Here is a 115,343-nt window from a genome sequence, read left to right on the forward strand (position 1 = left end):
TCAGACCAACGGCAAAGTCGAACGCTTCAACCGCACCCTGCTCGAAGAATGGGCCTACGCCCGCCCCTACCGAACCGAAACCGAACGACGCCAGGCCTTCCCCGACTGGCTACATGCCTACAATCACGACCGCGGACACACCGCGCTGAAAGGCCAGCCACCCGCCAGCCGCGTCCCCAACCTCACGAGACAGAACACCTAGGGATCGGGACGAAGCTGATCCGCGCCGCCGAGGCCCGAGTCCGGGAACGTGGTCACTGCGTGATCGGTCTCGGGGTCAACGACGACAACCTTGCCGCGGCCGCGTTGTACCTGCGGCTGGGCTATCAGGAGACCGGGTGCCACTACCTCGACCGATATGACTACGTCGACACGGACGGCACCATCCGGCAGGCCGCCGACCCCACCCGCTTCCTGGTGAAGACACTGAACGTGGCCGCACCCTGAGACGGAGATCCACCGCAGGCGCTGCCACACGCCGCGGCCAGGGTGCCGCTGATGACCTTGAGCCGGTGTGCGGCGCCCTTCACAAGCGGGGCGGCCAACGGACGGATGCCACTACCCTTGGTGGCGTCGTGAATCTGATCAATGTTGAAGGTCTGAGCAAGGCGTACGGGCCGGCTCCTCTGCTCGACGATGTCTCCCTCGGTGTGTCCGCCGGTGACCGGATCGGCGTCGTTGGGCGCAACGGTGACGGGAAGAGCACGCTCGTCTCCCTGCTCGCCGGCCGGGTCGAGCCTGACGGCGGGCGGGTGACGCACACGCGAGGGCTGCGCCTGGGGTTCCTCACGCAGCGGGACGAGTTTCCCGACGATGCGACCGTGCGCTCGGTGGTGTTCGGTGATCGAGCCGAGCACGAGTGGGCGAGTGACGCCCGTGCCCGCGACATCCTGGCCGGGCTGCTGCCGGAGGTCTCGCTGGACGACCCGATCGCGGGGATGTCCGGTGGGGAGCGCCGGCGGATGTCACTGGCCCGGCTGCTTGTCCCGGAGACCGACCTGCTGATCCTGGACGAGCCCACCAACCACCTCGACATCGAGGCGATCGCCTGGCTCGCCGGGCACCTGAAGGATCGCACGCTGATCGTCGTCACCCACGACCGGTGGTTCCTGGACGCGGTGACCGAGCGTACGTGGGAGGTGGCCGACGGGCAGGTGCACCGGTATGAGGGCGGCTACTCCGCGTACGTTCTGGCGAAGGCCGAGCGGGCGCGGATCGCCGCGTCGACCGAGGAGAAGCGGCAGAACCTCCTCCGCAAGGAGCTGGCCTGGCTGCGCCGGGGGCCGCAGGCCCGTACGTCGAAGCCGAAGTTCCGCGTCGATGCGGCGAACGCGCTGATCGCGAACGAGCCGCCGGCCCGCGACACCGTGGAGCTCGTCCGGTTCGCGACGGCGCGGCTCGGCAAGACCGTGTACGACGTCGAGGACGTCACCGTGCGCGTCGGCGATCGTGCGCTCTTCGAGCACCTGACGTGGCAGCTCGGTCCGGGGGATCGGGTCGGGATCGTCGGCGTCAACGGTAGCGGGAAGACGACGCTGCTGCGGCTGCTGGAGGGCACGGTGGCGCCGTCCGCCGGGCGCGTCGTCCGGGGGAAGACCGTGCAGCTCGCGCACCTGTCGCAGGAGCTGATCGAGCTCGACCCGGGCCTTCGCGTCCTGGAGTCGGTCGAGGAGATCAAGCGCCGGATCACGCTGGGGAAGAAGGAGTTCTCCGCCGGTCAGATGCTGGAGCGCTTCGGGTTCCGGAGCGACGCGCAGTGGACTCCGGTGGGCGATCTGTCCGGTGGGGAGCGGCGGCGCCTGCAGCTGCTGCGGCTGCTCATGGCCGAGCCGAACGTCCTCCTCCTGGACGAGCCCACCAACGACCTGGACATCGAGACGCTGACCGAGCTGGAGGACCTGCTCGACGGATGGCCGGGGTCGTTGATGCTGGTCAGCCACGACCGGTACTTCCTGGAGCGGGTCAGCGACCACGTCCTCGCGTTGCTGGGCGACGGCGGGCTGTCGCTGCTGCCCGGCGGGGTCGACGAGTACCTCGACCGGCGCCACCGTTCGACGCCGGAGCCCCCGCCCGTACGGGCCGCCGAGCCGAAGCCGGCCAAGAACTCCTGGCAGGCGAAGAAGGAGCTCGACCGGCTCGAACGCCGGATCGAGAAGCTCGGTGCGCGCGAGGCGGAGCTGCACGAGCTGATGGCCACGCACGCCACCGACCACGAGAAACTGCTCGAACTCGACGCGGAGCTGAAGAGCGTACGCGCCGAGCGCGAGGAGACCGAGGAGCAGTGGCTCGTACTCGCCGACGAGGTGTAGGCGGCACCCGCCGGCGACCAATGACCGTTGTGCGGCGCTGTCCGCGGTCCTCCGGGCCTGGACCGGCTCACCGCGACGAACGGGCGTCCTGAGGAGGCCGGCGCTCTGTCGGATCGGCGGTGGGGCGGGCATGATGATCCCGTGACCCTGGCCAGAGTGATCCGGAGAGGTCGACCGTGACGACGTGGCTGCTCCGGACAGAGGCGCCCGGGGACGGCCCGCGGCTCGCGGTCAAGGATGCCATCGACGTCGCGGGCCTGCCGACCACGGCGGGCTGTCCCGTCATCGGGGACCGGGCGAAGCCGGCCGAGGTGGACGCCCCGTGCGTCGCCGCCGCCCGCGCGCAGGGCGCCCGGATCGTCGGCAAGACGAACCTCACCGAGCTGTGCCGGGCCGCCGACGGCATCAACCCCTGGACGGGCGTCCCGGTGAACCCGCTGGATCCCCGGCGCGTGCCGGGTGGCTCGTCCAGCGGGTCGGCGGTGGCCGTCGCGACGGACGAGGCCGATGTCGCGCTCGGCACCGACACGGCCGGATCGATCCGCATTCCCGCGGCGTGCTGCGGCGTCGTCGGCCTGAAGACCACGCACGGGCGGGTGTCGCTCAAGGGCGTCTTCCCGCTCGCGTCGTCGCTGGACACGGTCGGCCCGCTCGGCCGCGACGTCGCGGCGGTCGCACTGGGCATGCGGCTGATCGAGCCCGGGTTCGTGCCGGAGTCGTACTCCATCGAGGACGGAGCCGCGGTCGGGCGCCTGCGTCCCGGCGGTGTGGCCGTCGCGCCTGCCCTCGACGTCGCCGTCGACGCGGCACTGCGCGCCGCGGGCCTGGCGTTCGTCGACGAGCCCGTCGACGGCTGGGCGGCGGCGTGCTCCGCCGGCGACACGCTGATCCTCGGGGAGGGGTACCGCGTCCATCGCGGGCTGCTCGCCTACTCGGACCGGATGAGCGCCCGGATCCGCCGGCGCATCGAACGCGGCGAGCCGATCACCGACGGCATGCTCGACGAGGCGTACGCCACGCGCGGCACGACCCGCGATCTCTTCGACAAGCTCCTCGGGCGGTACCCGGTGCTCGCGCTGCCCACGATCCCGCAGCCGCCGCCCCGGATCGGCGCTGAGCGCGGCGTCGACCTGACGCGGCTGACGCTTCCCTTCAGCCTGTCCGGTCACCCCGCCCTCGCCCTGCCCGTCCCGGTGGGCGGCGGCGAGCCGACCGCCTCGCTGCAGCTCGTCGGGCCGATGGGCGGAGAGGAGCGGCTGCTTGCCGCCGGCGCGGCCATCGAGGCGGCCCTGCGCCGGTGAGCGTGCTCACGTTCGGGCACGGTACCGCGTCGCAGGACCGGATCGCCGAACTCCTGGCGGGCGCGGGCGTCGCGCTGCTCGTCGACGTGCGTACGGCGCCCGGGAGCCGGCGCAATCCGCACGTGGCGCGGCACGAGCTGGAGCGATGGCTGCCGGAGCACGGGATCGACTACCGGTGGGACAAGCGTCTCGGCGGCTTCCGGCGGCCGCCCGCCGACTCTCCCGACGTCTTCTGGCGGGAGGAGATGTTCCGCGGATACGCCGCTCACATGCGGGGTGCGGAGTTCGGCGCGGCGATCGGCGAGTTGCTGCGGGAGGACCGGCGGCAGGCCGTGATGTGCAGCGAGAGCGTCTGGTGGCGCTGCCACCGGCGGTTGATCGCCGACTACCTGGTGCTGGTCAGGGGCGTTTCGGTCGATCACCTCATGCACGACGGACGGCTCGTGCCGCACACTCCCGCGCCGGGTGCCCGTGTCCGCGACGACGGGCTCCTCGTCTACGACGGCGGCCAGGAGCCGCTCATCTGAGCCGAACGCCGAGGACGCCGAGGGCCGGTCGCCCGATGGCGACCGGCCCCGGTGACCGATCATCCCCGGTCAGGATCAGGAATCGGCCGCGCGCAGCGACCGGCTCCGGCTATCCCTTGAAGTCGGGGTAGATCTTCTTGCTGTCCGCCGTCACGTAGTGCGCCGACTTGGCGTGGTGGACCCGGTAGTACCAGTCCCGGTCCGGCGGGTACTTGAGCTTCAGGGTCACGTTGCCGTTCTTGTCAGTCTTCTTGCACTTGACTCCCTTGACGGCCGTCCAGGGCTGTTTGGCGCTGCCCTTCTTGAGCTTGTGCTGCAGGCACAGGACCACACCCTGGACGGGCTTCAGCCTGTCCTTGACGGTGGTGTAGGCGCCGGCCTTGACGACCAGGTACACCCCCGACGCGTTCCCCTCACCCTGGAAGTACCACTTGGGGTACGCGCTGGAGGCGTTCGGGCCGACGACCGTCATGTGGTGCCGGGTGGCGGCCTCCGCGCTGCCGCCGACGGCGGCGACGGGAACCGCCACGGCTGCGGCGGTGACGGCCGCAGCGATGAAGCGTCGCATCATCTTCTCCTTGTTGATCTTGATGGACGTCCGGATGTGATGTCTCAAGATCAACTTGAGTTCGCCGATTCTGAGGCCGTGGCCGGATCGGGCCAATCCGCGGTGCGGTCGAACAAAAGGAGCTCGGGCGGCGACTGCGTGCCCTCCATCCGGGGATACGGGCGGCCTGCCCGGGTCGGGTGGCGTGCCTGGGGTGGGGCGGCGTGCCGGGGCGACCGGGCACGGCCGCGGCGGTCAGGGGAGAGGTCTCCCGGTCAGGCGGCCGGATCGGTGTCGAAGGGGACCAGGAGCGAGCGCAGAAGGCTCGCGAGCGTGCGGCGGTCCCCGGGGCTGAGGGAGCCCAGGAGTTCGCGTTCGCGGTCCACGAGGTCGGCGAACGCGGCGTCGACCCGCGTGCGGCCGGCGTCGGTCAGCCGGACGAGCACGCCGCGCTTGTCCTGCGGGTCGGGGCTCCGGCGAACGAGGCCAGCGGACTCGAGCCGGTCGATCCGGTTGGTCATCGTGCCGGAGGTGACCAGGGTCGCCCGGAGCAGCCGGCCGGGACTCAGTTCGTACGGCGAGCCGGCGCGGCGTAGCGCGGTCAGCACGTCGAACTCCCACGACTCCATGCCGTGCGCGGCGAAGACCGCCCGGCGGGCGCGGTCGAGGTGCCGGGCGAGCCGGGAGACACGGCTGAGGACGTGCAGCGGCTCGACATCGAGGTCCGGGCGCTCCGCGTGCCAGGCCTCGATCAGCCGGTCTACCTCGTCCTCCACAACCGATCACCTTACCTGTCTTGACGTCGAGATATCCACGCCGGATTATCCGTCTTGACATCAAGAGACCAGCATCGCCGGTGTCCTCCTCGGGGCCACGGGTGGGAGGGAGACGACGTTGAGCCTCCTCATCGGAGTTCACCACGTGCAGCTCGCCGCGCCCCCGGGCACGGAAGGACGGATGCGGGAGTTCTACGCCGACACGCTCGGGCTGACCGAGGTCTCCAAACCGGTGGAGCTGGCCGCGCGGGGCGGAGCGTGGTTCCGCGCGCCGGGCATCGAGATCCACATCGGGGTCGAGGTCGGCTTCCGGCCCGCGAGAAAGGCCCATCCGGGGATCCTCGTCCGCGATCTGGAGGCCCTGGCCGCCCGGCTCCGGGCCGCCGGCCACCGCGTCGTCCGCGACTGCCTGCTGCCCGGATACCGGCGCTTCTACGTGGAGGATCCCGTCGGCAACCGCTTGGAATTCCTCCAGCCGGTCGAGGCGGTCTGAGCTCCTCCGCGCCCGGGCGAGCGGACCCCCGGCCCTCGGCTGAGCGGATCGCCAGCCCTCGCCTGAGCGGTCCGCCTGTCCTCGGGTCGGCGGGTCCGTCCCGGGTGTCGCGTGTGGGGTCGCCGCGCCGATGTCACGGGCGGTCCAGCCGGGCCTCGGCTGAGTGGTCCGCTCGCCCTCGGGTCAGCGGGTCCGTCCCGGGTGTCGCGTGCGGGGTCGCCGCGTCGGCGTCACGGGCAGTCCGCCGGGCTCTGGGCTGAACGGTCCGCCGGGCCTCGGCTGAGCGGTCCGCTCGCCCTCGGGTCAGCGGGTCCGTCCCAGGTGTCGCATGCGGGGTCGGTGTCACGGGCCGCGGGCCTCGCGGTCGGCGAGCATCTCCCAGTCGGCGAGGACGTCGAGCAGGATGCCGAGGATCCGCCGCAGCTCCTCCACATGGTCCGCCTTGCGCACCGCGTCGTCGAAGCCGGCCGGCTGGGTGTCGAGCGCCAGCACGGCGTCCTGCAGGCTCTCGGTCAGCCGCATCGCGCAGATGTCGCCCTGTGTGTCGGCCGCGGCGTGCGCTCGCCGGAACGCCGCCGCGCGCCCGGTCTCCCCGCCGACGCGCCTTCGCCCGGCGCGGCCTCGATCGGAACCACCGGATCGGTATCGCACTGCCCACCTCCTGGATCCGCCGACGGCGGATCGCCCCCATGAGGGCGTGGATCCGCGGACGGGCGCGAGCCCGTCATCGTCGTTTGGTCGGGTACGACCATAGGAGACGGGTGTGACAGAACGGCTACATAAAGTGAGGGGAGACGCCTGATCAGAGGGATCCGGGGTCCACGCCGTTCCGGCGGGCGGCGCGGGCGTGCTCCTTCGCCTCCTTGGCGGCTTCCTTGGCCCGGGCCTTCAGGTCCTTCTGGCGGGCCTTGTGGTCCGTCGTCAGGTACGGCTTCGGTTCGAGGCCGGACAGCCCGTTCCACGCGAGGTTCACCAGGTGGGCGGCGACCTCCTCGCGCTTGGGCTTGCGCACGTCCAGCCAGTAGGTGCCGGTCATGGCGACCATCCCGATGAGCGCCTGGGCGTACAGCGGGGCCGCCTTGGGATCGAAGCCCTTCTCCTTGAACTCGTCCCCGAGGATGTGCTCGACCTGATTGGCGATGTCGCTGAGCAGGCTGGCGAACGTGCCCGTGGCCGAGGCGGCGTGCGAGTCGCGGACGAGGATGCGGAAACCCTTGCTGCTGTCCTCGATGTACTCGAGGAGGGCGAGCGCGGCGCGTTCGATCTTCTGCCGGGGGTGCCCGCCGACCAGGGCCTTGGTGATCAGGTCGAGCAGTCGCGCCATCTCGCGGTCGACGACGACCGCGTACAGCCCCTCCTTGCCGCCGAAGTGCTCGTACACCACCGGCTTGGACACTCCCGCCACGCTGGCGATCTCCTCGATGGAGGTGCCGTCGAATCCGCGTTCGGCGAAGAGTGTCCGGCCGATGTCGAGCAGTTGCTCGCGTCGTTCTTTTCCGGTCATGCGCTTCCGGCGTGACCGTGGAGGTTCGCTCACGTCCTCAATTGTTGCGGTAGCGGCCGAATCGTTGGCTACGCTCACTGCCTGCTCTTCCCTGGCGGCCCTGGACTCCCGACCGCAGGCGGCGCCGTGTGAGACTGATTAGTTTCGCTTACGATATCCGCTTTGCGGCGAGCCGTTGGGCGTTCGGCCAACGGACGTCGGATACCCAGCCGAGCTTTTCGAAGACCCAGATGGTCCGGGCGCTGATGTCGATCTGGCCTTTCAGCACGCCGTGGCGGGCGCAGGTCGGGTCCGCGTGGTGCAGGTTGTGCCAGGACTCGCCGAAGGACGGGATCGCCAGCCACCAGACGTTACGGGCCTTGTCCCGTGAGTCGAACGCCTCGTCGCCCATCACGTGGCAGATCGAGTTGATGGACCAGGTGACGTGGTGCAGCAGGGCGACGCGGACCAGCGAGCCCCAGAAGAAGGCGGTCAGCGCGCCCCACCAGGACATCGTGAGCAGCCCGCCGAGAAGCGCCGGGACCAGCATCGAGACGGCGACGAGGCCGGGGAACACCCTGCTGATGCGGTTGATGTCCTTGTCGGCGACCAGGTCGGGGCAGAACTTCGCGGGCGAAGTGCGGCCGGCGTCGAACAGCCAGCCCATGTGCGCCCAGATCAGGCCCTTGCTGAGTGCCTTCCAGTCGCCGCCGAAGCGCCACGGCGAGTGCGGGTCGCCCTCCTTGTCGGAGTACTTGTGGTGGCGGCGGTGCGTGGCCACCCAGTCGATCACGCTCATCTCGATCGAGAGGCTGCCGGCGAGGGCCAGCACGATGCGCAAGGGGCGCTTGGCCTTGAACGACTTGTGGGTGAAGAGGCGGTGGTAACCGACCGTCACTCCCATGCCGGTGATCGTGTACATGAGGACGGTGATCGCCACATCGGTCCAGCCGAGACCCCAGCCCCAGGCGAACGGCACGGCCGCGACGACGGCGAGGAGCGGAACGACGATGAAGACGGCCAGCAGGACGCGTTCGAAAATGCCCTTGGGCTTCGCTTCGAGGTCGGGTCGGACCTGCGATCGGGGTGGCGCGGACGGGGCTACGGTCATGCGGCTTCCTCCTGCCCAACGGGAAACTTACGGCTACGCAACCGTAACCTACGGCGGCGTAAGTTAGGTAGATACCCGGCAGCATTCCCGCAAACATGTCGCGCGAGTCACACGAGGGTCGCCAGCCGGCAGGTCGCCATTCGGCCCCCACGGCGACATCTACGACGTGGGCGATTCGCCGGGATAGCCCGGGTTCCGGTGTGGCGACTCTTCGTGATCGAAACCGGCGCGCCGTCCGGCGGGGCAGCCGCTATCGTTAGGGATGCCCGGCGGCAGGAATGTCGCCACGGCGATCCGGCGTGGTGAAATCGGCATCACGGAGGGTTTTGGTCCCTTTATTTCTGGTTCGAGTCCAGACGCCGGAGCCCACTCCTCGGGCCCCTCGACGGGGCCGTACCATCGCGCTGACCTGGGCTTCACCCACGCGCCGACCGGACCGGGGCGCACGGGGCGCCGACGCGGGCGGTATCCTTCGGGTGTCGGGCGGGTAACGGCCCTGCGACCCCGCCTCATCGCAGGCCGCGACCCTCACCGGAGGCCTCCCCAGGCGTCCGTGACCCGACTCGAACCTGTCAGCGACGCCGAGGAGCCTCCTCCAGTGAGCGGAGCGAGCCACCGGGCGATGCCATGTCACACCCAGATCACCGAACCGTCCGGTGAGGTGGTCGCGTGACCATGAGCCGCCCCGCAGCCGTCATCGTCCTCGCCGCAGGCGAGGGCACCCGGATGAAGTCCCGCACCACCCCGAAGGTCCTGCACGAACTGGGCGGACGCAGCCTGGTCGGGCACGTCCTCGCCGCAGCCCGCGACCTACGGCCCGAACGCCTCGTGGTCGTCGTCGGGCACGGCCGGGACAAGGTCGTCGAGCACCTCGCGGAGGTCGCCCCCGACGCGGTCGCCGTGACCCAGGAACAGCAGAACGGCACCGGTCACGCAGTGCGGGTCGTCCTCGAGACGGTCGGCGCGCTGACCGGCACGGTCGTCGTCACCAACGGCGACCACCCGCTGCTGCGCGGCGAGACCCTGGCCGAGCTCGTACGGGTCCACGAGACCGAGGGCAACGCCGCCACGGTGCTGAGCACCGACATCCCCGACCCGACCGGGTACGGCCGGATCGTCCGGGGGCCCGGCGGCGAGGTCGCCGCGATCGTGGAGCACAAGGACGCGGGCCCCGACCAGCGGGCCATCAACGAGATCAACGTCGGCATGTACGCCTTCGACGGAAAGCTCCTGGCGGACGCGCTGGGCCGGGTCACCACCGACAACGCCAGCGGCGAGGAGTACCTCACCGACGTCGTCGCGATCCTCCGCGGGGACGGCCACCGGGCCGGCGCGTACAAGGCGGCCGACTGGGTCGAGACCCAGGGCGTCAACGACCGGGTCCAGCTCGCCCAGGCACGGCGCCAGCTGAACGACCGGATCCTCGAGGCGCACATGCGCGCCGGCGTGACGATCGTCGACCCGATGTCCACCTGGATCGACGTCCAGGCGACGCTCGAGCCCGACGTGATCATCGAGCCCAACACCCAGCTGCGCGGCGCCACCCACGTGTCGGCGGGCGCGCGGATCGGCCCGAACTCCACGCTGACCGACACCTCGGTCGGCGAGGACGCCGTGGTGGTCAACGCCGTGTGCGTCTCCGCCGAGATCGGCCCGGAGGTCAGCGTCGGCCCCTTCGCCTACCTGCGGCCGGGCACCAGGCTCGCCCGCAAGGCCAAGATCGGCACGTACGTCGAGACCAAGAACGCCGTGGTCGGTGAGGGCAGCAAGGTCCCGCACCTGACCTACGTCGGCGACGCGGAGATCGGTGAGGGCTCCAACATCGGCGCCGCCTGCGTCTTCGTGAACTACGACGGCGTCACCAAGAGCCGCAGCGTCGTCGGCGACCACGTCAAGGTCGGCAGCGACAACATGATCGTCGCTCCCGTCACGATCGGCGACGGCGCGTACACCGCGGCCGGTTCGGTGATCACGAACGACGTGCCGCCGGGCGCGATGGCGGTCGCCCGCGGGCGGCAGCGCAACGTCGAGGGGTGGGTCGAGCGCAAGCGCGCCGGCACCCCTTCGGCCGAAGCGGCGCGTCGAGCCCGCGAGCAGGACGGCCAGGACAGCGAGTAAGGGGACGGTACGGGTGACAGGGATGAAGGCGACGGGCGAGAAGAAACTGATGCTCTTCTCCGGCCGGGCATACCCCGAACTGGCCGAAGAGGTGGCAGAGGCCCTCGGCGTGGAGCCGACGCCCACGTCGGCGTACGACTTCGCCAACGGTGAGACGTTCGTGCGGTTCAACGAGTCGGTGCGCGGCTCCGACGCGTTCGTGCTGCAGAGCCACACCGCCCCGATCAATCAGTGGATCATGGAGCACCTGATCATGGTCGACGCGCTCAAACGGGCGTCGGCCAAACGGATCACGGTCGTCGCGCCGTTCTTCGGCTACGCGCGGCAGGACAAGAAGCACCGCGGCCGGGAGCCGATCTCCGCGCGCCTGATGGCGGACCTGTTCAAGACCGCAGGCGCGGACCGGCTCATGGCCGTCGATCTGCACACCGCGCAGATCCAGGGCTTCTTCGACGGCCCGGTGGATCACCTGTTCGCCCTGCCGATCCTCACGAGCTACATCAAGTCCAAGCTCGACGCCAAGCAGGTGACGGTGGTCGCCCCGGACGCCGGGCGGGTGCGCGTCGCGGAGCGCTGGAGCGACGAGCTCGGCGGCTGCCCGATGGCGATCATCCACAAGCGGCGCGACCCGGAGGTCGCGAACGAGGTGAAGGTGTTCGACGTCGTCGGTGAGGTCGCCGGCCGCACCTGTGTCGTCGTCGACGACATGATCGACACCGGTGGCACGATCGTGAAGGCGGCCGACGCGCTGTTCGAGGAGGGCGCGGAGCGCGTCGTGGTGGCCGCCACGCACGGCGTGCTGTCCGGGCCCGCCGTCGACCGGCTGAAGAACTCCCGGATCTCCGAGGTCGTTCTCACCAACACCCTGCCGATCCCGGACAACAAGCGGTTCGACAAGCTGACCGTGCTGTCGATCGCGCCGCTGCTGGCGCGGGCGATCAGTGAGGTGTTCAGCGACGGCTCGGTGACCAGCCTCTTCGGCGGCCACAGCTGAGAATCCGGCCCTCGGCACGAACCGGAACTTCGATCGGCTAAACTTGGGAGACCGTGTGCGTCCGACGCTGCGTCCAAGGGCTCGCCCAATCTGAGCCCGGCCCGCGAGGAGCACCGATGATCTTCGACGCCACGCGCGCCGACTTTGTACTGACAAGCTTCATTTCAGCGAGGAGTTTTCGCCGTGTCCGAGGTACGCATTGCCGCCGAGCCCCGCACCGAATTCGGTAAGGGCCCCGCACGGCGCGCTCGCAGGGCCGGCAAGGTGCCCGCCGTTCTGTACGGTCACGGCACCGACCCGAAGCACATCACGCTGCCCGGCCACGAGCTGATGCTCGCCCTCAAGACCCCCAACGTGCTGCTGCGCGTGGAGGGCCTCGGGGACGGTGCCGAGCTCGCGCTCCCGAAGGACGTCCAGCGCGACCCGCTCAAGGGCTTCCTCGAGCACGTCGACCTGCTCGTCGTGAAGCGCGGCGAGAAGGTCACCGTTGAGGTCCCCGTGCAGGTGACCGGCGAGATCGCGCCGGGCGGCATGCTCGACCAGCAGCTCGTGCAGATCGCCCTCGAGGCCGAGGCGACCCACCTCCCCGAGGCGGTCGTGGTCGACGTCCAGGGCCTGGAGGTCGGCACTCAGGTCCTCGCCAAGGACCTCAAGCTGCCGGCGGGCTCGACGCTCGGCGCCGACGAGGAGGCGCTGGTCCTGCACGTCGTGGCGGCGCCGACGGCCGAGCAGATCGAGGCGGCGACCACCGGCGAGGGCGAGGCGCCCGCCGCCGAGGCCGCCCCGGCCGAGGCCGAGCAGGGCGGCGAGGAGTAACAGCGCCGTCCAGGCGCCGGACGCCCGTCCGGGTACCCGGATGGACGAACGTCCAGGTGCCCGGCGCGTTCGGGTGTCGGACGCCCGTCCAGCCGCCGGGCGTGCCCGGGCGGCAGGCGTCCGCCCACGGTGTGGCGTGCTCGCGCCACCACCGATGGGGCGGCTTCACGGCCGCTCCCGTACGGAACGGCGCCCAGCGGTCCGCCGGGCGCCGTCGTTCAGTGTGTATGAGCGCCCCTGCCCCGGGGCGCCCAGAGCCCGTGTGTAATGGGCGTCGGACAGGCCCGACGGCCCATTCCGCGGGCTTTGACGTATGTCGGAGGGTGGTCGGTGATGGCGGACGGGAGTGCGGCCATGAGTGGCGCGAACGAGCCGTGGCTCCTCGTCGGGCTCGGCAACCCCGGTCCGCAGTACGCCGGTAACCGGCACAATGCCGGCTTCATGGTCCTCGACGTGCTGGCGGCGCGGATGGGCGGGCGGTTCAAGGCGCACAAGGCGCGCGCCGAGGTCGTTGAGGGCCGTCTCGCGGGCGTCCGGGTGGTGCTCGCGAAGCCCCGGTCGTACATGAACGAGTCCGGGGGCCCGGTGAAGGCGCTGCGCGACTTCTACAAGGTGCCGCTCGAGCGCGTCGTCGTCGTCCACGACGAACTCGACATCCCGTACGGCACGCTGCGCCTGAAACGCGGTGGCGGCGACAACGGCCACAACGGACTGCGCTCGATCACCAAGGCGCTCGGTGGCCCTGACTATCTCCGGGTGAGGTTCGGCATCGGCCGCCCGCCGGGGCGCATGGACGCCGCGGCCTTCGTGCTGCGCGACTTCTCGGCGACCGAGCGCAAGGAGCTCGACCTGAACGCCGAACGCGCCGCCGACGCCACGGAGGCGCTGTTCACCGACGGCCTGGAACGCGCGCAGAACGTCTTTCACACCGCATAGAAGGTCTTTCGCACCGCTGCGTAGTCGACTGCCGCGCAAAGCGTGGTTTCCATCACTCTGTGCACTCTGGGTCTCTATCGTGCCGGGTGTAGGCATCCGGAATGCAGCGCCTTTCAGCCCCCCGATGGCGGAAATGCCGCAATTCGGTACGGACTGTCACCGACAGGACGCGGAGGGCGGTAAGCGGCGGAACGTGTGAACCTCTGGTGTCCACGAGGCGTCCTGATGCAGCAGAGTCCCGTGTGTTTACCTCGGCGAGGGGTGAGATGGCGGTCGTCGGAAAGGCGTGGCCGGAGGCCCAGGCCGCCCACAACAGCCGTTCGCAGGCCGACTCCTGGGCGTCCGGGTACGCGCGGCAGGCGTTCTGTGTCGACTTCTTCGCCGCCCTGTTCGCAGGCCTGATCGCGTTCGTCGCCCGATTCCGCTACCCCACCTTCGGCGACCCCTGGAGCACGCCGTACATCGGGCTGAGCCTCGGCCTGCCCTTCCTGTGGACGGGCGTGCTCGGCGTGGGACGCGCGTACGAGCAGCGGCTGTTCGGCGTCGGTTCCGAGGAGTTCCGCCGGATCATCCAGGCCGGATTCTCGCTGACCGCGACGGTCGCGATCGCCGCGTACGCCACCAAGATCGACGTCGCCCGCGGGTACGTCATCGTGGCGCTGCCGCTCTCGACGGCGTTCGGGCTGGCCGGGCGCTACCAGCTGCGCAAGCGGCTGCACCACCGGCGGAAGGCCGGCGAGTGCATGCGCCGCGTCGTGGCCGCCGGTCACCGGGCGGCAGTGGCCGACCTGGTCAAGCAGCTGCGCCGCGAGACCCACCACGGCATGGAGATCGTCGCCGCCTGCCTTCCCCCGATGCTCGCCTCCGGAGACGACGCGGTTCACGAGATCGAGGGCGTCCGGGTCGCCGGCGACTTCGCCGGGATCGCCGGCATCGTCGAGACCGCGCAGGCGGACACCGTCGCCGTCCTGGCCTGTCCCGAACTGGACGGCGTGGTCCTGCGCCGCCTCGCCTGGCAACTGGAGAAGGACGACGTCGACCTCGTCGTCGCGCCCGCGCTCATGGAGGTCGCCGGCCCGCGTACCTCCATCCGCCCGGTCGCCGGGCTACCGCTCCTGCACGTCGAACACCCCGAACTGACGGGCGTCCGCCGGCTCGCCAAGAGCGCGTTCGACCGCACCGTCGCCTGCGCGGCGCTGATCGTCCTGTGGCCGCTTCTGGCCGCGATCGCGATCGCCATCCGGCTGGAGAGCCACGGCCCGGCGTTCTTCCGCCAGACGAGGGTCGGCCGGGACGGCCGCGAGTTCACCGTGCTGAAGTTCCGCACGATGGTCGTCGACGCCGAGCGGCGCAAGGCCGAGCTGCTGAAGCACAACGACCACGACGGGGTCCTGTTCAAGATCAAGAATGATCCGCGGATCACCCGGATCGGGGCCTGGCTGCGGCGCTACTCCCTCGACGAGCTGCCGCAGCTGTTCAACGTGATCTGGGGCGACATGTCGCTGGTCGGCCCCCGTCCGCCGCTGCCCGAGGAGGTCGCCCAGTACGGCGACGACGTGCGCCGCCGCCTCGTCGTACGGCCGGGTATGACCGGTCTGTGGCAGGTGAGCGGCCGGGCGGATCTGACATGGGAGGAATCCGTACGCCTCGATCTGCGTTACGTCGAGAACTGGTTCTTGACACTCGACCTGCAGATCCTGTGGAAGACCTGGGCCGCCGTGTTGCACGGCTCCGGGGCCTACTGACGTGTAGAGAGAAGTACGTGACCCACGACGACCACGCCCTCGCCCGGGACCTGGCCACCGAGGCGGGAGCGCTCCTGCTGCGCCTCCGCGCCGCGTCCGGCTTCGCCGACATCAAGACCCTCCGCGACACCGGTGACCGGGAGTCGCACGTCTACCTGACGGAGGCGCTCGCCCGGCAGCGCCCCGGTGACGCGATCCTCAGCGAGGAGGGCAAGGACGACCTCGGCCGCCTCGACGCCGACCGCCTGTGGATCATCGATCCGCTCGACGGAACCCGCGAGTACGGCGAGGAGGGACGGGCCGACTGGGCCGTCCACGTCGCCCTCTGGGAGCGGGATACGGACGGGACCGGGCGGCTCACCGCCGGCGCCGTCGCACTGCCCGCCCAGGGGCGGACCCTCTCCACCGCGGAGCCGCCGTCGCCGCGCCCGCTGAATGATCCGTCACGCATCCGCCTCACCGTCAGCCGCAGCCGCCCGCCGGCGTTCCTCGACCGGCTGCTCGAGGCACTCGACGCGGACGTGGAATTGGTCACCATCGGATCGGCCGGCGCGAAGGTCGCCGCGATGATCCTCGGCGACGTCGACGCCTACGTGCACGCGGGCGGTCAGTACGAATGGGACTCCGCCGCGCCGGTCGCGGTCGCCCACGCCGCGGGTGCCCATACCTCCCGCATCGACGGGTCACCACTGACCTACAACAATGAGGACACTCTCCTCCCGGATATCCTGGTCTGCCACCCGGATCTGGCGCCGACGCTGCTCGCCGGCATCCGGGCGGTCTCGTAAGCGAACCCGGGAGCGGCTCCACATGCAGCGCACTACCGCTGACACCCGTGACTACCGGACGTCCCAGCTGGGCGTCCTGGAATCCGAATCGATCCACATCATCCGGGAGGTCGCGGCCGAGTTCGAACGGCCCGTCCTGCTCTTCTCCGGCGGCAAGGACAGCATCGTCATGCTGCGTCTCGCCGAGAAGGCCTTCTGGCCGGCGCCGATCCCCTTCCCCGTCATGCACGTCGACACGGGGCACAACTTCCCGGAGGTCATCGAGTACCGGGACCGCCGCGTCGCCGAGCTCGGCGTCCGCCTGGTGATCGCCTCCGTCCAGGAGTCCATCGACAAGGGGCGTGTCGTCGAGGAGACCGGCCGGCGGGCCAGCCGGAACCGCCTGCAGACCACCACACTGCTCGACGCCATCGAAGAGCACCGCTTCGACGCGGCGTTCGGTGGCGCCCGCCGCGACGAGGAGAAGGCCCGCGCCAAGGAGCGCGTCGTCTCCTTCCGCGACGACTTCGGCCAGTGGGACCCCAAGAACCAGCGGCCCGAGCTGTGGAACCTGTACAACACGCGGATCCGCCAGGGCGAGCACGTCCGGGTGTTCCCGCTGTCGAACTGGACCGAGCTGGACATCTGGGACTACCTCCAGACGGAGGGCCTGGAGATCCCCTCCATCTACTTCGCGCACACCCGCACCGTCTTCGAGCGCGACGGCATGCTGCTCGCCGACAGTCCGTACTCCAACCGGGGCGACGACGAGCCGGCCTTCGAGGCGATGGTCCGCTACCGCACGGTCGGCGACATGAGCTGCACGGGCGCCGTCGAGTCGACGGCGGTCACGCTGGGCGACGTCATCGCCGAGATCGCGGCCACGCGGATCACCGAGCGCGGCCAGACCCGCGCCGACGACCGCACCAGCGAGGCCGCCATGGAGGATCGCAAGCGGGAGGGCTACTTCTGATGAGCATGGACATTCTGCGGCTCGCCACCGCCGGCTCGGTCGACGACGGCAAGTCCACCCTCATCGGGCGCCTGCTCTTCGACTCCAAGTCGATCTTCGAGGACCAGCTCGAGGCCGTCGAGCGCACCAGCCGGGACCGGGGCGAGGACTACACCAACCTCGCCCTGCTGACCGACGGCCTGCGCGCCGAGCGCGAGCAGGGCATCACGATCGACGTCGCCTACCGCTACTTCGCCACGCCGCGGCGGAAGTTCATCATCGCCGACACCCCCGGGCACATCCAGTACACCCGGAACATGGTGACCGGCGCCTCGACCGCCGACCTGGCGATCGTCCTGATCGACGCGCGCAAGGGCATCCTGGAGCAGTCGCGCCGGCACGCGTTCCTGACGACGCTGCTGCGGGTGCCGCACCTCGTGCTGGCGGTCAACAAGATGGACCTCGTCGACTACGACGAGGCGACGTTCGAGCGGATCAAGGACGAGTTCACGTCGTTCGCGGCCAAGCTGTCCGTCAGCGACCTGACGTTCATCCCGATCTCGGCCCTGCACGGCGACAACGTCGTCGAGCGGTCGGCCAACATGACGTGGTACGACGGCCCGTCGCTGCTGCACCACCTGGAGAACGTCCACATCGCCTCCGACCGCAACCTCATCGACGTGCGGTTCCCGGTGCAGTACGTCATCCGCCCGAACAAGTCCACCGACGCGGAGCTGCACGACTACCGCGGCTACGCGGGCCAGGTCTCGGGCGGCGTGCTCAAGCCGGGCGACGAGGTAATGCACCTGCCGTCCGGGCTGACCACGCGGATCAAGCGCATCGACACCGCCGACGGGCCGGTGGACGAGGCGTTCCCGCCGATGTCGGTGACGCTCCTGCTGGAGGACGACATCGACATCTCCCGGGGCGACATGATCTGCCGGCCGCACAACCGGCCGCAGGTCACCCAGGACGTCGACGCGATGGTCTGCTGGATGTCCGACGAGCGGCCGCTCGTGCCGCGCGGCAAACTGATCATCAAGCACACCACCCGTACGGCCAAGGCGATGATCAAGGACCTGCACTACCGGCTCGACGTCAACACGCTGCACCGCCACGAGGACGCCGACCGGCTGCAGCTGAACGAGATCGGCCGGGTCAGCCTGCGCGTCACCCAGCCGTTGTTCGCCGACGACTACGCCCGCAACCGCGCCACCGGCGGGTTCATCCTCATCGACGAGGCCACCAACGCCACGGTCGCCGCCGGCATGATCATGGAGAACCGCTAGGACGTACGGGCCCGGTCCCCCTGGGGAGCCGGGCCCGTACGCTCAGGCCTGGTGGCCGGGCGGCGATCAGCTCACCTCAGGCGCTGTGGCCGGGCGGAAAGCCGCCGGTCGCGATCGGACCCCACGCCTCGATGTGGATGCGGATGAGCGACTTGTCCTGCCGCCGCATCGCCTCCCGGTACTCGTCCCAGTCGGGATGCTCACCGGCGATGCAGCGGTAGTACTCGACGAGCCCCTCCACCGCCTCGGGCATGTCGAGCACCTCGGCACGCCCGTCGACCTGGACGTACGGCCCGTCCCAGTCGTCGGACAGCACACAGATCGACACCCGCTCGTCCCGGCGCAGGTTCCGCGCCTTGGCCCGCTCGGGATAGGTGGAGATCACGATTCGTCCCTCGCCGTCGACGCCGCAGGTGACGGGGGACAGTTGGGGCCGGCCGCTCAACCGTACGGCCGCCAGCAGCCCGTGATGCCGCGGGCGCAGGAACTCCAGCAGGGCGTCCCGGTCGACACGCTCGGCGGTCGCAATTCTCGGAGCCATGGAAATCGCCTTTCCGGATGGAACGGTTACTGCGCGACAGACTAGATCTGTACCCTTTCCGGGTGCTGCCCTCCGTCGGAGTGGTGATCCCCACTCACAACCGTCCCGAGTTGCTGCGCCGCGCGGTGGAGTCGGTGCTCGCCCAGGAGTACGACGGGCCGGTCCGCGTCGTCGTCGTGTACGACCGGGCGACGCCCGATCGGAGCCTGGCGGGGGACCACGTCGAGGTGCTCGCCAACACCCGTACGCCGGGGCTCCCCGGCAGCCGCAACACCGGCATCCTCGCGCTCGACACCGACCTCGTGGCCTCCTGCGACGACGACGACGTGTGGCTGCCCGGCAAGCTCGCCGCCCAGGTCGCCGCCCTTCAGGCCGAGCCCGAGGCGGTCCTCTGCAGCTGCGGCATCCTGGTCGACTTCGACGGCCGGGCGATGCCCCGGCTCGCCGGCACCGACCGGGTCCGCTTCGACGACCTCGTCGGCGACCGGGTGATGAGCGTGCACTCCTCGACGTACGTGGCGCGGCGCGAGGCGCTGATCGACATCGGCATGGTCGACGAGACGATCCCCGGCGGCCAGGGCGAGGACTGGGACCTCGCGCTGCGCGCCGCCCGGCGGCATCCGATCGTCAACGTCGACCATCCGTACGTCCGCGTGCTCTTCGGCCAGACCTCGTACTACGCGCAGGCCTGGGAGACGAAGGTCGAGGCCCTGCGGTGGTTCCTCGACCGGTATCCCGAGATCGGCCGCTCCCCGGCCGCCGCCGGGCGCGTGTACGGGCAGATCGCGTTCGGCTGCGCCACGATCGGCCGGCGCCGGGAGGCGGTCCGCTGGGCCGGACGGGCGGTGCGGGCCAACTGGAAGGAGCGCCGGGTGCCGTTCGCGCTCGCCGTCGCCTCCGGCGTGGTCTCGGGCAAGCGAGTTCTACTGACCCTGCACGCCCGCGGCCGCGGCATCTGACACGCCGGCGCACGAGACCGCCACCCGCGTACGCGCACGGCCCCGTGACGGGGCCCGTCCGCGCCGGTCGGCGCGCTGCCGGGCCTGGCTGTGGCGCGGCCTTTGGGTGAGTCGCCCGGCGCGTGGCGAACCGTACGGTCGAGCGCGCACGGCCCCGTGGCTCGTGGCCGGGGGCCTGTCCGCGTTGGGCTGACGCGCTGCTGCGGTCCCGGCGTGTCGCGGCCGGCGGCGCATCGTACGGCGTCCGCCCCCGCGTCACCCGGCCGGGGGAGGGGTGATCAGGTCCAGGTGACCTTGGGGTGCGCCGCGGTCTCCTCTGAGCTGTTGTCCGCCGGGGCCTGCCGCGCCGAGTCGGCGGGGCGGGCGGCGTCGGCGCGGTGGGTGCCTTCGGTACGCGGGGCCGCCTCCGCGGACCGCGCGTGCCCGGCGGACCGCGACCGGCCGGGGGACCGGCCCTGAACCACGGATCGATCCGGCGCGACCTGTCGGTCCTGACCGGGCGGGAGGGGGGTCTCGTTGGTCCGGACGGAGTCCTCGGTGGACGCGGGCGGCAGCGGCTCGGGGCGATGACGCCGGCCCTTCCGCGGCGGCCCGTCCTCGTCGGACACGGCCACCATGTCGAGGACCGTCGGAGCCTCCTCGATGGCCTGGTACTTGCTCGGCGGCGCGGGAGGAGTCGCCGGGCGCTCGCGCAACGGTGGCGGGGTCCGCGCCGGCAGCGAGGGCCGGGGCGGCGCGGAGAACACCTTGTCGTCCTGGGCCGGGAGCACGACCGCGCCCATCACCGCGGCGCCCATCCGGTCGATGCGGCGCACGCCGTCGCGGATCTGGGCGTAGCGCGCGAGGGGGATCTCGACCACCATGAGCGCGGCGTCGGACAGGTCCGCGAGCGCCTGGGCGTCCGCGCCGAGCTCGGTGGACGGGGCCTCGATGACCGTGAACCGGTAGTTCTCGCGCAGCGACCCGATCAGCTTGGTCATCTGCTCGCGTTGCAGCAATTCGGCGGCCAGTTCGCCGTTCGCGCCGACCGTGATGGCGCTCAGGGTCGGCGCGCCGTGGTTCTTGCGGATCACCTCGCGGGCCTCCGCCCAGCCGAGGAGCACCTCCGACAGACCCGGCCCTTCCGGGAGGCCGAGGAGCTCGCCGGCCACCGAGGAGTTCAGGTCGGCGCAGACCAGCAGCACGTCGGAGCCGGTACGGGCGAGCGCGGCGGCGAGGTTGGCGGCGACGAGGCTGCCACCGCGGCCCGGGGCCGCCCCGGTGACCAGGAGCACGTGGTTGCCGTGGCCGAGCGTGGCGGTGAGGACGTGGGACAGCTCGTGGAAGCTCTGGCCGGTCCGGCTGCGCGCCGGCAGCAGCCCCAGCCCCTCCCGGCCGCGCTTGGCCGGGACGTCCACGAGGACCGGCAGGTCGAGGACCCGCTCGATGTCCTGCGCCGTACGTACCCGCTTGTCCGTGCGGTCCAGGAGGATGGCCAGGACCACGCCCAGCAGCAGGCCGCCGACCAGGCCGCTGGGCAGGTACTTCATCAGCGTGGGGTCCGAGGGGGACGACGGCAGCCGGGCGTCGGTGATGATCTGGCCCGGACTGACGTTGGCGGCCAGCACCCGCAGGTCGGACGCCTTGTTGTTCAGGGCCTGCATCTGGGCGACGACCAGATTCTTCTGGACTTTGTCGGCCATCGTCCGAAGCTGCTTGGAGAGGGAGTTGATCTGCCGCTCCAGCGCGGACATCTGGCCCATCAGGACGTTGGTGGCGCTGTCGCGCCGGTCGTCCAGGTAGGCCTGCGCGAACGCGTGCGCGCGGCTGCGGGCGCCGTCCGCGGTCGACGCCTCGACCGTGATGTACAGGACCGTGGAGTTGTTCGGGACGTTCACCGACACCGACGCGCTCAGCTCGCCCGGGGTGGCCTTCGTGCCGAGGCTCCTGGCCACCCGCTCGGCCACGGAGTACGACCGTACGCGCTGCGCTTCGGTCTGCAGGTTGATGTCCTGCTGGCGACCGGACTGGCTGCCGCTGTCCAGGCTGGTGGGGGTGGCGTTGACGACCGTGAAGGCGGAGTAGGTCTTGGGCATGACGACGACGAGCATCGCCGCCAGCGCGACGCCGAGCGCGGCAGCCGCGGCAACGACCCACCAGCGGCGTTTGAGCATTGCGAGATACTCAGCGAGCTCGCGTGAGCCCCCCGTGGCCGTGGCGTCCATCTGACTGCGTGACCCCTTCGCCGAAGGTCTATGGGACCGCCATAACATACCTTGCCGAACATCAAGGAAACCTGTGCTCGTAAGGGCCCGTTCGGTGTCCAGAATCGTGGTTCGGGTAATCGACCTCGGCGATCATCGATCTGGGGCAATTCGTGGTGCGGTGTCGCCGACCGAAATCTGTTTTGTGTGGGTACTTGGTGTAATCGTCTCGTATCGCGACGTGTCAGTTGTCGCGGCGTTAAGAACGCCGGCGCACATGGAAGGCGATGAGCCCCACTCCGATGAGCGCCGCCACCCCGCCGATGACCAACGCGATCATTGTGGGGTTCTGCCCGCCGCCGGTCCCGGCGCCCTGCCCGGCCGGGAGGGACGGGCGCGCGGAGTCGAGCGAACTGGGCAGCGGCACGCGCCAGATCGGCTGCCCCTCGCCCTCGGAGTTGACCAGCAACGCATGGCCGTCGGGCGTGAAGGTCACGCCCTCGCCCTGCTTCTGCCGCGGCAACAGGACCTCCACCGGATCCTGGGTCAGGGACTTGGCGACGTCGTCGCCGTTGATCCACCAGACGTACGCGGTGTCGTCGTTGCGGATGACCACGCGGTCGCCGGTGGGGGAGAAGGCGCCGCCGGACGCCCCGATGACCGGAAGGCTCGGGACCGCGGAACGCAGGAGGTTGACGCCCTGCGGGTTCAGGCTCGCCGGCGCGGCCCACAGCGCGGCGCGCTGCTGGGCGTTCTCGGTCTTGTTCACCACGAACACGTGGCCGGTGCCCGGCTGGACCAGCAGCGTCTCGGCGTTGCGCCCGGTGACGCCGTCGGCGTACCTCAGGCGGTAGGTCTGCAGGCCGGTCGGCGTGACCTGGCCGGTCGTGTCCGGGGACGGCTCGGCGAATCTGAGCACCTCGTAGTCGCGCCGGCCGGACTTGTGGTCTTTCTGCCGGCTGAGCAGCGCGTCCCCGATGTCGCCCAGGAAGATGACCCGCTTGCCGTTCCGGAGCCGGACCGCGTTCATGTCCTCCCAGTCCTGGTTGGAACCGGTGGGCAGGTGGACCGTGAACTGCACCTTGCCCTTGGCGCCGAGCCCGAACACGTCCGTGGTGCGGCCCGAGTCCTCGTGGGAGTACAGGACGCGGCCGTTCTCGCTCGTCGCCAGCCCGCTCGCCTGGGTGATGCGCGAGTCGGCGACGACCTCGAGGACCTGGGCGTCGATGGGCCCTGGCGCCGCCGCGACCCGGGCGGTGGCCGCGGTCGGCCAGAAGGCGCAGAGCGCGGCCAGGACCGCCGCCGGCGCGCGATACAGGCGGATGGGCATGCTGATTCCCGGATCTCCCCACTGAGTCTCTGAGAAGGTAAGGCTCGGGGCTGCCCCCGGTAAACTCCTGCCGCCTGCGAGTCTAGGGAGCTGTCGGTGTCGAACGGGTACGAAGGGGCGGTCCCGGCGATCGCGCACGTTGCCGTCGGCGCGCCTTCCGACCGGCGGGTCTGATCGCCCCGTGGTCGCCTTCAGCACCGTGAGCGCGCGGCCGGCGTCCCGCCGAGGCTCCGACACGCCCTCCTCGCCCGAGGAGCCGTCCTGGGGGCAGGCGCTGCCCACCTGGCCGCTCGTCCTCTTCTTCGCGGGCTACCCGGTGCTGTGGGTGCTGGGCCTCGGCGGCTTCGCCGCCAGCCTGGCGGCCCTGCCGATGCTCGGCATCCTCCTGCTGCGGCGCGGCATCCGCGTGCCCCCGAGCTTCGGGCTGTGGCTGCTCTTCCTCCTCTGGATGACGTTCTCGGCCACCCAGCTCGACACCGCCGGACGCATGATCGGGTTCGTCTTCCGGTACATGAATTACGCGGCGGCCACAATCTTCTTCCTCTACGTCTACAACTCCACGCGCCGCGCGCTGCCGCTCTCCCGGGCCATCGGCCTGATGGTCCTGTTCTGGATCTGGGTCGTGGCCGGCGGCTACCTGGGCGTCGTGCTGCCGAACGGCTCGATCAGCACGCCCATGCAGAGCCTGCTGCCCGGGTCGATCGTGGGTAACGACTATGTGAGCCAGCTGGTCCACCCGAAGTTCGCCGAGGTCCAGCGGCCGTGGGGAGCGCCGAAGGCGTACAACCGGCCGAGCGCCCCCTTCGCGTACACCAACACCTGGGGCAGCCACTTCGCGCTGCTGGTGCCGTTCGCGATCCTCTACATGCGCACGGCGGCGGTCCAGTGGCGCCGCAACGCCGTCGTGGTCCTGCTGATCGCCTCGCTGGTGCCCGCCTTCAGCACCCTCAACCGCGGCATGTTCCTCGCGGTCGGCGTCGGCGTGGTGTACGCGGCCGTCCGGTTCGGCTTCCGCGGCCAGGTCAAGTGGCTCGCGGCGGTGCTGGTCCTGCTGGGGATCGGCCTGGCGATCGCCTCGGCCCTCGGGGTGGGGCAGAGCGTCGGCAGCCGCACCCAGTACAGCTCCACGAACGCCGGACGGGCGACGATCTACCGGGAGGCGTTCGAGCGCACCCTCGAGTCGCCGTTCATCGGGTACGGCGCGCCGCGCCCCTCCAAAACCCTCGACATCTCGGTCGGCACGCAGGGCCAGATCTGGAACATCATGTTCTCGTTCGGCTTCGTGGCGCTGGTCCTGTTCTGCGCCTGGCTGTGGTCGCTGCCACTGCGCACGCGGGCCGCGCCGGGCGCGCTGATCTGGCTGCACGTCGTCACCGTGATGGCCTCGTTCATGATCTTCTACTACGGGCTGGACGGCTCTCAGCTCGTGGTCATCTTCATGGCCGCGGCGCTCGTGCTCCGGGAGACGGCGGCCGGGCCGGCCCCCGCACCCGACCGGCCTGGCGCGATCGGTCCCACACGGCCCGGGGCGAGCCGGCCGGAGTCCCGCGATCTGTCCGGCTGGGTCCGGTACACCCCGGGGCCGACCTGGAGCCAGGGCGAGGAGGACGACGAGTGACCACGCAGGCCGATGCGGCCGAGCGGGCCGACCGTGCCCGGCGCTCGCACTTCCGCGAGTTCGCGCGTGGCGGGATCATCGGGCTGGTCGGCTCGGGCGTGGCGGCCCTCGGGGGCTTCCTCCTGACCGTCGTCGTCGCCCGGGCGCTCGGCCCGGCGCAGACCGGCGTGTTCTTCACGGTGGTCGCCCTCTTCATGATCCTCACGGAGGTCACCGAACTGGGCGCCGACACCGGCCTGGTGCGCAGCACCGCGCGGCTGCGCGCCCTCGGCCGGACCGGCGACCTGCGCCGGTTGGTCGTCGCCGCGCTCGTGCCCGTCCTGGCCGTCGGGGCCGTCACCGGCCTGGCGGTGTTCGCGCTCGCGCCCTGGCTGGCCGGCCTGCTCGTCGACGCCGCGCACCACGACGACGCCGTCTTCCTGCTGCGGGTCTGCGGACCCGTCCTGTCCGTCTCGGCCGCCCGCAACGTCGCGCTGTCGGGCACCCGCGGCCTGGGCAGCCTCACCGCGTTCACCGTCCAGGCGAACGTGATCACGCCGCTCAGCCGGCCGGTGCTGGTCATCGCCGTCGCCGCCCTCGGCTACGGCGCGAGCGCGGTCATGGTCGCCTGGTCCCTGCCGATCGCGCTGACCTTCGTGGCGGCGGTGGTGATCCTCTGGCGGCTGGTCCGGCGGGCCGAGGCGGAGCCGCCGGCGGCCGCTCCAGAGCAGGCTCCACCCGGCCCCGATGACCCGTCGGCCGTACGGGAGTTCTGGGCCTTCTCGGGCCTGCGCGGCGTCGCGGCCATGCTCGAGATCGTCGTGGTCTGGCTCGGCGTGCCGCTGGTCAGCGCGATGGTGTCCAGCCACGACGCCGGCATCTACGCCACCGCCGGCCGGTTCATCACCACGGGCACCCTCGTGCTGGCGGCCACGCGGCTCGCCGTGGCGCCGCAGATCGCCGGCCTGCTCGCCCGGGGCGAGACCCGGCAGGCCGAGGACCTCAACGCGGTCGCCACCGGCTGGGTCGTCGCCGCCTCCTGGCCGCTCTACCTCGCCCTGGCGGTCTTCGGGCCGTTCGTGCTCACGCTCTTCGGCCAGGACTTCCGCGGCGGCGCCACGGCGCTGGCGATTCTCGCCTCGGCGATGGCGCTGGTGCTGGCGACGGGCAACGTGCAGACCGTCCTGCTCATGGGCGGCAAGAGCTCGTGGAACCTCCTCGACAAGGTCGTCGTCGTGGTCGTGATGGTGGTGCTCCACCTGCTGCTGGTGCCGCCGTTCGGCATCGTCGGCGCCGCCGTCGCGTGGGGCCTGTCGATGCTCGTGGACAACGGGCTGGCCGTGGTGCAGGTGCGCTACCTCATGGGCCTGCGGCTCCGTACGAGGACGCTCGCCCCCGTCGGGGCCTGGGCGCTGGTCTGGTTCGGCGGCCTCGGCGTCGCGCTGCGGGCGCTCTTCGGGACCGGCCTGCCCGTGTTCGGGGCGTACGCCGTCCTGGCCACGTGCGGGTACGGGGCCGTGCTGTGGCGGCTGCGGCACGTGCTGCACGCCGATGTGATGGTCGGGGCCCTGCGGTCGCGTGGACGCGGCGGGCGGGCCGACGAGAACGAGGAGGGCTGACGTGCCGACGGGGTTCGTCGCGCGGGCGAAGGACCACTCGCCGCGCTGGATGAAGGACACGGCCAACGCGATGACGCGGGCGTACGCCGTGCGGACCGCCGACCAGCGTCACCTGCCGGACTTCCTCATCATCGGCACCAAGCGCGGCGGCACCACGTCACTGTGGAACTACCTCATTCAGCACCCGCTGGTCATGCCGATGTATCCGGCCTCGCGCGGGGTGAAGAGCCCCGGCTACTACTACGTCAACTACGCCAAGGGCGACGCCTGGTACCGCTCGCACTTCGCCACCGAGCGGGAGCTCGACCGGATCGAGGAACGGCTGGGCACCCGTCCCGTCACCGGGGAGGCCTGCCCGTACTACATGTACTGCCCGCCGGTCCCCGAGCGCGTGCGCGCCCGCACACCGGACGTGAAGATCATCGTGACGCTGCGCGACCCGGTGAAGCGCGCCTACTCGCACTACTGGGAGCGGGTCGGCGACGGTGTCGAGGACCTGAGCTTCGAGGAGGCCCTGGCCGCCGAGCCGGAGCGGCTGGCCGGCGAGCGCGAGAAGATGGCCGCCGACCCGATGTACTACAGCCAGGCGCACGACTTCTACACCTACCGCGACCGTGGGATCTACCGGCCGCAGCTGGAGAACTGGTTCTCGGTCTTTCCCCGCGAGCAGTTCCTCATCATGCCGGCGGAGGACCTGTACGGAAACGAGCAGGCGGCTGTGGACCGGGTCGCCGAATTCCTCGGACTTCCTCCACATCCGCTGAAGATCGCCGAGCGGCACAACCACCTGCCGGCGCCTCCCATGAACCCGGAAACCAAGGAACGGCTCACGGAGTTCTACCGCCCGCACAACCGGGCCCTCTATGATCTGCTCGGCGAGGAGTATTCCTGGCCGGCGTGACGCGACGACGACGCGTAGCCGCCGCCCCTGGTTTACCGGTCCGACAAATTTCTGCAGCTAATTACCGGTAATAGCGGATTGATTACGCTCGTTGACAGCGGGTGCTTCTTGCACTAATTTTGCCACGTTCCTGCGCCAGCTCCCTCTGTGCTGCAGAATTACTAATCCCCCCGAGCCCCTCTGCTCGCCGCACATACACCGCGGGAGAGTTCATGGCATTTCGTCTGCCACCGCGCAAGGCGTCCCTGATCGCTGGTGCGGCCGCGCTGGTAGCGGCCGCCGGCGTCGTCTTCGTCCCCGAGTTCGCCAGCGCGGGCGCGCCGGACGGCAAGTCCTCCAGCGCCGCCGCGCTGTCCTGCTGGGCGATCAAGCAGGACTACCCGAAGAGTGTCACCGGCCTGTTCTGGCTGAAGACGCCCCGGATGACCAGCGCCCAGCAGTTCTACTGTGACATGACCACCGACGGCGGAGGCTGGGTCCTCGTCGGCCGTGGTCGCGAGAGCTGGAACTTCCACTACGCCGGCCAGAGCAGCGCGTCGAACGTGCGCAACACGCCCAGCGGCACCGCCGCCTTCGCGCCCGCCACCGTCCCCGGCGACACCATCAACGGCCTGTTCAACGGCGGCGAGATCGACGGAGTCCGGCTGCGCCGCGCCGAGAACACGGGCGGCACCTCCTGGCAGGACGTCCAGCTGAAGTACAAGAACCTGGCGGACTGGTCCTGGACCTTCGACGGCGGGCTGCCGCTGGAGTCCGCCTCCTTCGACGGCACGCCCTACAGCGGCGGGTACACCGACAAGGTCGGCAGTACCAGCTCGCTGCGCCCGTACAACTACGTGTCCACCGTCAAGGACGCGAACAACTCGTACAAGAAGGGCTTCGCGTACGGCTCCGGCGTCTCCTCCGGGTCGACCAGCGCGAGCAGCTACCTGTACCGGGCCTCCTCGAAGGGCCAGTCCATCCCCTTCACGCAGGTCTACATCCGGCCGAAGATCACGGCCTCGACCGGTGGGCCGGCCCCGGCCACGCCGAAGCTGCTCAGCGGCAAGACCTCGTCCAGCCCCTGGGGCGTCACGGGCGTCGTCGGCGGTGGCACCGGCGAGGAGAACATCGAGGTGCACGCCCTCGGCGTCGTCGGCACCACCCTCTACGTCGGCGGCAAGTTCCAGTACGTCCAGAAGGGCGCCAGCCCGGCCGCCGGCCAGAAGGTCGAGCAGTCCTACCTCGCGGCCTTCGACACGACCACCGGCGAGTGGAAGACCGGCTTCCGGCCCAAGCTCGACGGAATGGTCTGGGCGATCAAGGGGACCAGCGACAAGCTGTTCGTCTCCGGCGACTTCACCAACGTGAACGGCGTCGCCAACACCGGCGGCGTCGCCGCCCTCGACCTCAAGACCGGCGCACCCGTGTCCACGTGGAAGGCCAGCCTGATCCGCGGCAGCGGCACCGCGCGCGGCCGCGCCATGGACATCCAGGACGGCTGGCTCTACGTCGGCGGCACGTTCGACCACATCAAGGGCGGCACGACCATCGCCAAGTCGCCGTTCTGGGTCGGCGGTGCGGCGCGCGTCAAGGTGACGGACGGCACCCCGGACACCACGTGGAACCCGTTCTTCGACGCGGGTGTGTACTCCCTCGACGCCAGCTCGAAGGGCGACCGCGTCTACTTCGGCGGCCGCATGAAGCACATGGGCAAGCAGAAGGACGTCGCGGTCAACGACTTCGCGATCGTCAGCGCGGCGGCGCCCGGTGGCCACATCTCCGGGCTCGGCGACACGAAGTGGATCCCCAGCATCTCCGACCCGGACAAGCCCTACCGCAACACGATCCTCGAGGTCGGGGACCGCGTCTGGATGGGCGGGTCAGAGCACGACATCCAGGTCTACGACCGGGACTTCAACAACAAGATCGGCGGGAACCTCGCCCGCTCGGGCGGTGACTTCCAGTCGTCCGTCGAGATCAACGGGGTCCTGTACGCCGGGTCGCACGGCTTCGACTTCGACTACACCGACGGCTGGACGTACCCGGACCCGAAGACCGGCGGTTACTCCAACGTGCACCGCCTCAACATGGTCGGTGCCTGGAACGCTCAGACCGGCAAGTACCTGCCCAACTGGAACCCCATCTTCGCGTCGCGGGCCGGAAACGGCGTCTGGGCGCTCGTGAAGGACAACAATGGGTGCATGTGGGCCGGCGGTGACCTGAAGAGCGGCTCCTGGACCGGCTCCGCCTACCAGTGGCTCGGCGGGTTCGGCCGATTCTGCCCCTGACCCGACCATTCGGGCCGGGCTCGGTCGCTTCCGCGTCGTGATCAGGGAATCACCCGCCGGGTGATTCCCTGATCACGCGTAGGGGCCGGCCGGAACGGGAGGTCTTGGACGTATGAGAATCGCCAGAGGACGCGGTCGCGTCGCCGCGCTGTCGGCGGTGGCGCTGATCGGAGCGGGCACCGCCCTGTCCGCCTGCGGCTCCGCGAGCGGCAACGACGACTCCCCGGGCGGATCCGGTAAGAAGGGGTCCAACCTGGCGTCGGGCCGGTCCGAGGGCGCGGGCAGGAGTTGCGCGCCCGACGCCAAGCTGATGCCGAAGTGCGGGGCGTACTGGGGCATCTACTCGGTCCAGGGCGCGTCGCTCACCTCGGCCGTCACCGACATCGAGGGAAAGGTCGGCCGGCGCTTCGACATCGTCCTGCGCTTCCACGACTTCTCGAACAAGTCGGGGCCGGGCGTCTTCCCCGACGCCTCCGAGCGTGAGCTCGGCCGCTCCCGGCTGCTGTTCTTCGCCTGGGAGAGCAAGCTCTACCAGAAGCAGCAGAGCTACAAGTGGCGCGACATCGCCGCGGGCACCTACGACCGGACCGTCATCCAGCCCGTCGCCAAGCGGGTGAAGGCGTACGGGCGGAAGGTCTTCATGTCCTTCGACCCGGAGATGGACCGGCACATGACCAAGGGCGAGCTCAAGGGCAACGAGGCGGAGTACGTCGCCGCGGCCCGGCACGTCCACGACGTCTTCGCCAAGGCCGGTGTCACGAACGTCGTCTGGGTCTGGACCGTGACCGGGGCGATCAGCGGGGACAACGCCCAGCGGATCCTCAACTCCTACCCGGGCGACGCGTACGCCGACTGGGTGGGCTGGGACCCGTACAACTTCTACAAGTGCCACGGCGGGCAGTGGCGAACGTTCGACGAGAAGATCGGGCAGACGTACCGGTTCTTCCAGAAGAACGGGCTGGGCAAGAAGCCGTTCATCCTGCCCGAGTACGGCACCCAGTTCGACCCGGCCGATACGAAGCGTTCGCTTCAGTGGTATCGCGAGATCCCCGGCGTGCTGAAGAAGAAGTACCCCAACATCGCGGGCCTGGTCCGCTTCGACGCGGGGCCGGGCTGCAACCTGAAGGTCGACAACGGCCCGGGCATGCTGAACTCCTACGCCGAGGTCGGCCGCGACCCGTACCTCAACACCTCCAGCGGGTAACGAGCTCTAGCGGGACCGGTCGCGCCGACGGCGGCCGCGGGGCGCGGCGACGAGCTCGTCCACCAGACGGCCGAACCGCGCGACGGCGGGCGCGGTCTCGTCGGCCTCGCCGGACACGGCGTACGCCCCGGGCTCGGCGAGAGCGCGGTCCAGGTGGGCGTGCAGGCTCTCGGCGGTCTCGGCGAGGGCCACCTTGCCGAACGTCGCGACGTGCCGGGAGAACCGCACCTGGTGGTCGTCGACGACCTCGTCCAGCCGCGCGATCCGGGGCACCACGATCGGCAGGCTGCCCGCCTGCCGGCTCTCCGTGATCGAGCCGGGGCCGCCCTGGCAGACGACGACGGCCGCCTCCAGGAACAGCGCCTGCATGTCGGCGTGGGGCAGGAACGCGTGACCCTCCGCGCCCACCGGGGGATCGGCGGGGCCGTGCTGCACGACGCAGCGGGCGTGACCGTTGGCGGCGAGCCACCGCTCCATCCAGTCCATCAACCGGTCGAACCGGTGGTGGTCGGTGCCCACCGTCACGAACACCAGCGGCTTGTCCGGCCCGCTCACAGCAGCTGCCCCACGACGGTCCCCTTCGGATAGCGCGCCCGCTGCTCCTCCCACTGCAGCAGGAACAGGTCGGCGATCGGGTAGCAGAGGCGGCCGGTGAGCGTGCCCGAGTCGATTCGGTCGTACACCTCGAGGTAGACGGTGCGCCTGCGCATGAGCCGGCCCAGGACGAAGAACGGCACGGCGACGCCCGCGCCGGAGCTCACGATCACGTCGGGCTTGTAGCGCGGGAGCAGCCGGACGGCGAGCCACAGGTTGCGCAGCAGGTTGGGGATGTTCCGGGTCGTCGGGTGGTACGCCCAGGTCACCTGCTCGTCCGCGAGGAGGGAGGAGGCGTCGGCCTTCTCGAACGTCACCCACATCCGCTCGTGCTCGGCCCACCAGGGCCGGAGGCGGTACAGCTGGGTCAGGTGCCCGCCCGTCGAGCACACCAGGAGGACTCTCACCGCTCCTCCAGGACCTCGAGCATGCCGGGGTGGAGAGAGGGGTTCCAGCCGCCGCCCAGCCGCTTGAGGTGGTACGTCCGCATGAACATCTCCAGCAGATAGAGCCGTGCGAGCAGCCGGCGATGGTCGGGAGGGGTCGTGGAGAGCTCGTCGTCGGCGGCGGCCCGTACCGCGGCGACGGCCTCGGCCAGCGGCCGGCCGCGCAGCACCAGCGCCACCTGGAACCTCCAGTGCAGGAGGTCGAAGCCGACCGGGGCCTCCTCGGCGCTGTGCTCCCAGTCGAAGACGTAGAGGTCGCCGGCGTGGCGGCCCATGTTCCACGGCACCCAGTCGCCGTGCCAGCGGCCGACGAGCAGGGGAGTGCCGCCGTGCTCGCGTTCGAGCTCGTCGCAGTGGGCGCCGATCAGCGCCGCGAGCCGCGGCTCCTCGGCGTCGGCCGCCAGCACGGCCGCCTCCGCCCGCAGCGCCCGCCAGAATCCCGCGTCGGCCAGCTTCGTCGTACGGGCGGCGAAGGGACCCGGGAGGTGGGTCGGGGTCGGTTGGCCGGGAGAGACCGGGAGGTCGGTCGGGGTCGGTTGGTCGGGAGAGACCGGGAGGTCGGTCGGGGTCGGTTGGTCGGGAAAGACCGGGAGGTCGGTCGGGGTCGGTTGGTCGGGAAAGACCGGGAGGTCGGTCGGGGTCGGTTGGTCGGGAAAGACACCGTCGTACGGCACGGCGGGCGGCCGATCCTCCGCCCGGTAACGGCGGATCCGGAGCGGCAGCGGCGCCGTGACGGTGAGGTCGTAGTCGCGCCAGGGACCGTGGTGCAGCAACCGTGGCACCCGGATACCCGCCGCGGACCCGGTCTCCTCGGTGACGGCGGCGATGGCGGCCGCCTCGCGCCGCGTCATCTCCCGGGTGGCGTCGTTCCAGCCGACCTTGGCGTACCCGACGGGCGCGCCGTCGGCGCCGAACAGCTGGAGGGTCGGCTTCAGGTTGGGGTCGGGCGGCCGGACGCCCACGCCGAGCGCGAGCCGCGGCACGCCGAGCACCTGCTGGAGGTGCGCGCTCAGGAGGTAGTCGCCGAGCTCGGCGGGCGGAAGCTCCTCGGGCACGCACACGAGCAGGCGGTGCCGCAGCAGGAGCGGGCCGAGCCCCGTACGGAAACCGGTGCCCAGGACGGTCCGCGGAACGCGGAGGCGGGCCCAGCGCAGCCCGTTGTAGTGGGTGAGGCTGCCGGCCGCGACGGCGCGGCCATCGAGCGGTACGAGGAAACGCGGCCGCTCCGGAGAGGGGACCACGGCGTACCGCTCGACCACGCGGTGGCCCGCCGGGACGTCACCCGACGTGACACGGACCGGCCACCCGGAGGACTCCGGCTCGGGCAGCCACAGCCGTTCGACAAGTGCGCGGAGCACTGCGCCCCCTGATGCGCTTGATCAATCCGGTAGTGCCCGGTGGCAGACTTCAACTTTCTCGGAACTTTACCGTAATCGTGCTTTCATCAGCGGCCTCTTCACCGCAATTCCGGAACGGCAGTACCCTCGGTCACGGAACGGCAGCGGAAATCACGGTGAAGGGCGCGGGATGGGCATGGGCGGCGGACCGCTGGTCGTGATCGTGCTGTCGCACCGGCACCCGGCGCAGGTCGCCCGCCTGGTCGACCGGATCCGCACCGGCACCGACACGGTCGCGGTCGTCCACCACGACCCGAGCGGCGAGCCGCTGACCCTCCGTCCCTCCTCCGACGTCGCCCTCATCCCCGACGCCCGGCCCTGCCGATGGGGGCGGCTCTCCCTCGTCGAGGCGCAGTGGCGCTCGCTGCGCTGGGTGGCGGACAACATCCCGGAGTTCTCCTGGGCCCTGCTCGTCTCCGGTCAGGACTATCCGATCCGGCCCATGTCCGCGATCGAGAAGGAGCTCGCCGCCTCGCCGTACGACGCGTACCTGCGGCATTTCGCCGTGACGTCCGATCCGGCGGAGGACACCGACCCGTGGCAGGCGGTGACCCGGCGACGCTACCTGCGCAAGCGGCGCCTGCCCCGCACCCACCGATCGGTGCCGCTGCCGTTCGCCCGGCGCCACCCCTACCGGGACGGCGTCGGGCTGTACGTCGGCGACATGTGGTTCAACCTGTCCGCGGCGGCCGTGCACGGCATGCTCGCCGACCCTCTGGGCGACCGCCTGCTGCGCTACCTGCGGTACGCGCCGATCCCCGACGAGACGTTCATCTGCTCGATGGCGCTCAACGCGCGGCCGGCCTTGTCCGTCGCCAACGACAGCAAGCGGTTCATCCGCTGGGGGCCGGACGCGAGCCACCCCGACCTGATCACCGCGGAGCACCTCGACGAGATCCGGGCCGGCGACGCCTTCTTCGCCCGCAAGGTGGACGTCTCCGCGCATCCCGAGATCCCCGACCTGCTCGACCAGATCGCCGCCGAGCGCCCGTCGTCCTGACGTCTTTCGTCTCCTGCTTCAGCCCATCACCTTCGCCGCGAGCGGCGGCCGAACATGCCCCATCGCCATCCGGATTCCGAGATACGCGAAGGGAATGAGCAGGGCCAGGTCCGCCACATGGGCTACCCCGATCTCGCGAGGAATCCGGCTCAGCGGAAAGGCCGCCGCGCTGACGGAGATCAGAATCCCGATCGGCACGGGAACGGCCCGGGTCCACGTGAGCACGACGCCGAGGACGAAAATGCTGACGGGGAACGCCAAGCCGGCGAACCAGAACGCGACGAAGGCCGCCGCCGGGTGGTCCTGGAGCAGGTGTACGGCCTGGGCGTGCGAGACGTTGAACAGCTCTTCCTGCATGCCCTGCAGGCCGAACGACGCCCCGCCGACGCATCCGTACACGGCCGCTGGAAGGGCGACCGCGGCATAGCGCGGGACCCGCTGTTCGATGAGGCGATAGATCGCGACCAGGCCGACGATCCAACATATCGTCGCCGCGACGATGAGTGTTCCGGCGGTAATTCCCTGGTGCCGGTCGCTCCAGTAAAAGGTGGAAATTCCCTGGATGGTGGGGGCCAGGATAAGGCATGCGCCGGCGATCGTGCGAGAAACAGGGGGCATCATTCATTCCTCCGTGGCGTGTTCGTGGCCATGGCCATGGAGAAGACGGTAGAAAACAGCGCCGGGAAATCCATCCGCTTCGCGTCGCGATCCGATACCGCGGTCGCGGTATAGGCGCTAGCTCTGGGGTGGTACGCCCGGGAGCCCGCCCGCCAATCCCGACCGGTAGGCGAACACCACGAGCTGGGCGCGATCCCGTGCCCTCAGCTTCGTCATCGCCCGGTTGACGTGGGTCTTGGCGGTCGCCGGGCTCATCGCGAGCCGCGTTCCGATCTCCTGGTTGGTCAGCCCCTCGGCCACGAGCGACACGACCTGGCGTTCCCGGTCGGTGAGGGCGGTCCACAGGTCCGGCTGGGGCGCGGAATCTCCCGGCCGTCCCACGAACGTCGCGATCAATCGCCGGGTGACCTGGGGCGCGAGGAGCGCGTCACCGGCGAACACGGTGCGCACCGCCTGCCGCAGAGTGTCCGGTTCGATGTCCTTCAGGAGGAACCCGCTGGCACCCGCGTGCAGCGCGGTGAAAACGTACCGGTCCAGGTCGAAGGTCGTCAGGACGATCACCTTCACGTCCGGCGTGCGCTCGTCGGCCAGGATTCTCCGGGTCGCCGCCAGCCCGTCGGTGCCGGGCATCCGCACGTCCATGAGGACCACGTCGGGGCGGTGGGCATGGGTCAGCGCGACGGCCTCCTCACCGTCGGCGGCCTCCGCGACCACCTCGATGTCGTCCGCCCGCTCCAGGAGGATGCGAAAGCCCGCCCGGACCAGCGTCTGGTCATCGGCCAGCAGCACCCGGATCGTCACGTCGTCTCCTCGTCCGGCGGCCAGGCATACGTCCGGGCGGTCATGCCGCCTCCTCGTCCGGCAGTGCTGGGCGGTGCGGGGCGGTCACATCGGCTCCTTGTCCGGCAGTGCTGGGCAGGCCGGGGCGGTCACATCGTCCCCTTGTCCGCCAGCGCGGGGCGGGTCGGTCACGTCGCCTCCTCGTCCGGTAGCCAGGCGCGTACCTGGAAGCCCCGTCCTCCGTCGGGCCACTGGAACGGACCGGCGGTGAACCGGCCGCCGAGGCCGACCGCCCGCTCCGCCATACCGCGCAGGCCGTGGCCCGGCTCGGCGTGCCAGGCCGAACGGTCGTCGTGGTCTCGCCGGGTCCGCGGGGTCGCGGGGTCGTCGCCCGGCTCGGCATGCCCGGGCACTCGGTCGTCGTGGCAAGACCCGGCGCGTCCGGCCGTCCGGTCGTCGTGGTCTTGCCGGGTCGCGCGGTCGTCGCCGTCGGGATCGGCGTGGCCGGTCGCGTGGTCGTCGTGGCCGGGCCGGGCGCGTCCGGCTGTACGGTCGTCGTGGCCGCCGTCGTCGCGTACTTCCAGCGCGATGCCTCCGTCGTCGTATCGGACCAGGATCTCTACCAGGTCGGCGTTGGCATGGCGCAACGCGTTCGTGAGTGCCTCCTGTGCGATCCGGTACGCCGTGAACTCCACCAGACGCGACAGCGGGCGGCGCTCGCCTTCGATCCGCACCTCGACACGCGGGCCGCCGGTGCCGACCGCTCGGGCCAGGTCGTCGAGCCGGTCGATTCCGGGGGCGGGGGGCTGCACGTCGCCCTCGGCGGGGTCCCGCAGGACGCCGACGGTCGCCCGCAGCTCGGCCAGCGCCTCACCGCCGGCGCGCCGTACCGCCTCGATCGCCTCCCTCGCCTGGGCAGGCGCCTCGGTCAGCAGTTCCGCGGCCACGCTCGCCTGCACATTGATGACGGCGATGGTGTGGGCGGACACGTCGTGGAGTTCGCGGGCGATGCGGATCCGCTCCTCGACGAGGCGCTGGGCGGCGACCTGGTCCCGGTGCGCCGCGAGGAGCGCCAGCCGCGCCTCGAACTCCGCCCGCCGGGCACGGCGGCTGCGTACGGCGTCGCCCAGCAGGAGCGCGGCGACGAACACGACCGTCGACCCGTCGAGCGCGGCGTCGAACAGGCCGACGCCGCTGTGCTTCGTCCGGGCCAGGGCGTCGGACACGATCATCCAGCCCGACAGGGAGAGGGCCGCCCACCGGCGAGGGGCGGCGGCGGCCGAATAGAGGGCGACCCACACCGCGACGGCCGGCGCTCCGCCCGGGTAGTCCGCCACGTGGTAGATCAACCAGAGCAGGGAGATGACGCCGATCGTCAGGGCCGGCCGGCGGCCGCGCAGGAGCAGGGCCAGCGCCATCGCCAGCCCGATGCCGTAGGCCGCCGCGTCCGGGGTCCGGTCGCCCGTGTCCGGCGTCGCGGTGCCGATGCGATAGACGGTCGCCGCCGCGACGACCGCGCACAGGGCCGGCTCCCTCGCCCACGGCGGAACCGCCGCGATCCGGCGGCGCGCCCGCGTCAGGTCCACGCCCCCACCGTACGGACGATCACCCCGAACGCGGCGAACCGGAGCGCATGCGACGGCGCATGAGAGGTGGCGGGGCGGCCGTTCGCGGTGGACCGCACACGGCGCCACCGTCGTCGCTGAGGTGCGTCAGGGCAGCGCGGATCCGTCCGCGCCGCCCGGCGGGGGTGCCGTGTCGTGAGGCGCCTCTGACCGGATCCGGTCACCCGGACCCCCGCCGGGCCGACGAGGGTGAGGACGGGTGTGCTCGCGCTTGGTTCGGGCCGCGCGGGTCGACTGGAGCTCCGCCGGGTCGGCGGATGGTCAGCGGGTGAGGACGGGCGTGCCCGGTCCGCGGTCCGCCTGGGCCGCTCGGGTCGACCGGGCCTCCGTCGGCGGTCAGCGGGGTGAGGACGGGTGTGCTCGTTTCGCGGCCGGCTCGGATTGCCCGGGTTGACCGGACCTCCGCCGGTCGGCGAACGGTCAGCGGGTGAGGACGGATGGGTCTGGTTCGCGGCCGGCTCGGACCGTCCGGGCGGACGACGCGCCGTTGCGCGGGAACGGTAGCGGTCGCAGGCCGTTCCAGGTGCGCAGGAGCGACCAGACCGCCGTACCGCCGATGGCCGCGGCGATCAGCGCCCACGCCATCGGGGTGGTGCCGACGTCGAACATCTTCAGGGCCGACGCCAGCAGGACGAACGCCAGCGCCCACCGGATGAGGCCGCCCGGCGCCCGGGACGAGGCCAGAGAGCCGATGAAGACGCCGGGGATCGAGCCGACCAGCAGCGCGAGGGTGACCTCGAGCTTGAAATCGCCGAACAGGATGTGGCCGAGGGCCGCCGACCAGACCAGGGGCACGGCCTGGAGGAGGTCGGTGCCGACGAGCCGGTTGGCCGTGAGTCTCGGGTAGAGCGCGAGCAGCGCCACGATGATCAGTGAGCCGGAGCCGACCGAGGTCATGCCGACGACGAGGCCGCCCACCGCTCCGACCAGCATGGTCGGGATCGGGCGTACGGAGATCGACGTGGGTGCCGCCTCGGAGCCCTCGCCGGACGACGGGCGGCGCGCCGCGCGCCGGGGGGCGCGGTCGGCCATCGTCAGGTAGCTGCGGACGGTCAGGCCTGCGGCGGCGATGAGGAGGGCCACCCCGAGGGCGATCTCGATGACGTTCTGCACGTTGTTGCCGCGGCCGAGGGCTCGGGCGAGGAGCACTCCGCAGAACGCGGTCGGCACGGAGCCCGCGCACAGCCAGCCGACGAGACGCAGGTTGACCGTGCCCTTACGGAGGTGGACGAGGCTGCCCACCGGCTTCATCACGGCGGCGGCGACGAGGTCGCTGGAGACCGCGGTCAGGGGCGGAACGCCGAAGAAGACCGTGAGCATCGGCGTCATTAGGGCGCCGCCGCCCATGCCGGTCAGCCCGACGATGATCGCCACGAGGAACGACCCGAGCGCCATCTGATAATCGAAGTGCATCCGTATGCCCTACCCGTTAAATCGGGAAAGTCGGACATTCAGAGTATGTGGTGACGGCAGGGACGCGCCAGACAGGCCCCCGTGCGCGCTCGGTGACTCGTTCCTTACTCTGAGCGCACCCAGCCGCCGGCGACCAGCAGGTCGAGCACCCGCTCCACCGCCGCCTCCGGCGTCAGCTCCGTGGTGTCCAGGGTGAGCTCGGCGTCATCCGGCACTTCGTACGGATCGGAGATCCCGGTGAACTCTGGGATGAGACCGGCCCGCGCCTTGGCGTACAGGCCTTTACGGTCGCGGCGCTCGCACTCCTCCAGCGGCGTCGCCACGTGCACGAGGACGAAGTCGCCCGTGGCGTTCACCATGCGGCGCACCTCCGCCCGGGTCGCGGCGTACGGGGCGATCGGCGCGCAGATCGCGACCCCGCCGTGCCGGGTGATCTCGGCAGCGACGTACCCGATTCGGCGGATGTTGAGGTCGCGGTCGTCCTTGGAGAACGTCAGGCCGGCCGACAGCAGCCGGCGTACGACATCGCCGTCGAGGAGGGTGACCGTGCGGCCGCCCCGCTCGACGAGGGCGTCGGCCAGCCCGCGCGCGATCGTCGACTTGCCCGAGCCGGACAGCCCGGTGAAGAACACGGTGAGGCCCCGGCCGTGCCGCGGCGGATGGGCGCGGCGCAGCTCCTCCGCCACCACCGGCAGCGTGAACCACTCCGGAATCTTCTCGCCGCGATCCAGCAGCGCGGCCAGCTCCGCGTCGGTCGGCTCGGGCCGGACATGATCGGCCTCGATCTTGGAGAGCGGCCGCCACACCTCGACGCTCTCGTCGAACGCCCACGGCTCCGGCGTGACGAGCTCGATCGGCACGTCCCCGGTCGCGACCACGAGGGCGGCGCCGGCGGCGTGGGCGGACTCCTCGGAGTCGGCCGTGAAGAAGTGCGTGGCGCCGTACGCGGCGGCGACGTGGGCGGCGAGGGCCAGGTCGCGGCCCGGCCGCTCGATCAACGGCACCGGAACGACGAGCGAGTCGGCCGGCAGCTCCCGGCGTACGGCCAGCACGGCGCGGACGAGGGCGTCGTCGTGCCCCTCGCCGATCAACGGGAGCAGCAGCAGCCGCGCGTCGAGCTTCTCGGCGAGCTGCCGCAACTGCCCCAGGTGCCGCCGGTGCAGCGGAGTGCGGGTCGCGATCGCCAGCGTCGTCGCTCCCGCCAGCTCGGCGCGCACCTCGCGCGGAGACCGGCGCAGCCGGCGGAACGGCCCGTGCTCCGGAGCGCCCAGCGCCTCGACCGGGCCGGCCGCCCGCCACGACGTCGTCGCCGACGTCCGGAGCGGATCGCCCTCCGGGAACCCGGGCGGAGAGGCGGCGTCCCGCCACGTCTCCGTCACGTGGAGGACCGCCACCGGCACCCCCTCCGGGTCGGCCAGGACCAGCCGCTCCTCCTTGGTCAGGTCCTCCGGTATCGCGAGCGTCACCGGGACCGGCCAGGGCGTGCCGTCGGCCAGCCGCCCGGCGGCGGCCACCGTCGCCGCGTCCACCGCCCCGAGGAAACCGGTCAGCGGATGGAACGCGCCGTTCAGCAGCAGTTCGAGGTCGGCCAGCTCGGCCGGGCCGGGCGTGAGGCTCGGCATGTCGCGTAGGTCGCCGGCTTCCGTCGTCAACGCAGGCTCCGATCGTGTCTCGACCGTTGACCATTGAACTCTACGCTCTGCCCACGTCACCTCAGATGATGCGCGCGTAGCGATTCTCCGGCTTGCGGATCACCATGGTGGCCTCGCTGTACGCCGAGGTCACCCGATTCCGGGACAAGGCGGCCAGGGCCCGGCACAGCATGGTCACGGCCAGCCCCGACCTGGTCACCGTCGCGGCGGACGTGTGCTCTTCGGTGACGACCAGCCCGCGCATGAGGCAGTACGCCCGCATCCCGGACAGCGACGCGGCCCGTTCGTACACCGCGTGCGGCGGGGTCTCGCGCTGCCAGAGCACGGACCGCAGCCACCGCGGCGCGACCCGGTCCAGACGTCCGAAGGCGGTGTCGCGGTCATGGAACCGCACGAGCAGCAGCCCGCCCGGCTTCAGTGCCGCGACGATCCGGTCGAGGACCAGCTCGGCGTGCGGGATCCGCTCGATCAGGTACGAGGCGTGCACGACGTCGTACACGCGCGGCGGCATGGGCACCGTCCGCAGATCCCCCAGATGCCAGGCGTCGAGGTCACGGCGGACCCGGACACGCGCGCGGACGTCCGGCAGGTCGACGTCGACCCCGGTGACGTGGCACTCGACGGCGCCCAGCTCGAGCGGAGCCTTCCGGCCGCATCCGGCGTCGAGGACGTGCAGTCGCTCGAAGGGCCTCTCCTCGGCGTACGCGCGAACGCGTTCGCGGAAGAGGTCACCGTCGAAGGTCGGCGGCGTGCGCAGCTCGGTCACGCCCCGGAGCGTAGCCCTCCGCTCGCTCCCCGTGCTCACATTCGACATTGTGCGTGTCGTGCGGGGGCACGGGGCAGGGGCGTACCCGCTCGGGCGGGGCACGGGCGGCGTGTGGTACACGCGGCGCGTAGGCTGGTGACCCCGGGGGTGAGATCGCTCTCGGGCCTTCACGCTGCCTCACCCTTGATGAGCTGATGACGCTTTCCGGACTGCTCGACGTCGCCGCCGCCGATCCCGCACTCGTCCGCGCCCTCAAGAGTGCCGACGCCCACCTGGACCTCGTCGCGCCGCCCGCGCTGCGCCCGGTCCTCGGCGCCGCGCTCGCCCGCGAGCGTGGGCGCACCGTCCTGATGGTCACCGCGACCGGCCGGGAGGCCGAGGACCTCACCGCGGCCCTGACGAGCCTGCTCGACCCCGCCGCCGTCGCGCAGTTCCCGGCCTGGGAGACGCTGCCGCACGAGCGCCTGTCGCCGCGTTCGGACACGGTCGGCCAGCGCCTCGCCGTGCTGCGGCGGCTGGCCCACGGCGACCCCGACGACCCGGCGGCCGGTCCGCTGCAGGTCGTCGTCGCCCCCGTGCGGGCCGTGCTGCAGCCCCTCGTGTCCGGGCTCGGAGACCTGGAGCCCGTGCGCCTGCGGGCCGGCGACGACGTCGAGTTGGACGACGCCGTGCGCCGCCTCGTCGACGGCGGGTACAACCGCGTCGACCTGGTCGAGAAGCGCGGCGAGATCGCCGTCCGCGGCGGCATCCTCGACGTGTTCCCGCCCACCGAGGAGCATCCGCTGCGGGTGGAGTTCTGGGGCGACCAGGTCGAGGAGATCCGCTACTTCAAGGCGGCCGACCAGCGTTCGCTGGAGATCGCGCAGGAGGGGCTGTGGGCACCGCCGTGCCGGGAGCTGCCGCTCACCGCGTCCGTCCGCGAGCGCGCCCGTGACCTCGGCCGCCAGCACCCGGCGCTCGCCGAGATCCTCGAGCAGATCGCCGACGGCGCGGCCGTCGAGGGCATGGAGGCGTTCGCGCCGGTCCTCGCCGACCATATGGAGCTGCTCCTCGACGTGCTGCCGGCCGGTTCCTCCGTGGTCGTCTGCGACCCCGAGCGCATCCGCACCCGCGCGGCTGAGTTGGTCAGCACGAGCCAGGAGTTCCTGGAGGCCTCCTGGGTCAACGCGGCGGCCGGTGGAGAGGCGCCGATCGACCTCGGCGCGGCCGCGTACAAGACCCTCGACGAGGTCCGCGACCACACGGCCGAGCTCGGCCTCGCGTGGTGGACGATCACCCCGTTCGCGAGCGCGGAGTCGGCGGGCAGCGGCCCGACCCGGCGCGAGTACTCCGCGGCCACGGGCGAGCTCACCGAGATCGCCGCCGACGACACCTCAGGCGATGACGACGGCGGGGCGTTGCGGATCGGGGTCCGCGCGGCGGAGTCCTACCGGGGCGACACCCAGCGGGTGATGGCCGACGTCAAGGGCTGGATCCACGAAGAGTGGCGCGTCGTCCTGGTCACCGAGGGCCACGGGCCGGCCGAGCGGCTGGCCGAGGTCGTCCGCGAGGAGGGCCTCGGCGCGAAGGTCGTCGACCTGTCCGGGCCGCCGGAGCCCGCGATCGTCAACGTCGCCTGTGGGCTCCTCGAACACGGCTTCGTCTGGGACGACGTGAAGCTCGCCGTGCTCACCGAGACCGACCTGTCCGGGCAGAAGTCCTCGACCAAGGACATGCGGCGGATGCCGTCGCGTCGTCGCGGCGGCGTCGACCCGCTGCAGCTCACCCCGGGCGACTACATCGTGCACGAGCAGCACGGCGTCGGCCGGTACGTCGAGATGGCCAGCCGGACCGTGCAGGGCGCCACCCGCGAGTACCTCATCATCGAGTACGCCAAGGGCGACCGCCTGTTCGTGCCCACCGACCAGCTCGACGAGGTCACCCGCTACGTCGGCGGCGAGGCGCCCAGCCTGCACCGGCTCGGCGGCGCCGAGTGGCAGAAGCAGAAGGGCCGGGCGCGCAAGGCCGTCCGCCAGATCGCGGGCGAGCTGATCCGGCTCTACTCCGCGCGGCAGGCCTCGCCGGGGCACCCGTTCCAGGTGGACACCCCGTGGCAGCGCGAGCTGGAGGACGCCTTCCCGTACATCGAGACGCCCGACCAGCTGGCCGCCATCGACGAGGTCAAGGGCGACATGGAGAAGGCGGTCCCGATGGACCGCCTCATCTGCGGCGACGTCGGCTACGGCAAGACCGAGATCGCCGTGCGGGCGGCGTTCAAGGCGGTGCAGGACGGCAAGCAGGTCGCCGTGCTGGTGCCGACGACGCTGCTGGTCCAGCAGCACCTGTCGACGTTCGCCGAGCGGTTCGCCTCGTTCCCGGTCGTGATCAAGCCGATCAGCCGGTTCCAGACCGACAAGGAGGTCGCCGAGACGCTGCGCGGCGTCGCCGACGGCGCCGTCGACCTCGTCATCGGCACCCACCGGCTGCTGTCGCCGGAGACCCGGTTCAAGGACCTCGGCCTGATCATCATCGACGAGGAGCAGCGGTTCGGCGTCGAGCACAAGGAGCGCATGAAGGAGATGCGCACCCAGGTCGACGTGCTGGCCATGTCGGCCACGCCGATCCCGCGCACCCTGGAGATGGGGCTCACCGGCATCCGGGAGATGTCGACGATCCTCACGCCGCCAGAGGAGCGGCACCCCGTCCTGACGTTCGTCGGGCCGTACGACGACAAGCAGATCGCGGCGGCCATCCGGCGGGAGCTGCTCCGCGAGGGCCAGGTCTTCTTCGTGCACAACCGGGTGCGGTCGATCGACAAGGTTGCCAAGCACCTCACCGAGCTCGTGCCGGAGGCCCGGGTCGGCGTCGCGCACGGCCAGATGAACGAGCACCAGCTCGAGAAGATCATGGTCGACTTCTGGGAGAAGGAGTACGACGTCCTCGTCGCCACCACGATCGTGGAGAGCGGCCTGGACATCCCGAACGCCAACACCCTGATCGTGGACCGTGCCGACATGTACGGCCTGTCGCAGCTGCACCAGCTGCGCGGCCGCGTCGGCCGGGGCCGGGAACGCGCGTACGCGTACTTCCTCTACCCGCCCGAGGTGCCGCTGACCGAGACCGCCCACGAGCGGCTCGCGACGATCGCCCAGCACACCGAGATGGGCGCGGGCATGTTCGTGGCCATGAAGGACCTGGAGATCCGCGGGGCCGGCAACGTCCTCGGCGCCGAGCAGTCCGGGCACATCGCCGGGGTCGGTTTCGACCTGTACGTCCGCATGGTCGGCGAGGCCGTGCGCGAGCTGCGCGAGGAGGGCGTCCCCGAGACGCCCGAGGTCAAGGTGGAGCTGCCGGTCGACGCGCACATCCCGCACGAGTACGTCCCCGGCGAGCGGCTGCGGCTCGACGCGTACCGCCGGATCGCGGCGATCCAGAACGACGACGAGATCGTCGCCGTCCGCGACGAACTGGCCGACCGCTTCGGACCCCCGCCGGTGCCGGTGCTGAACCTCCTCGAGGTCGCGCGGTTCCGCGCCCTCGCCCGCAAGGGCGGCCTGACGGACGTCACCCTCCAGGGCAACCACATCCGGTTCTCGCCGGTCAGCCTGCCCGAGTCGCGGACGGTGCGGCTGCAGCGCCTGTACCCGAAGAGCATCCTGAAGACGGCGACCAATACGCTGCTGGTGCCGGTGCCCAAGACCGCTCCGCTGGGCGGGCGCCCGCTGCGCGATCAGGAGCTGCTGAAATGGTGTACCGATCTGGTGGAGGCGCTGTTCCTCGCCGATCCCGTGGCCAGATGACGAGCCGGGGCGAAGAGATCCCCGGCGCTGGACGTACCCGCGACCGACGGGCCGCGGACGACGAATGAGAAGGACGAACGCCCTGTGACCCGTAAGCCGTTCACAATCACTCTGGGCGTGGTGCTCGCCGGTGCCGCGCTGACCGCCTGTGGCCCCCTCAAGACCGGCGCGGCGGCCCTGGTCGGGAACGACCGCATCACGGTCGCGAAGCTCAACGCGACGGTCGCCGAGTGGTCCAAGGAGCTGCCGAAGTACCCCGCCGCGCAGCAGATCGCCCAGCAGGCCCAGGCGCAGGGGCAGCAGGTGCCCTTCGACCCGTCGTCGCCGCAGCGCAGCGCCCTCTACCAGCTCGTCGACATGAGGGTCTGGGAGGAGGTCGCCCGTAACGGCGGGGTGCGCGTCAGCGGCGGCCAGGTCGACGCGCTCATCGCGCGCAACGGCGGGATGGCGACGCTCGACGCCAACGTGGTCGCCCAGGGCCTGCCGGTCAGGTACAGCCGCGACTACGCGAAGTCGGTCCTGCTCCGGCAGGCGGTCCTGCAGCGGTACGGCGTGACGACCGCGACCGACCAGCAGTCGCAGCAGCAGGCGCTGCAGCAGGTCGCCGGCAGCTACCAGCGGGCGGGGCGCCGCCTCAAGCTCGACGTGAACCCGCGCTACGGCTCCTTCGACTTCCAGCACATGACGCTCGGCCCGGTCTGCCCCACCCTGTCCAAGCCGGACTCCGGCACGCCCAGCGCGAGCGGCGGGACCTCGTGCCAGGTCTGACCTTCCTCGCGTCCTCGCCGCGGGTCGCGCCGGGGCAGCTGACCTGGCCGGCCTGGGAGGCCCTGCGCTCGGCCGACCGGGTGCTCACCGGCACGGCCGAGCACCCGCAGCTGCCGTACGTCCGGCAGGCCGGCGTGGAGGTCGAGATCACCGAGGCGGACGCCGCCGCCCTCGTCCGTGAGGCCTCATCGGGCACGGTCGTGTGGCTGGTCGACCCCGAGGGCGACGAGACGCTGATGCGCTCGGTCGGCTCGATCCTCGTCGGGCTGGACGAGCCGCCGCAGATCGAGGTCGTCCAGGGCGCGTACGACCTGCCCGGCGCGCGGTTCCTCGACCTCGTCGCCGTCATGGAGACGCTGCGGCGCGAGTGCCCCTGGGACCGCAAGCAGACGCACGCCTCCCTCGCGCCGTACCTGCTGGAGGAGGCGTACGAGGTCGTCGACACGATCGAGGGCGGTGACCTGGAGGCGCTGCGCGAGGAACTCGGCGACGTCCTGATGCAGGTGGCGTTCCACGCGGAGGTGTCGCCGGACTTCACCGTGGACGACGTGGCCGAGGGCATCGTCGAGAAGCTCGTCCGCCGGCATCCGCACGTGTTCGGTGACGTCACGGTCGCGGACGCCGACGAGGTCAACGCCAACTGGGACAAGATCAAGTCGGCCGAGCGCGGTGAGGACGCGTCGATCTTCCAGGGCGTCCCGATGGCGCAGCCGGCGCTCTCGCTCGCCGCCCAGCTGCAGCGGCGCGCCGCCAAGGCCGGGGTGCCGGAGGAACTCTTCAGCGACGACGAGGTCGGCGCGGACCTGTTCGCGCTCGTCCGCCGCCTCCGCGAGGAGGGCCGCGACCCCGAAGCCGAGCTCCGCGCCGCCGCCCGGCGCTTCCACGACCGCGTCGAGCGGCGAGAAGACGCCGAGTAGCCCTCCCACCCGGCGGCGCGGCGGCCTGAGGGCAGGCCGACGTCGGCGTTCGCCCACGGACCCCGGCGCGGCACCCTCCCGTGCTCGCCTACGGATCCGGGGCCCGGCGCTGAACCCTCTTGGTTCGCCTACGGATCCTGGGGGGCGAAGCGCTCTGCGCGGCACCCCCGTGTTCGCCCACGGATCGTGGGGCGGGGCGGCCGGCGCGGCACCCGCTCACGTCTCGTACGCCGCCGGGACGCGCCCTACAGGTTTCCGGTCACCGTCTGTGTGGGGATGACCGCGAAGTGTGGAGAAGCATTCGCGGGGGCGATCGGCGCGGCTCTCAGATCTACTGATCGCCGGGGTCGCCGCAGGCGTGCTGTCGGCGGTTCTCGTGCTGCAGTTCGCGCTGCCCGCCGGGCTGGGCGTCAAGCATGCCAGGCACACCTTCGAGACGCTGCCCCACGCGCTGATCTCCCCGGTGCTCCCGCAGCGGTCGGTCATCCTGGCCGCCGACGGGTCGAAGCTCGCGACGTTCTACTACGAGAACCGCCTCGAGGTGCCGCTCGCCAGCGTGGCCCCGATCATGCGGCAGGCGATCATCGCCATCGAGGACAGCCGCTTCTACCACCACGGGGCGCTCGACGCGAAAGGCATCGTACGGGCGCTGGTCGCCAACCTCAGCGCGGGCACCGTCATCCAGGGCGGTTCCACGCTCAGCCAGCAGTACGTCAAGAACGCCCTCGCCGAGACGGCGACCACCACCACGGCGCGCCGGGAGGCGCTCGAACCCACCGCGGCCCGCAAACTGCGCGAACTGCGGTTCGCCGTCGCCCTGGAGAAGCACCTCACCAAGGACCAGATCCTCGAGCGGTATCTCAACATCGCCTACTTCGGCGACGGCGCGTACGGCGTGGAGGAGGCGGCCCGGCACTACTTCCGGGTGCACGCCGCCGACCTGACCCTCGTCCAGGCGGCGACGCTCGCGGGGATCGTACGCGCGCCGCAGACGTACAACCCGAACCTGCACCCGATGCGGGGCCGGGAACGCCGCGACACCGTCCTCGACCGCATGGCGGAACTGAAAGTGATCACCCCGCAGCAGGCCGCCGAGACGAAGACCCGGCCGCTCGAACTGCGGCTCACCGGCACGCCGAACGGCTGCGTGGAGAGCTCGGCGCCGTTCTTCTGCGACTACGTACAGCGGGAGATCCTGGCAAACCGGGCGTTCGGCAAGACGGCGCAGGAACGCCGGTTCCTGCTGCAGCGGGGCGGCCTGCAGATCCACACCACGCTCGAACCCGGCATGCAGAAAGCCGCGCAACGTGCCCTGAACCACTACGTACCGCCTGACAACAAGTCGGGTAAGGCGGCTGCTGAGGTTCTCGTCCGGCCAGGGACGGGAGAGATCACCGCGATGGCCATCGACCGGCGGATGGGCGACAGCACCAAGCGGGGCACCCTGTGGGTGAACCTCGCCGCCGACGCCGACCACGGCTCCAGCCTGGGCATGCAGGCGGGGTCGACGTTCAAGGTGTTCACCCTGGCGGCGGCGCTGGACAAGGGCATGGCGTTCGGGGACGAGCTCGACGCGCCGAAGTCCTTCGTCCCCACCGGATTCCGAAACTGCGACGGGAACCGGGTCGGCGACCCCAACGTCTCCCTCGGCAACGCGGCCGACGGGGAGGGCGGGAAGAAGTTCACACTCGTGACCGGCACCTGGCATTCGGTGAACACCTTCTTCCTCCAGTTGGAGCGGGAGGTCGGGCTGTGTGCGACGTACAAGATGGCCAATCGCCTGGGCATGCGCCGGGCCACGGGGGAGAAGCTGGAGCAGTACCCGTCGTTCACGCTCGGGTTCAACACCGTCTCGCCGCTGCGGCTCGCGGCCGCGTACGCGGCGTTCGCGGCGCGCGGCCGGTACTGCCGCCCGATCGCGATCACGCGGATCGACGGGCCGACCGGATCGCTGCCTGCGCCGCGAGCCAAGTGCCACCAGGCCATCGACGAGGGCGTCGCCGACGCGGTCAGTCACGTGCTCCAGGGGGTGCTGACCAAGGGCACCGCCAAGGGCAACGACATCGGGCGGCCCGCGGCCGGTAAGACGGGCACGGTCGACAACTTCTCGGCCGCCTGGTTCGCCGGGTACACCCCGGACATGGCCAGCGCCGTCTGGGTCGGTGACCCGCGAGGCGGATACAAGCATCCGCTGCGCGACGTCTGCCTGGGGGACGCCTGCTACGGCGAGGTGTTCGGCGCGGACGTGCCCGCGCCGATCTGGCGGGAGACGATGGAGGCGGCGCTGCGAGGAGTCCCGGAGCACGGCTTCCACGGCCCGCCCGGGGACTACTTCCGGAAGGGGGACGGCGAGAAGGAGGACGACAAGGACAAAGACAAGAACAAGGACAAGGACAAGAACAACGACAAGGACGCGGCGGGGGACCAGGATGGGGGCGAGACCGAGCCGCACGAGCCGGACGGCGGCACGTCGCGCCCGATAATCATGGGCCTGCCGTTCTTCTGGCCGTCGATCCGGGAGTGACGCGAACTCGTTTGTGTGGCATTCGCCTCATATGGGGGTATTCGGTGGTGTTTTGTTAGGGCAGTGAGATCCCTCTGGGTCCGGTTCGTCGTACGCTGACCCCGTGTCATCTGGGGTCAGTCCGCAGCGAGACGCCTTGGGGATCATCGGGCGTCTCGCGGGCACCGGTGTCGTCGCCGGGGTGTTGGTGGCGCTGATCGCCTTCTCCACCGTCGGGGTGGCCGGCATCGGCGCGCGTAACAGCGCGAACTGGTTCGAGGGCATCCCCGGCGATCTGCGCACCCCGCCGGTCGCGCAGCGCTCGGTGATCCTGGCCGCCGACGGGTCGAAGCTCGCGACGTTCTACTACGAGAACCGCCTGGACGTGCCCCTGAACAAGGTGGCGCCCATCATGCGCAAGGCGATCCTCGCCATCGAGGACAGCCGCTTCTACGAACACGGCGGGCTGGACTTCAAGGCCACGGTGCGCGCCCTCGCCAGCAACCTCGCCGCCGGAGAGGTGACGCAGGGCGGGTCGGGCATCACCCAGCAGTACATCAAGAACCTCCTCGTCGAGACCGCCGACAACGACGCGGAACGCCGGGAGGCCCGGGCGGAGACACCCTCGCGGAAACTCCGCGAGCTCCGCTACGCCGTGGCGATCGAGAAGCAGCTCACCAAGGACCAGATCCTCGAGCGGTACCTCAACATCGCCTACTTCGGCAGCGGCGCGTACGGGATCGAGGCGGCCTCCCGGCACTACTTCGGCAAGCCCGCCGCCCAGCTCTCCCTCGCCGACGCCGCGCTCCTCGCCGGCATCGTCCGCTATCCGTACGCCTACGACCCGACCGTCAACCCGGGCCTGGCCACGCAGCGGCGCAACACCGTGCTGGACCGCATGCGCGAGCTCGGCTGGATCCCGGCCGCCACCGCGTCGGCCGCCCAGCGGGCGCCCCTGAACCTGCACATCAAGTCGACCCCGAACGGCTGCGTGGAGAGCTCCGCGCCGTTCTTCTGCGACTACGTCGAACGTGAGATCCTCGACGACCCGGCCTTCGGCGCGACCGTCAAACAGCGGCAGAAACTGCTCCAGGGCGGCGGGCTGACGATCCGGACGACCCTGGACCCCCGGATGCAGCAGGCCGCGCAGCACGCGGTCGATCACTACGTGCCGCCGAAGAACTCCAGCCACAAGGCGGCCGCCGAGGCGCTCGTCGAGCCGGGCACCGGCGAGATCAAGGCCATGGCCGTCGATCGAAAACTGGGGCCCGCCGAGCAGCGGGGCAAGACCTGGGTCAACTTCGCCGCCGACTCCGATCACGGCACCAGCATCGGCATGCAGGCCGGGTCCACCTTCAAGATCTTCACGTTGGCGGCCGCCCTGGACCAGGGCATGCCCTTCGGTCACCGCCTTGAGGCTCCCGACCACTACACCCCGACCGGGTTCCGTGACTGCGACGGAAGATCGGTGAGCTCCAACGAGTCGCTGGGCAACGCCGCCGACGGCGAGGGCGGCCGGTCGTTCAGCCTGGTCACCGGCACGTGGCACTCGGTCAACACGTTCTTCCTGAAACTGGAGAAGCAGGTCGGCCTCTGCGACACGGTCAAGATGGCCGAGAAGCTCGGCATGCGGCGCGCCGACGGTTCCGCGCTGCAGCAGTACCCCTCGTTCACGCTGGGCTTCAACACGGTCTCGCCGGTGCGCCTGGCGGCGGCGTACGCGGCGTTCGCGGCGCGCGGCGAGTACTGCAAGCCGATCGTCCTCAAGAAGATCACCGACACGGCCGGCCACGAGCTGAAGATTCCGAGCGCCGGCTGCCACCAGGCGATCGACAAGGGCGTCGCCGACGCGGTCAACCACGTGCTGGAGGGCGTGCTCACCAAGGGCACGGCGGCCGGCATGGGCATCGGCCGTCCCGCCGCGGGCAAGACCGGCACCGTCGACGGGTTCTCGTCGGCCTGGTTCGCCGGGTACACGCCCGACCTGGCGAGCGCGGTCTGGGTCGGCGATCCGCGCGGCGGTTACCGGCATCCCCTGCGGGACGTGTGTCTGGGCGGCCGCTGCTTCGGCGAGGTGTTCGGCGCGGACATCCCCGCGCCCATCTGGCGGCAGACGATGCTCGGCGCGCTGGAGGACGTGCCCGAGCACGACTTCCACAGCCCGCCGAGCGACTACTACAGCGAGGGCTCCGGCGAGGACCGCGTCCACGTCCCCGACGTGCTCGGCCTCAGCCCGTCGGAGGCCGCCGGCCGGCTGAGCGCGGCGGGCTTCGACGTGAGCTTCGGGCCACGCGTCGACTCCGACACGTACGCCAAGGGCACCGTCGCGCGTACGTCGCCCGGTGCCGGCGCATCGGTCGAGCCCGGCGAGACGATCACCATCTACGTCAGCAAGGGCGCGAAGAAGGGGCCCAAGCCCCCCGTCGTGCCGCCGCCCGGCGGGCCCAGCTTCCCGCCGGTGCCGACGCCCCCCGGCGGGACTCCGGCGGGCCGGACTCCCGACGGTCTGTGATCCGCCTCTGATCGGTGCGGTCGCTGAGCCGCGGTCCGCGTCGGAAGGGCGACGGCCGGTGTCCACCCGCCTGTGCATATCGGGTGTATGCGGCAATTCGCCGCAATATGCATATGCGGTGACTTTTAGTGCTTAACGGGTGGGAAGCGATGAACCGCTCCCGGAACCTCAGATCTGTCCGCGATCCCTTCACTACGTCGTGTGGGCTTTCTACCGTGATCGAATCCTGACGGTATGCAACCAATCACACGGCAAAGGAGACGACGTGGGCGCTTCCCCGCTGCAGCCCACCGTGCGGAGCCTAGTACCCGCGCGGATCGATCGGCTGCCCTGGTCACGCTTCCACACCCGGATGATCGCCGCCCTCGGGGTGGCCTGGGTGCTCGACGGGCTGGAGATTCAGATCGCCAGCATCGTCGGACCGGTCCTGCAACACGCCGGAACCCTGCACCTCAGCTCGCAGGAGGTCGGGTTCTCGGCGACCATCTACCTGATCGGTGAGGTGGTCGGCGCGCTGGTGTTCGGCCGGCTGTCCGACAAGCTCGGACGGCGCAAGCTTTTCATCGCCACTCTCGGGCTCTACCTCATCGCCAACGGTCTGACCGCGTTCTCGTTCAACTACGCGAGCTTCCTCGCCCTCCGCTTCATCGCCGGAATGGGCATCGGCGGCGAGTACGCGGCGATCCACTCCGCGATCGACGAACTGATCCCGGCACGCTATCGCGGCCGGGTCGACCTGGCGGTCAGCGGCACCTACTGGTTCGGTGCGATCATCGCGTCGCTGAGCGAGTACATCCTGCTCAACAAGGACATCCTGCCCGACAACTGGGGTTGGCGGGTCGGCTTCTTCATCGGGCCGATCCTCGGCCTGGCGATCTGGGGGCTGCGGCGCACGCTGCCGGAGAGCCCACGCTGGCAGCTCGCCCACGGGCAGGCGGAAGAGGCGGAGAAGACCGTCGCGTTGATCGAACGCGAGGTCGAGGCCTCCGGCAAGACCCTCGAGCCCGTCGACCCCGACAAGTACATCGAGGTGCGCCCGCAGGAGTCGGTGTCGTTCCTCCAGGTCGCGCGGATCCTGTTCCGGCAGTACCCCTCGCGGTCGCTCCTCGGCGCCACGCTGATGATCAGCCAGTCGTTCCTCTACAACGCGATCTTCTTCACGTACGGCCTCGTGCTCAAGCACTTCTACGGAGTCTCCGACCACGATGTGGCGAAGTACTTCTTCGCCTTCGCGGCCGGGAACCTCCTGGGCCCGCTGCTGATCGGCCGGCTGTTCGACACGATCGGCCGCAAGCAGATGATCGCCGGGACGTACCTCGTGTCCGGCGTGCTCCTCGCGGTCAGCGGCTACCTGTTCAAGATCGGATCCCTGACGGCGTTCACGCAGACGGCGCTCTGGACGGTGATCTTCTTCATCGCCTCGGCGGCGGCCAGCTCGGGCTACCTCACCGTGAGCGAGATCTTCCCGATGGAGCTGCGTTCCCAGGCGATCGCGCTGTTCTTCGCGATCGCCCAGGTCTTCGGGGCGCTCGGTCCGACGATCTTCGGCTCCCTGATCGGCGACCAGGACCACCCGGACCGGGGCAAGCTGTTCATCGCCTACCTCATCGCGGCGGGCGTCATGGGCCTCGCCGGAGTCGTTGCCGCGATCTTCGGCGTGCGATGCGAGGGGGCATCCCTGGAGGACATCGCCGCTCCGCTCAGCTCGGTCCGGAAGGCGCCTGAGCGGCTAGCCGAGACGATCGACGACCTCGAGCCGGGTCCCGGCCCGGCACCGGCGATCTGACGCCGCACGGTCCGGCGCGGGCGGTCTGACGGTGACGGTCCGCGCCGGGGGTCCGACGGTGACGCGCCGGCGGTCTGACGCCGCACGACCCCGCACCGGCGGTCCGGCGGTGTACTGTGCCGCACTGGCGGTCTGACGAAGTACGGTCCCGCTCCGGAGCTCTCCGGAGCGGGACCGTCGCCGTTCGGTGGGGGGAGCGGAGCGGTCAGCGGGGGAGGCCGACCGACTTCTCCGGGGGCACGATGACGCCGCCGGAGGGGTTCAGCCGGGCCTTCGCCGCCGGGCCGCGCCAGGCGCGGACGTCGGTGCCGGCCGGGGCGTGGCGGGCGATGTAGTCGGCGTAGACCGTGAACCACTCCTGCGCGGTGTACGGCGACCAGCCGTGCTGCTTGGCGCGGCCGTACACGAACGTCGCGTCCGCGGTGGGCGACGTGCGCGCGCCGAGGGTCTGCTGCAGCAGCTCCACGGCGTCGTTGAGGAAGTAGGTGTCGGTGTCGCCGACGTAGACGTAGATCCTGCCCTGGAGCTTCGGGCCGAGGGCCGGCCATTCGGCGGCGAGCTTGGCGCTCAGGTCCATCGGCTTCCACCGTGCGGAGACGGCGGGATCGATCGCACCCGTCCGCTTGTCCCAGGCGAGCGCCGGATAGCCGTCCGCGCCCTGCGGGCCGTACACCGCCTCCCAGATCGCCCAGGCGCCCCCGGACCGGTCACGGTCGCCGCGCGCCAGTTCCCAGAGGTTCTCCTGCGCCATCACGTAGTTGGTGTCGCCGGCGACGTTCCGGCTGTCCGGGCGGGGCGTGCGGTCCCAGTCGCGGATCGTGTCGTAGGCGTTCGCGTCGCCGTACACGTTGACGATCTGGTGACGGTGGAAGTCGACCGGGTCCGGATAGCCGGCGAACGTCCCGCCGTACACGTCCGGATAGAAGACCTGGCTCGCGAGCGCCTCCCAGCCGCCCGTCGAGCCGCCCGCCGTGATGCGCGCCCAGGGCGCCGCGATCGTACGGAACCGGGCGTCGATCGCGGGGATCAGCTCCTTGGTGGTGGCGTCGCCGTACGGGCCGAGGTTCGCGGAGTTCACCACGTACGAGGAGTCGTAGAAGGGGTTCTCCTCGCGGACCTCCACACTGATGAACCGGGGTGCGCTCCCCGACATCCACCACTTGGAGAAGGCGTTGCCCTGGTCCTCGCGGAAGCCGTGCGGAGCGTTCGTCGTGAAGTGCGCGAAGTGGTACTCGACCGGGTACCGCGTGTTCCCGGAGGCGTCGTAGTCGGCGGGCAGGAGCACGTTCGCGCCGACGTACATCGGCTGTCCCCAGAACTTCGACAGGGACGGACTGAGGATCTTGATGTGCTTGACGTGGGGAGTGTCCGCAGGGTTGCCCTGCTGGCAGGTGCCGCCGGCCGGCACCGGCTGGGCAGGCGTGATCACGTGGTCCAGATTCAGCCGGATCGTTCCGGAGCGCCGTGGCGCGACGTCGATCGTCTGCGGCGTGCCGTACATGTTGCCGGGCGAGTTGAACAGATCCTGCCCGTCGCCGCACGGCATGTGGAGCTTCACGGTCGAGCCGTCGGCGCGGTGGAACGTCGTGTAGACGTTGAAGAACGCCTGCACCGTGTAGCGCCCCGACGGCAGGTCGCGCAGCCGCTCCAGCGGATAGCCGTACGCCTGCCCGTCCACGTACGCGGTGCGTCCGGGCCGCAGGCCGTCGACGTTCCGGCCCCAGAAGGGCACGCCGCCGGTGATGTCGATCTGCTCGCGCGGCTCCGGCGTGTCCTTGCGGGAGAGCACGACGTACACGCGGCCGTCCGCGGCGGCCTGCCGAAGGGACGAGGGGAACGATACGGCGAACCGCAGCGACGGATGCGCGTCGTCGGCGGCGGCCGTTCCGGCCCCCACCAGCAGCATCAGGCCGGCCACGCCGATGACACGAGCCCGCACGGGCGTGCCTCCTCTTGATCAAATGCGAGGTTACGGCGTGGACGATGTCACGAATTCGGCCGCTACGGAATGGGTGATAAGGGGTTAGCCGGACTCTTGGCCGGTTCAGGCCGGGCTCGGGTGCGGCTTCGGCGGTCGCCTCCTCCGTGGGTGGTTCAGGACGGGTCGAGGCCGCGCCGGGCGCGCAGGGTGCGGTCGGCGGCGGAGAACAGCCGGTCGATCACGATGCCGATCACCAGGATCACGATCATGATCGCGATCATGTCGGGTGCGTCGATGTTCTCCCGGGCGTACTCCAGGCGGACGCCGAGTGACGTGTGATGCCCGATGATCACCAGGAGCTCGCCCGCCATCAGGCTGCGCCACGCGAACGCCCAGCCCTGCTTGAGCCCGGTCACGAACGCCGGAAGCGACGCGGGCAGGATCAGATGCCGGTACAGCGCGAAGCCGCGCAGCCCCAGGATCTTCCCCGCCCGCAGCAGGATCGGCGGCGTGTAGTCGACGCCCGCGATCAGGCCGTTGGCGATCGACGGCGCCGCGCCGAGCACGATCACGAACAGGATCGCGCTCTCACTGAGCTGGAACAGCAGGATGGCGAGCGGGAACCAGGCGATCGAGGGCATCGTCTGCAGGCCGGTGATCAGCGATCCGAACGCCACCCGCAGGAACCGTACGCGTGACACCACCGCGCCGATCACCGCCCCGACGACGATCGCGAGCGCGAACCCGACCACGGCCCGGCGCATGGTCAGGGCCAGCCCCGACCAGAACGCCGACTCGCTCAGATCCTTGCCCAACTGGGGGAAGACCTGCCCCGGCCCGGGGAGGACGTACGTCGGCTTCCAGCCGCTGAGGACGACGAGCTCCCAGGCGCCGATCCCGATGGCGATCGCGGCGAGCACCGGCCACACCGACGACCAGGCCCGGTGCAGCAGGCCGGGACGGGAGCGCGCCGCCATCTCCAGTGCGTCCAGCCCCGCGATCTGACGGTCGAGCACGTCCGTCACCGTCGAGACCGGGCCACCCGGCACCACCGATTCGACGATGTTCTGAATGTCACGATCCATGACGGCCGACCTCCTCGCGCAGCCGATCGGTTATCTGTCCCGCGAGGGTCGCGACCTCGCCGGAGTCGATGCGCCGGGGACGATCCAACGGCACGGGGAACTCCTCGACCACGCGGCCGGGACGGCTGGACAGCAGGACGACGCGGTCGCCGAGACGTACGGCCTCGCGCACGTTGTGCGTGACGAACAGCACGGTCAGGGAACGCTCCGACCAGATGCGTTCCAGCTCGTCGTGGAGCAGGTCACGGGTCATCGCGTCGAGCGCGCCGAACGGCTCGTCCATCAACAGCACGTCGCTGTCCTGGGCGAGGGCCCGGGCGATGGCCACGCGCTGGCGCATCCCGCCGGACAGTTCGTGCGGGCGCTTCTTTCCGAAGCCGTCGAGATGAACGACCTCCAGCAGTTCGGCCGCCCGCCGCCGGCGTTCGGCCTTCGGCACTCCGCGAGTGCGCAGTGCCAACTCCACGTTGCCGGCGACGGTCAGCCACGGGAACAGCGCGGGCTCCTGGAACATCAGGCCCACCCGCGCCCCGCCGACGTCGATCGTGCCGAGCGTGGGCCGGTCCAGCCCCGCGACCAGCGACAGCAGCGTGCTCTTGCCGCATCCGGACGCTCCCAGGATGCAGACGAACTCCTCGGGCGCGACCGACAGCGACACCTGGTCCAGGGCCAGGAGTGCGCCGCCGCCGGTGCCGTACGCCTTGGAGACACCCTCGATCCGCACCGAGGGTGCGGTCGTACGCTCTGGGTCCCTTGTCGTCACAGCCATGTCTTCTCCCTCGGGCGAGCCCCCGTCAGGACCCGCTCACCGCCGGCTTGCCCTTGGCCTTCAGGACCTCGTTGAGCGGGCCGAGGTCGTAGATGCCCTTCAGGTCGACGTGGTCGAGCAGGCCGACCGCCTCGGCGTGCTGGGCGCTTGCGTTCAGCGACGACGCGATGGGGTCGTTGGTGAAGGTGACGTTCTTGAACGTGGCGTCCAGCGCGGCCTGCTTGAGCGGCTTGCCGGTCAAGGACGCCAGTTCCGCGTTGGCGGCCTGTTCCGCGCCGGCCTTGTCGGAGTTGATGTAGTCGGTCGCCTCGACCTGCGCCTCGAGCAGCTTCTTCACCAGGTCGGGATGTTCCTTCAGGAACTGGGTGCGCACGATCAGGTTCGTGATCACGAACTTGCCGCCCGGCCACAGCGAGGCCTCGTCGACCAGCTTCTTGCCCTTGTCCTCCAGGACCAGCCGGGAGGCGTACGGCTCCGGCACCCAGGCCCCGTCGATCTGACCCTGCGCGAACGCCTGCAGGGTCTGGGAGTTGTCCTGGGGGACGACGTGGACGTCGCCTCCGCCGGTCTTGTCCGTCTTGAGGCCCTGCTGCTTGAGCCAGTAGCGCAGGGCGACGTCCTGGGTGTTGCCGAGCTGCGGCGTGGCGATCTTCTTACCGCGCAGATCGGCGGCGGACTTGATGGACGGTTTGACGATCAGGGCGGCGCCGCCGCTGGCCGTACCAGAAATGATCTTTATGGCTTGGCCGTGCGATTTCACGAAGGCGTTGATGGCGGGGTTCGGGCCGACGTACGTCGCGTCCACCGCCCCGGAGAAGATCGCTTCGGTGGCGGCCGGACCGGCGTTGAAGGTGACCGTCTTCGGCGCCTTGCCGAGGTACTTAGTGAAGATCCCCTTCTGCACGCCGACCAGCGCCGTGGCGTGGGTGATGTTGGGGAAGAAGCCGAGCTTGACGGTGGTGTCGTCGCCGGAGGAGGAGCCGGACGCCTTGTCGCCGCCGCCACACGCGGTGAGCAGCCCGGTGCCGGTGAGGAGGGCAAGGGCGAAGGCCGCGAACCGCGGTTTCATTGTTACTCCCATTTTGTCGATCGAACAGGTGTGATTGGTCGCTTAAGTAGACAAGGCGCACGAAGTAAGCGTCAAGTAGCCGCGATACGGGTGTAACCGTCCAACTACGGGGCGAAGGGGTGCCAGCTGGGCGCTCGTCGATACGGGCGGGGTCTCCCCTGGCACGATCCGGCCATCAGAGGTCCCCGGCGGACGAGAAAGGCGCAACGGGGGTGGCGTTGCACGGTCGCCCTACCCAGGTTGGCTAGGCTCGGGGCGGAAACGTTTGGCAGTGATCACAAGGAGCTCAAGTGTCGTCGATCGATGCCGTACACGCTCGGGAGATCCTCGACTCGCGTGGTAACCCCACAGTCGAGGTGGAAGTGCTGCTCGACGACGGCAGCGAAGCACGTGCCGCAGTGCCCAGCGGCGCCTCGACCGGCCAGTTCGAGGCGGTCGAACTGCGCGACGGTGGCGAGCGCTACAACGGCAAGGGCGTCGAGAAGGCCGTCCTCGGCGTACTCGACGAGATCGCCCCCGAGATCCTGGGCTACGACGCGGACGACCAGCGCCTGATCGACCAGGCGCTCATCGACCTCGACGGCACCCCGGACAAGTCCCGCCTCGGCGCCAACGCCATCCTCGGCGTCAGCCTGGCGGTGGCCAAGGCGGCGGCGAAGGCGGCGAACCTTCCGCTGTTCCGCTACGTCGGCGGGCCCAACGCCCACCTGCTGCCGGTGCCGATGATGAACATCCTCAACGGCGGCGCCCACGCCGACACCAACGTCGACATCCAGGAGTTCATGGTCGCGCCGATCGGCGCGTCGACGTTCAGCGAGGCGCTGCGCTGGGGCGCGGAGACGTACCACGCGCTGAAGTCCGTCCTGAAGGGGCGCGGCCTGGCGACCGGGCTCGGCGACGAGGGCGGCTTCGCCCCCGAGCTGCCGAGCAACCGTGACGCCCTCGACCTGATCCTCGAGGCCGTCCAGCGGGCCGGTTTCCGGCCGGGCACCGACATCGCGCTCGCCCTCGACGTCGCCGCGACGGAGTTCCACTCCGACGGCGTGTACGCCTTCGAAGGCGGCAAGCGGTCCGCCGAGGAGATGGCCTCCTACTACGGTGAGCTGCTCGACGCGTACCCGCTCGTCTCCATCGAGGACCCCCTGTCGGAGGAGGACTGGAGCGGCTGGAAGGCCCTCACCGACGCCGTGGGGACCCGCGTTCAGATCGTCGGCGACGACCTGTTCGTGACCAACCCCGAGCGCCTGCAGCGCGGCATCGACGCCGGATCGGCCAACGCTCTCCTCGTCAAGGTCAACCAGATCGGCACGCTGACCGAGACCCTCGACGCGGTGAGCCTCGCCCACATGAACGGCTTCCGCACGATGATGAGCCACCGTTCGGGCGAGACCGAGGACACCACGATCGCCGACCTGGCGGTCGCCGCCGGCTGCGGCCAGATCAAGACGGGCGCCCCGGCGCGGAGCGACCGGGTCGCCAAGTACAACCAGCTGCTGCGCATCGAGGAGCTCCTCGACGACGCCGCGCGGTACGCCGGTGCGGCGGCCTTCCCCCGATTTCACTGGGAGTGAGAGCCCGCACCGATGGCAGAGGCGAAGCGACGACCGCCTGAGCGGAACGCCAGGGACGCGCGGCGGACTCATCTGACGAGCCGCGCCGCGATCCTGGCGGTCGTCGCATGCGCCATCGCCCTGAGCCTCGCCTATCCCGTCCGGGAATACATCGCCCAGCGCCGGGAGATCGCCCAGCTGCGCGTGCAGCAGCGCGTGGCGCAGGCTCAGGTCGAGCAGCTCTCCCGGCAGAAGCAGCGGCTCGGCGACGAGTCGTACATCAAACGCGAGGCCCGTCGCCGGCTGCACATGTGCGACCCGGGGGCGAAGTGTTACGTGGTGCTGGGCGGGGGCCAGAACGGTGGCCAGGACGCCGGTCCCAAGCGTCGGCCGCCCACCCCGCCCTGGTACGTCACGTTGTGGCGGTCGGTGGACGCGGCCGATCGCCGTCGCTGACCGCATACCCTTTCAGGCGTTATTCGGGTTCGGCTGGCATCCTGATTCGGTGCAGCGCCCTCGGCGAAGCGGGTTCCAGCGGGTGCCGGCTTGGTGGCACAGGGCCGAGTGGTGCCACTTCGAGGGCCGCCGGTTCGAGCGGCGGCCGACTGCGGTGGGCCGGCTCCGCGGGTTTCAGCCGGGCCTGGTTGGAGACGGCGCACGTTCGACAGGGCAGGATTCGGCGGATGCAGGTTCCGGCGGTGCGGGCGTATGCCGGCAGGCGGGACCTGTCGGGTGACTCCGGAGGACGTACCGGTGATCGATGAACGCGACGTCGCGGCGGTGGCCGCGCAACTGGGCCGTGAGCCCCGGGGGCTGCGGGCGGTCGCCCATCGCTGCCCCTGCGGGCTGCCCGACGTCGTCGAGACCGCGCCGCGACTGCCCGATGGCACGCCATTTCCGACGTTGTTCTACCTGACCTGCCCCAAAGCCGCCTCGGCGATCGGCACGCTCGAGGCCAGTGGGCTGATGCGCGAGATGACGGACCGGCTGGCCGCTGATCCGGAGCTGGCCGCGGCGTACGAGGCCGCGCACCGCGACTACCTTGATCGCCGTGATGTCGCCGCCGAGGACGAGGGCGTCGAGCCGCTCCCCGAAGGAATGCAGAGCGCGGGTGGCATGCCGACCCGGATCAAGTGCCTGCACGCCCTCGTCGCTCACGAACTCGCCGTACCCGGGGCGAATCCCTTCGGCGGGGAGGCGCTGGCGGCACTGCCCGACTGGTGGCGTACCGGCCCGTGCGCGGCCTCCGGTCCGCGTCCGGCTTCGAGCGGCCCCGAAGGTGAACGCTCTTCGGAAACTGGTGACACGAAGAGTCAAGGACTGTCATGATCTGTGTTGCGCCGAGGGTGGCGGCCGTAACGGACGTCGTGGAGGTGCCGAGCCGGGGCGGCTCGGCCGGAGGTGACGGAGCGCGGCGCCGCCGCGCCGACGAGGTGCGCCGGGAGGCGAACGAATCGTGAGCACAGCGACACGCGTCGCAGCGGTCGACTGCGGTACGAACTCGGTTCGTCTGCTCATCGCCGACATCGCGGACGGTCGGCTGACCGACCTCGAACGGCGAATGGAGATCGTCCGCCTCGGGCAGGGCGTCGACGAGACCGGCCGGCTGGCTCCCGAGGCGCTCGACCGCACGTTCGCCGCCATGCGCGGTTACGCGAAGCTGATCGCCGCACACGACGTCACCGGCACCCCGATCAAGACGAGGGTCGTCGCCACGAGCGCGACCCGTGACGCGACCAACCGCGACGACTTCGTTCGGGGCGTCGTCGACATCTTCGGCGTGGAACCCGAAGTCATCTCCGGCGACGAAGAGGCCCGCCTCTCGTTCATCGGCGCGACCAAGGACCTGTCGTCACTTCGGCCCATGCGCCCGTACCTCGTCGTCGACATCGGCGGCGGCTCCACCGAGTTCGTCTTCGGCACCACGGAGGTGGAGGCCGCGCGCTCGGTCGACATCGGCTGTGTGCGGCTCACGGAGCGGCACCTCCGCTCCGATCCGCCCTCACCCGAACAGGTCGCCGCGGCCGTCGCGGACATCGACGCCGCCCTCGCCAGCGTGCGCCACGGAGAGGTGGAGCCGGAGGCGGTGAGTCCGAGCGGGCTCCCCGGACGCGGTCCGGCCACCGCCGATCCGGCGGTGAGCGCCCGCGTCGGCACCGAAGCCCCACCCCTGCCCGAACCCGCCGCCGACCGAACCCCCGGCGACCTCCCCGCCGTTCCCGTCGCCGAGGCGCGCACCCTCGTCGGCCTGGCCGGCTCGGTGACCACGGTGGCGGGCATCGCACTCGGCCTGCCCGAGTACGACTCGGAGCGCATCCACCTGTCTCGGATCAAGGCGCGGGAGGTGCACGACGTGACACGGACACTGCTCCGCTCGACGCACGACGAGCGCAGCAGGATCGGCGTGATGCACCCTGGGCGAGTGGACGTCATCGGCGCCGGAGCGCTCATCCTCGACCGCATCATGCGCGAGTACGCCTTCGCCGACCTCATCGTGAGCGAGCGGGACATCCTCGACGGCATCGCCTGGTCGCTGGTCTGACGAGATGCCTGATGGGATCTCCGGTGGGGTGCCTGATGGGATGTCTGGTGGGTTGAACGCCCCCTTCGTTCCGCCGGGGTCCGGGCACCCTGAGGATCCGGCTGGACCCGAGACACCCGTCGCACGGACGCCCGAGGACGTTCGCGTCCTCGCGGCCGCCGCGCCCACGCTCGACGAACTCGTCGCCCGGCAGTCGGTGTGCCGTGCCTGCCCACGCCTCGTCGCGTGGCGCGAACAGGTCGCGGTCGAACGCCGCCGGGCGTACGCGGAGGAGGAGTACTGGGGACGGCCGGTGCCCGGTTGGGGCGACCCCGAGCCGCGCGTCCTCATCGTCGGTCTCGCACCCGCCGCCCACGGCGGCAACCGCACGGGACGGATCTTCACCGGCGACCGCAGCGGCGACTGGCTCTTCGCGTCGCTGTATCGGACCGGGCTGGCGGCGATTCCCACCAGCACCCATGCCGGCGACGGCCAGCGGCTGCTCGGGGCCCGTGTCGTCGCGTCGGTGCGCTGCGCGCCGCCCGCCAACAAGCCGACGCCTGCCGAACGCGCCGCCTGCTTCCCTTGGCTGGCACGGGAACTGCGATTCGTGGCCGACACGGTCCGGGCGATCGTCGTGCTGGGCGGGTATGGCTGGCAGGCGCTGTGGCCGGCGTTGAATGAGGCCGGGTACGCGCTGCCCAGACCCCGGCCCGCGTTCGGCCACGGCGTCGAGGTTCCGTTGGCCGCGCCAGGTGGCGGATCGACCCTTCTCCTGGGCTGCTATCACCCGAGCCAGCAGAACACCTTCACCGGGCGAGTGACCGAGGAAATGCTCGATGCCGTGTTCCTCCGGGCCCGGGAGTACGCGGGGTCGGCGGTGGGCGGGTCCGGCTGAGTCTGCCCGGCTGGTCTGCGCGGCATGCCCCGCGGGGACCCAGGACTTACGCAGTGCGGCGAGGGGCGGGACACAACGTCCGCCCCAGGGGCTCAGGACGAAAGAGCCAGGCCGGGCGAGTGACGGGCGGAGCGATGTCCAGTGGAGCCCCCGCTTCCACTGGACAGCCCCCGTGGCCCCGCCTGTCACTCGCCTCGGCTTCTTTCTCCCTGTTTGACGCGGCACTGGGCCGAGTGGTTCGTACGTGATGCGATTCACAAGGGTGTCTCTCCCATCGTGGATCGTCCCGGAGTACGGTTAAAGCGTAGGTTGTGAAAACTTTCACAAAGTGCGGGGCAGTTTCCGGAGGATCCCATGGGTACCGAAACCGGTATGGCCAAGCATGTGCTCATCGTCGGTGGCGGCTACGTCGGCATGTACACCGCCCTCCGCCTGCACAAGAAGATGCGCCGAGAGCTCAAGCGCGGCGAGCTCAAGATCACGGTCGTCGATCCGCAGTCGTACATGACCTACCAGCCGTTCCTGCCGGAGGCGGCGGCGGGCAACCTTGAGCCGCGGCACGTCGTGGTCCCGCTGCGGCGGGTGCTGCCACGAGCGACGATCCTCAACGGCCGCGTCACCCGCATCGAGCATGCGAACCGCCAGGCGTGGGTCGAGATCGTGGGCGGTGCCTCCGCGGAGGGGGTGGGCGGCGGCCAGGCGGATCGGTCACCGGAGACGCGCATACTGTCCTACGACATCCTCGTCTTCTGCCCGGGATCGATCTCCCGAACGCTGCCGATCCCCGGTCTCGCCGAATGCGGTATCGGATTCAAGACGGTGGGTGAGGCGATCTACCTGCGCAACCACGTCCTCGCCCAGCTCGACATCGCGGCTTCCACCGCGAACCCGCAGACGCGGAAGCGGGCCTTGACCTTCGTATTCGTGGGCGGCGGCTTCGCGGGCGTCGAGGCGCTGGCCGAACTCGAGGACCTGGCCCGCGACGCCTGCGAGTACTACACGAACATCGAGCCGTCCGACATGCGGTGGGTCCTCGTCGAGGCGAGCGACCACATCCTGCCGGAGGTCGGCGCGGACATGGGCCGGTGGACCGTCGATGCGCTGCGTCAGCGCGGTATCGCGGTGAAGCTCGAGACGCTCCTCAAGTCCGCCGAAGGCCATCACATCGTGCTCAGCGACGGAGAGGAATTCGACGCCGGCACCCTCGTTTGGACGGCCGGCGTGAAGCCCAATCCCGTTGCTAAGCGGACCGACCTTCCGGTCGATGAGAAGAGCCGGGTCAAGGCGACCGCCGAGTTGACGGTGGAAGGCGTGTCCGACGCATTCACCGCAGGCGATACCGCGGCCGTCCCCGACCTGACGAAACCCGGCGAGTTCACCGCGCCGAACGCTCAACACGCGGTTCGGCAGGCCAAGACCCTGGGGGACAACGTCGTCGCGTCGCTGAGGGGCAGGCAACTGCAGCCTTACAAACACGCGTACGCCGGATCCGTCGCGAGTCTCGGCCTGCACAAGGGCGTCGCTCAGATCTATGGGATCAAGATGCGTGGTCTGCTCGCATGGTTCATGCACCGTACGTACCACCTGTCCCGGGTGCCGACCTTCAACCGCAAGGCACGGGTGACCGCCGACTGGACTCTCGCCTTCTTCTTCAAGCGTGAGGTCGTGTCGCTCGGTGCCATCCAGCGGCCACGCGAAGAGTTCGAGCTCGCGGCACGGAAAGACTGAGCGGTATTCGGCCTGTATTTAGGGCGCGGCACTAATAGGCGTTATTTGTCGCATTTACTGGGTGGTCCCTTATTGGCTCATGCCCGGTATGATTACGCCGCCCCCGTAGCCCAACAGGCAGAGGCAGACTCCCTAAAAGAGTCGGTTGTGTCGGTTCGACTCCGACCGGGGGCACTGTTGTCTTGACAGGTGTCGACGGAGGAGTCGACAGGTTTGGTCCAAGGCGCCCCCGGAGGCTTATCTGCCTGCCGGTGCAGCCGGTATCGGTCTGCCGATTCGCGACCGATACCGGCCGCGCCGATCCAGGCGATCCATGATATAGACCGGCTGCCTGCGACTCTAATGGCGTGAGCGTCGCACGCGGGTGTCTGTTCGCCGGTGGCCGTTGCACGGCGCTTCGATCCCGTCGGCCAAGCGGTCCGGCCGGGGCGGTCTGCGAGGGTCATCGCCCCCATCAGGGGAATGCTCGCTACGTCGGAGCACCCTGTGGTTCCACGTACAGAGTGGCGGGTGACCCACCGTGGCGGCGGGAACACGGCGACCACGACCGGTCGTTAACGTGATCGACAACGAGTCGGGAGGGTATTGCATGGAGAGTAGAAATCCGGTCTTCTCCCGGCGTGGCGCCTTCGGGCAGGGATCGGGACCAGTGCCGAGCGCTTACGAGCTCGAGGCGATGTACAACGCGCCCGCGTACGCGCCGCCCCGGACCATGACCATCGACGACGTCGTCGTGCGTTCGTTCCTGACGCTCGGCACGCTCGTCGTGGCCGGCGCACTCGCATGGGTCTTCGTGCCGGAGCGCATCGCGAACGCCGTCGCGGCCGCCGCCGTGATCGTCGGTCTGATCTTCTGGGCGATCCTGACGTTCGGCCGCAAGGTCAATCCGGTCCTCGTGCTGGGCTTCGCAGCCTCGTACGGCGTGGCGGTGGGTGTGATCAGCCACGCCTACAACTCCGTCTACAACGGGGTCGTCCTCCAGGCCGTGGTCGGGACCGCGCTGGCCTTCGGCGCGATGCTCGCGGTGTACGCCTTCCGGATCGTCCGCGTCACACCGAAGTTCGTGCGTTTCGTGATCGCGGCCGGTTTCGCGCTCCTGGGCCTGATGGTGCTCAACCTGTTGGTATCGATCTTCCACGTCGGCGGCATCGGGATCAGGGAGAACGGTCCGCTCGGCATCATCTTCAGCGTCGCAGCGATCCTCGTGGGCTGTTTCTACCTGCTGCTGGACTTCAGTTCCATCGAGGACGGCGTTCGCTCCGGCGCCCCGGAGAAGGCTTCGTGGCTCGCCGCGTTCGGACTCACCCTGAGCCTGGTCTGGATCTATCTGGAGCTGCTCCGGTTCCTGTCGTACTTCTACAGTCGCGACTGAAGTACGGCGGCGGAGCCCTGTCACTCTGGCGGGGTGCGTCGGGGCGCATCGATGTAGTCGATCGAGGACGACGGTGCATCGGTGTGGTCCGTCGAGTCGGGTCGGCCGCCGCCCGGGTCGGCTGCTGTCCGGGCCGAGCCGCCTTCTGGATGGAGCAGTACGGTGACGCCCCCGCGCTCGTGCGGGGGCGTCAGCGTCATGTCAGCCGTGAGTGTCGGGGCCGGCGCGGGTGATCGTTGCCCGGATGACGACCCGGCGATCTCGCTCCATCGCGGCGCGATAGTCGTCCCAGTCGGGATGCTCGCCGGAGATCTTCCGGTAATAGTCGATCAGGGGCTCCATGGCCTCGGGCAGACGGACGATCTCGGCCTCGCCGTCGACCTGCATCCACTCGCCGAAGAAGGCGTCGGTGAAGACACAGAAGGTCACGCGAGGCTCGCGCATCACGTTGCGCGTCTTCACCGCAGTCTCACGGGTACTGACGACGACCCGACTCGCGTCATCGACCGCGCAGAGAACGGGTGAGGTCTGCGGGCGCCCGTCGGCGTGGAACGTCACCATCACCGCTCGATGGTGCTTCGCGATGAAGTCGAGTGCCCTACGCCGGTCCACCCCGCTCAGAAGCGGACGGCGCGGCGGTGCAGCTCGTGCTCGTGCACGAGGGCGGACGCGTACCCGTGAGATAGCCCGTGTTCGTCGGCCAGCCAGTTGACCCTCTCGTCGCATCGTAGGAAGGCGGGGCCGTTGTCGATGGCTTCGAACCACTCGGGGAGGTCACGTCCTGTGACTTTCGGGATGCGTGCGATGAGATTCTTGTGCGTCTCCGGTGAGTGGTTCAAAGACATAGGCACCTCCTGGCTGGGCGTGCTGCTTGTGATGACTCTGCAACAGCGATCCCAATCGCACAACCCCCCGAGGGAGACCTTTCTGTCACGGGACGTAGATCCTTGATTGCATACCGTCCCTGATAAGTTACGAACTGCTAACGAAACCCCCCGGCGATGGTGTCTCGCCGGAGGGTTTCTCGTGAACGGGCCGCCCGGTGGGGGTCGGGGCGGGCGCGACTCGCGCCGCCACGGCGCAACACCGGACGTCAGGCCACGTCCGTGGGAGCGCCGGTCGCCCCGACGGCGTCCGGTCTCCACGGCGGCGCGCCCATCGCATGCCCGGTCTCACGCAGTAGCCGCGGGGTTCAGCTGAGACGTTCGAAGACCATCGCCATTCCCTGGCCCCCGCCGACGCACATCGTCTCCAGACCGAAGGTCTTGTCGTGCCACTGGAGACCGTTGAGCAGCGTGCCGGTGATCCGCGCACCGGTCATGCCGAACGGGTGACCGACCGCGATCGCGCCGCCGTTGACGTTCAGTTCGTCGATGTCGACACCCAGGTCCTGGTACGACGGGATCACCTGCGCGGCGAACGCCTCGTTGATCTCGACGAGATCGATGTCGTCTATGGTCAGGCCGCCGTTCTTCAGGGCGCGCCGTGACGCCTCCACCGGCCCGAGCCCCATGATCTCCGGCGACAGCGCCGACACGCCAGAGGAGACGATGCGGGCAAGCGGAGTGATGCCGAGTTCGGCGGCCTTGGTGTCGCTCATCACAATGACCGCGGCCGCACCGTCATTGAGGGGGCAGCAGTTACCCGCGGTGATCGTGCCGTCCGGGCGGAAGACCGGCTGGAGTTGCGAGACCTTCTCCAGTGTCGTGCCGGCGCGCGGGCCGTCGTCCTTGGCGACGACGGTTCCGTCCGGCAGTTCGACCGGCATGATCTCACGTTCGAAGAAGCCGTTCTTGATCGCTTCTTCGGCGCGGTTCTGCGAGCGCACGCCGAACTCGTCCTGCTCGGCACGGCTGATGCCGCGCAGCTGGGCGACGTTCTCCGCCGTCTGGCCCATCGCGATATAGACGTCCGGAAGCGTGCTGTCCTCCCGCGGGTCGTGCCACGTTTCGGCGTTGCCTTCACTGCGTTTGGCGGTACGGGCCTGGGCTTCGGAGAACAGCGGGTTCTGGGTGTCGGGGAGGCCGTCGCTACTGCCCTTGGCGAACCGGCTGACCATCTCCACCCCGGCCGACACGATCACGTCGGCCTCGCCGGACTTGATGGCGTGGAAGGCCATCCGCGTGGTCTGCAGGGAAGACGAGCAGTAGCGGGTGATCGTGGCGCCCGGCACACGGTCGTATCCAAGGAGAATGGCGACCACGCGAGCCATGTTGTAGCCCTGCTCGCCGCCGGGCAGACCGCAGCCCAGCAGAAGGTCATCGATGCCATTCGGATCCAGCTGCGGAACCTTGTCCAACGCCGCCCGCACGATGCGGGCGGTGAGGTCGTCGGGACGCAGGTCCTTCAGCGACCCCTTGAACGCTCGCCCGATCGGGGAGCGAGCGGTCGCGACGATGACAGCCTCGGGCATGATGGATCTCCTCCTCCTTGGCCGACCGGGCACCGGTGGCCCTGTGCCTCGTTCGCAGGCTACTGCGTATCGGCGCTCGAACCTACTGGTGGGTAGCTAATCGAAGGGTCATCGACTCGGCAATACCCGGGCGTCAGGCGAATCGCCTCAGGGGTCGGTGCCGCAAGAACCGTGGGTCATTCACCGGCCTTCTGCGAACACCCTTGAGCAAGGACGCTGAGGGCGGGACGGGGATGGGGGCGGGGCGGGACGGGGCGCGGCACAGCTCGGCTCGGCGGATGCAAGCTCGATCCGGTGCGCCGGCCGATGCGGGTCCCGTCTGGTCCCATCCGGTGTGCCGGCGGATACGAGTCCCCTCCGGCGTGCCGGCGCCTGTGCGGCGGCTGATCGGGCTGCGCCCGCGGCTAACCGAGCATTCCAGGGACGGTGCCGTCGGCGTCATGCCGACCGTGCAGGCCGCCGCGCTCATCGCGCCACACTCGCCAACCGTCGACGGCGCCGGTGTACCAGCCAGGGGGCGGTCCGGCGGACGCGAGTCTTCGGCCGGTCATCATGTCGTACGGACACACGGCGGGGACCGGAAAGAACCCCGTGCTTCCGTTGATCTTCAGCGGTGACGGTGTCACCGTGCAGAACGACCACGCCCGGACATGCCCGGCGATCGGCCCTCCGGTCCGGAGGTCGTATGCCTGACCAGGATGGCCCGGTTGGAGCAGACCCAGTGCCGACAGGTCGGCGGGGAACGCGGGCCACCGGTCGGGATCGGAGCGCGGTGGCGCCGGGATCGCCGCCACGGCTCGGCCGGTGCGCGGGTCGAACTGGGTGAAACCGCCATAGTGGTCATTGGCGTCGACGTCACGGGTCACCAGCGCCACTGCGGGATTGGCGCTCGGGTACAGCCGGAGCGACCGGCGGTGGACCCATTGCAGCACGCCGTCCTCCATGCGGAGGGAAAAGAAACCGAACGCCGACAGCGGTGCCCCCTGACGTGTCCGGAAGGGGGCGAGATAGCCGATCAGGTCGTCGTCGAGGGCCCCGAAGGACCAGCCGCCGGACAGGTCGACCGTGCCGCCGAGAGCCTGCTCGACGGGGAACGACCACAGCGACCGGCCGCTCGCCAGGTCGTGAGCCTCGATTACCGGATGTGCGGCGATCCGGAACACCACCACGCGTCGGCGGTCGGCCCATTCGACCTCGGCGACGCCCGGCATGGTCCAGGACGTCTTGCCCGTGACGGGATCGAGCACCGCGAACCGTGCGTTCTTCCCGGCGGTGAACTCCGACAGGCAAAGCGAGTCACCGCATCGCGCAGGCCCGAACGTCGTCCCGACCGGGCGCGCCCATCGCTGTCTCCCGGTACGGACATCCCGGCCGACCACAGCGGCCCCGGAAGATCCTGGCTCGACGCTTCCCACGACGGCGCGGTTCGGCGGCCCGGCCACGGCCGCCGGCGCGATGCCCAGGTCGGCCGGGCGACCTGACGTCGAGGCCGGCCGAGACCACAGGCGTTGCCCGGTGGCGAGGTCGAAGACGATCGTCCGCAGCCGCCCGTCGCCGTCGAGGGAGGTGACCGCAGTGACGCCGCCGCCGACGGTGGGCCGACTCACGACACCGGCGGATGCGTCCTGCCATTCAGCGGTGGCGGAGGTCGGATCGGCCTGGTCGGACGTTGAGCACCCGAGAGCGGCCGACAGCATGGCGAAGTGGAGGGAGACGACCGCGATGCCGTGCCGCGAGCGTCCAGCGTGTCGCCGGTAGGTGAGAGGGGGCGGTCCGGAACACCCGTCGCGCCGTCGGCTGCTTGGCGTCATGGTCGTCTCCCGAAGGGTTGTCCACGCGTGGAGAGACCGTAACAACAAACTGCGACGATTGCAGTACGGACCGTGATGATGGTAGGTGAGGTACGGTCTGAGCAGAACTATTGCCGACGACAGGGACGTCGCTGGTGCACGTGCATAACTCGCTGACGGAGCTCATCGGGGATACCCCCTTGGTACGCCTCCGCAATGTTACGACCGGAGCCAGAGCGCAGGTTCTGGCCAAGGTCGAATACTTCAATCCGGGTGGGTCGGTAAAGGACCGCATCGCCGTTCGCATGGTCGAGGCCGCCGAGGAGTCAGGCGCCCTCAAACCAGGCGGCACGATCGTCGAACCCACTTCCGGCAACACGGGCGTCGGACTCGCCATCGTGGCCCAGGAGAGGGGGTACCGGTGCGTGTTCATCTGCCCAGACAAGGTGGCGAACGACAAGATCGCCGTGCTTCGCGCGTACGGCGCGGAAGTCGTGGTGTGCCCCACGGCGGTGTCGCCTGACCACCCGGACTCCTATTACTCGGTCTCCGATCGCCTCGCCGCGGAGATTCCGGGGGCCTGGAAGCCAGATCAGTACGCCAACCCGAACAATCCGCGCTCTCACTACGAGACGACGGGCCCGGAGATCTGGGCGCAGACCGAGGGGCGGGTCACGCACTTCGTCGCGGGGATCGGCACGGGCGGCACCATTACGGGAACCGGCCGGTACCTCAAGGAGATCTCGGGCGGGCGCGTCCAGATCGTCGGCGCGGACCCGGAAGGGTCGGTCTACTCCGGCGGCACCGGCCGGCCGTACCTCGTCGAGGGCGTCGGCGAGGACATCTGGCCGGAGACGTACGACCGCGACATCTGTGACCGGGTCATCGCCGTGAGCGACAAGGATTCGTTCACCATGACCCGGCGGCTGGCCCGGGAGGAGGGGCTGCTGGTCGGCGGTTCCTGCGGGCTGGCGGTCGTGGCCGGGCTCCGAGTCGCGGCCGAGGCCGGTCCCGACGACGTGGTCGTCGTCCTGCTTCCCGATGGCGGACGGGGCTACCTGTCAAAGATCTTCAATGACGACTGGATGGCCGACTACGGCTTCCTCACCTCCGAGACCGAGGAGCCGCGCATCGCCGACGTGCTCGCGCGTAAGGGCTCCGTGCTGCCGGAGTTCGTGCATGTCCACCCGCACGAGTCCGTGGGCACCGCAGTGTCGATTCTCCGCGAATACGACGTCTCCCAGCTGCCTGTGATGAAGGAGGAGCCGCCCGTGATGGCCGCCGAGGTGGTCGGCTCCGTGGGGGAGCGTGACCTTCTCGCGGCGCTGGTGAGCGGCAAGGCGGGTCTGGAGGACCCGTTGGGAGACCACATGGCGCCACCGCTGCCGATGGTGGGGTCAGGAGAAGGCGTGAGCAAGGCCGTGAGCGTCCTGGAGAACGCCGGTGCCGCCGTCGTGTTGGTCGACGGCAAGCCGGCCGGTCTCATCACCCGACAGGACCTTCTCGGTTTCCTCGCAAGCGGCTGACCGCCGCTGCGTGGCTGCTCCTCGCGCTACGTGGCTGTTCCGCGCGGGCTGTCCTGCGCGGGCTGTCCTGCGCGGGCTGTCCTGCGCGGGCTGTCCCTCGCGCTACGGGCTGCCCCTTGCGCCACGTAGCGGGCGCCCGCGCCACGTGGTTATTTCCCGCGCTGAGTAGTCGTTTCCCCGTGAGGAGTCGATTGCCTCACGGGGAACATCTGTACATGGTGAGACGCCGACTCTGAGTAGCGGTGCAGCCCTCGGATGACTGCGCCTTTGAGAAAGCTCACTCAAAGGCGCAGTCATCCGAGAAGACTCAGCCATCCGAGTCCGGTGGTTCGCCGTCCGGTGGGTCCGGCGGCTTCTCGCGGGTGGGACCTGCGCGGTCCTGGTGGTTCTGCTTTTGGAGGTTGTGCCAGCGGCAGAGCGGCTGGCCATTGTCGAGATCGGTGCGGCCGCCTTGCGCCCAGGGCTGCTTGTGGTCGATGTCAGCCCAAGCGGGTGGCCGATCGCAGCCCTCTGCCGCACAGGTGTCGTGCAGGGCCAGGTAGATGTCGCGTTGGTCGCTGGAGAAGAGTCGACGGGTTCGGCCCCAGTTGAGCGGCTGTCCATTGGCGGTGAACCGGTCGGCGACCGAGCCGTCAGGCCCGATGAAGATCTGATGGATCCCGGCGTGGTGGCGCTGGATCATCTCCCGGATCTGCGCGGCGGTCAGGACGGTGCCGAATTCGGTGCGGCCCGCTGGGGCCTGAGCGGCCGGCACGTCGGGATCGACGGTGGCCTTACTGGCGATCACGTGGACCCGGACCGGGGCGCCACCGCGCTCGCGGTACCCGTGTCGCCCGGCCGCTTTCAACGCGACCTGGCAGGCGGTGACCAGCCCACGCAGCCGCCGATGGCCGGGGAGGTTCTGCCAGCGCGGTAGTTCGGCGTTCGGCGCCGGCGCGAACGCATCGATCGCCTTCTCCACGATGGCGAGGTCCTCGGCGCCCATCTCGGCGCTGAGGAGTCCGATGCCGTCGATGCCCTGCCCGACGTTGAGGAACGACTGCCGCTCGATCTGGCGGCGGCGTCGCTCGGCGGTCTCACCGTCGAGCGTCACCGCGATCCGGGTAGCGGCCTTGCGCAGCTGCCCCGGCGTCCCCGCGGAGGCGAACTCAAGAAGGGCCGGCTGGGCGGTCTGCGCCACGCGCTCGGGAGTCCAGGAGTCGGTCATCGTGTCAGCGGCTCGATCGATCCCTTCCGCGATCGTCGCGACGTCCCCGAATTCGATTTCGCTGCCCTCGAAGGCGGCGAGCGTGTCGGCCAGTAGGGGACGGCGAGCCGCGAGGGTGGAGAGCTGTCTGGCCTCCCAGGGGCGCAGTCGGCATCGCCGTCCGAGCCACCCGGTGAGGGATGGGCAGCCATCGGCCGCCGGACCGCCCAACGCGTCGAACCGGCCGAGTCTGCGCGCCGCCTCGAGTTGCAGACATCCGATCGCCCGGATGATCAGCGCGCTCTCCTCGCCCATGTCCGCCGCCGGGGAGGCGTCGATGTCACAGGCGGCCAGCATCGCCAGCCCCGCCTGGATCGATTCCAGAGCCTGAGCCGCCGATGCCGCCCCACCTGAACCCGCCTCGCCGGAACCCACCCCACCTTCCTACCGCCCGTATGACACCGATGACAGCACGTCGCATCACCCTGTGGACAACCGGCGCCGATGCCGAAGACGGCGCGGCCGGCGAACTCGGTCTGGCTGTCGGGGTTGAGTCTCAAGCGACTTGAGCCTCCAGGGTCGGTCGCAGAGCCCGCTGAGGAACCTCGCACCGAGGATCCCCGACGCGGCGCCGATCACGGATGCCGACGCAGACCTCCAACGCTGCTCGGAAACCGCTGATTGATCAATACAGAAGGCCAGGACAGAAGACCGGGAGGCGTGATGCCCGAAACAGTCGCATCGTTTTCGGAACACACGGTGATGTCAGGGAGTATCGGACTCGCCGTTCGAGATCACGGCGGATCCGGTGATGCGGTCGTGCTGTTGCACGGGGGCGGCCGCAGCATGGAGGACTGGCGGTTGGTCGTACCCTCGCTGGTGGAGGCCGGGCTGCGGGTGGTGACGGCAGACCTGCGAGGGCACGGACGGTCCGGGCCGGGGCTGTGGTCGTGGGATGCCGGGCTGAAGGATCTGTCCGCGGTCGTCGATGACCGCGGGCTGGAACGGCCGGCCGTGGTGGGACATTCGTTGGGCGGGCTGGTCGCGGCCCTATGGGCGACGCGGCATCCGGAGTGTCCTCTCGCGGTGAATCTCGACGGCCACACCAATCCGATCGGCCCGTTCGACGGGCTCGATGCTGAGGCGGCGCGAGCCGCCGAGAAGACCATGCGTGACTTCCTTGAGAGCTCCGTACGGCAGGCCGATGATTCCGCACTGGCGCGACTGGTGGCCGAGTTGGGCAACCTTGATCTTTTCGCTACCTACCGGGCGGCGCGCTGTCCGCTGGTGGTGGTCGCATCGGCCGGCCGAGGCATGGTCGAGTTGCTGCCACCCGACGTCGCCGCGGTGTTCCCGGCGTATCAGCGAGGCTTCGCCAACGAACTGTCCGCAGCGGAGGCCGTGACGCCCCTGCTGTCCGTGGTGGACGTCGATACCGGCCATGATGTGCACTTGGAGGACGCCGATCGGGTCGTCCGCCTGATTCTGGACCGGTTGGCGCCGGAAGCAGGCCGGACGTCGTAGGCCGACGCTCGGAGGCCGCAGATCCGCGGGAAGTGCGTGAGGCTGGACGGTGTGAACGAGGACGGCTGCTACACCATTGGCCAGGTGGCCCGGCTCAGTGGTCTGTCGGTGCCGACGGTCCGCTACTACTCCGACGCGGGGCTGGTTCCGCCCACTGGTCGGACGGCCGGCGGTTACCGGATCTATGACCGGGAGGCGCTGACCCGGCTGGAACTCGTCCGGACTCTCCGCGACCTCGGTGTCGATCTCGCCACGGTCGCTCGTGTGCTCGCCGGTGCGGAGACTCTGGGCGAGGCCGCCGATCGGCAGATCGCCGCCTTGGAAGTGCAGATTCAGGCGCTGCGCGTGCGCCAGGCCGTGCTGCGTCACGTCGTCACGAACGATGCGGACGCCGCCGACATGGCGCGCGCGAACCGGCTGGCCAGGTTGTCCGCCGAACAGCGTCGCCGGACGGTGGCCGACCTCATCGAGGAGGCGACCCGAGGGCTCGACATGGAGCCGGGCTTCGCGGCTCATCTGCGATCGATGCTGCCGGATCTGCCGGAGGCCGCCGAGCCGGGACAGATCGAGGCCTGGGTCGAGCTGGCCCGGTTGGTCGGCGACGAGGAATTCCGCGCGGACGTCCGGCAGGCCTTCGAAAGACACGCCGCCGATCGCGTCTCCGGCGCTGATGGGGGCGATCCGTCGAGCTGGCGGCAGGCCGAGAAGGCCGTCGTCGAACTCGCGGGCAGGGCGCTCGCGACCGGCATCTCGTCGACGGCCGCGGAGGCCGGGCCCATCGTCGAAGAGCTGGTCGCCGTCTTCGCCGACGCTCATCGACGCCGCGACGACGGCGACTTCCGGTCATGGCTCGCCGAGCGCCTCCGTATCGGCGCGAATGCCCGCGTATCGCGTTACTGGACACTGCTCGCCGTGATCAACGGCCGGCCCACCAAGACCGATCCGGTACGGGCCGCTCAGTGGTTCCTGGCCGCGCTCAAGGCGTCCGGCAATCCGCCTGGGGCCGGCAATCCGCCTGCGTCCCACGTCCCATCTCCGTCCGGCGTTTCGCCCTCAAGCGGCACCTGACCCCGCTCGACACCTCACCGTCGATCCGCCAAACCCGGCGCGGCCCCTGACCGACGGAATCTCCAGAACGGTGAAGCCCCGGCGACGCGACTGCGCCGCCGGGGCTTCACCGTGCGAACTGCCACCAACTACTAGGAAGTGCTACGACCAGCACGTACGGGCGCGACCCCAGTGGGTCAGCCCCGACGATCGGCCATGTCGTACGGCTCCATCGCGGGCGGTTCCGCTGTCCGGCGAACGGCGTCACCGTGCCCCGGCCACCAGGCCTTGTGACCCATCAGTGCCGTGATGGACGGCACGAAGAACGCCGACATGACGAAGGCGGACAGGAGGATGCCGATGGCGACACCGAATCCGATCTCCGCCGACATCGAGTCGGGCGACAGGGTCAGCACCCCGAACGTACCGGCCAGGATCACACCGGCCGCCGCGACGGTCGGTCCGGCGTGCTGGATGCCGAGCGCGGCGGCACGCCGCGGTTCGTGCCCCTCGCGTGCCTCCTCGCGCAGCCGCGCGATCATCAGGATGTTGTAGTCCGTGCCGATCGCGAGGACGAAGAGGTACAGGATGATCGGGAGCTGGAACATCAGCCCGCCCTTGCCCTCGATCCCCTGGAACAGCCCGACGGTCGCGCCGAGCGTGGCCGCGAAGCCGAGCAGCACCGCGATCACCAGGTACACCGGAGCGACCAGCGCGCGCAGCAGCAGCGCGAGGATCAGGCCGATCAGCAGCACCGCCACCGGGAGGATGACCGACAGGTCGCGGTTGTTGATCTCGTTGATGTCCGCGAACGCGGCCGTGGTCCCACCGACGAGCACCTTCGTGCCCGGCGGTGCGTTCTGGTGGGCGAGGTCCCGGAACGGCCCCTTGACCAGGCTGATCGCCTCGTTCGAGTTGGGGTTCAGCTTGAGGATGACGGTGATCTTGGCGACGGACTGGTCCGCGTTGTACTGCGGGGGCGACACCTGGCCGACGCCCTTGGTGCCCTGCAGCGTCTGGTCGAACTTCTGGACCGCGCTCTTGTCGAGCGGACCGTTGCCCTGGACGTACACCTCGGTCGGAGCGGTCAGACCGGACGGCAGGCTGGCCCGGAAGTCCTTGAGGGCCTTGGCCGACTCGGTGTTCTGCGGGGCGGCGGCCTGGAAGTCGTAGTCGGCCTTGAAAGCGAGGGCGCCCGCGGCGAGGGCCGCGAGAACGAGGCCGGAGGCGACCGCGGCGACGAGCGGGCGGCGTCCGACGCCGTTGCCGACGCGCACCCACAGGCCGGGCTTCGGCTCCTTCTTCCACGCCTTCGACGGCCAGAACACGACGCGGCCCATCAGCGACACGACCGCGGGGACGAGGGTCAGCGACGTGATGAACATGACGCCGACGGCGATCGCGAGCTGGGGACCGAGGGCGCCGAACGCCTTGAACGAGGCGAGCACCAGGACGATGAACGCGGCGATGACGGCGCCGGCGGCCGAGGCGATGGCCTCGCCCACCCGCTCGACGCTCGTGATCATCGCGGTCTTCTTGTCCTCACCGGCCCGCAGGCGTTCCCGGTACCGGAAGAGCAGGAACAGGATGTAGTCGGTGCCGATGCCGTACAGGACGACGAGGATGATCGTGTTGAAGCCCTCGTCGAAGCTCAGGTCGAACGCCTTCCCGATGAAGGCGGTGACCGCGTTCGCCACCTGCGACACCAGGACGATCACGATGATCGGTAGCAGCGCGGCGATCGGGCTGCGGAAGATGATCACGATCAGCGTGATGATGAGGAGGATCGTCGCTATCCCGATCAGCGCCATCGTCTGCTGCTGGGACTTCTGGTTGTCCAGGCTGGACGCGAAGTTACCCGTCACGCCGTACGCCAGCCCGCTGCCCTTCAGCTGGTCGGCGGTCACGCTGCGGATCTGCTTGACGGCGTCCTGGTTCTTCGTCTGCGTCTTGCTGTCGAACCCGTTGGGCAGTCCCACGACGATGAGCTGAACCTTGCGGTTCTGCGACAGCATCTGCGGGCTGGTGACGACCTGCTGGACCTGCGGAATCGCCTTGGCCTGGATGGCCTTGACGACCTCGCCGATCTTCTGCTGGTCGGCGGTCGTCAGCGAGCCCCCGTCGCTCCGCTTGACGACGACCATCTCGCGGCTGAACTTCTGGTCGCCGCTCGGGAACGCCTTCTCCGCGAGCTTCGACGCCGCGACCGACTCGTACTTGCCCGGCAGGAACGCCTGCTGGTCCGACTTGGTGGTCAGTTTGGGGGCGAACACCACCAGGGCGGTCGCCGCGACGAGCCACGCGACGATCGTCCACCATGGGTGTCGTACGACACCGCGCCCCAGCCATCCGAACACGGGTGGCTCCCCTTCGTAGATTGTTCTTGGAGTACCTTCCGACTGTAGGCAGGCCAAATCGCCTTTACCTCCACTTGGCAGTTGATTTCCGCCCTAGTCCCTATGGCGGAGAGGGATCATCCCTGGGTAGGGACGATGCGCTGCACTTCTGCCCCTCATGAGGCACTAACCTCGCGTGCATGGACGGTTTCAACCACGAGGCCGGCTTCGAGACGCTTGCCATTCACGCAGGTCAAGAGGCCGACCCCGCGACAGGGGCGGTCGTGCCGCCGATATATCAGGTGTCCACCTACAAGCAGGACGGCGTCGGCGGCCTGCGCGGCGGATACGAGTACAGCCGGTCGGCCAACCCGACCCGTACGGCGCTTGAGGAGTGCCTCGCCGCGCTCGAGGGCGGCGTACGGGGCCTGGCGTTCGCCTCGGGGATGGCCGCTGAGGACACCCTGCTCCGCACCATCTGCAAGCCGGGCGATCACGTCCTGATCCCCGATGACGCCTACGGCGGCACCTACCGGCTGATCTCGAAGGTCCTCACCCGGTGGGGGGTGACGTACGACCCGGTACCGCTGACGGACGTCCAGGCCGTACGCGCCGCCGTCCGCCCGGAGACGAAGCTCATCTGGGTGGAGACACCCACGAACCCGCTCCTGGGCGTCGCGGACATCGCCGCGCTGGCGCACGTGGCGCGGGAGACGGGCGCCCGCCTCGTCGTGGACAACACCTTCGCCTCGCCCTACCTCCAGCGGCCGCTCGCCCTGGGCGCCGACATCGTCGTCCACTCCACGACCAAGTACATCGGCGGCCACTCCGACGTGGTCGGCGGCGCGCTGGTCGCGGCCGACGTCGAGCTGGCCCAGGAGCTGGCCTTCCACCAGAACGCCATGGGGGCGGTCGCCGGCCCGTTCGACGCGTGGCTCACCCTGCGCGGCGTGAAGACGCTCGGTGTCCGCATGGACCGGCACTGCGCCAACGCGATGCGCATCGCCGAGTTCCTCAGCCGGCATCCCCGGGTCAGCGCCGTGCACTACCCGGGCCTGCCCGAGGACCCGGGCCACGAGGTGGCGGCCAAGCAGATGCGGGCGTTCGGCGGCATGGTGTCGTTCCGGCACGCCGACGGCGAGGAGGCGGCCGTACGGGTCTGCGAGCGCGCCAAGATCTTCACGCTCGGCGAGTCCCTCGGCGGCGTCGAGTCACTGATCGAGCATCCGGGCCGTATGACCCACGCCTCGGCCGCCGGGTCGCCGTTGGAGGTGCCGGGCGACCTCGTACGCCTGTCGGTCGGCATCGAGGACGTGGACGACCTGCTCGCCGACCTGGAGCAGGCGCTCGAGGTCTAGGCGTTCCAGACCATCAGGAAGAGGACCACGATCCAGATCAGGGCGACGACGCCGGAGATCGTGGCGATCCGGCCGGTCTCCACTTTGGCGATCTCGCCGAGCGGAGCACGGGCGGGCGCGGGCCCCGGCGCTGCGGCGCCCGGGCCCGTCTCCGCTTCCGTCGCCGGGCCTTCGCCGGGCGCGGTGACGGTCTCCGCGGCCTCGGCCGGAGCGCCCTCTGCGGGCGTCGTCGGGGGCGGGGTGGCGGGTGTCGTGCCCGGGCGCTGCTCGGCGTTGGCGAGTTCGAGCTTGTGAACGGCCTTGCGCTGATCGCGTTCGACGATCACCAGCAGCACCAGCGCCACGATGAACAGCGTCATCGACGCGGACAGCCACACCTTACTGAACTGCCCGTGCGCCAGGAGCGCCCCGAACAGGAAGATGCCCAGCGTGAGCAGGCCGTAGACGCGGGTGACACGGTGGAGGTAGCGCACGGTGCCCGGCTCGCCCCGGCGGATGTAGCGGGGCGTCGCCATGGTCGCCGCGGTCAGCGGCCCCAGAGTGAAGATCGCGAAACCGATGTGCAATGTCAGTAGCAGGCGATCAGCGCTCGACATGGTGCCGACCCTAGCCCGATCAAGCCGATACTCCCAGTAAGACTCACTCTACCTCCGCCGGGATCCCGGCCCCCCGAAGCCGCAGACCGGTCCCGACACCGCCCACCGGGTCCCGGAGGCCGCTTTCTGGCCCTCGCATCGCCCACCGGTCCCGTTACCGCCCATCGGCCTCGGAGGCCGCTCACCGGCCCCCGACACCGCCACCGGCCTGCCGACCCGACGGACGCGCCTCACCCGCCGGAACCGTCGGCGATCCGGTCGCGCCAGGCCGGGACGAGCGCGACGGCCATCAGAACGCCGGTGAGGACGAACGCCCAGGGGTATCCGGTGCGTCCGGCGAGCACCCCGAACCCCGCGGCGCCGACACCCATGCCCGCGTCGTACGCGAAGTTCCACAGCGCGCTGACAGCGCCGTAGCCGGAAGACGTCACGCGCGCGTACATCAGCGTGAGGGTGGCGTTCTGCGCGATCCCGAAGCCGATGCCGAACAGCGCCATTCCCGCGACGACGGTGACAGGGCTTCGAGTCCCCGCCGTGACGAGCATCCCGGCGGCCGACGCCAGCAGGCCGGGGATGACCAGTCCCGCGGTCCCGTGCCGGTCGCCGTACCGGCCCGCGAACCAGCGCGCCACGGTGGACGCGGCCGGCTGGATGAACAGCGCGACGGTGACCAGGCCCGTGAGCCGCGACGGGACCGCGAGCGGCAGGAACGTCACGATGATCCCGGCACCGAGCGCGGTGGCCGCGAAGACCAGCGTGGGCCGGACGAGGGCGGCCGTACGGAGGCCGGCGATGACCCCGATGGGGCGTTCGGACCGGGGTTCGCGCCCGGGCAGGCCCGGAACGGCGATGAGCGGGGCCAGCGCCACGACGGCGGCTGCGCCGCAGACCGGGGCGTACCCGATGTGCCGGGCGAGCCACACCCCCAGGGGCAGGGCCACGAGCGACGGTACCCCGGACACGATGCCGGCGAGCGCGAGCCCCTCACCCCTCCGCTCCGCGGGGATCAACGACACCGTCAGCGCGGCGCCCGCGACGATCGTGAGCGCGAATCCCAGGCCGCGGACGAGACAGATCGCCAGGATCCACGTCAGGCTCCCCGAGGCGGTCAGGACGAGCGCGGGCGCGCCGAGAAGGACCAGCCCGCCCGCCAGCACGCCGCGGTGACCGTACCGGGCGACGAGTCGTGGGGCCGCCAGTTCGCCGATGACGGTGGCCAGCATGAGCGCGCTCGTCGCCAGGCCGGCGGCGTCGCCGCCGTGGCCGGACGACGTGGTCGCGTAGAGCGGAACGACCGACAGCAGCAGGAAGAAGTTCGCCGAGGCGCCGATCACGGTGACGAAACGCAGGACCAGCGCTCTGGTCAGGAGGGGCGGTCTCGCCGCGGCGGGCGCGGTCCGGGGGATCATCGACGAGGTCATGAGCCCGACGCTAGAAGGAAGGCGGATCGCCGGTAAGTTCCACTTTCATGCCGCTCGAGTGGTCCAGTTCGTCGCCCGATCTGCTGCTCGCCGTCGACCGGGACGGCGGAGAGCCCCTGCGCTGCCAGCTGGAGCGCCAGATCCGCGACGCGATCCGATCCGGACGGCTGCGAATCGGCGAACGGCTGCCGTCGTCCCGAGCGCTCGCCCGCGACCTGGGACTCTCCCGCGGGCTGGTGCAGGAGTGCTACGCCCAGCTCCAGGCCGAGGGTTACCTGGTGGCGCGCGCCGGCTCCGCCACCCGGGTCTCGGCCGGCGCGTGCGTCGCATCGGCGCCGGCTCCGCCGCCGGATCGGCGTCCGCGCCTGCTCGCGGACTTCCGGTGGGGCGTGCCCGACCTGGGCGGCTTTCCGCGTGCCGACTGGTCATGGGCGATGCGCGAGGCCGTACGGGTGCTGCCGAGGTCCGCGCTCGACTACGGCGACCCTCGCGGCAGCGCGGTACTCCGTGAAGTCCTGGCGGGTTACGTACGGCGGGTGCGGGCCGCGTCGGCGGATCCGGAGAGCATCGTGATCTGTTCCGGCTATGCGCAGGGACTCAACGTCGCCCTGCGCGCGTTGGCGCGTACGGGCGTGCGTACCGTGGCGTACGAGGACCCCGGCTCGCCCGAGACGGTCACCTCGGCCGCGGCCCGGGCAGGCCTGTCGGCGATACCCGTGCCGGTCGACGAGCACGGGATCGACGTCGCGGCGCTCGCCGCGACGGACGCCCGCGCGGTCGTCGTCACGCCCGCGCACCAGTGGCCGACCGGGGTCGTTCTGGCTCTGATCGAGTGGGCGGCGCGCCGCGACGCGGTCGTCATCGAAGACGACTACGACGCGGAGTTCCGCTACGACCGAGAGCCGGTCGGCGCACTGCAGGGGCTCGCCGCCGACCGGGTGATCGCCATCGGCACCGTCAGCAAATCGCTGGCACCGGCGCTGCGGATCGGCTGGATCCTCTGCCCGCCCGCCCTCGCCCGGCAGATCGCCGAGGACAAGAGCCTGGACGACCGGGGTTCTCCAGCGCTCGACCAGCACGCTCTCGCGAGGCTGATCGAGTCGGGCCGCTTCGACCGGCATCTGCGCCGGATGCGCGGCGTCTACGCCGCGCGTCGGGCGGCGTTGGTGGAGGCGCTCGCCGAGCACGCTCCGAGCGTCCGGGTGACCGGGCTCGCCGCCGGCTTCCACGCTGTGGCGCACCTCGACGGATCCCTCGGCGAACACGCCGTGATCGCCGCCGCCCGGGAACGCTCGGTCGGTCTGTACGGCATGAGCCCATGCCGTTCCCGGCACGAGGGCACGCCGGTGCAGCTGATCCTCGGCTTCGGCGACGTCGGCGAACGCGCGATCACGGCGGGCGTCACAGCCGTCGCCGACCTGCTGAGATGACCTGACCCCCTGACCTCAGGGCCGCGGCGCTCCCGTCAAGAGCACGCCTCTGGCCGCACGCCCGCAGCACCCCTCAAGGGCACGTTCCCGGCCGCACGTCCGCGGCACCGCCCTCAACAGCACGCCTCTGGCCGCACGGCCGTGCCACTCCCCTCAAGAGCACGCCCTGAGCTACACGATCCGGCCGGCGATGGCACCTCGCCCGCGCGGCCGGACCGTTTCCGCTCGGTATCCGCCGCGCAGAGGCTCAGCCGCCCCGGCCGCGGCGGACGCGAAGGTAGTCGCGGACGACGTACTCGCCGAGCCGGTCGGGCGTCGGAGCGAAGACCCGGCCGCCGTTACGCCGCGCCACCTCCTGCACGAACGACACGAGGCGTTCGTCGTCGGCGAGCATGAAGATGTTCAGCGTCGCGCGCCGCCGGGTCATCTTGTCCACCTCGGCGAGCGTGAGCTCCAGCGTCTCCCGCGACGGCGGCCAGTCGAACGACGAGCGGCCGTCTCGCAGCAGGTGCGCGGTCGGTTCGCCGTCCGTGATGATCAGCACGATCGGCTCGTGCTCGGGATGTTTCTCCAGGTGACGTCCTGCGATGAGCAGGGCGTGGTGCAGGTTCGTGCCCTGCACCATGTCCCAGTCCAGGCCGGCCAGCTCGGTGGGCGGGAGCACCCGCGCGTAGTTGGAGAACCCGATGACCTGGATCGCGTCCTGCGGGTACTTGCTGGACACCAGCGTGTGCAGGGCGAGCGCGGTCTGCTTCGCCGATCCCCAGGTGCCGCGCAGCGCCATGGAGTACGACAGGTCCACCAGCAGGCACACCGCCGCCGCCGTACGGCGCTCGGTCTCGAGGACCTCGAAGTCGTCCACGGTCAGGCGGACGGCCGTCCCGCCCGACCGGCCGGGGCGGTACTCGCCGCGGCGCAGCGCGTTCGACACCGTCCGTACGACGTCGATCGGCTGCTCGTCGCCGTGCTGCCAGGGGCGGCTCGCACCCGTCAACTCGCCCGCCTGTCCCGCGTCGGACTGGTCGTGGTCGCCGCGCCGGGCGGTGTCCAGCTGGGCGAACACCCGCCGCAGCGCGGTCTCCCCGAGGCGGCGTACGGCCTTCGGCGTCAGATCGAGGGCCCCGCCCCGGCGTTTGAGGTAGCCCTGGCGCTCGAGCTCGGCCTCGATGCGGCGCAGCTCGGCGAGGTCGTCGACCGCCTGCCGCCCCAGGGCGCGGCGCACCGCCTCCTCGTCGATGTCGTCCATCCGCGCGCCCGGGTAGTCCTGCCGCAGCGCGCCTTCCAGCTCGGCGAGGTCCGCGAGCTCCTGCAGCGCGGTCGTCGCGTCGCCCATGGACATCGGGTCGTCGCCGGTCATGCGCTCGGACCCGGACCAGTCGAGGTCGGGCCGGCGCTGCCGCAGCGACGAGGACAGGCGTTCCATCTCCATGGCGAGCCCGGCGTCCTCGAGCGTCTGCGCCATGAGCGCGGCGAGCTCCGCGCGCTGCTCGGGCGTGAGCGAGGCGAGCAGCCGCTCGGTGGCTGCGGCGCGCCGCGCCAGCGAGTCGACGAGCTGCTCGAGATTCTGCGGATCGTCCGGGAAGAAGTCGCCGTACTCCCGCATGAAGTTGTCGAAGTCCTCCTGGGTGTGCTCACCCCGGGCGTCCTTCTCGAGCATGTCGTTGAGCGCGGCCATCATGTCCTTGACCCGCTGCATCGCCGCCGGGTCCGGGTCGCTCAGCGCCTGCTTCATGCCGCGGAACTGCGCGTCCAGCACGTCGCGGCGCAGCAGGTCTTTCAGCTCCTCGAACGTCCGCCGGGCGTCCGGCGACCGCCAGTCGTACGACGCGAGGCGGCGGACCGCCTGCGCGGTGTCGGCCGGGATGGCGTCCAGCTCGGCCTCCCGCAGCCGCGCCTCATCGCTCGGGTCGGGGAACAACTCGGCGCGCTCCTGCCCGATCGCCCGGTCGAGCAGGGACCGCGCCTCCTCGAGCGTGCCGTCCAGCCGCCCGCGTCCGCGCAGCTCCTGCCGGCGGGCCCTGACCTGCCGCAGCAGGTCGTCCAGGCCGCGTCGCCGCTGTTCGTCGGGCAGCCCCCGGCGGAGCAGGTCGCGCAGCGCGTCAGCGGGGCTCGTGCCCTCCAGCATCGAGTCGCCCATGGCGTCGAGCGCGGCGCGCACGTCGTACGGGGGCGCGAGCGGGTCCGGCCCCTCGTGGTACGGCCCATAGCGAAATCCGGCCACGGCGACCTCCTCGGGTCATATCCGGTATGTCGAGGCTCCGTCGGCGGTGTCCTTGGACAGCCGGCGCATCAGGTACAGCCCTTCCAGCGCGAACTCCAGTGCCGCCGCCGCGTGCCCGGGCGACTCGCCTTCCATGCCGAGGCTGTGCAGGATCCGCGCCAGGCCGGACACCGGGCCGATCCGGTGCAGCAGCTCGGCCGCCGGCACCAGCTCGCCGGAGTCGACCGTCGCTCCCCGGTCGAACCGGTCCAGCAGGCCGCCCAGGTCGACCGGGCCGAGCGTGCGCCGCCAGGTCTCCGCCGTCGCCCGGCGGAGCAGGTGCGCGAGCACCTCCTCCTCGCGGCCCTCCTCGCTGACCTCGAACTCCACCTTGCCGAGCAGGGTCGGCACGATCGACGGCAGGTCGCACACGCGGGCCACCGGCTGCTCCTCGCCCGCGATGGCCGACCGGCGCATCGCAGACGCCGCCACCGTCTCGGTCGCGGCGATCGCGAACCGCGCGGACACACCGGAGCGGGTGTCGACCGCCGGAGACTCCCGGACCAGCCGGGTGAACCGCGCGATGACCTCCATCAGGTGGACGGGCACCGCCGCGGAGACCTGGGCCTCCTGGCCGATCAGCACCAGTTCGTCGTCCACGTCCAGGGGGTAGTGCGTGCGGATCTCCGCGCCGAATCGGTCCTTCAGCGGGGTGATGATCCGGCCCCGGTTGGTGTAGTCCTCCGGGTTGGCGCTGGCCACCAGCAGGACGTCCAGCGGCAGCCGCAGGTTGTAGCCGCGGATCTGCACGTCCCGCTCCTCCAAGACGTTCAGCAGCGAGACCTGGATGCGCTCGGCGAGGTCGGGCAGCTCGTTGACGCAGAAGATCCCACGGTTCGTCCGAGGCACCAGCCCGTAGTGCACGGTCTCCGGGTCCCCGAGGGTGCGGCCCTCCGCCACCTTGATCGGGTCGATGTCGCCGATCAGGTCACCGACGCTCGTGTCGGGGGTGGCGAGCTTCTCTCCGTACCGTTCGTCCCGGTGCTTCCAGGCGACCGGCAGATCATCGCCCACCTCGGCGAGCAACCGGCGGCAGCGCACGCACACCGGCGCGTACGGATGGTCGTTGATCTCGCAACCGTCGACCACCGGCGTCCACTCGTCCAGCAGCCCGCCGAGCGTACGGATCAGCCGCGACTTGCCCTGCCCACGCTCGCCGAGGAGGACCAGGTCGTGTCCCGCGAGCAGAGCGCGCTCAAGGTGCGGCAGGACCGTGTCATCGAATCCGACGATGCCCGGGAACCGCGGCTCGCCCGAGCGCAGGCGGGCGACGAGGTTCTGCTGGATCTCGGCCTTGACGGGCCGGTGGACGTGGCCACCGGCCCGAAGCTCGCGGAGTGTCGTTGGTCGCGTATTCACTGTCGGCACCGCTCCTCACTCGCTGGACGGCCGGCGCGCCGCGTGCCGCGGCACACGGTCGAATCTCCCCGGCCGGCCACTCCGCTCGCTACGTCTGGCTCGCTCGTGTACAAGGGTCGCTCACCGTCCTGACTTGCTTCGCGGGCGGCGTCGTCGTGCCGGAGGCGCGCCGGAGACGCTGCCCGGCCGCCCGCCCCGCTCGCCGCGTCGGGCTCGCTGTGTTCAATGATCGCTCGACCCTCCTCGCTCGCTTCGCGGGCGGCGTCCGTCGTGCCGGAGGCACGCCGAGAAACGCTGTCCGGCCGTCCGCTCCGCTCACTGCGTCGGGCTCGCTCGTGTTCAATGGTCGCTCGGACCCTCCTCGCTCGCTTCGCGGGCGGCGTCCGTCGTGCCGGAGGCACGCCGAGAAACGCTGTCCGGCCGCCCCCTCCGCTCGCTGATTCGGGCTCGCTCCGTTCAGGAGTCGCTCGGGTTCGACCCTATGCCGGGATCTTCGCCGCCGCATCCGACCACGGCGCGCGTCGTCCGCCGGAGAGGGACGGTGCCGGCGGCCGAACGGCGCCGGCGGGTGCCGTCTTCGCCGACCGATCCCGCTCGCGTGGCGTCGTCTGATGCCTGTGGTAGACCGTAATCAACAGAGGGGAGGGGGCCGATGGCGCGCTTCGGCGACGGGCTCGCGGTCGGGCCGGATCTGGTCGCGGCCGCGGAGTCCGCGGTGACCCAGGCGGTCGCGTCACTGGACGGCCTTCCGGACCTGGTGTTCGTCTTCGTGTCCGCGCCGGATCCGGACGCCGTCGAGCCCGCGGCGCGACGGGCGATGGAGATCGCGGGCACCCCCAACGTCATCGGCTGCGGCGCCCCCGGAGTGATCGGCGGAAGCCACGGAGTCGAAGGGGCGAGCGCGGTCAGCGCCTGGGCGGCCCGGCTTCCGGAGGCCCGCGTCGAGCCGTTCCGGCTGGAGACGCTGAAGTTCCCCGCCGCGGAGACGGAGTCGCTGCCGCGCCTGGCGGTCGTCGGCATGCCGCAGACCCGGGACGACGACGTGGTGGCCGTGCTGCTGGCAGACCCGTACAGCTTCCCCGTGGACGCGTTCGTCGAGCGTTCCGGCGAGGTGCTGCCCGGGCTGCCGCTCGTCGGCGGCCTGGCGACCGGGCACGGGGGCCGGGGGACCACGCGGCTCTTCGCGGATGGGGAGATCGTCGACTCCGGGGCCGTCGGAGTGCTCCTCGGCGGATCCGTGATGACCTCGACCGTCGTGAGCCAGGGCGCCCGGCCCGTCGGCCCGCCCATGGTGGTCACCAAGGCCGAGGAGAACATCCTGTACGAGCTGGCCGGCATGTCCGCGCTGGCCAAGCTGGAGGAGATCGTCACCGACCTGCCGGACGACGACCGGGAGCTGATCGAGGGCGGGCTGCTGATCGGCGTGGCCATGGACGAGTACGCCGACGAGCACGAACGCGGCGACTTCCTCGTCCGCGGAGTGATCGGCGCGGATCCGGAGGTCGGCGCGCTCGCCACCGGCGACATCATCGAGATCGGCCGTACGGTCCGCTTCCACGTGCGCGACGCCGGCGCGGCGGACGAGGACCTCACCCATCTCCTGGGCGACCTCGACCTGGCCCCCATCGAGGGCGCGCTGCTGTTCGCCTGCACCGGGCGGGGCCGCGGGATGTTCCCGACCTCGGATCACGACGTGCGGGCGCTGCGTGATCTGCTCGGCGGGCCGGGCGTCGGCGGGTTCTTCGCCGCCGGCGAGATCGGCCCGGTGGCGGGCCGCAACCACGTGCACAGCTTCACCGCGTCGATCCTGGCCTTCGGGCCCGGCAGCAAGGAGGACCCCGCGTGACCGGCTCCGTTCTCGCCATCGATGTCGGCGGCACGAAGATGGCCGCGGCCCTGGTCGAGCCGGGCGGGCGGATCGCCGCCTATGAGCGGATCGCGACCCCGCGGCCACCGCATGCCGACGCCGACGGCCTCTGGCGGACGGTGCTGACCCTGATCGACAAGCTCTCGGCCGAGCGGCTGGCCGGCGTCGGGGTGGGGTGCGGCGGGCCGATGAACTGGCCGAGCGGGAAGGTGTCCCCGCTCAACATCCCTGCATGGCGGGGGTTCCCGCTGCGCGAGCGGCTCCAGGAACGCTTCCCGGGCCTGCCGGTGCGCCTCCACAACGACGCGGTGGCGGTGGCGGTCGGGGAGCACTGGCGCGGCGCCGGCCGTGGACGCGACGGCATGCTCGGCATGGTCGTCTCGACCGGTGTGGGCGGCGGGCTGATCCTCGGCGGCCGCCTGGTCGACGGCGTCAGCGGCAACGCCGGGCACATCGGCCACGTGATCGTCGATCACGAGGGGCCGGCCTGCGAGTGCGGCGGCCGCGGCTGCCTGGAGGCCATCGCCCGGGGCCCCGGGCTGGCGGCCTGGGCGCGGGAGCAGGGCTGGCCGGGCGAGACCGGAAAGGAGCTCGCCGACGACGCCGCTCGAGGCCACCCCATCGCCGTCCGGGCGATGAACCGCGCCGGATGGGCGCTCGGCGTGGCGATCGCCTCCGCGACGCACCTGTGCGACCTGGAGGTCGTGGCGATCGGCGGGGGCCTGTCCCAGGCGGGGCCGCTGCTGTTCCGGCCGCTCGAGGAGACGCTGCGGGCGCACGCCCGGATGGAGTTCGCCCGGCAGGTGCGGGTCGTGCCGGCGGCGCTGGGGCAGACGGCGGGCCTCGTCGGGGCCGCGGCGTTCGTCCTGGCGGCCGACCGCTACTGGACCGCGGACTGACCGCGCACGTGCGCGTCGTGCCCCGCCATGACCGTGGGAGACTCTTGGCATGAGCGGTCCCGTCAGCGCCGATGATGTCCGCGCGGCTCGCGAGCTGCTGCGCGATGTCACCGTGACCACGCCGATCCTGGAGTCCCGGTCGCTGTCGGCGAAGGTCGGCGGCCCGGTCCTGCTCAAATGCGAGAACCTCCAGCGCTCGGGATCGTTCAAGGCCCGCGGGGCGTACGTCCGCATCGCCCGCCTCACCGACGAGGAGCGGGCCCGCGGCGTGGTCGCGGCCAGCGCGGGCAACCACGCGCAGGGCGTGGCGCTGGCCGCCACCCTGCTCGGCGCCCGCAGCGTCGTCTTCATGCCCGAGGGCGCGCCGCTGCCCAAGGTCGCCGCGACCCGGGCGTACGGCGCGGAGGTGATCTTCGGTGGCCCTGGCGTGGACGCCTGCCTGACCGCCGCGAAGGCCTACGCACGCGACAACGGCGCCGTGTTCATCCACCCGTTCGATCACGCCGACGTGGTGGCGGGGCAGGGCACGGTCGGCCTGGAGATCCTCGAGCAGTGCCCGGACGTCCGCACCATCGTCGTGCCTGTGGGGGGCGGCGGCCTGATCGCGGGGATCGCCGCCGCCGTCAAGGAGCTCCGGCCCGACGTCCGGGTGATCGGCGCGCAGGCGGAGCAGGCGGCGGCGTTCCCGCCCTCGCTGGCCGCGGGCCGTCCCGTGGCGGTGGAGCCGGCCGGGACCATGGCCGACGGCATCGCGGTCGGCCGGCCGGGCGACCTGACGTTCGAGCTGGTCTCCAAGCTCGTCGACTCCGTCGTCACCATCTCGGAGGAGACGCTCTCCCAGGCTCTGCTGAACTGCCTAGAACGCTCCAAGCAGGTCGTCGAGCCCGCCGGCGCGGTCGGCGTCGCCGCGCTCCTGGACCGGCCGCACATGTTCGAGCCGCCCGTGGTGACGGTCCTGTCCGGCGGGAACATCGACCCGCTGCTGCTGTCGAAGGTACTCCGCCACGGCCTGGCCGTGGCCGGCCGCTACCTGATGTTCCGCGTACGGCTCCGTGACCGGCCGGGCGCGCTCGTGACGCTGCTCACCGAGCTGGCCGAGCTGGAGGTCAACGTCCTCGACGTCGTCCACCAGCGGACCGCCGCCCGGTTGAACGTCGACGAGGTCGAGGTGCTGCTGCACCTGGAGACCCGCGGCCCGGACCACTGCGACGAGGTGCTCGGCCGCCTGCGCGCCGAGGGCTACACGCTCAGCTTCACCTGACCCGCGCCGACCCCGTTCGGGCGGCATCCGGCTTCGGGTTTCACCGGGCGGTTAATCGGTTGTGCCCGATTCGAGCGCCGCGTACGGTCGGGGCGCGATCGCCTGCGCCGGAGTGTCGTACGCACCTGATATCACCGGCGGAGATCCCACTTCCGTTCTCTGCGGGGGACCACAGTGTCCGACATCATCGTTGCCGAAGGACTGGCCAAGCACTACGGAAAGGTCACCGCGCTGGACGGCGTGGACCTGCGGGTGCCGGCCGGCACCGTTCTCGGTCTGCTCGGCCCCAACGGCGCGGGTAAGACCACGGCCGTACGAATCCTCACCACGCTGCTGCGACCGGACACGGGGAGCGCCTCGATCGCCGGTCACGACGTCGCCCGGGAGCCCGGCGCCGTCCGTAAGATCATCGGGCTGTCCGGGCAGTACGCCGCGGTCGACGAGCACCTCACCGGCCGGGAGAACCTCGAGATGGTCGGCCGGCTCTACCATCTGGGTGGCAAGGCGGCCCGGAATCGCGCCGAGGAGCTGCTCGACCGTTTCTCCCTCACCGACGCGGCCGATCGGGTCACCAAGACCTACTCCGGCGGGATGCGCCGGCGTCTCGACCTCGCCGCGAGCCTCGTCGCGCGCCCGCAGGTCATCTTCCTCGACGAGCCCACCACCGGCCTCGACCCGCGCAGCCGCCTCGGCATGTGGGACGTCATCCGGGAGCTGGTCCGCGAGGGCTCGACGCTGCTGCTGACCACGCAGTACCTCGAAGAGGCCGACGCGCTGGCCGACGACATCGCGATCATCGATCGGGGCAAGGTGATCGCAAAGGGCACGGCGGACGAGCTCAAGGCGCAGGTCGGGGGCGAACGCGTCGAGCTGACCGTCGCCGACCGGTCCGAGCTGGCCAAGGCCGCCACCGCGCTGCGCCGGGTCGCCACCGACGAGCCGGTCGTCGACGAGGACAGCCACCTGGTCACGGTTCAGGTCACGGGTGGCACCCGCGCGCTAGCCGAGGTCGTCCGCGAGCTGGACACCGCGGGGGTCGAGGCGCAGGACCTGGCGCTTCGCCGCCCCACCCTCGACGAGGTCTTCCTGTCCCTGACCGGTCACGCCGCCGACGAGGAAAAGTGATCCCATGAGCGTCCCGTACGCCGTCGCCGACGCTGCGGTCATCACCCGGCGTCACCTGAAGCACACGACGCGGATCCCCGAGCTGCTGTTCTTTTCGATCATGCAGCCGATCATCTTCATCCTGCTGTTCACGGTGGTCTTCGCCAACGCGATCAAGATCCCGGGCATGGACTACAAGAACTACATGATGCCCGCGATCTTCGTGCAGACCATGGCGTTCGCCACCGCGGGCACCTCCGTCGGTCTCGCCGACGACCTGCACAAGGGGCTGATCGACCGGTTCCGGTCGCTGCCGATGGCCCGGTCGGCCGTGCTGGTCGGCCGGCTGGTCGCGGAGTCGGCGCGCAACACCCTCACGCTGCTCATCATGGTCGCGGCCGGATACGCCGTCGGGTTCCGGTTCCAGAACGGCGTGGCGTCGGCGATCGGCGGCATCCTGCTGCTGATCGCCTTCGCGTTCGCGTTCTCCTCGATCGGGACGGTGATCGGCCTGGGCGTGAAGTCGGTCGAGGCCGCCAACATGGCCGGCATGATCTGGATCTTCCCGTTGACCTTCCTGAGCAACGGGTTCGTCGGCATGGACAGTCTGCCCGGCTGGCTCCAGGACGTCGTCCGGTACAGCCCCGTCACCACGATGAACGACGCGCTGCGGGCCATGTTCTACGGCCACGGGCGGGCCATCGCCACGCCGGCCCTGCAGTCGGTCGCCTGGATCGTCGGGATCACGCTGGTCTTCCTGTTCCTCGGCGTCCGCCAGTACAAGAAGGCCGCCAGCCACTGAGCGCCACGACCGAAGCGAACGACCCGGCGGCCTCGGGTGAGGCCGCCGGGTCGCGGTCGTTCGGGCGTCGTGGTCCCGCTCAGAGGGCGGGCTTGCCCGCGGAGTAGACCCACGCCTTGAACAGCTTGTCCAGGTCCTTGTGGGTGAAGTGCTCGGTGAAGGCGATGAACTGGGCCGTCGTGTCGTTGCCGTGGCGGTGCGCCGCCGGCCACGCCTTGATCAGCTTGAAGAACGTCTCGTCGCCGACGGCCTTGCGGATCTGGTGGATCGTCATCGCGGCGCGCGTGTAGACGAGGTCGTCGAAGATGTGGTCACGGCCCGGGTCGGCGACCTTGCCACTCCAGTCGGTCTTCGTGGAGGCGTACGCCTGGTCGAACAGCTGCTGCGCGGTCTCGCCGCCGTGCTGCTCGCTGTACAGCCACTCGGCGTAGGTCGCGAACCCCTCGTTCAGCCAGATGTGCTTCCACTGCGCCGGCGTGACGGAGTCACCGAACCACTGGTGCCCCAGCTCGTGCGCGAGCAGGTCCGCGCTCGGCAGCGCGCCGGCGGTGCGCCGCGCGTAGACCGGACGGCCCTGAGTCTCCAGGGAGTAGCCGACGTTCGGGGCGAGCACGTCGATGCCGCCGACGGAGCCGAACGGGTAGCGGCCGAAGAGCTTCTGCTCCCACTCGATGACGTTCGCGGTGGCGGTGTTGAAGTCGCCGGACGGGGAGGCCACGGAGACCGCGGGAAGGCGGCGGCGGTCGGTGCTCTCCGACGCGGTGGTGCGGGCCGCCGGCTTCACCGCGGCCGGGTCGACGGCGGTGATGTTGCGCAGGCCGCTCGGCGTGCGGGTGTCCTTGACGTCGAAGTGACCGATCGCCACCATGACGAGCTCGCTGGCGGTCGGCTGCCGGTCGACCCAGCGGTACGTCGTGGTCGACCCGTGCGTACGGGTGCCGGCGGGCTCGCCGTTCGCGAGCGCCTTCAGGCCCTTCGGCACCGTGATGGCGAAGTCGTAGGTCGCCTTGTCACCGGTGCTGTCGTTGACGGGGTACCAGGTCGCCGAGCCGAACGGCTGCGACAGGGCCACCGCGCCGTCGTGCGTGGCGATCCAGCCCGAGACGCCGAGCGCCTTGTCGTTGATCAGCTGCGGCACGCCGGAGTAGGCGACGTCGACGGTGAACGCCCGTCCCTTGCGCAGACCGTGCCGGGGCGTGATCACGAGTTCCTGCGCGCCGGTGCGCTTGTACGCGGCCGCGTGCCCGTCGACCGTCAGCTTGCCGATCTTGAGCGGGCCCAGGAAGTCCAGGTCGAACCGGGACAGGTTCTGCGTGGCGGTCGCGAAGATCTTCGCGTGCGCGTTGATCGCCTTGGTGCCGGAGTCGTACGTGAGCGACAGGCTGTAGTGCCGGGCGTTGTAGCCGCCGTTCCCCATGTCGGGGAAGTACGGGTCCCCGGCGCCGGGTGCGCCGGGAGTGAAGCCGCTCTGGGCCTCGGCGGCGGAAAGGGGGGCGAGCAGGCCGGTCGCCGCCACGACGGCGGCGATCGACAGAGCTCGTGGGGTAAGCCTTGCCATGCAACTCTCCAGTTGTCTTCTGTGGCGCAACGCCCGAGGGGCAACGCGGGACACAGCATGCTCTCTGTCATCACGCACCACAAGGGTCACAGCGGTGGTCACCACGCGGTCGGGCGGGTCTTCCCGTACAGCCATGCCTGGAAGAACGGGCCGAGATCCTTGCCGGACATCCGTTCGGCGAGGGCGATGAACTGCGGGGTGGTGGCGTTCCCGTGCCGGTGCTGACTCGTCCAGGCCCGCAGGATCGCGAAGAACGTCGCGTCCCCGACCTTCTGCCGGAGGGCGTGCAGGGTCATCGCGCCGCGCTCGTACACCGAACGGCCGAACAACCGGGCGCGGCCCGGCTCGGCGGGAGGCACGGACCACAGGTCCGGGCTGTCGGTCTGCCGGTAGCGCTGGTCGAACTGGGTCTGCACGGACGGCCCGGTGCCGCTCCGCTCGCCCCACATCCACTCGGCGTACGTGGCGAAGCCCTCGTTGAGCCAGATGTCGCTCCAGCGGGTGACCGTGACGCTGTCGCCGAACCACTGGTGCGACAGTTCGTGCGCGATGGTCGTGGGATCGCCGCCCATCGGCCCGCCGTACTCCGGCTTGGTCTGGGTCTCCAGGGCGAAGCCCACCTGCACGTCGTCGACGACGCCTCCGGTGGAACCGAACGGGTACGGACCGAACACCTTCGCCCACGTGTCGGTGACACGCGCGGTCGTGTCGTACAGCTTGTCCACGGTCGTCGTCGTGATCGCGGGATCGACGGCCGCGTAGACCGGGATGCCGCCGGGCGTACGGCCGGTACGGACCTTGAACCGCCCCACGTCGACCATGGCCAGGTAGGTCGCCATGGGGGAGTCCTCGCGCCAGGAGTAGGTCGTCGAGTCACCCGCGGTGCGGGTGCCGGTCGGGCGGCCGTTGGCGATCGCGGTCAGCCCGCGCGGAACGGTGACGCGGAAACCGAACGTCGCCTTGTCCGCGGGATGGTCGTTGCTGGGGAACCACGTGTGCGCCCCGCTCGGCTCGTCGCCGGTGAAGACCCCGTCGGAGGTGGGGAGCCAGCCGTACCTGCCGAGCACCGGATCGTTGACCGCGCGCGGATTGCCGGAGTACTGCACCTGGACGGTGAAGTTCCCGCCCCGGGCGATCGGCGCGGGAGGCGTGACGACGAGCTCGCTGCCGTTCCGGGTGTACGAGGCGGCCGCGCCGCCGACCGTCACCTTCGAGACGGTGAGCCCGCTGAGGTCGAGGTCGAAGCGGGTCAGCCGGTCCGTCGCGACCGCCGTGACGGTCGCGGTCCCGGCCAACTCGGGCGTGGCGCGTGGGCTGATGCGCAGGTCGAGGTCGTAGTTCCGTACGTCGTAGCCGCCGTTGCCGTCACCGGGGGTGTAGGGGTCGCCGACGCTCGCGGCCCCGGCGCCCGAGACCGCGGAGGCCGCCCGGGACGCGGGTGACCGGACGGAACCGCCATTGTCCGAGCAGGCGGTGAGGACGCCGAGGGCCAGCGTGCTCGCAATGATCCGGGACGCATGACTCACCGACCCAGCCTGACGGCAAAACGGCGATATGGGCAACTCGGCGCTTTACCCGATCCGGCCCGTGGAGGGGGATAACCGGGCCGGGCGGCGTCCGCTTGAACGACTTTTTACCGGCCGATTGCGGTCGATCTCCGCTTTGCCGCCGGCTCTCGCGGACTAGAGATTTCCGCGGCGTTCCTGCTCGCGTTCGATCGCTTCGAAAAGCGCCTTGAAGTTGCCCTTGCCGAATCCGAGTGAGCCGTGTCGTTCGATCAGTTCGAAGAAGACCGTCGGCCGGTCCTGCACCGGCTTGGTGAAGATCTGCAGCAGGTAGCCGTCCTCGTCCCGGTCCACCAGGATCCCGCGCTTCTGCAGCTCCTCGATCGGCGCGCGGACCTCGCCGATGCGTTCGCGCAGCTCCGGGTCCTCGTAGTAGGAGTCGGGCGTGTTCAGGAACTCCACGCCCGACGCGCGCATCGCGTCGACCGCGTGCAGGATGTCGCCCGTAGCCAGCGCGATGTGCTGCATGCCGGGGCCGCCGTAGAACTCCAGATACTCGTCGATCTGCGACTTCTTCTTGGCGATCGCCGGCTCGTTCAGCGGGAACTTCACCTTTCTGGTGCCGTCCGCCACGACCTTCGACATCAGCGCGGAGTACTCGGTGGCGATGTCGTCGCCGACGAACTCCTTCATGTTGGTGAAGCCCATGACACGCTGGTAGAACTCCACCCACTCGTCCATCTTGCCGAGCTCGACATTGCCGACACAGTGGTCGATCGCCTGGAAGTATCGTTTGGCGGGCGGCGCGACGACAGGGTCGACGGCGACGTATCCCGGCAGGTACGGGCCGGAGTAGTCGGCCCGCTGGACGAGCGAGTGCCGTGTCTCGCCGTAGGCGGCGATGGCGGCGACCACGACCTTGCCGTACTCGTCCTCGAGGACGTGCGGGGCCTCGACGCTCCGCGCGCCCTGGGCGATCGCGTGCCGGTAGGCGGTCTCGGCGTCCGGCACCTCGATGGCCAGGTCGATCGCGCCGTCGCCGTGCTCCGCGACGTGCCGGCCGAGGTCGGTGCCGGCGCGCACGGCACCCTTGAGGACGAACCGCGCACCGCCGGACTCCAGGACGTACGCGGCCTCGTCCCGGCTGCCGGTCTCCGGCCCCTTGTACGCGACGCACCGCATCCCGAACGCGGTCGAGTAGTAGTGCGCCGCCTGCCTGGCGTTGCCCACGGCGAACACGACGGCGTCCATGCCCTTGACGGGGAACGGGTCCTCCCTGCGCGCCCGCGGCGCCCGGCCGTCGTCGGCGCGCTGCTCCGGCGTCAGGTCCTTCTGCCCGGCTGCGTCGGTCATGGCTACTCCCTGCACGGTGGTGAGCGACGTTCCCCCACAATGTCGATCGTCGGCTACATAGTGCGCAAGAGCAGTCGAATTCACTGCGCAACCTGTACAGTTGAAGCACGGAGCTAGCGGCATATCTGTGCACCCTGCTCAGGCGGCCGAGAGGGCGACATGATCGATGACCTGGACGCACGGCTGATCGGGCTGCTCACGGAGGAGCCGCGCATCGGTGTGCTGGAGTGCTCACGCCGGCTCGGCGTGGCACGCGGCACCGTGCAGGCGAGGCTGGACCGGCTCCAGGAGCGCGGAGTCATCCGCGGGTTCGGACCGGACGTGGATCCCGCGGCGTTGGGCTACCAGGTCGCCGCGTTCGTCACCCTGGAGATCCGGCAGGCCGGTGGTCACGACCCCGTCGCCGACCGGCTGGCGGCGATCCCCGAGGTGATCGAGGTGCACACGATCACCGGCGGGGGCGACATGCTGTGCCGCATCGTGGGGCGGAGCAACCAGGACCTCCAGCGCGTCATCGACCAGATCGTCGATGTGGAGGGCGTCCAGCGGACGTCGACCGTCATCGCGCTGGCCACTCCGGTACGCCAGCGGACGCTGCCTCTCGTACGGGCGGCCGTCCGCCCCTGAGACCGACGCTCCACTCAGGTGAGCCGCCGTCCGGCCTCCGGCCGACGCCCACCCCTGCCGGTCACCGTCCGGCCCCCGGAGCCGCGTCGTCTCGTTCGATGCCCGGCCCTTAGCGTGCCGTCCGACCTGACGCGAGCGTCATCGCCCGCACGTCACGGACGCACGGGCGATGACGGGCATGACCATCCGACCGCCTCGGACTTCGTTCGACCCGTTCTCGACGGGACGGCCGGAAACCCGGTCGGTGACCATGTACGCGGCTGAGGACTCGAGCGGAGCCCCGAAACACGTAGCGCGCCGTGGCGAAGGACCGTCACTGAACACGACGTCCCACACGGCGGTGGGGTGCCGGGCCGTGGTGAAGGCCACAGGGCACAATGGCCCGCGTGCCACGAGGCCTCGGGGCCGTCCCCGCGAAAGGCGTAGCGTGCCGTGGTGAAGGCGACCGGAGCGAAGATCACTGAGCAGCACGGCCCGCCTCGTCGGGGGGTTCGGGGGGTCGCCCCCCGAAAGATATTGCGGGCCGTGGCGAAGGCGACCGGAGGTCGCCGAGCATGACGGCCCGCCCCGTCCCGGCTCAGCCGCCGACGTACGGCGTGGCGTCGAGGATCTCGACCTGCATGCTGCGGCCGTTCGGCAGCGTGTACTTGGCCTTCTCGCCGACCTTCTTGCCGTTGATCGCGGCGCCGAGCGGAGACTTGGGGGAGTAGACGTCGATCGGGGCGCCGCTCTCCTCACGAGAGGCCAGCAGGAACGTGACCTCCTCGTCGTCACCGACGAACTGCACGGTCACGGTCATGCCGGGCCCGACCACGCCTTCGGTACGGGGTGCCTCACCCACGCGGGCGTTCTGCAGGATCTGCTGCAGCTGGAGGACGCGGCCCTCCTGCTTGCCCTGCTCCTCCTTGGCCGCGTGGTATCCGCCGTTCTCCCGCAGATCCCCTTCGTCACGAGCGGCCTCGATCTTCTGCGCGATCGCGATCCGGCCCTCGCCCGTGAGGTAGTCCAGCTCAGCCTTGAGCCGGTCGTACGCCTCCTGGGTCAGCCAGGTGACGTTCTCATTGCGGGTCTCGGTCACGGGTACTCCTCATCCACATGAAGTGCGGCCGTTGAACTCTCTAGGCTACCGGCATTTGAACGTGAAGTAGCCGACGGACGAGAGCTTTATGCCGTTATGACGTTCATGTTTGTTCCCCGGCGGGGAACCCTTTTTAACCTGCTCGGCAGTCCGTGACGGTCACGGATGTGGCGCGTGCGGAAGTCGGCAGCTCCTGGTGCCTCTCGACGCTGCCGGTCCCCGCCGGGACGGTGATCTCGGTCCGGCCGAGCTCGCCGTGGTCGGTGCCGTACGCGACGATCGCACAGCGTACGTTCTCGCCCTTCGGCTTGCTGATCTGGTAGTGCACGCGCGCCGACCGGTCGGCCAGCTGGAAGGAGATCACCTCCGGGGTCACCCCGGGCCTGCCCTCGGAGTATCCCACGATGATCGCCCAGCCAGCGGCGCAGATCGCCACGAACACACCGATGACCGCGTAGGCCACCTTGTTGCCCTTACGGGCGATACTGCTCGTGCTCATCGGCGTTGCGGCGTGGCCGCCTCGGTGGTCGGGCCGAGGGCGAACACCGCATCCCTCCCTCGAATGTCGGTGGCGGTCGTTACCGTGTCCGCGCGCGGGAATCTCCGTGCGGGGGTCCGGTGTTCTCCGGGAGAATCCTTCTCGGCGGGAGCGGCCTCCGGCGATCCGGTGGCCGCGCACGCGACGATACGACCTTACGCTGACGGGGAGCCTACGTTGTCCGAGGTATCGACCGGTTCGGAGCCATTGCGCCTGATGGCCGTCCATGCTCATCCGGACGACGAGTCCAGCAAGGGCGCCGCCACGATGGCGCGCTACGCCACCGAGGGGGTCCAGGTGCTGGTGGTCACCTGCACCGGGGGTGAGCGCGGCGACATCCTCAACCCGGCGATGGAGAAGCCGGAGATCAAGGCCAACCTCGCGGCGGTGCGCATGGAGGAGATGGCCAAGGCGCGCGAGGTCCTGGGCGTCGAGCAGCAGTGGCTGGGCTTCGTCGACTCAGGGTTGCCCGAGGGCGACCCGCTGCCGCCGCTGCCGGAGGGCTGCTTCGCCCTGCAGTCGCTCGAGGTGGCGAGCGAGCCGCTGGTCCGGGCCATGCGGGAGTTCCGGCCGCACGTCGTGCTGACCTATGACGACAACGGCGGCTACCCCCACCCCGACCACATCATGTGCCACAAGATCTCGGTGGAGGCCTTCGAGGCGGCCGGCGACCCCGACCGTTACCCCGGCGCCGGTGAGCCATGGCAGCCGCTGAAGCTCTACTACCACATGACCTTCCACCAGAAGCGGTTCGAGGCCGAGCACGAGGCGATGATCAAGGCGGGCCTCGAGTCGCCGTACGCCGAGATGCTCAAGCGCTGGCAGGACCGCCCGCTCCAGTGGGAGATCACCACACAGGTGCCGTGCGCCGACTACTTCGAGGTGCGCGATCAGGCGCTGCTGGCCCACGCCACCCAGATCGACCCGAACGGCCCCTTCTTCGCCTGCCCGACGGACATCAAGCGCGAGGCATGGCCGACCGAGGACTACCATTTGGCGCGTTCGCTGGTCGATACGGAGCTGCCGGAGGACGACCTGTTCGCCGGCGTCCGGGAAAAGGTGTGTCTGCCATGATGGTTCTCGCCGTCAACGAAGACCAGGTCACCCCTGGCGTGGTGGCCTTCTTCATCGTCGCGGCACTGGGCCTGACGCTCTTCTTCCTGATCCGTTCGATGAACAAGCAGATCCGGAAGATCGAGGCCCCGAGCGAGGAAGAGCTCCGGCAGGCCGACTGGGAGCGCCGGCAGAAGGAGAGCGCCGAGTCCAGCGCCGAGTCCAAGGAGGACAAGCGCGACGCGTGACCGTCCCGCCCGGCAAGGAGGACCTTCCCGCCGGGCGTGCGGGGGTCTTTCCGCGGGTGCCCGGTCGGCGGACCGGCGTGCGCGCGTGGCGGTGACTTCCGACGGGCGCGCGGGATCGTCCCGCCGGATGCGGGAGGCCTTCCCACCGGGCGCGGAACACCGGCCCGCCGGGCAGGCGACCGGCGCGGCGAGGGCGGCCTGACCGGTGCGTCCGGAGCGGGTCGGGTGTCCCCGAGCGGCCGCGTCAGGTGAGGGACCGGGTGACCGCGTCCGGCGGATACTCCGGGATCGCGGCCGACGACGTGCGGTCGCGGAGCCGCTCCACCCGGCCGGCGATCCCGGCTCCGATGACGATCACGGCCAGCCCGGCGACGGCGTCGACGACGTAGTGGTTGGCCGTCCCGATCACGACGGCGACCATGAAGATCGGGTAGGCGACCGCGACGACCTGGAGCCATCGGCGGACGGTGTTGCGGGCGATCTGCCAGCCGCACCAGGCTGCCCAGCCCACGTGGAGCGAGGGCATCGCGGCGAACTCGTTCGTCATCCCGCCCAGGCCCTTCGGCGCGCTGGCGTTCCCGGACCACCAGCCCCATTCCTGGTACTTCGCGAGCGTGTCGACGAAGCCGGGCAGCATCCGCGGCGGGGCCGTCGGGAACAGCGAGAACCCCACGAGCCCGAGCAGGGTGGCGACGACGAGGGTCGTACGGGCCCGCGCGTACTGCCACGGGCGCCTCTTCCAGAGCCAGACGAGCACGATCGGCGTGACGAGGTAGTGCAGGGTCGCGTAGGCGTACGACATCAGGACGCCGAGGACCGGCCAGGCGGAGACGGCGTGGTTGACGGTGCGCTCGTGGGCGATGCGCAGTGCCTGCTCGATGCCCAGTACGTGATGCGCGTCAGCGAACGCCTGCCCGTGGCCGGCGGCCACCAGCATGCGCACTCCGTCGTACATCAGGTACACGGCGACGAGCAGGAGCACCTCCCGCCACCAGCGGGAACGGGTTCGGAGGGAGGCGGCCGGAAGCGGCGGTGGCCCCGTGTACACCCGGGGAACTTTCGTCACCAATGCGGGGCCCCCTCCGCAGTCGCGCCTCTGGTCGAGGTCGTCGGTACCCTCCTGAAACAGTGTTATGTGTAACGTACATCTACCTACTTCATTCCCCGGCAGGGCCCCAGGGGTCCCGGGGCGTCCCCCGAGGAGGCTCTCAGGGCCCCTTCAGGTAGTCCTCAACTCCGCAGGTCACTATGGAGGGGTGAGCGAAGCGCGTCTCCTCGTCGTCGAAGACGAACCCAACATCCTCGAGCTGCTGTCCGGCAGTCTGCGGTACGCGGGCTTCGAGGTGGCGACGGCGACCGGCGGCACCGAGGCCGTCCAGGTCGCCCTGCAGCGCCGGCCGGACCTGATCGTGCTGGACGTCATGCTGCCCGACATGGACGGCTTCGACGTGATCCGGCGGCTGCGCGGCGGCGGGGCGCACATTCCCGTGCTGTTCCTGACCGCGCGGGACGCCACCCAGGACAAGATCCGCGGGCTGACGCTGGGCGGGGACGACTACGTCACCAAGCCGTTCAGCCTGGAAGAGGTCATCGCGCGCATCCGCGCCGTGCTGCGCCGTGCCCAGGGCGGCCCGGCCGAGCCCCCGCCCCGGCTGAGCTTCGCCGACCTCGAACTCGACGAGGAGAGCCACGAGGTGTGGCGGGCGGGCAAGCCCATCCAGCTGTCGCCCACCGAGTTCAAGCTGCTGCGCTACTTCATGACCAACGCCAATCGCGTGCTGTCCAAAGCGCAGATCCTCGACCACGTCTGGGACTACGACTTCCGCGGCGACACGGGCATCGTCGAGTCCTACGTCTCGGTGCTGCGCCGCAAGCTCGACAAGCTCGGCCCGCGCCTCATCCATACGCTGCGCGGCGTCGGTTACGTGCTGCGCCTGCCGCCGGAGCGCTGATGGCCGCCTGGGTACGGCGCCTGTCCGCCCGGACCCCCCTGCGGACCAAACTCATCGCCGCCGTTCTGACGCTGGTCGCCCTGGCCCTGATCGTGGTCGGCGTGGCCAGTGTCTCGGTGATGCGCTCCTACCTGCTGAGCCGCACCGACGAACAGCTCGGCGACATGACCAAGCGGGCGGTCAACGCGCTCCGATCGCCCGACAAGCCTCTGCCCGGCCAAGGCGGCCAGTACGTCGTACAGCTACGCGACGCCCAGGGCAAGATCCTCAAGTACAGCGTCGCGGTGACGCCCTGGGGGGTCATCAAGCCGAACCCGGATATCCCGGACGACCCGGCGTGGCTGACCGAGCACAGTCATCGGTCGGTCAGCGTCGGGGCGGCCACCGGAGACGGACGCTGGCGGGTGCACGTCGTTCAGGTCGGCGACGGCTACGTCGTGGTGGGCAGCGATCTCACCGAGTTCGGGCACACGGTGGGCAAACTCGTCGGGGTCGAACTGATCGTCGGCAGTGTCGCCCTCGTCCTCGTCGCCGGCCTGGGGATCGCCATCGTCGGCGCCAGCCTGCGTTCCCTCCAGCAGATCGAGCACACGGCGGCCGCCATCGCGACCGGCGACCTGTCGCGTCGCGTGCCCGACGCCGACCCGCGTACGGAGGTCGGCCGCCTGGGCGACGCGCTCAACGGCATGCTCGCCCAGATCGAGTCGGCCTTCCACGCGCAGGCGCGGTCCGAGGCCACCGCACGCGAGTCCGAGGAGCGGATGCGCCGCTTCGTCGCCGACGCCAGCCACGAGCTGCGCACCCCGCTCAGCGTGATCAGGGGATTCGCCGAGTACTACCGTCAGCGCGACGACGTCGACCGCGCCGAACTGGACAAGCTCATCGGACGGGTCGAGGACGAGGCGGTACGGATGGGCGCGCTCGTCGACGACCTGCTGATGCTGGCCCGCCTCGACCAGCAGCGCCCCCTCGACATGCGTCCCGTCGACCTGCTCGCGCTGGCCGCCGACGCCGTCCACGACGCGCGCGTCCTGGACGGCGACCGCGAGATCACGCTCTCGGTGCGCAGCGGTTCGGCGTTCATCGTCACCGGCGATGAGCTGCGTCTGCGGCAGGTCATCCGGAACCTCCTGAGCAACGCGCTGCAGCACACCCCGACCGGCACACCGATCGAGGTGACCGTGCGCTCCGGCCGGCTCGGCGACGCTCCCGCGGCGGTGCTCGAGGTCGCCGACCAGGGGCCGGGCATGCCGCCCGAGGCGGCGGAGCGCGTGTTCGAACGGTTCTACCGCGCGGATCCCGCCCGGGGCCGGGGCGGCACCGGCCTGGGGCTGGCGATCGTCGCCGGACTGGTCCACGCGCACGGTGGCGTCGTGGAGGTGGAGACGGCTCCTGGCAGCGGCGCCACCTTCCTGGTCACCCTTCCGCTGGACCCGGACGCGATCGACGCGGACCCGGCCGAGGCGGTCCGCGCGTAACGGGCGGGACCTCCGCGCCCCAGCCGAGGCCGCAGGCATCTGCGGGCCGCCGACAACGCGAGGCCGCCGCGATGCGGGGCCGCTGGGCGATGCGAGGTCGTCGCGATGGGGGCCGCCGGCATATGTGAGAACGTCGCCGCCTGCGATGACGACGCGGCGCGGCGCCGAGTGCGCCCGGGCCTCCCGGGCCCCCGGCCTTCGGCTCTTATCAGGGCCTTATTGGGAGAACTTTCAGGGTCGTCTCAGGAGCGCTCAAGCCCGGGCGGTCATCCTCAAAGTGTCAGACAAAGTACGGACTTTGGGGGACGAAGCAATGGAAACCCACGACCGGCCCGCGGGCGAGCGTCCCGAGGAATCGCAGGCCGGGACGACACCATCCGTGGAGTCACGGACGGGTTCCTCGTCCACATCCGAAGCACAGCCCGACGACGTCCGCTCCTGGCCACCGGCCGAGCAGCCGCCGTACGGGGAGGAATCCGGACCGGGGATCCCGGCATCGCCGGCGAACGAGACACAGGGCGGGCCGCCGTCGTACGGCCCGCGGGGAACGCAGCCAGGACCGCAGACGCGCGACGACCAGTCGTACGGAGCGCCACAGGAGGCCGCGTACGGGCCTCAGGGAACACAGCCTGGACCACAGACGCACGACGGCCGCGACGACCAGCCGTACGGGGCGCCGCAGGAGGCGGCGGCGTACGGGGCCCCGGGGGAGCGGCCGTCCCCGGGCGCGTACGGCTCCGGCGGTGAGACACCGCCCTACGGGGGCCAGCACGCGTACCACCAGCAAGGGGAGGCCAAGCCGTCCGGCTGGTGGACGGCGCGGCGGAGGGCTGCGGCCGGTGGCGTCGCGCTCGCCCTGGTGCTCACCGGGGGAATCGCCGGTGGCGCCGTCGCGGCGCTGATCGGCAATGGCCGCACCGTGTTCGCGAGCCCGACCGCCGTCCAGCCGGCTTCCAACAAGAGCGCCACCGGGATCGCGGCGATCGCCCAGGCGGTGCAGCCGAGCGTCGTGTCCATCACGGTGACCACCGAGACCGGCCAGGGCGAGGGATCCGGGGTCATCCTGCGCTCCGACGGCGTGATCCTCACCAACAACCACGTCGTGGCCGACGCCTCCGCAGGCGGCCAGATCTCGGTGAACTTCAGCGATGGCAAGAAGGCGTCGGCCACCGTGCTCGGCACGGACCCGGCGACGGACCTCGCGGTGATCAAGGCGGCCGGCGTGTCCGGGCTCAAGCCCGCGACGCTCGGCAACAGCGATCAGCTACAGGTCGGCGATTCGGTGGTGGCGATCGGCAGCCCGCTCGGCCTGGAGGGGTCGGTGACCTCCGGCATCGTCAGCGCGCTGCACCGCACCCTCAACGAGGGCGACAGCGAACAGCAGCAGCCTCCCGGGTTCGGGGGCCGGCAGCAGGGCCAGTCGAACAGCTCGTCGGCGACGATCGGCGACGCGATCCAGACCGACGCGGCGATCAACCCGGGCAACTCCGGCGGTCCGCTGGTGAACGCCTCGGGCCAGGTCATCGGCATCAACACGGCGATCGCCACCTCGGGCGGCAGCAACGGCAACATCGGCGTCGGGTTCGCGATCCCGATCGACACCGCCCGGCAGGTCGCCGACCAGCTCATCAAGTCGGGTAAGGCAACGCACGCCTACCTCGGCGTCTCGCTGTCCGACGCGGCCGGCGACCAGCAGGGCGCCCTGATCGCGGGCGTGCAGAAGGGGACGCCGGCGGCATCGGCAGGCCTTCAGCAGGGCGACGTCGTCACCCAGGCCGACGGCAAGGCCATTACCGACGCGCAGACCCTGTCCGCGGCGATCCGCGGACACCAGCCCGGCGACAAGATCTCGCTGACCTACGTCCGGAACGGCAGCAAGCACACGGTCAGCGTGACCCTCGCGTCCAACTCGGGCAGCTGACCCGAACGACGCGCCGGGCGGGGAACCGCCCGGACGGCCCGGCGGAGAGCGTCCCACGCAGGGACCGCCTTCGCCGGGCCGCGTGCGTCCGCACGCGGTTCCACGCGGATGAGATCGAGCGCGGTCCGTCCGGCCCCGGCGAGGTCGTCTCGACCGTCCGTGCGGAGGCGCGGCGGCTCGGTCGAGGGTGGAGACGAGTGCGACGACCGCGCCGGGTGGGTCGGCCCCGGCCGGACCGGCGGAGAGCGTCCCAGGCAGGGACCGCCTTCGCCGGGCCGCGCGCGTTCGCACGCGGTTTCACGCGGATGAGATCGCGAGCGGTCTGTCCGGACCCGGCCAGGCGGGCGCCCGCCACGACCCGGCCCCCCCGCAGGCCGGCTCGATGAGCAACCGCCGACGGGGCCTACACGGAGACTGCTCCGACGGCCGCCGGCCCCTAAAAAGCCGTCCGCCGTGGTGGCGGACGTTGTGAACCGTGCGCAGGCCGGGGCGTCGATCACTCGCGGACGCGGCGGACGTTGTGAACTGGGCGCGCGCCGGAGTCTCGATCACTCGCGGACGCGGCAGACACCCGGCGACAGCCGTCGCGGTGAACTCTCGGTGTCCCGTGATCTCTGGCACGGCCCCGACGAGGTCGTCCTGCCCCTCCGCGACATCGTCGGCCGGGTGCCCGGCCCGGACGCCGGCGCACACTGACGTGCCGGCGCCGGCGACAGGGCCGGGCCGATCCCGTGCCGGCGCGGGTGGGGACGGCCGGCCCGGTGCTCCGTCCATCGGTCACCGGCGATCGATCTCGTCGGTGCCGAAGCCCGGCGGATCGGAGCACGCGGGCCGGGCGGGAGGCCGTCAGGCGCCGGGGAAGGCGCCGTCCGGAAAACCGTCCGGGCCGGTGCCGGCCGGTATCACCACGTGGTCGCCGGGGGACAGGCCGCCGGTGACCACGACGTACCGGTCGCTCCGCACCCCGAGCCGTACGGCCCGGGTGATGGTGCGTCCGTCGTGCCGTACGAGCACGGTGGCCGTGCCGTCGGGCTCGGCTCGGATCGCGCCGGCGGGAACGTACAGCACGCTCTGGGCCTGCGCGGTGACGACGTCGACGGTCGCGCTCATGCCGACCAGCACGCCGGCCGGCGGGTCGTCGAGGGAGACGTTCACGCCGACCCGCGCCAGGTTGCCACTGGTGGTGGCCGCCGGATCGATGCCGGTGACGGTGCCGGAGTACCGTCCGTTCGTCGACATGCCGAGCCCGATCGTCGCCCGCTGGCCGAGCTTGAGCCGTTCGACGTCACCGAGCGAGAACAGGGCCCGCACCTGGAGGTCGCGCAGGTCGCCCAGCGTGATGAAGCCGCTGGCGCTCGCGCCGACCTGGGCGCCTGCCGTTCCGGTGATCGACAGCACGGTGCCGGCCATGGGGGCCTTGAGAGTGGTCGCGGACAGTGTGCGCTCGGCCTGTCGTACGTCCACCTCGGCCTGGGTGACCTTCGCGGCGGCCTGTTCGGCCGCGCCCGCCTGGCAGCCGCCTCCCTTGCCGGCACCGCCGCCGGGACGACCACCGCCCGAGCCGGACTTGCCGCCGTGTGCGCCATGGCCGCCGGGCTTCGGGTGACCGCTCGGTTTGGGGTGACCGCTCGGCTTGGGATGGCCACTGGGCCGGGGATGCCCGGTCGGCTTGGGACTCCCGGTCGGCCGCGGGGTGTGGGTGGGCGTTGGGGTCGGGGTGGGCGTCGGCGAGGTCGGCGTCGGAGTCGGCGTGGGCGTCGGGGTCGGCGAGGCGCTGGTGGGCGGCGCGGAGGGCGTCCGCGTCGGGCGAGGACGCCGGTAGCCGGCCGTCTGCACCGTCGCTCCGCCGGCGCTCCCGGTTCCGCCGGCCGTGGAGGTGCTCCCGGACCCGCTCTTGCCCCCGCTTCCCGCGCTGCCGGAGCCCGTGCACACGCCGTTCAGCGCGTCGGCGTAGGTGCTCTGCGCCGCCGCGAGCGCGGCGTCGGCGACCTCCACCTGCTCCCGGGCCGGGGTGTCGTCGAGACGGGCGAGGACCTGGCCGGCCCGTACGCGGGCGCCCGGCGCGACGTCGATCTCCTGCACCGTTCCCGAGGTGCCGAAGACGAGATCGCGGGTGTCCGCGCTCCGCACGCTCCCCGCGGCGCCCGCCGTCGCCGTCACGTTCCCGCGCTGCACCACGGCGTACGCCGCGCCGCTCGCGGGGGTGTCGCCGACGGCCACCACCCCGGTCGTCAGCATGACCACCGCTCCGGCGGTCAGCCACGGTGGTCTCCGAAGGTCGCGCATGGTCGGCCGGTTCACGCGTCGGATCCTGGCGGACGAAGGTCACAAGGACCCGAGCCCATCCTCAAAGTTCGCTGAAAGCGGGCTCTTCGGGCGCGGCAGCTCACTGGTCGTGGCCTCGGCGCCGGCGCGACGGCCGTACGGGCTCACAGAAAGCTTTCAGGGTCGGGTCAGGTTCACCCAAGCAGTCTCCACGACGCTGTGGCGAGTGAAATCCCTCCTCCATCGCCGGGGCGTGCTGCTCAACGGCGCGCTGGCCGTGTTGATCGTCGGCGGCGCCGGGGTCGCGTACCTCTCGCTGGACGACGACGCGGGCGCGTCGTCCCCCGGCCGGATCGTCCGGGCGAGCCGTGGCACCGTCGTCGCCTCGGTGTCGGCCTCCGGTACGGTCACGAGCGCCAAGTCCCGCGACCTGTCGTTCGCCACGAGCGGCACGGTCGACAAGATCAACGTGCAGGTGGGCGACAAGGTCGAGAAGGGCCAGGTGCTCGCCACCGTCGACGACGCGAACGCCCGCGACAACCTCAAGGCCGCGCAAGCCGCCCTGGACGCAGCCGAGGCCGGTGACACGTCGACGGCCTCGGGCTACTCGTCCTACATGCAGGCGAAGACGTCCTACAACAGCGCCAAGCGCGCCCTGGACGGGACCGAGCTCACCGCGCCGTTCAGCGGCACCGTCGTCGCGGTCAACGGAACGGCCGGCGGATCCTCCAGCGGATCGACCAGCGGGTCGAGCGGATCGTCGGGCTCCAGCGGATCCGGCGGTTCCTCGGGCGCCGGCGGCGCGGCGGGCGGCGGCTCGGGCGGCTCCTCCGGCTCCGGCGGCTCGTCCGGGTCCTCGAGCGGGTCGGGCGGCGGATTCATGACGATCGCCGACACCTCCAAGCTCGCGGTCACCGGGAACTTCACCGAGGCCGACGTCGCCAAGCTCAAGAAGGGCCAGCAGGCGACCGTGACCTTCGACGCCGTCCAGAACGCCCAGGCGGCGGGCAAGGTCACCCAGATCGACCAGACCGCGACCACGTCGAACAACGTCGTGCAGTACGGCGTGGCGGTCTCGCTCACCACCCCGCCCGCCGGGCTCCGCATCGGCGCCACCGCCACCGTCCGGGTGACCACCGCGCGGGTGGAGAACGTGCTGTACGTCCCGACCGCAGCCGTCCGGACCGCCGGCGGCCGCAGCACGGTGACCGTGCTCGAGGGCGGCAAACAGACGATCCGGCTCGTGCAGGCCGGCGTCCAGGGCGACCAGGGCACCGAGATCACGTCGGGTCTCAACGACGGCGACCAGGTCGTGATCGCGTCCACCGCGACGACGGGCACCGGCGGATTCCCGTCGGGCCGCTTCCCCGGCGTGGGCGGCGGGAGCGGAATCGGCGGCGCCCGCGGCGGCGCTGGAGGCCGAGGGTGACCGTCCTCGACGTCCAGGACGTGACCAAGGTGTACGGGGCGGGCGACACGGCGGTGCACGCGCTGCGCGGCGTCCGGCTCACCGTCGACGAGGGCGACTACGTCGCGATCATGGGGGCGTCGGGCTCGGGCAAGTCGACGCTGATGAACATCCTGGGCTGCCTCGACGTGCCCACCGGAGGCCGGTACCTCCTCGACGGGCTGGACGTCGGCGCGCTCGACGACCGGCGGCTGGCGATCCTGCGCAACCGGCGCATCGGGTTCGTGTTCCAGTCCTTCAACCTGATCCCGCGGATGAGCGCCCTGGCCAACGTCGAGCTGCCGCTCGCGTACGGCGGCGTGAAGGCCGCGGAACGGAGGCAGCGGGCCCTCGCCGCCCTGGAGCAGGTCGGCCTCGCCGACCGCGTCGGCCACGAGCCGAACGAGCTGTCCGGCGGCCAGCAGCAGCGCGTCGCCGTCGCCCGCGCGCTGGTGACGACCCCGGCGCTCCTGCTGGCCGACGAGCCCACCGGGAACCTCGACACCCACTCGACCGCCGACGTGCTGGGCGTGCTCGACCGGCTCAACGCCGACGGCCGCACCATCGTGCTGATCACCCACGAGGACGACGTCGCACGCCGCGCCAAGCGGGTGATCCGGCTGGTCGACGGGCGCATCGTCGAGGACCGGCGAACGGCGCACGTGGCCGGTCCGCCACCCGGGCCGGCGGGGACGGGGGCGGACCTCCGATGACACTGGAAGTACTCCGGTTCGCGCTGCGCGGACTGGCCGCGAACAAGCTGCGCAGCGGCCTGACCACCCTCGGCATCCTCATCGGCGTCGGAGCCGTGATCATGCTGGTGGCGGTCGGGAACGGCTCGTCCCAGCAGGTGCAGAAGAACATCGAACGGCTCGGCACGAACACCCTGACCGTCATGCCGTCCACCGCGGGCGGCCGTGGCGGTGGCGGGGGCGGCGGGGGGTTCGCCCGCCTCTTCGGCGGGGGAGCCGGCGCCGCCGGGCGGGCGCAGCAGACCGGGCCGCGCGCGCAGGCCAAGAGCCTGACCGTCGACGACGCCCGCGCCCTGGCCGACACGGCGAACGCCCCGTCGGTCAAGAGCGTCTCGCCGGTGGTCACCTCGTCGTCCGTGAACGCGACGTACGAGGGGACCGCCCACGCGATCCAGCAGTTCGTCGGCAGCTACCCGGCGTACTTCGAGGCCTCCAACGACCCGGTGGCCCGGGGAACGTACTTCACCGACGACGACGTACTGAACGGCCGCAAGGTCGTGGTCATCGGGAACACGGTGGCCGAGGACCTGTTCGGCACGGTCGACCCGGTGGGCCGGCAGGTCACCGTCAGCGGGGTGAACTTCACGGTCGTCGGGGTCCTGAAGACGAAGGGCTCGTCCGGCTTCCAGGACGCCGACGACGTCGCGATCGCGCCGCTGCCGGTCGTTCAGCAGAGCCTGACCGGCTACGGGGCGCTGAACCAGATCGTCGTCCAGGCCAAGACGCCCAAGGCGGTGGACACCGCGCAGGCCGAGGTCACCGACATCCTGAACCAGCGGCACGACATCTCCGGTTCCAACACCGCCGACTTCCAGATCCTGAACCAGGCGAGCCTGCAGTCGGCGATCAGCAGCAGCAGCCGGACGTTCACCGTGCTGCTCGGCGCGGTCGCCGCCATCAGCCTGCTCGTCGGCGGCATCGGCATCACCAACATCATGCTCGTCACCGTCACCGAGCGGACCCGCGAGATCGGCATCCGCAAGGCCATCGGGGCGCCGCGCGGCGCCATCCTCGGCCAGTTCCTCGTCGAGGCGACCGTGCTGAGCCTCCTGGGTGGGCTGCTCGGGGTCGCCGCGGGCGTGATCGGCAGCCAGTTCAAGGTCGTCGGGGTCCAGCCGGTGATCGTGCCCAGCTCGATCGCGCTGGCGCTCGGCGTATCGGTCGCGATCGGCCTGTTCTTCGGCAGCTACCCGGCCAACCGGGCGGCCAAGCTCCGGCCCATCGAAGCACTCCGTCACGAATAGCGAATAGGGAATAACCATGCCTGGTACACGGCGCAAGGGCAGTGACGCACCGCTCGACGACGTGCCGCCGGAACAGCTGCTGCGCACCTCGCCGTTCGACGGAGACCTGGCCGAGGAACTCGCGGCCGCCGAGCCGCGGCAGGCCCGCCGGATCCCCTCGGCCACCGTCCTCCTCGCGGCCGGAGTCCTGCTCGTCGCCGGTTTCGTCGGTGGAGTGCAGGCGGACAAGCACTGGGGCACGAAGCAGTCGCCCACAGGGTTCGCCCAGTTCGCGCGTGGAGCCGGCCAGGGCACGGGCGGCTACCCCGGCTTCGGCGGGGGAACGGGCCAGCGCGGCGCGTTCGGCCAGGGCGGCTTCGGACAGGGAGGTACGGGCCAGGGCGGGCAGCAGAACGGCGCCGCGGCGCCCGGTGCCGCCCCCGGCGCGGGCGGCCCGGGCAGCGGTGCCGCCGCCGGCGGCGCGGGCACGACCGGCACGGTCAAGCTCGTCGACGGCGACGTCATCTACGTCCAGACGGCGAACGGGATCGTGCGCGTGAAGACGACCGGTTCCACCAAGGTCTCCGTGACCAAGAGCGCGAAGCTCACCGACCTCAAGTCCGGCGCGCCCATCGTCGTCCAGGGCACGCCCGGCCAGGACGGCAGCGTGACCGCCACCGCGGTGACCCAGAGCCGCTGAGAGGGCGACTGCGCCAAGGGCGTGTCTGACAGATCCCGTTCGTAGCGGGCGCCGCGCGGCCGGACAGCGGTTTTGTCAGGCACGTCCCTCGGGGGTGTCCGGTGGGTCTTGTTCGTAGCGAGCGGACGCCGCGCAGCCGGACGAAGATCCACCGGACACCCCCAGCCCGGGCGGACCGGGGGCTTGGCGCAGTCGCCGCCCGCCGCCCGGTTCAGTTCGCCGACGGCCGTGGGGAGAAGGTCGGCAACAGCGGCTGGCAGATCTTCAACGCCTTGGCGACCTTCGGGTCGGAGGTCTTGAGCCCGCCGAGGAAGCCCATGCCCGGGGTTCGCCGCGCCCCCGGTGTACGGCCCGCGCCGGGCGAGCGCATGGCCCCGGGCGTCTGGGTCGGCAGCGTCACGCCGTGGTCGCCCAGGCAGCTGCGGAACGCCTGGATCTGCTGCATCCCCTGGCGCTGCCCCTGCGGGGCGAGCGACTGACATGCATCCCGCGCCGCCTGGGGCACCTGGCCGAAACCGCCGAACCCGCGGCCGCGCTGTCCGGCCTCACCGGACGGCCGGCCGCTGGGACGTGCCGTCGGGATGTTCACCCCGTGACTGCGCAGGCAGGCGGCGTACGCCGCGAAGCCGTTCCGGCCGGACCCGGCCGACCCGGAAGGGGCGGCCGCCGCCGTCTTGCCGCCGGAGGACCCGCAGGCGGCGCAGAGCAGCAGCGTGGCCGCCGACGCCAGTATCGCTCCGCCGTGGAGAGTTCGCATGGGGCGCGATGATGGCCGAGCTTCCTGGAGCCCGCCTTCGACCTAGCTGAGAGATTCCCTAACGCGGTCGTTATCGTGCGTTGGGTGACGTGTCCGCCTCGCCCAGGAGCCCGCTGATGCCCCATCCGCCGAAGGTGTTCGCCGGCGTCGAGGTGACCCCGCTGTGCGACGCGGTGGGCCCCATGGGTCCCGCCCTGCGCAGACCGCTCGACGAGACCTTCCTCGGGGCGACGGCCGAGCACTGGGCGGCGGTGAACGCCGCGGACTGGGTGCTGCACTTCCACTGTTACCTGCTACGGGACCCCGCGGACCGGACGATCCTGGTCGACACCGGGATCGGCGGGACGGAGGGTCCGGCGGCCGCGTGGGCGCCCGTGCCCGGCCGGCTGATGGCGGAGGTCGCGGCGGCCGGGCTCCGGCCGGAGGACGTCGACGTGGTCGTGCTGACCCACCTGCACAGCGACCACGCCGGAGGAGCCGTCGTGGACGGCGTCCCCGCCTTCCCCAACGCACGCCACCTCCTCCAGCGCGACGAGCTGGACTGGGTTCGCGGGCCGGTGCTGGAGCAGGTCGTACGCCCGTTGGGCGACTCCCTCCAGGTCGTCGACGGCCTGCTGGAGATGGCCTCGGGGATCACCGTCGTTCCCACGCCCGGTCACACGCCGGGACACCAGTCGGTCGAGGTCGGCTCGCTGGTGCTCGGCGGCGACGTCGTCCTGCACCCGGTCCAGCTGGTCGACCCGTCCATCCGCTACGCGTACGACGAGGACGCCGACCGCGCCGCGGCGACCCGCGCCGCGCTGCTGACGCGGATCCGCGAACGCTCCGGCACCCTGGGCACGGCGCACTTCGCCGAGCCGTTCACCGAACTCCGGGATCCCGCGCACCGCTCCGAGCACCCGTAAAACCGGATGACGCGGGCGGCCTCCCGGCGCAGAATCCACGGGTGGACAGGCCATGGACGCTCGACGAGACCGCGCACGCCGGCCCTGAGCACCTCGACGCCCGCTTCGTCGCCGGGTTCGACCGGAAACAGGGCCATCCCGACCCCACCGGCGATCTGGCGGTGTTCACCGCTCACGGACTCGACCGCACTTCGACCATCGCCGACCTCGGCGCCGGGACGGGACGGTTCGCGCTCGCCGCCGCGCGTACCTTCGGCCACGTCACCGCCGTCGACGTCTCACCGGCGATGGTGGAGTTCCTGAGGGACCGTGCCGCCGAGGCCGGGGTGCGCAACCTGGACTGCGTTCAGGCGGGGTTCCTGAGCTACGAGCACCGAGGGCCGCTCCTCGACGGGGTGTACACCCGTCATGCCCTGCATCAGCTGCCCGACTTCTGGAAGGCGGTCGCGCTCGACCGCGTCGCCCGGCTGCTGCGGCCGGGCGGGGTGCTCCTGCTGCGCGACCTGATCTACGACTTCGCCCCCGCGGAGGCGGACGAGGTCTTCGGCCGGTGGCTCGACGGCGCGGTCGACGATCCGGCGCGGGGATACACCCGGGAGGACTACGCCGAGCACATCCGGACCGAGCACAGTACGTTCCGCTGGCTGCTCGAGCCGATGCTCACCCGGGCCGGCTTCGAGATCGCCGGCGCCGAGTTCAGCCGCTCGGTGTACGGGGCCTACACCTGCGTCAAGCGCTGACCACGCCGGCCGTCTCGACCACCGGCGGTCGAGGTCGGCTCGCTGGTGCTCGGCCGCCACGTCGTCCTGCACCCGGTGCAACTGGTCGATCCGGCCCTCCGCTACGCACACGACGAGGACGTGGACGGCGCCGCCGCTTGCCGAGGCCGGTTCCGGAACGTCGCTTGGCGCCTTGGCGTATCGCTGATCCTCAGCCCTTGCGGATCAGACCGGTGTACCCGGCGACGAAGAGGGTGGCGAGAGCCCATCCGAGGATTTGAAACACCCAGCAGACGGCGACGATCCATTCTTCGCTCGGCTTCGTCGCCGTCAGGTCGCAGTGCTGTCGGGAGCTCGTGTTGACGAGGGGGATGGCCAGGTCGATGCCGAGGCCGATCTTGTAGACGAAGCGGCATGGCCCTGGCCGGCCGTTCTCGGTCGCCTGCGTATGGACGGCTGTCGACCAATTCGCGGCCCCGATCACGACGACCACCGCGAGTGCGAGGTTGAGCAGGAGACCGATCAGCGCCCGCCACGACTGGTAGCCGTATCCCAGGGTCAGCCTCAGCAGACGCAACCGTAGCCGGGTGCGTCGTGCCAGCCGAGGATCGGCCGACCTGTGGTCCTGCTGCGCGATCAGAACCACCCGCGCGTCGTCCTCTCGCCCCGCCGATCGATAGGCGGCGGCGAGTTGCTGGTACGGCTGGGCCGCATGCCCCTCGGTCCGGTGGCGGAGGAAGGCCAGCCATTCGTCGCGTTCCATCCCGTAGGGGATGGCCGGATAGGTCAGCCCGTCCAAAACGACCGTGCCCCCATTCCGCGCGGCGAAGAAGTCGGGTCGCAGGCTG

96 protein-coding genes and 1 tRNA gene (1 of these 97 running past the window's edge) are annotated in these 115,343 nt (G+C 70.7%); 57 read left to right on the forward strand and 40 right to left on the reverse strand.

The window, feature by feature from the left end:
* From ABEA24_RS28940 to ABEA24_RS28960, 5 genes are all read left to right on the forward strand, one after another.
* Positions 1-202: integrase core domain-containing protein (locus ABEA24_RS28940; protein WP_345434315.1), on the forward strand; the 202-nt coding region annotated here is incomplete at its 5' end.
* Between the two features lie 17 nt (positions 203-219).
* Positions 220-447: a hypothetical protein gene (locus ABEA24_RS28945; protein ID WP_345434799.1), complete on the forward strand. Its 228-nt coding sequence runs from the start codon at positions 220-222 to the stop codon at positions 445-447.
* 128 nt (positions 448-575) lie between these two features.
* A complete protein-coding gene (locus ABEA24_RS28950) occupies positions 576-2,309 on the forward strand; it encodes an ABC-F family ATP-binding cassette domain-containing protein (RefSeq protein ID WP_345434316.1) in 1,734 nt (577 codons plus the stop codon).
* Between the two features lie 176 nt (positions 2,310-2,485).
* Positions 2,486-3,610: an amidase gene (locus ABEA24_RS28955; protein WP_345434317.1), complete on the forward strand. Its 1,125-nt coding sequence runs from the start codon at positions 2,486-2,488 to the stop codon at positions 3,608-3,610.
* Entirely contained in the window at positions 3,607-4,137 is a 531-nt protein-coding gene (locus ABEA24_RS28960) for a DUF488 domain-containing protein (protein WP_345434318.1), read from the forward strand. Before ABEA24_RS28955 ends, ABEA24_RS28960 begins: the two co-directional genes overlap by 4 nt.
* A gap of 109 nt (positions 4,138-4,246) precedes the next feature.
* Here the strand turns inward: ABEA24_RS28960 and ABEA24_RS28965 are convergent, their stop codons facing one another.
* Together ABEA24_RS28965 and ABEA24_RS28970 are read right to left on the reverse strand one after the other, a co-directional pair.
* Positions 4,247-4,705: a hypothetical protein gene (locus tag ABEA24_RS28965; protein WP_345434319.1), complete on the reverse strand. Its 459-nt coding sequence runs from the start codon at positions 4,703-4,705 to the stop codon at positions 4,247-4,249.
* A gap of 254 nt (positions 4,706-4,959) precedes the next feature.
* Complete coding sequence (locus ABEA24_RS28970; RefSeq protein ID WP_345434320.1) at positions 4,960-5,460, reverse strand: MarR family winged helix-turn-helix transcriptional regulator; 501 nt, start codon at positions 5,458-5,460, stop codon at positions 4,960-4,962.
* Between the two features lie 118 nt (positions 5,461-5,578).
* Between ABEA24_RS28970 and ABEA24_RS28975 the strand changes: the two genes are divergently transcribed.
* Positions 5,579-5,953 (forward strand): VOC family protein, encoded by a 375-nt coding sequence (locus ABEA24_RS28975; RefSeq protein ID WP_345434321.1) that lies wholly within the window; start codon positions 5,579-5,581, stop codon positions 5,951-5,953.
* A 342-nt stretch (positions 5,954-6,295) separates the two neighbouring features.
* Here ABEA24_RS28975 and ABEA24_RS28980 read toward each other — a convergent pair whose 3' ends face one another.
* The 3 genes from ABEA24_RS28980 to ABEA24_RS28990 all read right to left on the reverse strand — a co-directional run bounded on the left by ABEA24_RS28980 (position 6,296) and on the right by ABEA24_RS28990 (position 8,547).
* The gene (locus ABEA24_RS28980) at positions 6,296-6,604 is read right to left on the reverse strand and encodes a hypothetical protein (RefSeq protein WP_345434322.1); all 309 of its coding nucleotides are present in this window, start codon (positions 6,602-6,604) and stop codon (positions 6,296-6,298) included.
* A gap of 151 nt (positions 6,605-6,755) precedes the next feature.
* The gene (locus ABEA24_RS28985) at positions 6,756-7,457 is read right to left on the reverse strand and encodes a TetR/AcrR family transcriptional regulator (protein WP_425551251.1); all 702 of its coding nucleotides are present in this window, start codon (positions 7,455-7,457) and stop codon (positions 6,756-6,758) included.
* A gap of 148 nt (positions 7,458-7,605) precedes the next feature.
* Entirely contained in the window at positions 7,606-8,547 is a 942-nt protein-coding gene (locus ABEA24_RS28990; RefSeq protein WP_345434323.1) for an acyl-CoA desaturase, read from the reverse strand.
* Between the two features lie 669 nt (positions 8,548-9,216).
* Between ABEA24_RS28990 and glmU the strand changes: the two genes are divergently transcribed.
* From glmU to cysN, 8 genes are all read left to right on the forward strand, one after another.
* The gene (gene glmU, locus ABEA24_RS28995) at positions 9,217-10,665 is read left to right on the forward strand and encodes a bifunctional UDP-N-acetylglucosamine diphosphorylase/glucosamine-1-phosphate N-acetyltransferase GlmU (protein ID WP_345434324.1); all 1,449 of its coding nucleotides are present in this window, start codon (positions 9,217-9,219) and stop codon (positions 10,663-10,665) included.
* Between the two features lie 13 nt (positions 10,666-10,678).
* Positions 10,679-11,659, forward strand: coding sequence for a ribose-phosphate diphosphokinase (locus ABEA24_RS29000; RefSeq protein ID WP_345434325.1), 981 nt, complete (start codon positions 10,679-10,681; stop codon positions 11,657-11,659).
* 183 nt (positions 11,660-11,842) lie between these two features.
* On the forward strand, positions 11,843-12,475 hold the full coding sequence (locus tag ABEA24_RS29005) for a 50S ribosomal protein L25/general stress protein Ctc (RefSeq protein WP_345434326.1): 633 nt from the start codon (positions 11,843-11,845) through the stop codon (positions 12,473-12,475).
* A gap of 354 nt (positions 12,476-12,829) precedes the next feature.
* On the forward strand, positions 12,830-13,411 hold the full coding sequence (gene pth, locus ABEA24_RS29010) for an aminoacyl-tRNA hydrolase (RefSeq protein ID WP_345434327.1): 582 nt from the start codon (positions 12,830-12,832) through the stop codon (positions 13,409-13,411).
* Between the two features lie 266 nt (positions 13,412-13,677).
* Complete coding sequence (locus ABEA24_RS29015; protein ID WP_345434328.1) at positions 13,678-15,156, forward strand: sugar transferase; 1,479 nt, start codon at positions 13,678-13,680, stop codon at positions 15,154-15,156.
* Between the two features lie 17 nt (positions 15,157-15,173).
* Positions 15,174-15,944, forward strand: a complete 771-nt coding sequence (locus ABEA24_RS29020; protein ID WP_345434329.1) for a 3'(2'),5'-bisphosphate nucleotidase CysQ — start codon at positions 15,174-15,176, stop codon at positions 15,942-15,944.
* A gap of 22 nt (positions 15,945-15,966) precedes the next feature.
* Complete coding sequence (cysD, locus tag ABEA24_RS29025) at positions 15,967-16,896, forward strand: sulfate adenylyltransferase subunit CysD (protein ID WP_345434330.1); 930 nt, start codon at positions 15,967-15,969, stop codon at positions 16,894-16,896.
* Positions 16,896-18,164: a sulfate adenylyltransferase subunit CysN gene (gene cysN / locus ABEA24_RS29030; protein ID WP_345434331.1), complete on the forward strand. Its 1,269-nt coding sequence runs from the start codon at positions 16,896-16,898 to the stop codon at positions 18,162-18,164. The genes cysD and cysN overlap by 1 nt, the downstream gene beginning before the upstream one ends.
* 76 nt (positions 18,165-18,240) lie before the next feature.
* Here cysN and ABEA24_RS29035 read toward each other — a convergent pair whose 3' ends face one another.
* Positions 18,241-18,705 carry a PPOX class F420-dependent oxidoreductase gene (locus ABEA24_RS29035; RefSeq protein ID WP_345434332.1) on the reverse strand — a complete coding sequence of 155 codons (465 nt, stop codon included), beginning with the start codon at positions 18,703-18,705 and terminating at the stop codon, positions 18,241-18,243.
* 62 nt (positions 18,706-18,767) lie between these two features.
* On the opposite strand from ABEA24_RS29035, the gene ABEA24_RS29040 reads away from it, so the two are divergent.
* Complete coding sequence (locus tag ABEA24_RS29040; protein WP_345434333.1) at positions 18,768-19,664, forward strand: glycosyltransferase family 2 protein; 897 nt, start codon at positions 18,768-18,770, stop codon at positions 19,662-19,664.
* A 278-nt stretch (positions 19,665-19,942) separates the two neighbouring features.
* On the opposite strand, the gene ABEA24_RS29045 is transcribed toward ABEA24_RS29040, so the two are convergent.
* Both ABEA24_RS29045 and ABEA24_RS29050 read right to left on the reverse strand, forming a co-directional pair.
* Positions 19,943-21,916, reverse strand: coding sequence for a tyrosine-protein kinase domain-containing protein (locus ABEA24_RS29045; RefSeq protein WP_345434334.1), 1,974 nt, complete (start codon positions 21,914-21,916; stop codon positions 19,943-19,945).
* A gap of 190 nt (positions 21,917-22,106) precedes the next feature.
* Positions 22,107-23,177 (reverse strand): hypothetical protein, encoded by a 1,071-nt coding sequence (locus tag ABEA24_RS29050; RefSeq protein ID WP_345434335.1) that lies wholly within the window; start codon positions 23,175-23,177, stop codon positions 22,107-22,109.
* 181 nt (positions 23,178-23,358) lie between these two features.
* On the opposite strand from ABEA24_RS29050, the gene ABEA24_RS29055 reads away from it, so the two are divergent.
* The 5 genes from ABEA24_RS29055 (at position 23,359) to ABEA24_RS29075 (ending at position 30,768) form a co-directional block, all read left to right on the forward strand.
* A complete protein-coding gene (locus ABEA24_RS29055) occupies positions 23,359-24,795 on the forward strand; it encodes an O-antigen ligase family protein (RefSeq protein ID WP_345434336.1) in 1,437 nt (478 codons plus the stop codon).
* Positions 24,792-26,393 carry an oligosaccharide flippase family protein gene (locus ABEA24_RS29060; RefSeq protein ID WP_345434337.1) on the forward strand — a complete coding sequence of 534 codons (1,602 nt, stop codon included), beginning with the start codon at positions 24,792-24,794 and terminating at the stop codon, positions 26,391-26,393. The genes ABEA24_RS29055 and ABEA24_RS29060 overlap by 4 nt, the downstream gene beginning before the upstream one ends.
* Position 26,394: 1 nt before the next feature.
* Positions 26,395-27,294 carry a sulfotransferase domain-containing protein gene (locus ABEA24_RS29065; RefSeq protein ID WP_345434338.1) on the forward strand — a complete coding sequence of 300 codons (900 nt, stop codon included), beginning with the start codon at positions 26,395-26,397 and terminating at the stop codon, positions 27,292-27,294.
* Between the two features lie 212 nt (positions 27,295-27,506).
* On the forward strand, positions 27,507-29,564 hold the full coding sequence (locus ABEA24_RS29070; protein ID WP_345434339.1) for a fibrinogen-like YCDxxxxGGGW domain-containing protein: 2,058 nt from the start codon (positions 27,507-27,509) through the stop codon (positions 29,562-29,564).
* Between the two features lie 112 nt (positions 29,565-29,676).
* Positions 29,677-30,768: a glycosyl hydrolase gene (locus ABEA24_RS29075; RefSeq protein ID WP_345434340.1), complete on the forward strand. Its 1,092-nt coding sequence runs from the start codon at positions 29,677-29,679 to the stop codon at positions 30,766-30,768.
* Between the two features lie 6 nt (positions 30,769-30,774).
* Here the strand turns inward: ABEA24_RS29075 and ABEA24_RS29080 are convergent, their stop codons facing one another.
* Genes ABEA24_RS29080 through ABEA24_RS29090 form a run of 3 tightly spaced genes read right to left on the reverse strand, consistent with a single transcriptional unit; the run spans position 30,775 to position 33,166 of the window.
* The gene (locus ABEA24_RS29080; protein ID WP_345434341.1) at positions 30,775-31,323 is read right to left on the reverse strand and encodes a glycosyltransferase; all 549 of its coding nucleotides are present in this window, start codon (positions 31,321-31,323) and stop codon (positions 30,775-30,777) included.
* Positions 31,320-31,769 (reverse strand): PssD/Cps14F family polysaccharide biosynthesis glycosyltransferase, encoded by a 450-nt coding sequence (gene pssD / locus ABEA24_RS29085; RefSeq protein WP_345434342.1) that lies wholly within the window; start codon positions 31,767-31,769, stop codon positions 31,320-31,322. The genes ABEA24_RS29080 and pssD overlap by 4 nt, the downstream gene beginning before the upstream one ends.
* Complete coding sequence (locus ABEA24_RS29090) at positions 31,766-33,166, reverse strand: hypothetical protein (protein ID WP_345434343.1); 1,401 nt, start codon at positions 33,164-33,166, stop codon at positions 31,766-31,768. The genes pssD and ABEA24_RS29090 overlap by 4 nt, the downstream gene beginning before the upstream one ends.
* A gap of 175 nt (positions 33,167-33,341) precedes the next feature.
* On the opposite strand from ABEA24_RS29090, the gene ABEA24_RS29095 reads away from it, so the two are divergent.
* The gene (locus ABEA24_RS29095) at positions 33,342-34,205 is read left to right on the forward strand and encodes a beta-1,6-N-acetylglucosaminyltransferase (protein WP_345434344.1); all 864 of its coding nucleotides are present in this window, start codon (positions 33,342-33,344) and stop codon (positions 34,203-34,205) included.
* Between the two features lie 18 nt (positions 34,206-34,223).
* Here the strand turns inward: ABEA24_RS29095 and ABEA24_RS29100 are convergent, their stop codons facing one another.
* From ABEA24_RS29100 to ABEA24_RS29125, 6 genes are all read right to left on the reverse strand, one after another.
* Complete coding sequence (locus tag ABEA24_RS29100) at positions 34,224-34,826, reverse strand: hypothetical protein (RefSeq protein ID WP_345434345.1); 603 nt, start codon at positions 34,824-34,826, stop codon at positions 34,224-34,226.
* A gap of 114 nt (positions 34,827-34,940) precedes the next feature.
* Entirely contained in the window at positions 34,941-35,624 is a 684-nt protein-coding gene (locus tag ABEA24_RS29105) for a response regulator transcription factor (RefSeq protein ID WP_345434346.1), read from the reverse strand.
* Between the two features lie 167 nt (positions 35,625-35,791).
* Entirely contained in the window at positions 35,792-37,189 is a 1,398-nt protein-coding gene (locus tag ABEA24_RS29110; protein ID WP_345434347.1) for a sensor histidine kinase, read from the reverse strand.
* A gap of 459 nt (positions 37,190-37,648) precedes the next feature.
* Positions 37,649-38,641: a sulfite exporter TauE/SafE family protein gene (locus ABEA24_RS29115; protein WP_345434348.1), complete on the reverse strand. Its 993-nt coding sequence runs from the start codon at positions 38,639-38,641 to the stop codon at positions 37,649-37,651.
* A gap of 104 nt (positions 38,642-38,745) precedes the next feature.
* Positions 38,746-40,293 (reverse strand): adenylyl-sulfate kinase, encoded by a 1,548-nt coding sequence (gene cysC, locus ABEA24_RS29120; RefSeq protein WP_345434349.1) that lies wholly within the window; start codon positions 40,291-40,293, stop codon positions 38,746-38,748.
* Positions 40,294-40,354: 61 nt separating this feature from the next.
* Positions 40,355-41,059 (reverse strand): class I SAM-dependent methyltransferase, encoded by a 705-nt coding sequence (locus ABEA24_RS29125; RefSeq protein WP_345434350.1) that lies wholly within the window; start codon positions 41,057-41,059, stop codon positions 40,355-40,357.
* Positions 41,060-41,253: 194 nt separating this feature from the next.
* Between ABEA24_RS29125 and mfd the strand changes: the two genes are divergently transcribed.
* The 6 genes from mfd to ABEA24_RS29155 all read left to right on the forward strand — a co-directional run bounded on the left by mfd (position 41,254) and on the right by ABEA24_RS29155 (position 53,324).
* A complete protein-coding gene (mfd, locus tag ABEA24_RS29130; RefSeq protein ID WP_345434351.1) occupies positions 41,254-44,838 on the forward strand; it encodes a transcription-repair coupling factor in 3,585 nt (1,194 codons plus the stop codon).
* A gap of 84 nt (positions 44,839-44,922) precedes the next feature.
* Positions 44,923-45,606, forward strand: a complete 684-nt coding sequence (locus tag ABEA24_RS29135) for a hypothetical protein (protein WP_345434352.1) — start codon at positions 44,923-44,925, stop codon at positions 45,604-45,606.
* A complete protein-coding gene (locus ABEA24_RS29140) occupies positions 45,594-46,523 on the forward strand; it encodes a nucleoside triphosphate pyrophosphohydrolase (RefSeq protein WP_345434353.1) in 930 nt (309 codons plus the stop codon). Before ABEA24_RS29135 ends, ABEA24_RS29140 begins: the two co-directional genes overlap by 13 nt.
* Positions 46,524-46,812: 289 nt before the next feature.
* Positions 46,813-49,047, forward strand: coding sequence for a transglycosylase domain-containing protein (locus ABEA24_RS29145; RefSeq protein WP_345434354.1), 2,235 nt, complete (start codon positions 46,813-46,815; stop codon positions 49,045-49,047).
* Positions 49,048-49,150: 103 nt separating this feature from the next.
* The gene (locus ABEA24_RS29150; RefSeq protein ID WP_345434355.1) at positions 49,151-51,538 is read left to right on the forward strand and encodes a penicillin-binding protein; all 2,388 of its coding nucleotides are present in this window, start codon (positions 49,151-49,153) and stop codon (positions 51,536-51,538) included.
* A 265-nt stretch (positions 51,539-51,803) separates the two neighbouring features.
* On the forward strand, positions 51,804-53,324 hold the full coding sequence (locus ABEA24_RS29155; RefSeq protein WP_345434356.1) for an MFS transporter: 1,521 nt from the start codon (positions 51,804-51,806) through the stop codon (positions 53,322-53,324).
* Positions 53,325-53,529: 205 nt separating this feature from the next.
* Here ABEA24_RS29155 and ABEA24_RS29160 read toward each other — a convergent pair whose 3' ends face one another.
* The 4 genes from ABEA24_RS29160 to ABEA24_RS29175 form a co-directional block, all read right to left on the reverse strand.
* On the reverse strand, positions 53,530-55,263 hold the full coding sequence (locus ABEA24_RS29160) for an alpha/beta hydrolase-fold protein (RefSeq protein ID WP_345434357.1): 1,734 nt from the start codon (positions 55,261-55,263) through the stop codon (positions 53,530-53,532).
* A 155-nt stretch (positions 55,264-55,418) separates the two neighbouring features.
* A complete protein-coding gene (locus tag ABEA24_RS29165) occupies positions 55,419-56,330 on the reverse strand; it encodes an ABC transporter permease (RefSeq protein WP_425551244.1) in 912 nt (303 codons plus the stop codon).
* Complete coding sequence (locus tag ABEA24_RS29170; RefSeq protein WP_345434358.1) at positions 56,320-57,099, reverse strand: ABC transporter ATP-binding protein; 780 nt, start codon at positions 57,097-57,099, stop codon at positions 56,320-56,322. The genes ABEA24_RS29165 and ABEA24_RS29170 overlap by 11 nt, the downstream gene beginning before the upstream one ends.
* A gap of 25 nt (positions 57,100-57,124) precedes the next feature.
* Positions 57,125-58,168: an ABC transporter substrate-binding protein gene (locus ABEA24_RS29175; protein WP_345434359.1), complete on the reverse strand. Its 1,044-nt coding sequence runs from the start codon at positions 58,166-58,168 to the stop codon at positions 57,125-57,127.
* Between the two features lie 290 nt (positions 58,169-58,458).
* On the opposite strand from ABEA24_RS29175, the gene eno reads away from it, so the two are divergent.
* From eno to ABEA24_RS29215, 8 genes are all read left to right on the forward strand, one after another.
* Positions 58,459-59,739, forward strand: a complete 1,281-nt coding sequence (gene eno, locus ABEA24_RS29180) for a phosphopyruvate hydratase (RefSeq protein ID WP_345434360.1) — start codon at positions 58,459-58,461, stop codon at positions 59,737-59,739.
* Between the two features lie 12 nt (positions 59,740-59,751).
* A complete protein-coding gene (locus tag ABEA24_RS29185; RefSeq protein WP_345434361.1) occupies positions 59,752-60,174 on the forward strand; it encodes an FtsB family cell division protein in 423 nt (140 codons plus the stop codon).
* A gap of 252 nt (positions 60,175-60,426) precedes the next feature.
* Positions 60,427-61,047 carry a DUF501 domain-containing protein gene (locus ABEA24_RS29190; protein ID WP_345434362.1) on the forward strand — a complete coding sequence of 207 codons (621 nt, stop codon included), beginning with the start codon at positions 60,427-60,429 and terminating at the stop codon, positions 61,045-61,047.
* A 127-nt stretch (positions 61,048-61,174) separates the two neighbouring features.
* A complete protein-coding gene (locus ABEA24_RS29195; RefSeq protein ID WP_345434363.1) occupies positions 61,175-62,260 on the forward strand; it encodes a Ppx/GppA phosphatase family protein in 1,086 nt (361 codons plus the stop codon).
* A gap of 40 nt (positions 62,261-62,300) precedes the next feature.
* Complete coding sequence (locus ABEA24_RS29200; RefSeq protein WP_345434364.1) at positions 62,301-63,137, forward strand: uracil-DNA glycosylase; 837 nt, start codon at positions 62,301-62,303, stop codon at positions 63,135-63,137.
* Between the two features lie 354 nt (positions 63,138-63,491).
* A complete protein-coding gene (locus tag ABEA24_RS29205) occupies positions 63,492-64,865 on the forward strand; it encodes an NAD(P)/FAD-dependent oxidoreductase (protein ID WP_345434366.1) in 1,374 nt (457 codons plus the stop codon).
* 99 nt (positions 64,866-64,964) lie between these two features.
* Positions 64,965-65,039 (forward strand) — tRNA-Leu (locus tag ABEA24_RS29210).
* A 415-nt stretch (positions 65,040-65,454) separates the two neighbouring features.
* On the forward strand, positions 65,455-66,237 hold the full coding sequence (locus tag ABEA24_RS29215; RefSeq protein WP_345434367.1) for a Bax inhibitor-1/YccA family protein: 783 nt from the start codon (positions 65,455-65,457) through the stop codon (positions 66,235-66,237).
* A 201-nt stretch (positions 66,238-66,438) separates the two neighbouring features.
* Here ABEA24_RS29215 and ABEA24_RS29220 read toward each other — a convergent pair whose 3' ends face one another.
* The 4 genes from ABEA24_RS29220 to ABEA24_RS29235 all read right to left on the reverse strand — a co-directional run bounded on the left by ABEA24_RS29220 (position 66,439) and on the right by ABEA24_RS29235 (position 70,461).
* Positions 66,439-66,849, reverse strand: coding sequence for a PPOX class F420-dependent oxidoreductase (locus ABEA24_RS29220; protein ID WP_345434368.1), 411 nt, complete (start codon positions 66,847-66,849; stop codon positions 66,439-66,441).
* Between the two features lie 5 nt (positions 66,850-66,854).
* Positions 66,855-67,082, reverse strand: coding sequence for a DUF4287 domain-containing protein (locus ABEA24_RS29225; RefSeq protein WP_252777695.1), 228 nt, complete (start codon positions 67,080-67,082; stop codon positions 66,855-66,857).
* Between the two features lie 347 nt (positions 67,083-67,429).
* Positions 67,430-68,650 (reverse strand): acetyl-CoA C-acetyltransferase, encoded by a 1,221-nt coding sequence (locus tag ABEA24_RS29230; RefSeq protein ID WP_345434369.1) that lies wholly within the window; start codon positions 68,648-68,650, stop codon positions 67,430-67,432.
* 404 nt (positions 68,651-69,054) lie between these two features.
* On the reverse strand, positions 69,055-70,461 hold the full coding sequence (locus ABEA24_RS29235; protein WP_345434370.1) for an outer membrane protein assembly factor BamB family protein: 1,407 nt from the start codon (positions 70,459-70,461) through the stop codon (positions 69,055-69,057).
* A gap of 134 nt (positions 70,462-70,595) precedes the next feature.
* Here ABEA24_RS29235 and ABEA24_RS29240 point away from each other — a divergent pair, with 134 nt between their 5' ends.
* Positions 70,596-71,966 (forward strand): cystathionine beta-synthase, encoded by a 1,371-nt coding sequence (locus ABEA24_RS29240; protein ID WP_345434371.1) that lies wholly within the window; start codon positions 70,596-70,598, stop codon positions 71,964-71,966.
* 307 nt (positions 71,967-72,273) lie between these two features.
* On the opposite strand, the gene ABEA24_RS29245 is transcribed toward ABEA24_RS29240, so the two are convergent.
* On the reverse strand, positions 72,274-73,587 hold the full coding sequence (locus ABEA24_RS29245; protein ID WP_345434372.1) for an HNH endonuclease signature motif containing protein: 1,314 nt from the start codon (positions 73,585-73,587) through the stop codon (positions 72,274-72,276).
* A 288-nt stretch (positions 73,588-73,875) separates the two neighbouring features.
* Between ABEA24_RS29245 and ABEA24_RS29250 the strand changes: the two genes are divergently transcribed.
* Positions 73,876-74,676: an alpha/beta fold hydrolase gene (locus ABEA24_RS29250; protein ID WP_345434373.1), complete on the forward strand. Its 801-nt coding sequence runs from the start codon at positions 73,876-73,878 to the stop codon at positions 74,674-74,676.
* A gap of 36 nt (positions 74,677-74,712) precedes the next feature.
* Positions 74,713-75,744, forward strand: coding sequence for a MerR family transcriptional regulator (locus tag ABEA24_RS29255; protein WP_345434374.1), 1,032 nt, complete (start codon positions 74,713-74,715; stop codon positions 75,742-75,744).
* A 176-nt stretch (positions 75,745-75,920) separates the two neighbouring features.
* Here ABEA24_RS29255 and ABEA24_RS29260 read toward each other — a convergent pair whose 3' ends face one another.
* Positions 75,921-78,080: an MMPL family transporter gene (locus ABEA24_RS29260; protein WP_345434375.1), complete on the reverse strand. Its 2,160-nt coding sequence runs from the start codon at positions 78,078-78,080 to the stop codon at positions 75,921-75,923.
* Positions 78,081-78,259: 179 nt separating this feature from the next.
* On the opposite strand from ABEA24_RS29260, the gene ABEA24_RS29265 reads away from it, so the two are divergent.
* A complete protein-coding gene (locus ABEA24_RS29265) occupies positions 78,260-79,417 on the forward strand; it encodes a cystathionine gamma-synthase (RefSeq protein WP_345434376.1) in 1,158 nt (385 codons plus the stop codon).
* Here ABEA24_RS29265 and ABEA24_RS29270 read toward each other — a convergent pair.
* Both ABEA24_RS29270 and ABEA24_RS29275 read right to left on the reverse strand, forming a co-directional pair.
* Positions 79,414-80,013 carry a hypothetical protein gene (locus ABEA24_RS29270; RefSeq protein WP_345434377.1) on the reverse strand — a complete coding sequence of 200 codons (600 nt, stop codon included), beginning with the start codon at positions 80,011-80,013 and terminating at the stop codon, positions 79,414-79,416. The two genes, ABEA24_RS29265 and ABEA24_RS29270, sit on opposite strands and share 4 nt — an antisense overlap.
* Before the next feature lie 230 nt (positions 80,014-80,243).
* Positions 80,244-81,434 (reverse strand): MFS transporter, encoded by a 1,191-nt coding sequence (locus tag ABEA24_RS29275; protein WP_345434378.1) that lies wholly within the window; start codon positions 81,432-81,434, stop codon positions 80,244-80,246.
* A 47-nt stretch (positions 81,435-81,481) separates the two neighbouring features.
* Here ABEA24_RS29275 and pdxR point away from each other — a divergent pair, with 47 nt between their 5' ends.
* The gene (pdxR, locus tag ABEA24_RS29280; RefSeq protein WP_345434379.1) at positions 81,482-82,864 is read left to right on the forward strand and encodes a MocR-like pyridoxine biosynthesis transcription factor PdxR; all 1,383 of its coding nucleotides are present in this window, start codon (positions 81,482-81,484) and stop codon (positions 82,862-82,864) included.
* 247 nt (positions 82,865-83,111) lie between these two features.
* Here the strand turns inward: pdxR and ABEA24_RS29285 are convergent, their stop codons facing one another.
* Together ABEA24_RS29285 and ABEA24_RS29290 are read right to left on the reverse strand one after the other, a co-directional pair.
* On the reverse strand, positions 83,112-85,085 hold the full coding sequence (locus tag ABEA24_RS29285) for a VWA domain-containing protein (RefSeq protein WP_345434380.1): 1,974 nt from the start codon (positions 85,083-85,085) through the stop codon (positions 83,112-83,114).
* 15 nt (positions 85,086-85,100) lie between these two features.
* Positions 85,101-86,492 carry a sigma 54-interacting transcriptional regulator gene (locus tag ABEA24_RS29290; RefSeq protein ID WP_425551245.1) on the reverse strand — a complete coding sequence of 464 codons (1,392 nt, stop codon included), beginning with the start codon at positions 86,490-86,492 and terminating at the stop codon, positions 85,101-85,103.
* Between the two features lie 643 nt (positions 86,493-87,135).
* Here ABEA24_RS29290 and ABEA24_RS29295 point away from each other — a divergent pair.
* The 5 genes from ABEA24_RS29295 to ABEA24_RS29315 all read left to right on the forward strand — a co-directional run bounded on the left by ABEA24_RS29295 (position 87,136) and on the right by ABEA24_RS29315 (position 92,416).
* Complete coding sequence (locus tag ABEA24_RS29295) at positions 87,136-88,329, forward strand: FIST signal transduction protein (protein WP_345434382.1); 1,194 nt, start codon at positions 87,136-87,138, stop codon at positions 88,327-88,329.
* The gene (locus ABEA24_RS29300) at positions 88,326-89,249 is read left to right on the forward strand and encodes an ROK family protein (protein WP_345434383.1); all 924 of its coding nucleotides are present in this window, start codon (positions 88,326-88,328) and stop codon (positions 89,247-89,249) included. Before ABEA24_RS29295 ends, ABEA24_RS29300 begins: the two co-directional genes overlap by 4 nt.
* A gap of 49 nt (positions 89,250-89,298) precedes the next feature.
* Positions 89,299-90,510: a threonine ammonia-lyase gene (ilvA, locus tag ABEA24_RS29305; RefSeq protein ID WP_345434384.1), complete on the forward strand. Its 1,212-nt coding sequence runs from the start codon at positions 89,299-89,301 to the stop codon at positions 90,508-90,510.
* A 174-nt stretch (positions 90,511-90,684) separates the two neighbouring features.
* Complete coding sequence (locus tag ABEA24_RS29310) at positions 90,685-91,635, forward strand: ATP-binding cassette domain-containing protein (RefSeq protein ID WP_345434385.1); 951 nt, start codon at positions 90,685-90,687, stop codon at positions 91,633-91,635.
* Positions 91,636-91,639: 4 nt separating this feature from the next.
* The gene (locus tag ABEA24_RS29315) at positions 91,640-92,416 is read left to right on the forward strand and encodes an ABC transporter permease (protein ID WP_345434386.1); all 777 of its coding nucleotides are present in this window, start codon (positions 91,640-91,642) and stop codon (positions 92,414-92,416) included.
* A 79-nt stretch (positions 92,417-92,495) separates the two neighbouring features.
* On the opposite strand, the gene ABEA24_RS29320 is transcribed toward ABEA24_RS29315, so the two are convergent.
* The 3 genes from ABEA24_RS29320 to hppD all read right to left on the reverse strand — a co-directional run bounded on the left by ABEA24_RS29320 (position 92,496) and on the right by hppD (position 96,832).
* On the reverse strand, positions 92,496-93,974 hold the full coding sequence (locus ABEA24_RS29320; RefSeq protein ID WP_345434387.1) for a M1 family metallopeptidase: 1,479 nt from the start codon (positions 93,972-93,974) through the stop codon (positions 92,496-92,498).
* A 98-nt stretch (positions 93,975-94,072) separates the two neighbouring features.
* Positions 94,073-95,500, reverse strand: coding sequence for a M1 family metallopeptidase (locus tag ABEA24_RS29325; RefSeq protein WP_345434388.1), 1,428 nt, complete (start codon positions 95,498-95,500; stop codon positions 94,073-94,075).
* Positions 95,501-95,656: 156 nt separating this feature from the next.
* Positions 95,657-96,832 (reverse strand): 4-hydroxyphenylpyruvate dioxygenase, encoded by a 1,176-nt coding sequence (hppD, locus tag ABEA24_RS29330; RefSeq protein ID WP_345434390.1) that lies wholly within the window; start codon positions 96,830-96,832, stop codon positions 95,657-95,659.
* A gap of 159 nt (positions 96,833-96,991) precedes the next feature.
* On the opposite strand from hppD, the gene ABEA24_RS29335 reads away from it, so the two are divergent.
* A complete protein-coding gene (locus tag ABEA24_RS29335; protein ID WP_345434391.1) occupies positions 96,992-97,459 on the forward strand; it encodes an Lrp/AsnC family transcriptional regulator in 468 nt (155 codons plus the stop codon).
* 577 nt (positions 97,460-98,036) lie between these two features.
* On the opposite strand, the gene greA is transcribed toward ABEA24_RS29335, so the two are convergent.
* Together greA and ABEA24_RS29345 are read right to left on the reverse strand one after the other, a co-directional pair.
* Complete coding sequence (gene greA, locus ABEA24_RS29340) at positions 98,037-98,537, reverse strand: transcription elongation factor GreA (protein WP_345434392.1); 501 nt, start codon at positions 98,535-98,537, stop codon at positions 98,037-98,039.
* Positions 98,538-98,670: 133 nt separating this feature from the next.
* Positions 98,671-99,036 (reverse strand): DUF4307 domain-containing protein, encoded by a 366-nt coding sequence (locus ABEA24_RS29345; RefSeq protein ID WP_345434393.1) that lies wholly within the window; start codon positions 99,034-99,036, stop codon positions 98,671-98,673.
* A gap of 255 nt (positions 99,037-99,291) precedes the next feature.
* Here ABEA24_RS29345 and mca point away from each other — a divergent pair, with 255 nt between their 5' ends.
* Positions 99,292-100,149 (forward strand): mycothiol conjugate amidase Mca, encoded by an 858-nt coding sequence (gene mca, locus ABEA24_RS29350; RefSeq protein WP_345434805.1) that lies wholly within the window; start codon positions 99,292-99,294, stop codon positions 100,147-100,149.
* Positions 100,146-100,376, forward strand: a complete 231-nt coding sequence (locus ABEA24_RS29355) for a hypothetical protein (RefSeq protein WP_345434394.1) — start codon at positions 100,146-100,148, stop codon at positions 100,374-100,376. Before mca ends, ABEA24_RS29355 begins: the two co-directional genes overlap by 4 nt.
* A gap of 244 nt (positions 100,377-100,620) precedes the next feature.
* Here the strand turns inward: ABEA24_RS29355 and ABEA24_RS29360 are convergent, their stop codons facing one another.
* Complete coding sequence (locus ABEA24_RS29360) at positions 100,621-101,442, reverse strand: phosphatase PAP2 family protein (RefSeq protein WP_345434395.1); 822 nt, start codon at positions 101,440-101,442, stop codon at positions 100,621-100,623.
* A 190-nt stretch (positions 101,443-101,632) separates the two neighbouring features.
* Between ABEA24_RS29360 and ABEA24_RS29365 the strand changes: the two genes are divergently transcribed.
* The 3 genes from ABEA24_RS29365 (at position 101,633) to ABEA24_RS29375 (ending at position 105,727) form a co-directional block, all read left to right on the forward strand.
* Complete coding sequence (locus ABEA24_RS29365; protein ID WP_345434396.1) at positions 101,633-102,328, forward strand: response regulator transcription factor; 696 nt, start codon at positions 101,633-101,635, stop codon at positions 102,326-102,328.
* Positions 102,328-103,806: a sensor histidine kinase gene (locus ABEA24_RS29370; RefSeq protein WP_345434397.1), complete on the forward strand. Its 1,479-nt coding sequence runs from the start codon at positions 102,328-102,330 to the stop codon at positions 103,804-103,806. The genes ABEA24_RS29365 and ABEA24_RS29370 overlap by 1 nt, the downstream gene beginning before the upstream one ends.
* 379 nt (positions 103,807-104,185) lie before the next feature.
* Complete coding sequence (locus ABEA24_RS29375; RefSeq protein WP_345434398.1) at positions 104,186-105,727, forward strand: S1C family serine protease; 1,542 nt, start codon at positions 104,186-104,188, stop codon at positions 105,725-105,727.
* A gap of 846 nt (positions 105,728-106,573) precedes the next feature.
* Here ABEA24_RS29375 and ABEA24_RS29380 read toward each other — a convergent pair.
* Positions 106,574-108,028, reverse strand: a complete 1,455-nt coding sequence (locus ABEA24_RS29380; protein ID WP_345434399.1) for an efflux RND transporter periplasmic adaptor subunit — start codon at positions 108,026-108,028, stop codon at positions 106,574-106,576.
* Positions 108,029-108,218: 190 nt separating this feature from the next.
* On the opposite strand from ABEA24_RS29380, the gene ABEA24_RS29385 reads away from it, so the two are divergent.
* The 4 genes from ABEA24_RS29385 to ABEA24_RS29400 are packed head-to-tail and all read left to right on the forward strand — an operon-like array spanning position 108,219 to position 112,114.
* Positions 108,219-109,421, forward strand: coding sequence for an efflux RND transporter periplasmic adaptor subunit (locus ABEA24_RS29385; protein ID WP_345434400.1), 1,203 nt, complete (start codon positions 108,219-108,221; stop codon positions 109,419-109,421).
* Positions 109,418-110,152, forward strand: a complete 735-nt coding sequence (locus ABEA24_RS29390) for an ABC transporter ATP-binding protein (protein ID WP_345434401.1) — start codon at positions 109,418-109,420, stop codon at positions 110,150-110,152. Before ABEA24_RS29385 ends, ABEA24_RS29390 begins: the two co-directional genes overlap by 4 nt.
* Positions 110,149-111,435 carry an ABC transporter permease gene (locus ABEA24_RS29395; protein ID WP_345434402.1) on the forward strand — a complete coding sequence of 429 codons (1,287 nt, stop codon included), beginning with the start codon at positions 110,149-110,151 and terminating at the stop codon, positions 111,433-111,435. Before ABEA24_RS29390 ends, ABEA24_RS29395 begins: the two co-directional genes overlap by 4 nt.
* Positions 111,436-111,451: 16 nt before the next feature.
* Positions 111,452-112,114: a hypothetical protein gene (locus tag ABEA24_RS29400; protein WP_345434403.1), complete on the forward strand. Its 663-nt coding sequence runs from the start codon at positions 111,452-111,454 to the stop codon at positions 112,112-112,114.
* A 211-nt stretch (positions 112,115-112,325) separates the two neighbouring features.
* Here ABEA24_RS29400 and ABEA24_RS29405 read toward each other — a convergent pair whose 3' ends face one another.
* Positions 112,326-112,871 (reverse strand): hypothetical protein, encoded by a 546-nt coding sequence (locus ABEA24_RS29405; RefSeq protein WP_345434404.1) that lies wholly within the window; start codon positions 112,869-112,871, stop codon positions 112,326-112,328.
* Between the two features lie 116 nt (positions 112,872-112,987).
* Here ABEA24_RS29405 and ABEA24_RS29410 point away from each other — a divergent pair, with 116 nt between their 5' ends.
* Positions 112,988-113,776, forward strand: a complete 789-nt coding sequence (locus ABEA24_RS29410) for an MBL fold metallo-hydrolase (RefSeq protein WP_345434405.1) — start codon at positions 112,988-112,990, stop codon at positions 113,774-113,776.
* Positions 113,777-113,817: 41 nt separating this feature from the next.
* Positions 113,818-114,516, forward strand: coding sequence for a class I SAM-dependent methyltransferase (locus ABEA24_RS29415; RefSeq protein WP_345434406.1), 699 nt, complete (start codon positions 113,818-113,820; stop codon positions 114,514-114,516).
* A gap of 190 nt (positions 114,517-114,706) precedes the next feature.
* Here the strand turns inward: ABEA24_RS29415 and ABEA24_RS29420 are convergent, their stop codons facing one another.
* Positions 114,707-115,343 carry the final stretch of a hypothetical protein gene (locus ABEA24_RS29420; RefSeq protein WP_345434407.1) on the reverse strand. It continues 920 nt past the right edge of the window, so 637 of the gene's 1,557 nt are visible here — the last part of the coding sequence; the start codon falls outside the window, past its right edge; its stop codon occupies positions 114,707-114,709.

It is taken from the genome of Actinoallomurus vinaceus, assembly GCF_039542055.1.
GTDB classification, from domain to species: Bacteria; Actinomycetota; Actinomycetes; order Streptosporangiales; family Streptosporangiaceae; genus Actinoallomurus; species Actinoallomurus vinaceus.

What these genes read in the sequence shown, in the direction of transcription:
- ABEA24_RS28965 (WP_345434319.1), bottom strand. Translation starts at nt 4,705, where the DNA reads ATGCGACGCTTCATCGCTGCGGCCGTCACCGCCGCAGCCGTGGCGGTT.
- ABEA24_RS28985 (WP_425551251.1), bottom strand. Translation starts at nt 7,457, where the DNA reads ATGACCGGAAAAGAACGACGCGAGCAACTGCTCGACATCGGCCGGACA.
- ABEA24_RS28990 (WP_345434323.1), bottom strand. Translation starts at nt 8,547, where the DNA reads ATGACCGTAGCCCCGTCCGCGCCACCCCGATCGCAGGTCCGACCCGAC.
- pth (WP_345434327.1), top strand. Translation starts at nt 12,830, where the DNA reads ATGAGTGGCGCGAACGAGCCGTGGCTCCTCGTCGGGCTCGGCAACCCC.
- ABEA24_RS29015 (WP_345434328.1), top strand. Translation starts at nt 13,678, where the DNA reads ATGGCGGTCGTCGGAAAGGCGTGGCCGGAGGCCCAGGCCGCCCACAAC.
- cysD (WP_345434330.1), top strand. Translation starts at nt 15,967, where the DNA reads ATGCAGCGCACTACCGCTGACACCCGTGACTACCGGACGTCCCAGCTG.
- cysN (WP_345434331.1), top strand. Translation starts at nt 16,896, where the DNA reads ATGAGCATGGACATTCTGCGGCTCGCCACCGCCGGCTCGGTCGACGAC.
- ABEA24_RS29035 (WP_345434332.1), bottom strand. Translation starts at nt 18,705, where the DNA reads ATGGCTCCGAGAATTGCGACCGCCGAGCGTGTCGACCGGGACGCCCTG.
- ABEA24_RS29045 (WP_345434334.1), bottom strand. Translation starts at nt 21,916, where the DNA reads ATGTTATGGCGGTCCCATAGACCTTCGGCGAAGGGGTCACGCAGTCAG.
- ABEA24_RS29050 (WP_345434335.1), bottom strand. Translation starts at nt 23,177, where the DNA reads ATGCCCATCCGCCTGTATCGCGCGCCGGCGGCGGTCCTGGCCGCGCTC.
- ABEA24_RS29070 (WP_345434339.1), top strand. Translation starts at nt 27,507, where the DNA reads ATGGCATTTCGTCTGCCACCGCGCAAGGCGTCCCTGATCGCTGGTGCG.
- ABEA24_RS29075 (WP_345434340.1), top strand. Translation starts at nt 29,677, where the DNA reads ATGAGAATCGCCAGAGGACGCGGTCGCGTCGCCGCGCTGTCGGCGGTG.
- ABEA24_RS29095 (WP_345434344.1), top strand. Translation starts at nt 33,342, where the DNA reads ATGGGCGGCGGACCGCTGGTCGTGATCGTGCTGTCGCACCGGCACCCG.
- ABEA24_RS29100 (WP_345434345.1), bottom strand. Translation starts at nt 34,826, where the DNA reads ATGATGCCCCCTGTTTCTCGCACGATCGCCGGCGCATGCCTTATCCTG.
- ABEA24_RS29115 (WP_345434348.1), bottom strand. Translation starts at nt 38,641, where the DNA reads ATGCACTTCGATTATCAGATGGCGCTCGGGTCGTTCCTCGTGGCGATC.
- mfd (WP_345434351.1), top strand. Translation starts at nt 41,254, where the DNA reads ATGACGCTTTCCGGACTGCTCGACGTCGCCGCCGCCGATCCCGCACTC.
- ABEA24_RS29165 (WP_425551244.1), bottom strand. Translation starts at nt 56,330, where the DNA reads ATGGATCGTGACATTCAGAACATCGTCGAATCGGTGGTGCCGGGTGGC.
- ABEA24_RS29170 (WP_345434358.1), bottom strand. Translation starts at nt 57,099, where the DNA reads ATGGCTGTGACGACAAGGGACCCAGAGCGTACGACCGCACCCTCGGTG.
- ABEA24_RS29175 (WP_345434359.1), bottom strand. Translation starts at nt 58,168, where the DNA reads ATGAAACCGCGGTTCGCGGCCTTCGCCCTTGCCCTCCTCACCGGCACC.
- ABEA24_RS29185 (WP_345434361.1), top strand. Translation starts at nt 59,752, where the DNA reads ATGGCAGAGGCGAAGCGACGACCGCCTGAGCGGAACGCCAGGGACGCG.
- ABEA24_RS29190 (WP_345434362.1), top strand. Translation starts at nt 60,427, where the DNA reads ATGCCGGCAGGCGGGACCTGTCGGGTGACTCCGGAGGACGTACCGGTG.
- ABEA24_RS29200 (WP_345434364.1), top strand. Translation starts at nt 62,301, where the DNA reads ATGTCTGGTGGGTTGAACGCCCCCTTCGTTCCGCCGGGGTCCGGGCAC.
- ABEA24_RS29205 (WP_345434366.1), top strand. Translation starts at nt 63,492, where the DNA reads ATGGGTACCGAAACCGGTATGGCCAAGCATGTGCTCATCGTCGGTGGC.
- ABEA24_RS29215 (WP_345434367.1), top strand. Translation starts at nt 65,455, where the DNA reads ATGGAGAGTAGAAATCCGGTCTTCTCCCGGCGTGGCGCCTTCGGGCAG.
- ABEA24_RS29225 (WP_252777695.1), bottom strand. Translation starts at nt 67,082, where the DNA reads ATGTCTTTGAACCACTCACCGGAGACGCACAAGAATCTCATCGCACGC.
- ABEA24_RS29230 (WP_345434369.1), bottom strand. Translation starts at nt 68,650, where the DNA reads ATGCCCGAGGCTGTCATCGTCGCGACCGCTCGCTCCCCGATCGGGCGA.
- ABEA24_RS29235 (WP_345434370.1), bottom strand. Translation starts at nt 70,461, where the DNA reads ATGACGCCAAGCAGCCGACGGCGCGACGGGTGTTCCGGACCGCCCCCT.
- ABEA24_RS29250 (WP_345434373.1), top strand. Translation starts at nt 73,876, where the DNA reads ATGCCCGAAACAGTCGCATCGTTTTCGGAACACACGGTGATGTCAGGG.
- ABEA24_RS29265 (WP_345434376.1), top strand. Translation starts at nt 78,260, where the DNA reads ATGGACGGTTTCAACCACGAGGCCGGCTTCGAGACGCTTGCCATTCAC.
- ABEA24_RS29270 (WP_345434377.1), bottom strand. Translation starts at nt 80,013, where the DNA reads ATGTCGAGCGCTGATCGCCTGCTACTGACATTGCACATCGGTTTCGCG.
- ABEA24_RS29275 (WP_345434378.1), bottom strand. Translation starts at nt 81,434, where the DNA reads ATGACCTCGTCGATGATCCCCCGGACCGCGCCCGCCGCGGCGAGACCG.
- pdxR (WP_345434379.1), top strand. Translation starts at nt 81,482, where the DNA reads ATGCCGCTCGAGTGGTCCAGTTCGTCGCCCGATCTGCTGCTCGCCGTC.
- ABEA24_RS29295 (WP_345434382.1), top strand. Translation starts at nt 87,136, where the DNA reads ATGGCGCGCTTCGGCGACGGGCTCGCGGTCGGGCCGGATCTGGTCGCG.
- ilvA (WP_345434384.1), top strand. Translation starts at nt 89,299, where the DNA reads ATGAGCGGTCCCGTCAGCGCCGATGATGTCCGCGCGGCTCGCGAGCTG.
- ABEA24_RS29315 (WP_345434386.1), top strand. Translation starts at nt 91,640, where the DNA reads ATGAGCGTCCCGTACGCCGTCGCCGACGCTGCGGTCATCACCCGGCGT.
- ABEA24_RS29320 (WP_345434387.1), bottom strand. Translation starts at nt 93,974, where the DNA reads ATGGCAAGGCTTACCCCACGAGCTCTGTCGATCGCCGCCGTCGTGGCG.
- hppD (WP_345434390.1), bottom strand. Translation starts at nt 96,832, where the DNA reads ATGACCGACGCAGCCGGGCAGAAGGACCTGACGCCGGAGCAGCGCGCC.
- ABEA24_RS29335 (WP_345434391.1), top strand. Translation starts at nt 96,992, where the DNA reads ATGATCGATGACCTGGACGCACGGCTGATCGGGCTGCTCACGGAGGAG.
- ABEA24_RS29345 (WP_345434393.1), bottom strand. Translation starts at nt 99,036, where the DNA reads ATGAGCACGAGCAGTATCGCCCGTAAGGGCAACAAGGTGGCCTACGCG.
- mca (WP_345434805.1), top strand. Translation starts at nt 99,292, where the DNA reads ATGGCCGTCCATGCTCATCCGGACGACGAGTCCAGCAAGGGCGCCGCC.
- ABEA24_RS29355 (WP_345434394.1), top strand. Translation starts at nt 100,146, where the DNA reads ATGATGGTTCTCGCCGTCAACGAAGACCAGGTCACCCCTGGCGTGGTG.
- ABEA24_RS29370 (WP_345434397.1), top strand. Translation starts at nt 102,328, where the DNA reads ATGGCCGCCTGGGTACGGCGCCTGTCCGCCCGGACCCCCCTGCGGACC.
- ABEA24_RS29395 (WP_345434402.1), top strand. Translation starts at nt 110,149, where the DNA reads ATGACACTGGAAGTACTCCGGTTCGCGCTGCGCGGACTGGCCGCGAAC.
- ABEA24_RS29400 (WP_345434403.1), top strand. Translation starts at nt 111,452, where the DNA reads ATGCCTGGTACACGGCGCAAGGGCAGTGACGCACCGCTCGACGACGTG.
- ABEA24_RS29405 (WP_345434404.1), bottom strand. Translation starts at nt 112,871, where the DNA reads ATGCGAACTCTCCACGGCGGAGCGATACTGGCGTCGGCGGCCACGCTG.
- ABEA24_RS29410 (WP_345434405.1), top strand. Translation starts at nt 112,988, where the DNA reads ATGCCCCATCCGCCGAAGGTGTTCGCCGGCGTCGAGGTGACCCCGCTG.